Below are 88,821 nucleotides of genomic sequence, written 5' to 3'. Positions count from 1 at the left end.
CCCCTATTGTCGGCAGTGAAATCAACTATACTCCGGCAACAGGAGTTTTAAATGACATCATTAGTTCAGGTAAACTTAATATCATTTTAAATAAAAATTTACGACAAAACTTGGCCTATTTTGATAGTTCATTGGATTTTATAAACAATCAATTAAATGATGTAGAATTCACAGATAAAAAATTACGTACTATTCTTTATGAAAAGGGAAGTATACGAAAAATAGTGATGGATATAGGATTTATGGATTTTGAGCACGTGTCGATTTCCGAAAAGCTAGATAACAAGCAGATGTTCGAATCTGTTGAATTTGAAAATTACCTATTGGGTTATCAATTGTTAGCTAAGGCTACAAATGGACCGCTGTTTTTTGGTCGTATAAAAACGGAAATAGAAACCATACTTACGGAGATTGAGCAAGAACTAGCGAAATAATGTAGGTACTGCAATGGATATAACCAAATAAGATAAATTGTACTTAATTAAAAGCTTGCGCGTATTTTAAAAGTCCGCCAACATTTATATTCCGAAGCCTCGGGAGGCGTTTCAAAATCAAATAAAGATAGCTTGCTTTTGCATAAAAAAAAACACACAAAAGTCAATTACACCTACTGTTAAATTCTCCAAAAAATAGTTTTATATTGCAATTGCATTTATAATGCACATTCCCCCTACATTTTAGTAACAAAACAGCTATACGTACGAAGTACGCTATGCATTGCTATTGCAAAATAGTGGTAATAGATAAATATAGTCCTTGTTGACCGTACTAAAAAAAGCCAACCAACTAAGTAAGGATTAATGACAATTTTAAAGAAAATAGGTAAGTGGTTTCTGATTTTATTAGGAGCACTTATTGGGTTTGTATTCGTTGTATTAATAATCATCAGAATCAATAGTTTTGGAGAAGAAGAACCTTTTTTAGATGAGAAGGGTAATGTGCTTCCGAATAGTATTGCTATGCACGAGGATATGACCATAAATGGAGTACCCCAACGAATTACTATTCGAGGAAAAGACAAAAACAACCCTGTGTTGTTAATAGTTCACGGCGGACCAGGGGCACCCATTTTACCTGTAATTTATAAACTATCAGGAATTGATTTAGAAGATTTATTTACGGTTTGTTATTGGGATCAAAGAGGCTCCGGACTAGCCTATAATGACAGCATTCCTGATTCGTCCATTACCTTAAAACAAATTGTAAATGATGGTTTAGAACTATCGAATCACTTAAAACAGACTTTCAAAAAAGATAAGATTTACATCGAAGGTTTATCATGGGGAACAGCGGTAGCAGCATATATGGTTCAAAAGCAGCCAGAATTATATCACGCCTATATTGGTAGTGGGCTGATGGCGAATCTATCACTTTCAGAAGAATTATCTTATGAATTTGCCATGTCTGAATCTCAAAAGCACAATGACACCATTGCAATCAATCAATTAAAACAAATTGGAAAACCGCCTTATGTTGAAAACTCAAAAAATACAGTATTCGAAGCCTTTGAAATAGAACGGCAGATTGTAATGAAGTATGCACCGATAAAATTAGATACCGATTTTAATTTTATTAAAAGTATGTTTTTAGATAATGGGTTAACGTTTAGCGAAAAATTTACAGATATGATCAATAGTCCGGAAACTTACTATCCTGCTGCTAAGATTTTACAACCTACTACTATCGATATGAATCTAATGCGTGATATTCCCGAATTGAAAGTGCCCGTTTACATACTGCATGGAGACAATGACCATTTTACTGAAACGTCTGTAGCAAAGATGTATTTTGATTCAATTATTGCGCCCACTAAAAAATGGTTTTTATTTGAAAATGGAACGCCCGGTGTACAGGTTGAATATCCAGAAAAATATCGTTCAATATATCTCAATGAAATACTGAGAAAATAAGTAGTATAGCATGTATAGTCAAAATACCGCTGATAAAACAGTTTTGCCCAGTATTAAAGGATTGCTTCAAAATCGCTTACTAGTCAGCTATATACTTCATTATAACCAACTATTAACCAAATGATTAAATTCTTCAGACGAAAAAGGAAAAATCTACTTTCAGAGAGAAAGATTGGAGAATATTTTAAATATGCAATTGGCGAAATTGTGCTTGTTGTTATTGGTATTTTAATAGCCCTACAATTAAACAACCTCAATGATGAACGGAAAACTGAAAATGTAAGGCAGGTTTATTATAAACAATTATTACAAGATTTTAAGAACGACAAAACATATATAGAGAATACATCTTTAGCCATAGATTCTAATATGGTAAAATTTAAAGCCTACAAAGAAATTTATAATCAACCAAACTTGCCAATATTCCAAATAATTTCTCAAGCTAACAATTTAGATTGGCGATTATTTAATGTTCAATTCAAATCTAACACCATACATACATTACAAATTACGGGTGACATCAAATTAATACCACCAACCATTAGAGAACAATTAATCCGTTTAGATAAATATAAAGAAGAAACAGAAAACTTTTCTAAATACAATAATGATGAAGCTGCTAAAGCGGGTTCAACGGCTGCTAACAGATATGGGAGCGTAGAATTTGCATTTAAAAACATACAAAATCAACCCAAACTATTGGAATATGTATTTGATGAAAAAAACTTAATCGAGCTTCTTATTATGGTAGAAAGGCATCAATTTATGAAGATTGAATCGGAAAAAGGAAGCCTTATAAGATTTAAGAAAATTCTATCTGATATGGAAGAAATTAAAATTCTTATTAATAAAGAAATGAAAAAATAACGAACGTACGACCCCAGCTATGATTTATTGTTTCCATCTAATTAAAGCAAAACAATTAACATTAAATAATCTAATTTTTAAGTGGCAAGTACTCAGGTCCATTCCACAACAAAATTATAGCAAAACCGTTGAGCACCGCTATAACCAAACCACTCACCAAATGATAAAATTCTTTAGCGTATCAAAACATGATTTTGCAAAGCAAAATCGAATATCCGTAAGACATTTGGTAGCGTTAGCCGCTTGCGGAAGATTTAAAACCCTTAAACATGATTAAGTTCTTTAGACACATAAGACAACGACTACTCTCAGAAAATAAGTTCAGCAAATACCTACTTTATGCAATTGGAGAAATTGTGCTTGTTATTATTGGTATTCTTATCGCGCTTCAAATAAATAATAAAAACGAACAGCGAAAAACCGAAAATAAAATTGTTTCTATTTTAAAAGAAATACAAAATGATTTAGGACTGGATATTCAAAAATCGGACGAACTAATTGCCTATTATAAAACAAAAGATTCAATCATCAACTTAATACAAACAGATAAACTAACCTTTGATGATTATAAAAATGAAAATCGAAATGCTTTAAGATATGCTATTATGAACGCTTTTCATATGAAAATTCATGCTAATGGATATACTAACCTCATAGAAAATATTGATAATGTACCAAAAAAACTGAAAGCAGTTATTGAGCCATTACACGAGATATATATTTATAACAAATACGAAATAGACAAGTTCGATAATCGAATGGACTTTATTACAGATAGAGTGAGGGACGAGTTAGCCAAAAGTAAAGATTGGTATTACAGATTAGATCGGCCTCAATTAGAAGATGAGATGATTAATTTTTTCCTGAATGACCCTTATTATAAAAATGATGTATATCTATACCAAAATGCTGGCTGGGTACACTTGGCATATAATGTTACACTATTTAGAGAAAATGCAATTAATGCATACAAACAAATTAATGCCCTTATTGAAAGTGATGAAACGCTTCCCGATTTTATACCACATAATTTAGTGCATCTAACCACAGCACAACTACATGAATATGTGGGTGATTTTAAAGTTGTAAAGTTCGAGGGGTACAATGGTCCAATTCCAGATTTAAACTATAAAATTCAGATAAAAGACAATGGTTTAGTAGGCGTAACGAATGGAGATCTTGAAGATATGGATTATTTCTATTTTGAAACAACAGATAAGATATTTGGTCAGACTGATATTTACCTTAAAGGAGAGTTTGTAAGAGATAGTTTAAATGAAATTACATCTTTATTTATTATGAAAAATGGAATGGTAGCTCACTTAAATAAATTTGAAACGAATTAGAAGAAATTAAAGTTAAGCCCTGTATATTTAATGGCCTTGGCTAGTTTTTAATTGGTAAATTCCGTCGGTAGTTTTTCTGATTAATATTTGTTTTAAAAGATGAAAATGTTCCGATTCCACTAACTAAACGCGACAAAATGAACATTTAAAGAAATTTAAATAACTAAATACAGGATAATTATGAAAGAAATACTTGAAGAATACGCTTTAATTGCTGAAATCATATCTGCTATAGCTGTCGTTATTTCGCTGGTTTTTGTAGGATTACAAATTAAGGCCAATACAAAAGCTACACAAGCATCGACGTTTCATGAGATTGCTGCTTTAGATATTAATATACTTTTAAGTTTAGGTGCTACCCAAGAATCATCAAGAATAATTTCAACTTTTAGAGAGAATCCAGATGCCTTATCGGAAGATGAACATAATCATGGTTTTCACTTATTTGCTGCGGAAATTCGGCATGTTGAGAATTTATTTTTGCAGAACGAAAACAAAATGTTAAGTAAAAAAAATTGGGAATCCAGAAAGTCATTGGTAAATGGAATGATCCTATCACCAGGTTTTGGGGCGTTGTTAAAAAGTCCAAACAAACAATTTTTCGATGGCGCTTTTATTGAATATGGAGAAAATTTAAGAAAGCGTTTCGAAAAAAAAGAGTAAGTGTTTTAGTTAAAAGTACTAGTGCTATACCGAATAAAAATAATTACTTGGTGCTATTAAGTTGGCTTTTACTATTCTTCCATAAAAAATGACGAATTGCCCATAGCGCTGCGTTGTGCTTCATTAGATTAACCACTAACCACTAACCAATGATAAAATTCTTTAGAAAAATTAGGCAAAACTTACTTTCGGAAGGAAAACCTGGAAAGTATTTGTAATACGCTATTGGTGAAATTGTACTTCAGATTAATAATTGGAACGATGAACGTAAAAACGATATTAAGGAATACAACTTATTAACTGAAATGCTTGGCAATCTCAAAACGGATTCCATTGATATGTCTGGAAATGTTGCACGTAATACAAGAGCTCTTAAATCTGCAGAAGCTATTCAAAAACAACTTGAAAACAGAATACCTTGGAGTGATACTATGGCTACACATTAAAGTCGTTTAAGTTCATTTTTCTTTTTCCTTTAATAATAGGCTGATATGTGCTAAATTTAAATTCCAATACAGATTATAATTTTCTATTTCGTCCCCCCGTAATTAAAAGTTAGCATGGATGAATATAAATTCTATTAACATAACACAAATAGTAAACGAAAAAACTACTAAGGTTAGCAATGATGATTTTGCTGTTTGCTGGATAAAAGATCAGGTAAGTAGCATTGAAATAGATAATGAATTTTACGAAAATGTATCAAATTCTATTTTTTTTCTTGATTCTAAGTACCATTGGAACATTCATAGGGAAAAATCGAACTTCTCATCGGGTTATGTTCTACACTTGACTAACGAAGTTTTAAATAATCCTATTTTAAGTAATCTTCATATTAACAAAGTACGACTATTCAATTCAGGCGAAATCCCCTTATTTAAATTAAGTCCGGGTATTGAAAAAAGAACGCAAGCTATTCTTGAGATGATTGACGAACTTATAGGGTCGGAGCTAAATCATAAAGAGGAAGCAATATTATCTTTATTGAATACATTTTTTGTGTACTGCGACGGACAATGCAATATTAAATCTATCGCTTCGAAAAATAATTCTAAATCGAATATGGTCTACAAGTTTAAAAAGTTAGTGGACCAACATGTAACGGAATATCATGAAGTAGCTGAGTATGCCAATTTATTGAACATTACACCTAAATACTTAAACGAATGTGTTCAAGAAGTCCTTTACGTAGGTTCTAAAAGTATTATTATTGAGCAATTACTTATGCGGTCGCGCCATGATTTAAAATTTTCAGACAAAACCATAAAAGAAATAAGTTTTGATTTAGGATTTTCAACTCCAGATTATTTCAGTTACTTTTTCAAAACCCATACAGGTTATACGCCTTCAGCATTACGTAAAAACTAAAAACTTCTATTATCGCAGTTTTTACCGAGTTTTTCACATTGTAGCCCGACCGTTATCCATTTAAATTGCAGTAAAATTTAATCATGGATAGAAAACAATTTATCAAAACATCGGGATTAGGAATAGGCATAACACTATTTCCAACGTTAGCAAAATGTCAATCATCTAATGAAAACACTGAAATTGTTAGCACCAATGACCCAAAAATAATCACCAATGCTGAAGGCAATGTTTTAAATGTAATTGGCGACATACAAACGCACAAACTTGTAGGGTCAGACACGGACAATCAAATATTAGAATGGGTTTCTAATGTTGAACCCGGAGTTGGTATTCCACCACACATTCATACAAAGGAAGACGAAATATTCCGAGTTATTAAGGGTCAGGTTGAAATTATGGTCGACGGGATAGCAACAGTTTTAAAAGCAGGAGATATGGCATTTGCTCCTAAGAACATACCACATGCTTGGACAGTGGTTGGAACCGAAAATGCCCAAATGATGTGCTCTGCTTTTCCATCTGGAATTGAAGTTATGTTTGGTGAGTTAGCTGAACTACCTGCCGGTCCACCAGATTTTGAAAAGGTAGCTGAAATTTGCGCAAATCACGGTATTAGTTTTGTATAGATAGCATTGCCAGACGTATACTTCCACTAAGGTTTTTGAAACAAGAATAATAGCAGCGTAATATTACGTATATCAATTAAAAGCGTGTTAAATATCGCTATGGAAAAGAGTGCAATTGGCTATCTTTAGAATCGGCTAAATTATTCTTCATAAAATATATGACAACAAATCATAATTCAGCCGTTATTCTATACCATGAAAAACCTCACTATTTCTATAGTTATAGCGCTTATAACTAACGCATTTTGTTACGGCCAAGAAAAGTATAGTTATTCGCAACCTAGCGACCTTAACGATGGATGGAAGACCAACAGCTTATTAGCAAAACACGTTGATACTACATTAATTCATACTTTATTTAATAAAGCCCTAAATAAAGACAACAAACTCCACAGCGTTTTATTAATTAAAAATGGGGAGCTAATTATTGAAGAGTATTTTAACGGAGCAGCAACGAACCTACCACATGATCTTCGTTCTACAACAAAAAGTATACGATCAATTCTAATGGGCATTGCAATAGACAAAGGGTTTATTGAAAATGTAAACGACCCCATTTTTAAATATTTAAAAAGTCCTACTCCACTTAAAAATTTAGATAACAGAAAATCTGAAATCACAATTAAGCAACTATTGACAATGTCCAGCGGACTCGATTGCAACGATTGGAACAAAAGCTCAAAAGGACAAGAAGATAAGGTGTACAAGAAAAAAGATTGGCTGCAATATACGCTAGACTTACCGGTAATTAATGAACCAGGATCTGTATCAAATTATTGTTCCATGGGTGCCATTTTAATTGCCGAAATAATTAGTCAGGCTTCCGGAATTACTATAGCTGAATTCGCCCAAAAGTATTTGTTTAACCCTTTACAAATCACCAATATCAATTGGGGGCATACGACCAACAAAAAAATTATTTCTTCTGGTAAACGGTTGTATATGACTTCGCGAGACATGGCAAAAATTGGTCAATTAATACTGAACAAAGGAAGTTGGAAAGGCAATCAGATTATTTCGGAAAATTGGGTTGAGGAAGCCACTACCCCAAAAACTAAAATAACGGGTATTGATTATGGTTATTTTTGGTGGAATATCCCTTTTAAAGTAAAGAATAACCATATCATTTCAAAAGTAGCCACTGGAAATGGCGGTCAATATATTATGATTTTCCCAGAACTAGAATTGGTAGCTGTTTTTACGGGAAGTGTCTACAATTCGCAAGAAGACAAAGTTCCATTTGCTATTATGCAGGATATATTTTTACCATCTTTAGCACAAAGTAAGTAATGATTCACGAGTTACTATTAAAACATATAAATAAAAACGCCAAATTCTCTAAAAGTGAACAAGAAGAATTCTGCAAATTCTTCCATACCAAGGCTATTTCAAAAAAGGAATTTTTATTAGAACAAGGGCAAATCTGTAAATTTGAGGGCTTTGTTACAAAAGGCTGTTTTAGGATTTTTACTATTGATAAAAAAGGCAATGAAAACACACTATATTTTGCAGCTAAAGATTGGTGGTTAATGGACATTGATAGTTTTATGAACCACAAACCATCAGAATTAAACATGCAGGCTTTGGAAGATAGTGAGGTTCTTATAATTACTCAAAAAAATAAGTTAAGCTTATACAATACAATTCCGAATGCCGAAAAACTGTTTCGAATTATGTTTCAAAAATCTATTGTTGCATGGCAGCGTAGAATTATAAGAAATCATAGTTTAACTGCAAAAGAACGTTATGTTCACTTTATTACAAACTACCCGGAAATTGCTTCCAAACTCACAGACCGACAAACATCGAGCTACTTAGGTATTACACACGAGTTTTTGAGTAAAATAAAAAAGCTATCCTAAAAATGTATTGAAGTTGAACTTGTTCAACTATTTTCTCGATGTAGTTTATAATTTTTGCAATATCAAACTATAAAAGAGATTTATGGAATTACAAGCACAGATAAAAAATAGGCTTGCGTTACTTACACTAATGTTAATGGCTTATACTGCAAATGCCCAATTAACCAATGACATAACGCACAATGAAGCATTTACCGCACTTTTAGCCGCCAAGAAAAACGCAGAAACCACAAATGTTTTAGTAAACATTGCCGTAGTAGATGCTGGAGCCAATCTTAAGGCATTTATACGGATGGATGAATCGTATTTAGGAAGCATTGATGTTGCTATCAAAAAAGCCAAAACAGCGCGATATTTTAATATGGATACTGGGGAATTGGGCGAACTAACCCAACCGGGAGGTATTATTTATAATATTGAGCATTCCAACAACGGTCTAATTACTTTTCCCGGTGGAGTTCCTATCAAAAATAAAGAGGGTAAGATTATAGGTGCAATTGGTGTTAGCGGTGGAACCATAGAACAAGACCGCGCAATTGCCATTGTTGGAGCAGAATCAATTATAAAATCTTAAGAACATGAACAGGATAAAAGCTAATCTTCTAACATTTATTTTCTTTCTATCTGGTATTTGTATGGCTCAAGTTTCGGATGATTTAATGCTGTACAGAAAAGGTTTTAAGAACATATCTGGAGATAATACAGTTTCGGTTACTAGCTATGAAAAAAATGGCGCTCATTATGTTTATGCTGGAGGCGTAGGAAATATTGATGCATATAGTTTGGACAAAGATGGTATTCTTACACCCATTAGCAATCATGAATTACACATGCAAAAAGGACCCGCCAGAGGTATGGTTGCTGACAACATTAATGGTACAGATTTTCTCTTTGTAGCTAATAAATATGGTAACGTAATTGAAACTTTCAAGATTTTAAATACCGGCAGTCTTGAACGGGTTTCTTTAGTAGAAGACACCGATACAACCCATCTTGGCACCGCAATTACCTTACAAGTAATTCATATGAAAAACTCCTCCTATTTATTTGTGGGAGGTTTAGAAGAGACTCCAGGTTTAAGTTGTTTTAAAATACAGAGCGATGGAAAGTTAACTCATGTACAATCTATGAAGGATGATGACAATATACATACTGATGGAATCATAGGCATGTATACTACAAAAATAAATGGTAAAACATTTTTATACACAGGCGGATTTCAAGATAATGGTGTTAGTAGTTTTAGGGTTTATGATAATGGAAAGTTCAAAAACATTAATAATATAAGTGATAATGATACGGATAGTTATTTAACAGGAGCTTATCCCGTTACCGGAGTAACTTTTGGTGACACAAACTATGTAATTGTTGGCCACCGCCATCATAAATATTATGACCCTACTACCAATTTCATAAAAAGAAAAAACTTCACATATCATGGTGACGGTGTAAGTGTATTTAAAGTGAATAAGAAAGGAGCATTGATTCCACACTTTGTTTTAAAAGATAATGATGACACCAAACTCGCTGGTCAAACGCGAATAGAAGTAGTATCTGCAAGCGACACGCAAGCTGTTTTAGCAGTTGGCACACGAGACCACGCCAGCATACAGCTACTAAATATTAACAAAGAAGGCATGCTGAAACCTACAAGCTATTTAGAAACAGGATATTCTATTTACTACGGATTAAAATCTCATAAAATTGATGAAAAGAACTTTTTAATAGCAGGTTCCAATCAGTTTGATTTAAAAAAGATTGTATCCTATGAAGTTTCCCCTAAAATTAATCGAAATGGAAAAGTACTTCGGCACATTGTCAATTTAAGATACAAAGCCGATGCTACAAAACAACAAATTAAAGAAGCAGAAGAAGCCTTTGTTAACCTAAAAAATGAAATCCCTGAAATAACTTATATTGAATGGGGAATAAATGATAGCGAAGAAGGTGCTAGTAAAGACTTTACACATACCTTTACCTTAACTTTTGATGACGAACACGGTAGGGAAATTTACCTTTTCCATAAAGCACACTTAGACCTAGTAAGCAAAGTAGGTCCGATAATAGCAGATGTATTTGTTATGGATTATTGGACCACAACCAATTAAAAATTAAAACAAATGAGCCCATTAAAAAATAAAAAAGCAATTATAACTGGTGGCGGTAGAGGATTAGGAAAAGCAACGGCATTAGCATTTGCTAAAGAAGGCATAGCCGTCGCCATTACTGGTAGGAACGAAAAAGTTCTAAAGGAAACTGTTTCAGAATTACAAGCGTTTGGAGTGTTGGCAATTTATGCTGTTTTTGATGTAGGCAACTATGAAGAGGTACAAAAGAGCATAAAAACTATTGTTGAAACTTTTGGGTCTATAGACATTTTAGTTAATAATGCAGGTATTGCTGCTGTTGGTTCTTTTAATGAAATGGAGGTTAGCCAATGGACTGAAATTATACAAACCAATGTAATGGGTATGTACTATGTAACTAAAGAAGTTTTACCATATCTGTTGCGCCAAAATTCAGGTGATATAATTAATGTATCCTCTACTGCTGGCTTAACCGGAAATGCAAATGTATCAGCATATTCAGCCTCAAAATTTGCTGTTATTGGAATGTCAGAATCCCTAATGAAAGAAGTACGAAAAAATAATATTAGGGTAAATACCTTAACACCTAGCACAATAGAATCTGATATGACCATTGATTTGGGTTTTGCTAAAAAGGACTCACAAGACAGTGTTTTGCAACCAGAAGATTTTGCAGAATTAATAGTAGCAGGTTTAAAACTACCGCGAAGAGCAATGCTTAAGAGTGCCGCCTTATGGTCTACAAACCCATAATAATACACACTTTCTAATTAAAAAGAAAGACTCCATTAGGCCTTAATAAACTATTGATAGGACATCGATTTTTCAATTGTCTATCATTTTAAACCAGTACACCAAGGGAATACGCCTACAAAATTTGTAATCCTATTAGCCTTTATAACCATTAAATTTAATATTTGCTACGAATTATTAAATAATATTCAACTTATTAAGAAAAAAAATAAAAAATTCATAAAAATAAAGCCCCAATTATAAATTTACTCATTTATTCCCCTGATTATCCGAACTTTATAAAATGAAGTTTAAACAATCACGCCAGGGACTAATAAATCAGATTGCAAAATTAAAAAAGCAAAATGAGTTTCTACTATCACATACTTCATTAACTAAAGAAGAAGAATTAGAGTTACAAACCGTAAAAGATGAGGTAGAGGAAAGTGAAAAATATACTCAAACACTTCTAAACACTATGGGTGATTCCGTTTTTGTAAAAAATGACAAAAGCGAGTTAGTAATGGTTAATAATGCTTTTTCCAAAATGTTTAATTTACCAAGAAACGAAATAATTGGTAAAACCCTTGCTGAAAATGTACCTGCTAACGAACGGGAAAGTTTTTTAAAAATTGACAATCAGGTGCTAGCCGATGGCATTGAAAACATAAATGAAGAGACGCTAACGTTGGAAGGAAAAGATACGCGTATTATTTCTACAAGAAAGTCGCGATATATCAATGCTAATGGCGAGAAGTCTTTAGTTGGAGTAATACGAGATATTACAGAACGTAAAAAGGCGGAAATGGCATTAGCTGAAAGCGAAGCCAATTTTCGAAAACTTAATGCTACAAAAGATAAATTATTTTCAATAATAGCGCATGATTTGCGAGGGCCGATTAGCAATGTAAAAGCGCTTTCAAACATGATTGACTTGAATGATCCGGACAGAAAAGAGGCTGAAGAAATAATTTCGTTAATAAATACTACAGCAAATAAAACGCTGGTTTTATTGGACAATCTTTTACATTGGGCGCGTTCACAAACTGGGGAGTTACTGGTTAGGCCAACAAATTTTTCAATAGCTGATGTTATTCTCGACACTATTGCACATCAAAAATCTATAGCAAAAGCAAAGAACATTAAACTGTATAGTAATAATTTAATAAACACTGAATTACATACGGATGAAAATATTCTAAAAACTGTTCTTAGAAATTTAATTTCGAACGCTATAAAATTTACACGCATAGATGGTGAAATAGCAGTCGGTGTAATTTCAAAAGACGATTTAATTGAAGTTTCTGTTTCTGATAATGGAGTTGGAATGAATCAAGAAAAAATTGATTCGCTATTTGAAATTGCATCAAATAACACAACTATGGGAACAGCAAGAGAAAAAGGTTTTGGATTTGGTTTAGTACTATGTAAAGAGTTTGTTAATAAATTAAAAGGTACCATTTGGGCCGAGAGTATTGTAGGTGAAGGAAGTAAATTCAAATTCACTATTCCATTAAATATTTAAATAGTATACTGGCATTTAGATGAAACATTTTGGAACAATTTATTAAACCAAATGGCTGGAGAAATAAATCTTTCTGAATTAATAAAAAATATGACTCCACAGTTAAATGATGGAGAATATGTTTTTACTACGTTAGAGGATATAGCTATAGTTAATAGAAAAGATACTATTTGCGAATTCAAAGAAAAGGAAGGAACAACCGTAATCATTGAAAAAAGTAAAGCAGACCAACTAAATTTAAGTTACGACTTTATAGCGTCATGGATTACACTTACTATTCATTCATCATTAGATGCCGTAGGCTTAACGGCTTTATTTTCTGCTGAATTAACTAAAAACAATATTAGCTGTAATGTGATTGCAGGATATTATCACGACCATATTTTTGTTCATAAAAAAGATAGAAGTACTGCTATTCAAGTATTAAATAACTTGTCTGAAAAACAAGTATAGTTTAGTTATTGAAAAGGTAAAATTAAATATGGACAACACTTCTCTAATAGTATTACCTTTGAAAATCTTCTAAACCCCATTGATCTAAACTCCGCAAAACTACCTCCAACGATTTTCCTCTAGAACTTAAACTGTACTCTACCTTAGGTGGTACTACTGGAAAAACTTTTCTAGTTAAGAGACCATCTTTTTCAAGCTCTCGTACGGTTTGAGTGAACATTTTATTTGAAATACCAGGAATCTTTTTCTGCAACATTCCAGAGCGCATAGCACCTTCCAATAAATGAAACAAAATTAACGGCTTCCACTTTGTACCTATTAAACTCATTGTATAATTTAACGGACAACTATTATTTTTAATCAAAATTTAAAATATAAATAATTATTAATCAATATTTTACTCCTTTAGGTAACTATACTACTTTTTGGTTAGTTATTGCCCATATAGCTAAATTAGAATAATTTTGAATTTTAAATAAAATTTTATGAGAAATACTGAAAATTACCCCAGATCATTTTCACATATTGGAATTACAGTACCAGATATACATAAAGCTGTTAGTTTCTATGAAAAAGTTATGGGTTGGTACGTAATAATGAAACCATCAAAAGTCTATAAAGAGAGCGATACCGCTATTGGGCAAATGTGTATTGATGTTTTTGGAGAAGCGTGGGAGTATTTTGAAATTGCTCATATGTCTACATCAGATGGTATTGGTATTGAACTATTTTCTTTTCCACATGGTATAAAAGAGAAGCCAGAATTTAATCCATTCAATACGGGACTTTTTCATTTTTGCGTACAAGATCCAGATATTAAAAATCTAACAAACAAAATAGTTGAAAACGGAGGAAAGCAGCGCATGCCTATTCGAGAATATTATCCAAATGAAAAGCCTTACAAAATGGTTTATGTAGAGGACCCTTTCGGAATTGTATTTGAAATATACACTCACAGTTATGAATTAACCTATTCATCAGGAGCATATCAAGATTAATAACCAAATTGAACTATTATTTACAACGAACAGATTTCACTTAAATATACATTATAAACAGATTTTAACCTTTCTGATTAACTATAGTTCCAAACACTAAAAAAGAAATGAACCTTTGTAAGCTTTTAAATAATATCCGACCAAGCTAAAAATTTAAAAAAACATGTCGTCATTAAAAGTTGGATTCCTATTTTTTTTCGCAACAAGTATTTTGTTTTCTCAAGATGAAAAATTAATAGATCACGTGCTATTTTATAGCTCGTTTGACGGAAATACCAACGCTAATATAGCTGTTGGTGACGCACAAATTTACACTGCCGAAAACTACGAAAAATCAGCTTCTGCAAAACCAGGCCTTCACAATCCAGATGTAGTTTTGGCTAAAGGAAAAGGGCTTACAGGAGATGCATTACATTTTAAAAAGAAAAACACATCGGCCATATTTTATAAGGCAACGAAGAATGTAGGATATAGTCCTAATTCATGGAGTGGCACAGTTTCCTTTTGGCTACAACTAGACCCTGCAAAAGATTTAGAACCCGGTTTTTGCGACCCAATTAATATTACAGATGTAAGATATAATGATGCTGCATTATGGGTAGATTTCACGAAAGACTCCCCTAGAACATTTAGATTAGGTGTTTTAGGAGATTTAGATGTATGGAATCCTGAAAATAAAAATGATGATACTAAAGTTCAACAACGAACAGTTACGGTTCACAACCCCCCATTTAAAAGTGAAAAATGGACGCATATTGTTATTGCCTATTCAGAAATAAACACGAATAAATCTGTTGTTAAATTATATCTTGACGGTCAGTTACAAGGATCTGTAAAAGATGTTAATGACCCCTTTACTTGGGAAGTGAAAAATGCAAAAATTATGTTAGGTCTTAGTTATGTTGGCTTAATGGATGAACTTTCAGTTTTTGATAAAGCCTTAAGCCCTATAGAAGTTAAATCTGTTTACGAACTTGAAAATGGATTAAAAACCTTGCTGGTTAAATAAAAGAACTGCAAACCCTTGAAATGTTAAGGTTGTAAACGACCATATTTTAAATGCTTTTCATTTAATTATTTCATTATCACAATAAATAAATTTGGTACTTGGTTATATTAATCGTAATATTGCAATGAACATATTAAACTAATATGGGTTTAGCAAAAACTGAAATGTTTACAGACCAGCAAAACAAGATATCCTTGTTTGCAAAAGTATTTGGGCATCCGGCACGTGTTGCTATTTTGCAACACTTATTTAAACTAGATAATTGTGTTTGTGGTGATTTGGTGAATGAAATAGGACTTGCCCAACCCACAATATCACAACATTTAAAAGAGTTGAAAAATTTAGGCCTTATAAAAGGCAATGTTGAAGGTACAAGTGTTTGTTACTGTATCGACACAAAGAATTGGAGAGCAATGAAAGAAACCATGTCTGAATTTTTAAATCAGGATATTTCTAACAAATCCAATTGCTGTTAAAAAAAATTTTACAACATTAATCGCATAATCGCAATAAACAAATACAATTATGAAATTATCAGAAATAAAAAGCAAACTAAGTCAATTAGACACAATTTCATTTCAATTACCAAACGGAGAATTAGTACCTAACCATTTTCATGTAACCGAAGTTGGTAAAATCACAAAACATTTTATTGATTGTGGCGGTACCGTAAGAAATGAAGAAGTGGTAAACTTTCAACTGTGGAATGCAAATGATTATGATCATCGCTTACATCCAGAAAAATTAGTTCATATTATTGAACTTTCAGAAAAAGTTTTAGGAATAACAGATTTAGAAATTGAAGTAGAATACCAAGAAGATACTATTGGAAAATTCGGCCTTGATTTTGATGGTACTCATTTTCTCTTAACTACAAAACAAACAGATTGCTTAGCTAAAGATCAGTGCGGTGTACCAGCTGAAAAGCCAAAATTAAAATTTGCTGATTTAAGTAATGAAACAAGTTGTACTCCTGGTGGCGGTTGTTGCTAATTAATCTTTAGAATATTATAAAAATGACTAGAACAGAATCAAGCTTATTCACTGGAATATCAGCATTAATTCAGGAATTAAAGCCTGAAAATATTTCAGTAGAACGCAAAGCTGTATTAAAACCATTAATAGATTTTATTCAATCTAAAGCAAGTAAAAATAAGGAAATAAGAATCAACTTTATATGTACGCACAATTCGCGAAGAAGTCACTTATCACAAGTTTGGGCACAAACCATGGCAAATCATTTTAAAGTGAACAATGTAACATGCTACTCTGGTGGAACGGAGGCAACAGCTCTTTTTCCAATGGCTGCAGAAACATTGCAAAATTCAGGTTTTCGGATTAGGAAAATATCGGAAGATCAAAATCCAATTTACAGTATTAAATATGCTGAAAACGAACATCCCATTATCGGATTCTCTAAAAAACTAGATGACGAATTTAATCCAAAATCCGAATTTGCCGCTATAATGACTTGCTCGCAAGCTGATGGTGGTTGTCCTTTTATTGCGGGAGCAGAAAAGCGAATTCCAATCACTTTTGAAGATCCTAAAGCATTTGACAATACTCCACAGCAAGCAGAAAAATATAATGAGCGAAGCATTCAAATTGCAACTGAATTATTCTTCGTTTTCTCTCAAATTAGTTTATAAAATGGCAATAAAAAAACTCAGTTTTCTGGATAAAAACCTCACCCTATGGATTTTTGTAGCCATGGCTATTGGTGTAGTACTTGGTTACTTTATTCCAACGATTCCAAATCTAATAAATTCGTTTAGTAGTGGTAGCACTAACATTCCTATCGCTATTGGATTAATAGTAATGATGTATCCTCCCTTAGCAAAAGTTAACTATGCGCTCTTACCTAAAGTTTTCAAAAACACTAAAATACTTTCAATTTCTCTGTTACTAAATTGGGTTATTGGTCCCGTTCTAATGTTTATTTTGGCAATTACTTTTTTACGCGATTATCCCGAATATATGGTTGGGTTAATTTTAATAGGCCTAGCACGTTGCATTGCCATGGTATTGGTATGGAACGACCTAGCAGAAGGAAGCAGTGAATACGGAGCAGGATTAGTTGCCTTAAATAGTATTTTTCAAGTATTTGCCTACAGTTTTTATGCATGGTTATTTATAACAGTACTTCCTCCCTACTTTGGGTTTGAAGGAGCTATCGTAGATATATCAATAGGAACAATTGCAGAAAGTGTAGCAATCTATTTAGGAATTCCATTCTTACTAGGCATTCTAAGTCGATTAATTTTAGTAAAACTTAAAGGAGAAGAATGGTATACTAAAAAATTCATTCCAACGATTTCACCATTAACATTAATCGCATTATTATTTACAATTGTTGTTATGTTCTCACTGAAAGGAGAATTAATAGTGGAAATACCTATGGATGTATTAATTATTGCTGTTCCTTTACTCATCTATTTCAGTCTCATGTTTATTATTGGCTTTTTCTTTACCAAAGCCATGGGAGCAGCATATGATAAAACAGCAGCCGTAGCTTTTACGGCAGCAGGAAACAATTTTGAATTGGCTATTGCTGTGGCAATTGCCGTATTTGGTCTAAATTCGGGACAAGCATTTGCAGGGGTAATTGGGCCCTTGGTTGAGGTACCTGCCTTAATTTTATTAGTGCGCGTATCATTCTGGCTACGCAAAAAATACTACAACAAGGCAATCGCATAAAAACTAATATCTTTATAGTAATCATCGTATAGAAAGTAACATTTTTATACGATGATTTTTTTTTAGATATAAAATCATCTAGTATAGAATGTTTACATTGCAGCTAATTATAAACATAAACACCTCAAAATGACCATTAAATATCGTCCAATCCTAGTAGCTACTTTAGTATTAGTTGGTCTTTCGCTAACACTAAGTAGTTGTTTTAATACAGAAAAAAAATCAACTGAAAAGTCCATAGAAAACGACACTCTTGCAACGAAGTATCCTAGCGATGTTATTTCGTTTATGGAACAATGGAAAATTCTTTTAGGTGACGGCACTAAAACAGATAAACTAGTAAAATATAAAAAAGATGATTTCTTTTATGTCGATACTGATGGTAAAACAGATTGGGTAGTTTATAAAACACCTAATTCTGGTATTACATCACGTACTTCAAGTAATACCAGAACAGAACTGGGACAAAAAGAACATTGGATACCTGAAGTTGGTGGAAAGTTAACTGGAACGCTAAAAGTAATGCATGTTTCTACCTCGGCCGATGCAAGAGTTGCAGCTTCATATTCTGTGGTTGTTGGTCAAATACATAGTGACGAAGGAAACGAAAATGAACCCTTGAAAATCTTTTATAAAAAATTCCCTGGCCATAAGAAGGGTTCCGTATTTTGGAATTATGAAATTAATACAGCAGGTGATAATTCAAAAAGATGGGATTATTCATCTGCAGTTTGGGGCTATGACATGTCTGTTGTTGGAAAAAGTCCAACTTCCTACCCAGAAGAACCAGAAGATGGAATTGAAATTGGAGAAGAATTCAGTTATGAAGTAAATGTACATAAAGGAATAATGTATCTTACTTTTACTAGTGAAGGACATGAGACAGTAAAATTCACGAAAAACCTATTAAAATCAGATTTCGCAACCAAAGCAGATATTCCTGAACAAATTTGGAACCTATATGCCTCTATAGGCCGCGATGGCACAGAAATAGATACAGCATATGCTGGTGAAATACAGTATTTTAAACAAGGCGCTTATAATCAAACAAATGGCAAAAAACCAGAAGACAATATAGTGTGGAGCACTGGATCCGAAACTTACGGTGGTGATATTGCTAAACAATACGCAAATGGCTGTTACGCAGAAGTTTGGTTTAAGGATGCAACAGTTGGTCCAAGTACTGCACCAACGGTAGAATAAAGGCAATTCAAAAATTCTATAGATTACTATTGTAGCTTTTTTACTTACTACAAGTAGTTATTTTTCCAAAACTTTCACACAGGCCTTTTTAGCCGCAACAATTGGCCAGGTATCTTTTTGAATTTGAGATAATATTAAGGCACCTTCAATAAGTACCATAACTTCCTCACTGGATTCTTTGGCTGTGACTTTCATTTGAGTTGAATTTTTAAGTTGCTTGTAAACAAACTCATGGACTTCATTTTTAGAATTACGAACTGCCTCTTTAATAGCGTCTTGGTCATTGGGTATGTCTGTAATAATATTTTGAAATCCGCATCCCCTGTAATCAACTTCACCAAGCCATTCAATCAAATAATCGAACAAACCCAACACTTTTTCAGGTCCAGATTTATGGCTAGATAGTTTCTCATTCAGATCTATCATCAATGTTTTCTGCTTTTTCTCTAAGTAAGCTACTGCAATTGCTTCTTTAGAACCAAAATGCCTATACATACTATCTTTTGAAACCTGAGCCTTTTCTAAAATCTTATTAACTCCTGTCTGATTATACCCATCAAAATAAAACAACTCCGACGCAGCAGTCAGGATTTTCTCTTTAACTTTTAGTTTACTCATATTAATAAGATAACACAACTATAAACAACAGACCTGTCTGTATGATAATTTTACAATCATTTGATTTACAGGGGTAAAAATATACTAATTAAGTTAAAATGTTATTTTAAAATTATAGATTCTTAATAATTTTAGCTCATGTTTTCAACAATTTTAGGTTAGGATCACTTTTAATAATTCAATTTTTAAACGAAAAAAAAAACAAGCTTTTACTGCATTTTACCTGATTTAAAACCTTTAAAACTATCTCACAAAATAGATTTACTTTTATACACAGAAATACGAGTAATAAGTTTCTATCCATAGTCTTTATGAATAAAATTGAAATTCGCACTGTATCAGTAGTACAATATATAAGTCCGCTTAGAGAAGGAGGTTCGCTCCCGGCTATAGTAAAAGCTGATGATGGATTTTTATATGTTTTAAAATTTAGAGGAGCTGGGCAAGGTAAAAAAGCTTTAATAGCTGAATTTATTGGCGGTGAACTTGCTCGAGCAATGGGTTTAAAAGTACCGGAACTAGTTTTTATGAACCTTGATGATTCTTTCAGTAAAACGGAGCCAGATGAGGAGATTCAAGATTTATTGAAATTTAGTGTTGGATTAAATCTTGGCTTACATTATTTATCGGGATCCATAACTTTTGACCCTTTAGTATCGAAGGTTGATGCTATTACCGCTTCTAAAATAGTAGTTTTAGATAGTCTTATCAGTAATATAGATCGTACCGCCAAAAACACAAACTTGCTACAATGGAATAACGAATTATGGGTTATCGATAACGGGGCAAGTTTTTATTTTCATCACAATTGGAAAGAATGGAAAAACCATCTTAACAGAACTTTTCCTTTTATAAAAGATCATGTACTATTACCTCAAGCGAGTAAATTAGAAGAAGCTGCATCAGAAATACAACAATTAATAACTACGGATAAGATAGTTGAAATAATAGCGAACATTCCTGAAGATTGGCTAATTGATGAAGCCGATGATTTAAGCACAACTGAAATAAGGGAGGCGTACATAGCATTTATTAATGCCAAATTCGATATGATAACGTTACTAGTTAAAGAAGCAGAAGATGCAAGATAAACACACGTTTGAATATGCAATAATTAGGGTTGTCCCCAAAGTAGAACGCGAAGAATTTTTTAATGTTGGCGTAATTCTTTTTTCCAAACGCAAAAAATTTCTAGATATTAAATTCCATATTAATCCAACTAAGTTAAAGGCCTTTTCCCCTGATATTGAATTAGAATTATTAAATGAGTATTTAAATGCTTGGAAATTAATTTGTGATGGAAATCCTTCTGGTGGTCCAATAGGTAAATTAGAATTACCAGACAGATATCGATGGCTTACGGCCTGTAGAAGTACTATAATACAAAGCTCTCAAACCCATCCTGGTTTAACTAATGACCCAGAAAAAGAGCTAAACGAAATATTTAATCGTTGCGTCATGTAAGTTTTCAATACTAAAAGAAAGTTTGACTTCGTTTTAATACGACATGTTTTTCAATAACACAATAGAATTAACCCTATGAATAAATCGCAACTTCCAAAAGATTTACAAACTATTATAGGGAATGAGGAATTAGACTTTGCGGTTTATGCAAAAAGAAATCAACCTAAAGCACTCTCTTATGGCATAATTCTATTTGCACTTTTTTGGTTGGCATTACCATCAATTGGTGCTTATGCATTTTTTAGTCCATTATTTAAAGGAGAAGAAGTTCACTTTGAGTCCAATGATATTCCTACTACAGCTAGTTTAGACAACTTAGAACCAATGATTGTACCTTCATTGTTATTATTGCTTTTTATGGCAATTGGCTTAGGAATGCTTGTTTGGGGAATAATTATGCTTACTAAAAAAGGAGGTTTTTTTGTAGGAACGGAAACACGTTTAATAAACTATCGTAATGGGACTATTAAATATTTTGACTGGGAGCAATTTACAGGGAATACAGAATTAAACATAAACAAAAAAAACATTTCATTAGAAATGCGTAGAGGTAAAATGAGATCAAAAAAGAATGGCCCCGATAAATTTATTCCTGAAATATTGCATATTTCTGGGGTAGAAAATTTATTAAAAATAGAAAGGTTTTGTAGACAACGTATAAAAGAAAATGACCCAACCCCTACCCTCAATTCAGAAGCTAACAGCAACTAGCTCTTCATATGATTGGTAATTAATTACAGGAAATATTAACATCTATCGTCTTATTTTCCATTATTTAGCTGAAAATTAAGCATATTACATTCTTATTTAAAATTCTATTGTATGGAAACAATTAGAGAACAACTTTCTTTTTTTAGCAAGGAATTAATCGATGAAATTCTTAAACATTCTTCCATACAAGACTTTCCAAAAAACACGCAAATACTAAAAGAAGAACAATATGTGAAAGTGCTACCCATAGTAATAAATGGTTTGGTTAAAGTATTTTCAAAATTTAAAGAAAAAGAATTATTACTGTACTATCTAGAACCGAAACAGAGCTGTGTAATGTCTTTTTCAGCAGCACTTAAGAATATGCCAAGTAAGGTATGTGCCTCTACGGAAGAAGATTCAAAAATACTATTAATACCAACTAATAAACTACCGAATTGGCCTAAAGAATTTCCCGATTTAAATTAATTATTCTATGCCCAATATGATCTAAGGTACTCTGAGCTTCTAGACACTATTCAACATATATTAATTGATAAAATGGATAAGCGACTTCTAGATTATTTAAAACAAAAGTCCATTTTAACCAATAATTCTACGCTGAAGCTCACCCATGGCCAAATTGCTAATGATTTAGGCACGGCAAGAGAAGTAATTAGTAGAGTTATTAAAAAACTGGAACAGGGAGGAGCACTTATACAAAATAATGATGGAATTGTACTATTAGACGATATGTGACCTAGGTCACTGCACAGGAAATTACTTATACTGAAATTGGCATCATAAACATCGATGATGAAAATTAAAATTCTAAAACTTCTGGCAGTTTGTATACTATGTGTTGGTATGCTTTATGGCATTGTTTTTATCATTGAAAAAATCAATTCTTAATTTAAATTTAAACATGATGAAAAAAAACATGGGTAAAACAGATAGAATAGTTAGAATAATTCTAGCCGCAATAATAGGAGTACTCTATTTCACTAATATAATTACTGGAACATTAGGCCTTGTCTTATTATTAGCATCAGTAATCTTCATCTTTACTAGTGTAATAAGTTTCTGCCCTTTATATACAATTTTCGGGCTAAATACATGCCCAATAGAAAGCAAAAAGTAATTTAAAAGTTAAGGACACAGCATTTCAATTCCCAAAATTATATTTTGGTTATGTTCCCTTGAAACCATCAATTTTTGGTAATCTATGGAGTGCTGTTACTTACTTGCAGTAATTTACCATTGTAGAGCTTGTTACCAGTTAATGCAAAATCTTTAATATAAGTTGCCATTTCCAGAGCAGTAGTTGGCGCTTGATAACCTGGAAAAGCTTCTTCTAGCATTTCGGTCTGAACAGCCCCTAAGGCTAACACATTAAAAGATGGTCCAGTTTCTTTAAATTCTTCCGCCCATAATTCAGTCAAGGTAATTACTGCAGCCTTACTAGAGCTATACGCCGATAGTCCAGGGAATTTCATACTACCCTGTACTCCACCCATTGAACTAATAGTCACTACATGTCCTTCTTTAGACATTTTAGGAATAGCCAATCTTGTTACATCGGCAACACCATAAACATTTACTTTGTAGACATCTTCAAATTCTTGTGAAGTTAATTCTAAAAATGGCTTGTTTAGTAATCGCCCTGCATTATTAATTAGTACATCTATTACAGACCATTCAGAATTAAGAAAGTCTTCCAATTTTTTTAAATCCGCTGTATTCGATAAATCAAAAGGGAAAGAATTTATGTTCTTGTGCTTTAAACTTTCTATAGCAGTTACGTTTCTAGACAAAGCTAATACTTGATGACCATCGTCTGCAAAAAGACGAGCCAACTCAAAGCCAATACCTCTGCTCGTTCCAGTAATTATAATGTTCGCCATTAGTTGTAATTAATTTCTTTAATTGGCGCATTTACAATTCCTGCTACCGCAGTAATGGAGCGATTAACAACTTCCGCCATATGAATAAAATTTATGATTTCCGTTTCATCTCCAACTTTATGATAATGCTCAAAATTTGTAAAATCAAAAGTGCAAAAAGTATGTGAAGGTACATTAAACGCTAAATGAAATGGGTAATTATCAGAACGCTTAAACAAATTCATTTGAGCTGCAGAAGGCAAATAACCTACCAATTTTTCTTTGGCATATGTATTCGCTATTTCTGCCATATTAGACTCGTGAAAACCCGTTAAAAACATAAAGTAATCTTTATTTTGCAGTGGCACACCAACCATTTCAAAATTAAGCATAGTATACAAATCAATATTTTCAGCTTTCAGTTTTTCAGCCAAATGTTTAGACCCTAATAACCCCTTTTCCTCAGCAGTAAAAAGTGCAAAGATTATACTTCTTTTATTCTGTTTATTGGCACCAAAATAACGCGCAAGTTCTAAAACCGTAGCTGTCCCCGAAGCATTATCGTTGGCTCCATTAGCAATGGAATCTGTACCAACGAGAGTAGCAGTACCTATATGATCATAGTGTGCACCAATGACAACAAATTCCTTCTTTAATTTGGCGTCATTTCCTTCCAAATAACCAACAACATTATATGCTGTTCCAACAAAATTTGAAATAGTATCGCGATAACTATCAAAATAAGGAGCTATCCCATTTTCCTTAAAGGTATATTCAATAAGATTGGCTGCTTTAGCAATACCTTCCGTGCCAGCTTCACGACCTTTTAAATCATCGGATGCTAAAAAAGAAATAATCTTTTCAACATTCTCTGGATTAGAGAATGTTGAAAGATTAGTTATTAATGTATTTTGAGATTGTGCACTTTTATCGATTAACTTTTTAGCATCGTTTTCAGTAACACTTAATTCCAATGCATCTGAAGATGATTGAATAGTAGTAGAATCTGTTTGCTTTAATTTGGTGGCACCACATGCTGAAATAATTATCGCAATGCATACTACGAATAATCTTTTCATCATGGTATTGCTCTACTAAATTAAAAATGTATTGGCATATTGATTACGCCAACATAGTAACTGGATTTTCCAAGAACGCTTTTAACGTCAACAAGAATTGTGATCCAGTTGCTCCATCAACAGTTCTGTGATCACATGCCAATGTAACTTTCATTGTTTTACCAACAACTATTTCACCTTTACGAACTACAGGTTTTTCAACAATAGCACCAACAGATAATATAGCAGAATTAGGTTGGTTGATAATAGAAGTAAATTCAACAATACCAAACATTCCTAAATTCGAAACTGTAAAAGTACTTCCATCCATTTCAGCAGGAGTTAATTTTTTAACTCGTGCTCTTCCAGCCAAATCCTTAACTGCCGCACCTATTTGCGTAAGTGTCATTTGATCGGTAAACTTAAGTACAGGAACAACCAAGCCATCATCAACAGCTACGGCCACACCTACATTTACATGGTGATTGTATTTTGTTGTATCACCATTCCAAGTTGTATTTACTTGCGGGTGCTTTTTTAAAGCCATAGCACAAGCTTTTACCACCATATCATTAAATGACACTTTAATATCTGGCAAATCGTTTATTTGTACACGAGAAGCCCATGCATTATCCATATCAACTTCGATAGTTAAATAGTAATGCGGAGCAGTAAATTTAGATTCACTTAAACGTTTCGCAATAGTTTTACGCATTTGCGAATTCTTCACTTCTTCCGTACTTTCCTGACCAACAGGTAAGTTCACAGGAGTTGCAGCTACAGCACTAGAAGCTGAAACATCTGCAGATGCTGCAGCAGGAGCAGTACTTTTTTGTGAAGGTTTATAATTTTCAACATCTTTTTTAACAATACGGCCATTGTCGCCACTACCACTAACAGTACTTAAATCAATTCCCTTATCAGCAGCAATCTTTTTCGCCAATGGTGAAGCAAAAATTCGCTTTCCGTCATTAGTTGCAACCGCTTGTGCTTCAGTTGAACTTGAAGTCTCTTCGGTTGCAGTTTCAGTTTTTGTTTCAGAAGAATCACTTTGTGCAGGAGCACCTCCAGAACTTAAAACTGCTTCAACATCAGTACCTTTTGGTCCAATAACCGCTAGAACATCATCAACAGGTGCAGATTCGCCTTCTTGTATGCCTATATGTAAAAGCGTACCATTATAGAATGATTCAAATTCCATAGTAGCTTTATCAGTTTCAATTTCAGCAAGAATATCGCCTTCCTCAACTTCATCACCAACTTTTTTCAACCAGGAAGCAACAGTACCTTCTTCCATAGTATCACTCAAACGAGGCATCTTTATAATTTCAACACCTTCAGGTATTTCAGTAACTTCGCTTGATGTAGCCGCAGGTGTAGGTTCTTCAGCTTTAGGAGCTTCAGCTTCTTCCGTTGCTTCACTTTCTGCTGAACCATTTAAAAGGCCAGAAATATCTTCACCTTCATCACCAATAATTGCTAAAAGAGTATCTACAGGAGCACCATCACCTTCTTCAATACCAATATGCAAGAGTGTTCCTTCATTAAAAGACTCAAACTCCATGGTAGCTTTATCAGTTTCTATTTCGGCAAGAATATCACCTTCTTCAATTTTATCACCTACTTTTTTCAACCATTTGGCAACCGTACCTTCTTCCATGGTATCGCTAAGCCGGGGCATATTTATTACTACTGCCATTCTATTTTATTTATGTTGTACAAATGGAAAATCATCTTGCTCATAAACCATATCGTACAATTGATTTATAGGTGGATATTCAGATTCTTCTGCGAATTTTTCACATTCTTTAACCAAATCTTTCACACGCTTATCTATTCCTTTAATTTCTTCTTCGGTAGCGTAACCTTCTGTATTGATTACTTCTAACACCTGTGAAATTGGATCTATTTTTTTATACTCTTCAACTTCATCTTTAGTTCTATAATGCTGAGCATCAGACATAGAATGACCACGGTAACGATAAGTCTTCATTTCTAAGAAAGTTGGTCCACCGCCGCTACGAGCTCTTTCAACAGCCTTACTAACTTCTTGAGCTACAGCTACTGGATCCATACCATCTACAGGACCACAAGGCATTTCATACCCTAATCCTAACTTCCATATTTCTGTTGAATGTGATGTTCTTGCTACTGAAGTACCCATAGCATAACCATTATTTTCACATATAAAAACAACTGGTAATTGCCACAGCATAGCCAAGTTAAAAGTTTCATGTAAAGACCCTTGTCTTACAGCTCCATCACCCATATAACAAAGTGTAACATTATCACGTTTGAAATATTTATCACCGAAAGCCATACCAGCACCCAAAGGAATTTGTCCACCTACTATTCCATGTCCTCCATGGAACCGGTGTTCTTTAGAGAATATATGCATAGAACCTCCCATACCTTGTGATGTACCTGTTACTTTACCGTAAAGCTCAGCCATCACACGTTTAGGATCCACGCCCATACCAATTGGTTGTACGTGATTTCTATATGCAGTAATCATTCGATCTTTTGTTAAATCCATTGCATGAAGTGAACCAGCCAATACAGCTTCTTGTCCATTATACAAATGCAAGAACCCTCGAACTTTTTGTTGAATGTATACTGCTGCAAGTTTGTCCTCGAACTTTCTCCAGAACAACATATCTTCATACCATTTAAGGTATGTTTCCTTTGTAATTTTATCCATTTACACCTATTTATTCCAAATTTATAAATGCTAGTCTACCATACCATACAAGTTGGATGGGAGACAAAAATACATATTAATTTTTAGAAAAAAACAGGCTTTAAAAATGAATTAGTGAGATAATTCACCAGGACTTCTATAAAAAAGAACTATCGAAAGCAAACGGAATTAAATCAAGTACAGAATCACAATGAATAACTTGTCCAATCTCACCCATCATTAAAATCTCAATTGGTGCTTTCTGTTTTTGTTCATATTCAGCCATAGATTGTCTACAAATACCACATGAAGTTACAGGAGTATCAACTTTATGATTATTTGAAGAAGCTGTAATAGCAATTGCATTTATTTTAATACCAGGATATTTCGCTCCAGCGTAAAGCATTGCAACACGTTCGGCACAAACACCAGCAGGATAGGATGCATTTTCTTGATTACTACCAATTACAATTTCATCGTTATTCAGAAGTACAGCCGCCCCAACTTGAAATTTGGAATAGGGAGCATAGGCATTTTCTCTGGCAGAAATAGCGCTTTGCATTAGTTTCTGTTGCTCAGAGGAGAGCTCCTCAAAAGCATTAAACATAGTATAGTTAAATTCCAATTTTCGTTTTTGCATAAATCAATAAGCTAGTATTCAAAAATAAGTAACCCCGACGGTCTACCATCAGGGTTCAATTATATATTTTTTTAAATCTAATCGTTAAAATACTCTTGCCCTAAATTAAAGGTAAGCGAAAAACGCAATGTATTTTCTAATGGATTTCTTACTTGCGATGTTGCAAATAAATAGGATAAATCTATTTGTGTCATTTTAAAGCGAAAGCCAGCTCCTAAAGTAAAAAACTTACGTGAACCTTTTTCTTCACTTTCATTAAAATAACCAGTACGTACCATAAAAGCATCCTGATAAACATATTCAGCTCCAATTGCCCAAGTCATTTCTTTTAATTCTTCACCAAAACCATCTGGTGCATCACCAAACGATTTAAATATACCACTAAAAGCTCCTATTAGTTGGTATTCATCATTGTCTAATGCATCAATAACACCATCTTCATTAAAATCTTTTGGTGTTGGTACCAATAATTTATTAAACTCCGTGGTTAAACCTATCACATTATCCTGATCCAAAATAAAATCAAAACCAACTCCTAATTTCATATTAGATGGCAGAAAATTCTCTTGCCCACCTTCGTCGTATTGAATTTTTCCTCCTAAATTCGATAAATTAAAACCAGCTCTCCAACGTCCATCAAAACTACTATAAGCCTTTTCTCGAGAATAATAATATCCCGCCACATCGATACCAAAACTACTTCCCGCTTGAGAATCTACAGTAGCATCTTGTGGTAATTTTAGGTTCGACCGAATATATCGACCGCCGACAGCCATAGAAAAAGTTGGACTCAATTTCAAAGAATACGTACCATCAAAGGCCAATTCATTTGGCTTAACTGTTGAACCAGGATCATTCGCAAATTGTCGCAATTCAATTTCACCTAGTGTAAAATAACGTATTCCTACAGCAAAGGCACTTCGGTCATTTATCTTATTATAAAAACTAGCATTTAATAAGGAAATATCTGTAATAATACTTTCTAAATAAGGCGTATAACTTAAACCGATACCCATTTGCCGTTCTGCAAATGCAAACTTCGCCGGGTTCCATTGTTGTGAAAATGCATCAGTAGAAGTTGCAACTCCCATATCTCCCATACCTGCAGCTCTTGCATCAGCAGCAATTGTTAAAAAAGGTACCGCTGTGGTAATTACCCGCTGCTGTTCAGTTTGAGCAGATAATTTTACAGCAAAAACTAGTATGATTAATAATGATATTTTCTTCATCTTATAATTGGTAAATTTAATTGGTCAACAATTAATAATTAAAAAACATACCTATTTATGCATTATAGATACCCCTTGTTAACATGTAAACGAGCATTTCTTTGATATCTTGTGTGCATATAAAAATATTTTAACCTTTCATTACTCAACTCATTAGCTAAAACGAAGTTATTTTATGTAAATAGTGAAATTCTATTTTTTAAGACAAAATAATAACATTAATAATACTGTATTGAAAAGAAAACTTAACAACCATACTATATGGTGTTTTGTATCGTTATTATTTATGACGAATTAGATTAGTAAGGCTTTACACTAATAATAGTTACACAATTATTTTTTAACGCCATAAAATATTATGTCCAATTCATCGTTTAATTAGCCGAAAGTGACCCTTTAAATTAATCAAAACACAATTCTCGAACTACACATTAATAGTAGTTCAAATGTTTGAACTCAAGTCGTAATTATGAAAAAACAGTTTATCAAAGTTGTACTTTCTTGTGCCGTGATAGCGGGAGGTTTTACAGTTACCAGCTGTAATAAGTCTTCTGGCTCCTCAAAGAACGTATCAAGAGCAACCGGATGGAAAATCAATGCCAAAGAAGGCGGTTTTCAGTTCAATACAGATTTTAAGGAGCAAGAAACTGCACCAGGACTTGTATTTGTAGAAGGTGGTACGTTTACTAAAGGTAAAGTACAAGATGATGTTATGCACGATTGGAATAACACACCAACATCGCAGCACGTACAGTCGTTTTATATGGATGAAACAGAGGTAACCAATGTTATGTACTTGGAGTATCTTGATTATTTAAAGAGTGTTTATCCACCAGAAAATCCTAAATACACGAATATCTATACAGGTGCATTACCTGATACATTGGTATGGCGTAACCGTTTAGGTTTTAATGAAACTATGACCAACAACTATTTACGTCACCCGGCTTATGCAGAGTATCCGGTAGTAGGTGTAAACTGGGTTCAGGCGACACAATTTGCTGAATGGAGAACTGACCGTGTTAACGAAGCAATGCTTGAGAAAGAAGGTTATCTAGCAAAAGATGCAAAATACCAAGCTGTTTCAGGTGAAGTTCAAGGTACTTTTAGTACAGAAGCATATTTAAACAGACCAGAATCTGTTTATAATGGTCAAATAGATTCTTTGCAAGGAAAGCAGAAGAAAGATAGTACAGCTACTTATGCTAAGCGTAGTAGTGGAGTTATTATGCCAGAATATCGTTTACCTACTGAAACTGAATGGGAATATGCTGCTCAGGCAAACCAAGGTACACGTGAATACAACAATTATAGAGGTAGAAAAAAATATCCTTGGGAAGGCGATTACACTAGAAACGGAAATCGTGTTGGTAGAGGTGATCAATTAGCTAACTTTAAGCAAGGTAAAGGTGATTATGGCGGAATTGCAGGATGGTCTGACGATGGTGCTGATATTACTGCTCAAGTTAAATCATACAAACCGAACGACTTAGGGTTATATGATATGGCTGGTAATGTTGCCGAATGGGTTTCTGATGTATATCGACCAATAGTTGATGATGAAATAAGTGATTTCAATTACTATAGAGGTAATATTTATATGAAATCTGCAATAGGTGAAGATGGTAAAGTAAATGTATTAAGAGATTCTATAGTATATGATACGTTACCAAATGGGAAAATTGTAGCCGTGAATTTACCAGGTGAAATTAAAATGGTACCTGTAGATGAACAAGAAACTTACTTAAGAACAAATTTTGATTCTAGTGACAACAGAGGTTACCGTGATGGTGATGCAGGTTCTTCTCGTTTCTTTGATCGCTTTAGTGATGAAGAAGACGAAGATGATCCGAACGCCAGAAAAATGTATGACTCACCAAGACATAAAGTAGAGCGTGACTCAGCAGGTAGTTTAGTTCGACAATACGACAAATCGAACAACAGAACATCTTTAATCAATGATGAAGTTAGAGTATTTAAAGGTGGTTCTTGGAGAGATAGAGCTTACTGGTTAGATCCAGCACAAAGACGCTACTTACCACAATATATGGCAACGGACTACATCGGATTTAGATGTGCAATGTCGAGAGTAGGTTCTAAGTCTAAAACTAAGAACAAAACTCCTAGAGGTAAGAAGGCAAGATAATATTTGCTTGAAAAAGAAAGTTGACCCTGACGAATTTATCGTCAGGGTTTTTTTTGCTTAAAATCATCGAGACTAGGGCATAATACCAAAATCATTGTATTATTAATAATTACCTCAGAACAATTAGAACCTAAACAAATACAATCCTACCAATATCAAGTAGAAAGTAAACTTACTTAGAAGACATATTGCTAGTACAGAAAGCCACGTTTGCGCTATGCACTAACCTATACGAATAAGAGCACTGCATTCTAAACAAATTTTAAAAATAGTTTGTACTATTTTTAAACTTCTATACTAATTATCGCACATACTATTTAAAAATCAACTACTAAAAACAGGGCTCAACGTCCTACAAACAATTGGTTAACCATTTATTGTATATAAGGGAAATAAAACGACAAAAAGCTGATTTTATAGCCTAATTGCAAGCACACGTGCATTTAATCGTTAATTTTGTTCATTTCATCGAAAAATTCAAATAAAAAGTAAGAATTTTCTTTCTAATATTGTAGTGTGATTAATATGATATTTTTCACTACTAAAAAAAGGAATTTCTAACCCAAATTTTAATACTTATGATGAAAAACTTACTATTAATTAAAGAGATTTATTTAGAAGCATTCAGAGATTTGGGGTCTCTGTTTATTAAACAATATTTAAAGGTATTCGCATGGTTTTGCCTTGCGAGTTATTTCATAATGCTATACGCATTTGTTTTTAGGGTTTCGACTGGTTTCGCTTTTGAGTAGGTTACAAGAGCGAGTTAATGAAAAGCACCCAATTATGGGTGCTTTTTTTATACAATAATTTTAACTCAAAACTCGTAGCTTTGAATTTTCACAAGTGATTAATTTCTACAATTTTTATTACAAATGACGACAGCTCAAATACATCAACTTTTTATAGAAAATCATACTGTTTCAACCGATACACGTAAAATTAAAGAGGGTTGTATTTTTTTTGCTTTAAAAGGCGATAATTTTAATGGTAATAAATATGCTTTAGAAGCCTTAAAAAAAGGCGCCAGTTTGGCCATTGTTGATGAAGCTGAATTTGTTATAAATAATCAAATAATTCTAGTCGATAATGTCCTTAAAACGCTACAAGAGCTAGCAACTTTTCATCGCACACAATCAAAGGCTAAAATAATTGCCTTAACGGGTAGTAACGGAAAAACTACGACCAAAGAATTGATTAATTCTGTTCTTTCTAAAAAATACAAAACCATTGCTACTATTGGAAATTTAAACAATCATATTGGAGTTCCACTTACTTTATTATCTATAAAACCAGAGACGGAAATTGCCATTGTAGAAATGGGTGCAAATCATCAAAAAGAAATTGAATTTTTATGCAGTTTGGCATTACCAGATTTTGGTTATATCACAAATTTTGGCAAAGCGCATTTAGAAGGTTTTGGTGGTGAAGAAGGAGTTATTAAAGGTAAAAGTGAGTTATACACCTACTTAATAGCAAATAAAAAATCAATTTTCTTAAATGCGGATGACCCTATTCAAAATCAAAAATTAACTAGTTACGTAAAAAAATACGGTTATAGTCAAAACCAACAGGAGTATTTCAAAATTAAATTAATTGAAGCAAATCCTTTTGTTGAATTATGTTTTGAAAATGAGAATGTTAAAACGCAATTAATCGGAAGCTATAATTTCACTAATTGTTGTGCCGCTGTGGTTATAGGCAAGTATTTTAATGTAACATCGTCAGATATTAATAGTGCGATAGCCGCTTATGCACCTGAAAATAACCGTTCGCAGTTACTGACTAAGAATGGGCATCAAATTATTTTGGATGCATACAATGCTAATCCGAGCAGTATGATAGCCGCACTAAACAATTTTAAAGTAATGGATACTCCTAACAAAATTGTTATTTTAGGAGATATGTTTGAACTTGGTGAATCAGCAAAACAAGAACATCAAACTATTGCAAAACTCGCTGAGACCATGCCATTTGAAAAAGTAATTTTAGTAGGTGAAAATTTCACAAATACCACCACAACCAACCTAAAATTCAAAAACTTCGAATCACTAAAAGAGTATTTAAATCAAGCTAATTTTTCAAAGAATAGCATACTGATCAAAGGTTCTAGGGGTATGGCTTTAGAAAGAGTTTTAGATTTCCTATAAAGTTTTTAACTAACCTCAACCTTAGTATCAACCACATCACTAACCGGTACAACTACTTTTCCTTTTTCGGTTTTAATAGTAATAAAAATCGCATCGATTTTCTCAATAGTTCCTTCTATATCTTTAGTTTTAATTTTATCACCTGCTACATAAGTCTTTCTAGCATAGAACGTTTTTAGAAGATTGGTTACAACATCTTTAGACCCCAAACCAAAACCGAGTGCAAATGCAAGTAAAAATGCCCCAATAATTAACGAAAAATTATTAGTAATTAATGAGGTGTCAATACCAGCCTGATTCAAAGACGTAATGGTTACAAATATTGCAATGATGTAAAATACAATAGAGCTTACTAGTTTACCACCACTAAATCCCATAGATTCAAAAACACCTAACAATGCCTTTTTAATTAATTTGGCAGCAAATAAACCTACCATAAAAATCACCATAGCGCTTAGCAATATTGGTAAATAGCGCAGTAGATTAGCTATTTCTTGAGAAATCACAGTTAGCTTCATTATATCGGCAGCTACTATGATAAATACCATGGTTAGTATCCATTTTACAAAGGCTAGTAAAATCTTGCTGATATCAACTTGGAATTTCCCGTCCCCAAAAAGTTTAGCATCATTTATTTTTTCCGATACAGTATCAAGTTTTGCTATTCTAAATACTCTCTTAAGAATAAAGCGAGTTATTTTTATAAATAGCCAACCAAAAACTAAAACCACAATTGCTCCAAAAATATTGGGTAATGCCGCAGCAATATCTCTTAAAATACCCATTAGGGAGTCAGTTGCCATTTTTGTCCAATCGTTCATTTGTTCCATTTTGTTAATTTTTAGTGTTTTATTTATTTGGTTTGACAGAGTCATTTATAGCTGATTTAATATTACATGTGTACAGAGCGGCCATATCCATAACCAATTTTGCATTTGCAATATCACTCATTACCTTACTCTTCATATTCGGTGGAACTTCATGTACTGAACGTTCCAATTCCTCAAACGGATTGTTTTTCTGTTCTTCCATTAATCCAATGTTTTATATATTTCTAAAATTCGAGCTTTAGCTCGTTTAAGTCTCATCTTTACGGCACTCTCACCTATTTCTAGGAGTTGCGTAAGTTCTTTTATAGGTATATCATCCTGATATTTTAATAAGAGTAGTTTCTTGTCTTCAGGGTCAATTAATTCTAAAGCACGTTTCAATTTCTCTGCCTGCATATTATACAGACCACTATCATCCGTAGAATCATCAACTCCTACATCATTTTCTGTAATTGAATCTGATGCATCCCTTATTTTTCGTTCCCTATTTCTATTAACGTAGTTAACACAAAAATTATACGTAAACGAATAGACCCAACTAGAAAATTTCGATTTACCATTAAAGCTTGCTAACTTTATAAACAATTGTAAAAAAACATCTTGCGTAAGGTCTTCGGCTTCTTTCTGTGATTTAGAAAAGCCATAACATTTGTTATAAATTCTTGTAGCGTATCTATCATAAAGTTCACCAAACAATAAGGTGTTATTATCCTTTACAATATTACGTACAAGCTCTTCATCGGTAAGTTTACCTGTGACAATTGGTGTTTCCAAATTTTAATTTAGTTACTTCTTCTACATTATTGGACACCTTTTTCCTAAAAAGGTCACTTATATTAAGACTAAGGTAAGATTAAACGGTATAAATTGAAAGAGCCTCATTAAATGAGGCTCTTTATTACAACCAAAACTCAAAACTAATGAGGGAACTTTGTAATCAGAATTAGGGGGAACATCAATTCAGATTGCTATGAACACTACATTACTAAATTCTTGTGCTAGTATTAGTTTATGTCGTTTTCACTGTATATTGTTCGGCCCTGGCTAGTGTTTAGATAGTTAGGCCAACAATTTTTTTAATTTCTTATAGATTTTTTTTTAGATACGATTGCTGTTAAATAAGTTGATTTCTTTTTCATTCTTTCTTTGTAATTCACAATAAAGTAAGATGGTAAAATCATACACATTGCTATTAAAAAAGTAAGTAAACCTATCATGGTAAATAAATCTATTTGTGAAAAAGCACTCATTGTATTCTATTTTCTTATGCGTTCTATTTAATAAGACACAGACATTTTAAAGAAGTCACATAATTGGTCACTTTTTTTTAAAAAAATAAAAAAAACTCCATATTGGAAATAGAAAAGTGCTTCTAAGAGCCATACAAGACACCAACTATATCACCTTTAAAAACCTAAGGTATAGCAACATATAAATTTATTTGATTTATAGTGTTCCGAAGTATCGCGGAAACCAGTAACAAAAAAAACTTTGTGGATCAATCTGCCCCGAAACGTCCAGGAAACAGTATCATGGAAAACTATGTGGGTCATACTGGATTCGAACCAGTGACCTCTGCCCTGTCAAGGCAGCGCTCTAAACCAACTGAGCTAATAACCCATATTTAGTGTCATATATCTGGGATGTGTAAAAGTAAATAAAAGATATGATTAACAGCGTAACCATTTAACCAGCTATAAAAAGAATAAATCTGATCAATTACTAGACAATAGAAATAATTTTAGTCTATTCAACTTCATCCATTAGTATATCCTTTAAAATAATGTATTTTTATATACTCCACTAAGAAAATAATGAGGATTCAATATTTAATAGTTTGTTTTTTTACGATACTCCTAACTGCTTGTTCATTAGAAATGCCTATGGAAGTAGGAATGGCATATCAAGAACTTCCGGAAACTATAGATTTCAATTTTGATATTAAACCCATATTATCTGATCGCTGCTACAACTGCCATGGGCCAGATGATAACACTAGACAAGCAGGTTTGAGGCTAGATATAGAACAAGATGCTTTCAAAAAACTTGAAAGTGGCAATTATTCTTTTGTAACCGGAAACCCGAAAAAAAGTGAATCGGTAAAACGTATATTAAGTACAGATGCAGAAATTCAAATGCCACCAAAAGATTCTCACCTATCTCTTAGTGCCATTGAAAAGGCCAAAATAATTAAATGGATAGAACAAGGAGCGGTATGGAAAGAGCATTGGGCATTTACAAAACCTTCTAATGTAAAAATACCAAGCAAAAGCATAGATAATAATTGGCCCACGCACAACGAAATTGACCTATTTGTACAACAAAATCTAAAACAAAAAAAATATAAACCGTCTCCTGAAGCAGATAAGACACAATTATTAAGACGGGTGACCTTAGATCTAACAGGCCTACCCCCAACTATTGAAGAGCTTGACAATTTCCTAAATAATGACAGCCCCAAAGCTTATGAAAAAGTAGTAGACCGACTTTTACAAACTGATGCCCATGCAGAACGGATGACTTTAGAATGGATGGATTTATCACGTTATGCAGATTCACATGGAAAACATGCGGATGGCCTACGTATGATGTGGCCATGGCGTAATTGGGTAATTGATGCTTTTAAAAATAATATGCCTTACAACCAATTTGTAATTTGGCAATTGGGTGGTGATCTTCTTCCCAATGCCAATCAAGAACAAATATTAGCCACAGCCTTTAATCGTAATCATCCTATTACAAGTGAAGGTGGAGCAATTGATGAAGAAAATCGACTAAATTATGTTTGGGACAGAGCTGAAACAGTAGGAACTGCATTTATGGGCCTTACTGTTGCATGTGCTAGATGTCACGATCATAAATTTGATCCAATTTCGCAAAAGGAATATTTTCAATTGACAGCTTTCTTTAATAACATGAAAGAAATTGGTGTTTCTGGTAACGATGTTAATGCAGGTCCTATGCTTCCACTTAGCAACAAGGAAACTAAAAAGCAACTTTCTATTCTACAAAACGCTATATATACTAAAGAACAAGAATTATTACTTACTAAAAAGGAACTTAGCGATTTGGAAACTTATATTAAAAAGTTACCTATCAACTTTGAAGAAAAAGATTTGATAGGTCATTATGCAATGGATGGTATTTCCAAAAAAATAAATAAAGAAGGAAGATACAGTGTTGACAACAACAATAAAGTGACCATTAAAAAGAAGCCTATTATAACTTCTGGCAAGAAAGGAAATGCGTTTAAATTTACTGGTGAATATGACGAAGTTTATATTGATAATACTCCAAATTTTGAATGGACGAATGAATTTTCTGGTAGTTTATGGATGAATACTACAAAACGTAAAGCTGGCAAAACACAGACGTTAATTGGTACTGTAGGGGGCAAAAATAGCATGTGGCGTGGGTGGGATTTTCACTTAGATAGCCTTAATAGACTCAACGCTAGACTAGTCAGTTCGTTATCACACGATTATATTCATGTTCGAACTAAAGATTCTATAAAGCAACATGTTTGGAAACATGTTGCTTTTACATATGATGGATCTGGTAAAGCAAAAGGTTTAAAATTATTTATTGATGGTATGGAGCAAGAAGTGGACATACCTTTCGATAGATTGTATAAAAGTATAAAGACAATTAAAGATAAAGAACACACTTTATACACACGTTCTGTAAAAGTTGCCAGAAATTACAGTTTTTCTACGGGAGAAAACGGTATTTTCCAAGGCAAAATAGATAATATAAGAATCTACTCCAGAGCAATCTCACCTATTGAGATTGCCTATATGTATAGAAAAGACAATTCAGAAGATTTATTTGAAGAAAAGCCAGCAACAGAATATTGGTTAGATCAATCAGAGAATATTAAAAAATTAAAAAAAGAATTAAAATCCTTAAGAGATGATTGGTTGGCCCTTATGAACCCAATTCCTGAGATAATGGTAATGGAAGACATGCAAAATAAAAGGCCGACTTATGTCTATGACAGAGGTGATTACGAACAACCAACTTATAAAGTAAATGCTGCAGTACCAGAAGTTTTATCAGGCTTTCCTAAAGATTACCCTAAAAACCGCCTTGGTTTAGCGAAATGGATTTTCGCCAAAGAAAATCCGCTTACTGCACGCGTCACGGTTAATAGATATTGGCAAATGTTATTTGGAGAAGGATTGGTAAGTACACCAGAGGATTTTGGTGTTCAAGGAGCATTACCCACTAATCCAAAATTATTAGACTGGCTTGCAAATTATTTTGTTAATTCTGATTGGAATTTAAAGGCATTATTAAAAACAATGGTGATGTCGCATACTTACAGACAATCATCAATCGCCTCAAAAGAAATGCGTGAAAAAGATCCATTAAACGAATACTTAGCACGAAGTAGCACCTATCGATTACCAGCAGAAATGATTCGAGATAATGCCCTTGCTGCTAGTGGTCTTTTGGTGCGAACCGTAGGTGGTAAAAGTGTACTTCCATATCAGCCTAAAAATCTTTGGATAGAAAAAAGTAATTTTTCACATAAACTATTAAGATACAAAGAATCACAAGGGGATAGCTTATATCGTAGAGGCCTATATACTTTCATAAGACGCAACTCTCCTCATCCGGCCATGCTTGCCTTCGATGCTCCCTCTAGAGATATTTGCACTATTAAACGAGAAAACACAAACACTCCGTTACAAGCATTGGTATTAATGAACGACACGCAATTCGTTGAAGCTTCTAAAATATTAGCAGAACGAATGCAAAAGGAAGGTGGAAAAACTGTAGACGAACAAATATCTCATGCATTTCGTTTAGCAGTATCAAGGTATCCTAAAGCTAAAGAAAAAAATATTTTAATTGAGTTGTTTAAAAAACAATTAAATCGTTTCGATGAAAATCCGAAAGTTGCTTTAGAACTATTATCCGTTGGTAATAAAGATATTGACAAAACGCTAAATATAAAGAAGACAGCAGCGCTAACAATAGTTGCAAATACGATTCTAAATCATGATGAAACTTTTACAAAACGATAATATAGAAAATCGTATTTTGTAGTAATATTTTTTATTAAAATGATTAATAGTTATAAATTTTTATTGGGTTTAATTTGTGTTATGACCACCGCATGTTCTTTAGATATGCCTAAAGAAGTAGCATTAGCCTACCAAGAACTTCCCGAAACTATTGATTTCAATTTTGATATTAAACCTATTTTATCTGATCGTTGCTACAACTGCCATGGACCAGATGATAATACCAGAAAAGCCGGCTTACGATTAGATTTAGAACAAGAAGCGTTCAATAAACTTGAAAGTGGAAATTCTGCTTTCGTAGCAGGAAACCCAAAAGACAGTGAATCTGTAAAACGAATTTTAAGTAGTGATGCAGAAATTCAAATGCCTCCAAAAGATTCGCACTTATCCCTTAGTACTTATGAAAAAGCCATGATAATTAAATGGATAGAACAAGGAGCGAAATGGAAAGAACATTGGGCATTTATTAAACCTATTAAAGCCGAAACGCCTCATTTTAAAAACAAAAAATGGCCTTCTACCAATACCATTGACAATTTTGTATATCAAACATTAGAACAAAAAGATTTTGAGCCTTCACCTGAAGCAGAAAAAGAGCGTTTATTACGTAGAGTTTCAATGGATCTAACAGGCCTACCACCTTCTATTACGCAACTGAACTCTTTTTTAAATGATGACAATCCTAATGCGTATGAAAAGGTTGTTGATAATTTATTAGCTTCGGATGCGACAGCAGAACGACTTGCTCTTGATTGGATGGACCTATCGCGCTATGCTGACTCACATGGTTTACATGCCGACGGATGGCGCTTAATGTGGCCTTGGCGCGATTGGGTAATAAATTCATTTAAGGAGAACAGACCTTATAACGAATTCGTTACGTGGCAACTTGCTGGCGATCTTTTACCGAACCCAACTAAAAATCAAAAATTAGCTACCGCTTTCAATAGAAACCACCCGATGACGGCCGAAGGCGGTGCCATTGAAGAAGAATTTCGTTTAAATTATGTATGGGATCGTGCGGAAACAGTTGGTACAGCGCTGATGGGTTTAACTGTTGCTTGTGCGCGTTGTCATGATCACAAATTCGACCCAATTTCTCAAAAGGACTATTTTCAACTAACTGCATTTTTTAATAATGTAAAAGAATTAGGAATGACCGGCGATGATGGAAATTATGGCCCATTATTAGCATTACCAGACGAGGAAACACAAACGAGTTTAAATACAATTGAACAAGCTATTAATGAAAAAGAAAGTCAACTAAAATTGACTAAAAAAGAACTTCAAGATCTTGATACATTTATTGCAATAATGCCATCGAATGTTACTGAACAAGGAATGATAGGCCACTACCCTTTTAATAAAATAAGTAAAAGTAAAAATGGCTTTATTGTAGATAACAACAAAAAAGTAACAGCATCTAAAACTCCTAAAGTAGTAGAAGGAAAAAAAGGTAATGCCTTTGTTTTTACAGGGGAGTACGATGAAGTCTACCTTCGAGACACTCCGAATTTTGAATTAAATGATAAATTTTCAGCAGCACTTTGGTTAAAAACAACCAAAAGAGAAAAGGGTAAGACACAACAACTAATTGGCACTTCAGGCGAAAAAAACAACTATTGGAGTGGATGGGACTTTTATTTAGATAGTCTAAATCACTTAAATGCAAGACTCATACACTCATTACCTCATAATTATATTCAAATTAAATCTAAAGATTCTATAACAGTTAATAATTGGAAACATGTTGCCTTCACGTATGACGGTTCCGGTAATGCAAAAGGACTTTCATTATACATAGATGGAGAAAAAACGGAAACCTTAATTCCGTATAATCATTTATATAAATCCATAAAAACTTTACAATCTGCAGTGCATGGCGTAGAAACTAGACCTGTAAAAGTCGCTAAAAGCTACCGAAGTTTTACTGGGGAATATGGTATTTTTAAAGGTGCCCTTGATGATATCTTCGTGTATTCCAAGGAGCTAACACCCTATGAGGTTAAATTGTTAGCATCAGATTCAGCAATACCTCCTAATAAAGAAGAAATAGCTACAATTACAACTAAACAAGCACCAGAAATATTAGCAATAGAAAAGGATTTAAAAGATTTAAGGGGCGAATGGCTTAATTTAATGCAACCCGTAATGGAAGTTATGGTTATGGAAGAAATGCCAGAAAAAAGAAAAGCCTATGCTTACAATCGTGGTGATTACGAACAACCTATATATGAAGTTAATGCGAACACTCCGGAAGTACTTCCTGCATTTCCTGAAAATACGCCCAAAAATAGATTAGGTCTTGCAGAATGGATTTTTTCTAAAGAAAATCCCTTAACAGCAAGAGTTACTGTAAACCGCTATTGGCAAATGATTTTTGGAAAGGGATTAGTTTCAACACCTCAGGATTTTGGAGTACAGGGTGCGCTACCAACCCATCCGGAGTTATTAGATTGGCTAGCTGTAGATTTCGTGGAAAATAATTGGAATGTAAAAGCACTTTTAAAAACCATGGTTATGTCTAATACTTATAGACAGACTTCTAAAACCTCTAAAAATCAACTCGATAAGGATCCGAATAATATTTATCTAGCTAGAAGTAATAGTTATCGATTACCTGCTGAAATGATTCGGGACAATGCTCTAGCGGCAAGTGGTCTATTGGTTAATCATGTAGGAGGTAAAAGCGTAAAGCCCTATCAACCTAAAAATTTATGGATTGAAAAAAATAGTTTCTCACACAAATTATTAAACTACAAAGAATCTGAAGGAGATAGTTTATACAGAAGAGGATTATATACTTTTATTCGACGCACCTCTCCACATCCTGCTATGACAGCCTTTGATGCTCCTTCACGTGAAGTTTGCATAGTTAAAAGGGAAAATACAAATACGCCATTGCAAGCCTTAGTACTCATGAATGACACGCAATTTGTTGAAGCTTCAAAAATGTTAGCTGAACGTATGGTACTTGAAGGAGGCAGTAACTTAGATGACCAAATTGCTTATGGTTTCAGATTAGCAATAAGTCGTAAGCCAAAAACTGAAGAGACAATAATTCTAAAAGATTTATTCGAAAATCAAAGTAAAAGATTTAAAAATAATCCTTCAGAAGCGCAAGAACTGCTTTCTGTAGGAAATAAAAAATTAAACAATTCGCTACTTAATGAAAAAACAGCAGCGTTGACCATGGTAGCAAATACAATTCTTAACCATGATGAAGCTTATATGAAACGTTAATACTCGAAAACAAAATGTGTACTCACAATCATAAAAAAAATTATTCAAGACGCGACTTTTTAACGAAGACAAGTTTAGGCATGGGAGCGCTGTCCATGGCCTCCATGTTAGACCCAATGGATTTGTTTTCGAATAACAAGCAAGACTTAGTTAGTTCGCTTGGTGGTGGAGGTGTTTTAGGCAATCCTCATTTCCCGGCAAAAGTTAAACGTGTAATATATTTATTTCAAAGTGGCGCACCTTCACAATTGGATCTTTTTGACTACAAGCCTTTATTGAATAAAATGCAAGGGCAAGATTTACCAAAAAGTGTACAAGGAGAACAGCGATTAACCGGTATGTCTTCTGGTCAAGCAACCTTGCCAATAGCAGGTACGGTATTTGATTTTAAGCAACATGGAGATAGTGGCGCATGGATGTCTAATTTAATGCCACATACTGCCAAAATAGTTGATGAACTTTGCTTTATAAAATCAATGTATACCGAGGCTATTAATCATGATCCTGCAGTAACATTTTTTCAAACAGGATCGCAATTACCTGGTCGTCCATCAATAGGATCGTGGGTAAGCTATGGATTGGGTACCGACAATAAAAATTTACCAGAATTCGTAGTCTTAGTTACCAAAGACAAGTTTGGTCAACCTCTTTATTCCAGAGCATGGGGTAATGGTTTTTTACCCTCGCAACATCAAGGGGTACAATTTAGATCAGGTAAAGATCCTGTTCTTTATTTAACAAATCCACCCGGAATTGATGGAAAAAGTAGGCGTGAACAATTAGATCATTTACAAAAATTAGAACAACTAAATCATAATGATGTAGGTGACCCAGAAATTCTTGCTCGAATGGCGCAATATGAAATGGCTTTTCGAATGCAAACTTCGGTGCCAGAAATTATGGACACTAAAGACGAATCAGATGCAACATATGAAATGTATGGAGAAGATAGTCGTAAACCAGGTACCTATGCTGCCAATTGTATATTAGCCCGCAGACTAGCAGAACGCGATGTAAAATTCATTCAATTATATCACCAAGGTTGGGATCAACACGGAAACTTACCAAATGCAATTAAAGTACAATGCAAAGAAACCGATCAAGCTACAGCAGCATTAATTACGGACTTAAAACAACGAGGTATGCTTGAGGATACTTTGGTTGTTTGGGGAGGAGAATTTGGAAGAACTAATTATTCTCAAGGTAAATTAACTCCGGATAATTTCGGTAGAGATCATCACCCAAAATGTTTTACCATATTTATGGCTGGTGCTGGAATAAAAAAAGGATTTACACTGGGTGCAACTGATGACTTCGGGTATAATGTTGCCCAACGTCCAGTACATGTGCATGATTTTCAAGCCACTTTAATGCATTTATTGGGCGTGGATCATGAACGCCTTACTTTTAAATTTCAAGGAAGACGATATCGACTTACAGATGTCCATGGAGATGTAGTAAAAGAAATTTTAGCGTAGTTTAAATTATAATTATGAATTACATAAATAACTATACAAAAGTTGACTCTAAAAAATCCACTTTGCAAGTATCAAATCACAAACCTTTAAGCATCTTATGTACAAGACTATGTAAAGGTTGTAAATCGTTTTCAATCAATAAAATTTAATAATCACACCAAAAATAAGTTTGAATGTTAGCATTAGAGTTTTCAACATTTTTAGGCCGTTTTCATCCATTGTTTGTTCATTTACCTATTGGATTTTTAATCTTAGCTATTTTATTAGAATGGTTTGAGAATTTTCGAAAAGTTGAAACAAGAAGTAAACTAATTCCAATAGCATGGTTATTAGGCGCTGTTAGCGCAGCCGCAGCAGCCTTTTCTGGTTGGTGGTTAGGAGAAACTGGATTATACGAAGAGGACATGCTCTTTTCGCATCGCTGGCTAGGAATTGCACTTGTTATATTTGCTTTTGTAGGATGGTGGTTAAAAAAGAAGCCCAATTCTTATTCTAAATTACTGCAAAACGGGTTTAATATAGTGCTACTTTTAATGCTTTCGATTGAAGGTCATAAAGGAGGGAATCTTACCCATGGGGAGACCTACTTAACCGAATATGCTCCAGAATCGATACAAGGTATATTAGGAGTTTCCAACCAAAAAGATTCCTTAGTGCTATTGGGAACTCCAGATTCGGTTTTAGTTTATAAGGATTTAATTCAGCCTATATTTCAAGTAAAATGTTTTGCGTGTCACAACAATGAAGTAAAAAGAGGTGGCCTTAATATGGCTCATATCGATTCCATACAACTTGGTGGGGATGGAGGTCTAGCAATTGCACCTGGTAATTTGGAGGAAAGTGAATTATTTAGGCGTATTACTTTACCACAAAAAAACATCAAATTTATGCCACCTACGAAAAATGCTTTAACGTATGATGAGATTAAAACAGTAGAATGGTGGATAAATAAAGGCGCTTCGTATGAAGATCCAGCTTCTACCTTTGCCGTTGATGAGAATATAAAGCCTGTTTTATTAAGAAGATTTGGTCTTGATATGAATCCGAAACCTTGGTATGAAACTGTAACCATTGCTCCAGCTGATAGCACTAAAATAACTGCTTTGATAAATCTTGGTTTTACCGTAAATACTTTAGGGGCTACCAATCCACTTTTAGATATAAAATATTCTGGCAACGATTTAACTCAAGAGAAAATTAAAGCATTAGAAGAAGTTAAAAACCATATTACATGGTTATCACTAGCCCGAACTAATGTGGAAAGTGATTGGCTATCATCTATATCCGGTTTTACAAACTTAACTCGACTACAATTAGAAAACACTAATATTTCAGATAATGGTATTTCCCATTTAACCGGATTAAGTCATCTAGAATCTTTAAATCTTTATGGCACGAAAGTTACTGATTCTAGTTTATCTAATATTGAAAAAATGGGCGGTTTAAAACGTGTCTATCTATGGGGAACAAAAGTAAATCCAGTATCAGCTAAGAATATTTCTGATAACAAAGAGGACTTAGAAATAATTTTGGGCGAAGGGTAATACTTCTATTGTCCTAACTCATTTATTTCAACAGCTGACAATTCTCCCATATTAAAAGTTGTTGTTATCTCAATAGGATTACAACATACTTCACAATCTTCAACATAAGTTTGTTGTTGAATTGAGGTATCCATTAACATTGATATCTCTTCCCAACAATATGGGCATTGAAAAAAATGTTCATACATTTTATATGTTTAGAAATTATAACTGAACCAATTCTTCAGCTTCCGAAGATCGATAAAATGCAGTAATAACTGCTACGGCTTTTCTGGCTTCAGCACCATCTACCATAGGCTTACCACTTTCTTTAATTGCAGTAATCATATCTTGAATAACAGTTTTATGATTTTCATGTCCAATACTTGTTGGGTCAGACGCCCCACTACCATCAGAACTAGAATCTAATAGTTTAGGTTTATCCGCATCAAGAATATTCCATTGAATAATCTTTCCCCCTTCTAACAAAATACTACCGCGTTCTCCAAATATTTCTAATCGTTCAGAATAACCAGGATACAAAGCTGTACCACCTGTTATTGTGCCAATAGCTCCATTTTTAAAATTTAACACTCCAATTCCAACATCCTCACCTTCGATGGAATGTACCATTGTTTTTACATTACCAAAAACAGACTTTACATCACCCATTAAATTCAGTAATAAATCTATGGTATGTATTCCTTGATTCATAAACGCGGCACCACCATCAAAACGTTTCGTTCCCCTCCACGGATTTTTAGCGTAATACTCTTTATTACGATACCAATTTATATGGGCATTTCCCATTAACAACTTTCCTAGTTTTCCTTCTTTAATAGCACTTTCAGCTAACACGTAGTCTGTACTACATCTATTCTGTAAAACACAACCTAAAATAACATTGTTGTTTTTACAACTTAAGATAACTTCATCAATTTTTTCGGGAGTAACCTCTAAAGGTTTTTCACTTAAAATATGTTTACCTGCTGCAGCTGCTTTTTGAATTGCTTCCCCATGATTACCACTTTCATTACAAACACATATTAATTGAATTTCTGGTAAGGAAAGCAATTTATCAAGATCATCAAATGCCTGAACTCCAAAAGCTTTTTCCACCTCAGCAACCCTCGAAGACGATTTTGTATATAGTGCTACTAATTCAACACCTTCAAGTTCAGAAATACATTTGTTATACGTATTTACAATAGATCCCGTTCCAATTATTCCAACTCCAATTTTGGTCATTTCTACTTTTATTTAGTCATAAAAGATAGCTTTTTTTATACCTCCAAACAAGAATGAAAAGTAGTTGATTCGCTAAAGTTCAACATTTAATAATTGTCCTGTTAATTGTAATAATTGTAACTCAGCCAATTTAGCATCATACTTTGCCAAGTTCTTGTTTGTTTGGGCGTTTAGCAAGTTAATTTGTGCTTGTCTATATTCTATTGAAGTTATTTGACCCAATTGAAATTGTTCTTTCGAACGCTCAAAATTATTAATATTGGTAATAACATTTTGTTCCTGAATTTGAAAAACACTTAGACGATTTTCATAAATAGTTCTTGCATTTTGTAAATCTCTATTAACTTCCAGCAGTATTTGCTCTTTTAAAAACTCTTGGTTCTCATATGCAATTTTTGCGTTTTTCACTTGCACGGTTGTACTTCCACCATCAAACAGATTCCAGGATAGACTTGCACCCAAAGCAAAATTCCGTGTATTCTCATTATTTGTTCCAGGAAAAAATGCTGAAGCAGCAGATTGGTTTAGTCCCCAACCATATGTTCCAGATACTCCCAAAGTTGGCAAATAACCAGATTTACTAACTTTTATATCATAGGCATTAATAGCCAAATTTTTCTCGGTTTGTAATAATGCCACATTATTCAAATCAACTTGCGACATATATTCTTCGAGTTGAATTTTAGGAATGAAATTTACCAGCGTATCCACCTCATAAACTCGATTTAAATCTTGATTGAGTAACACACTTAAGTCACGTTTAGCATTTTCAAGTTGTTGTTTTGCATTCAATAAATTAATGCTATCATTAGTAACATCAACTTGAGCATTTAAAATATCAAGTTTTGTATTTTGACCGTATTCAAATGCATATTCAGCTCGTGTAATACGTTGCGTCGAAGTTTCTAATGTCTGTTGAAATACATTTTCATTTTCTGTAAGTCTAGCTATTTCGAAATATACGCTGAACAATTCCAAAACCGTATTTTCAATGGTTTCTCTTGCTTGCAATTCACTTAATTGATACTGCTCTTTCAAACGTTTGTAATTATAAAAACGTCCAAGACCATCAAATAAGGTATAGTTGGCTGTAAGTGCTGTGCTATAACTCTGCGCTTCTGCTTTATATAATTCAGTATCTGGAAAAGGTTGTGTTTCGCCAGTAACTGGATCTGTTTCAAAACGTCCAGGAAATTCTATATGATTATCATTTCTTCCATAGTTAGCACTAGCACTACCGGTAAGTGTAGGTAAAAAACCAGAATTAAGAACACCTTTATTGTTTTCAGCAATTGCGACTTGATTCTTTGCCACCATTATCCCAAAATTATTTTCTAAAGCCAAATTGACTGCTTCTTCTTTAGAAAGCAAATTTTCTTGCGCACATAAAGTGCTAGTAATAATTAGGATAAATAGGGTGCTTAGATATAAATTTTTCATTCTTTTATGCATTCTAAATCGTTGGGGAATTGAAACTAATTTCCTTTCTATAATTATAGCTGGGCTTAATTACTTCTCGGTTTAGACATTTGGCCCTGTAGGTGCAAATCATCTTGTTGTTCTTTTATTGCTCTTTCAACCTCTTCTTTTGTTATTTTATCACCTGTCACCAGCCATTTTGTACTCACTTTCAACTTATTACTAAAAGCCAAAAAGAGCGGCAACACCATTAATGTTAACACCGTAGCAAATCCGATACCGTATGCAATTGAAATTGCCATTGGTTTTAAGAATTGTGCTTGCCTACTTGTTTCAAATAATAATGGAGTTAAACCAGCAATAGTAGTAATTGAAGTTAAAAAGATAGCTCTGAATCGCGATTTACCAGCTTCAAATATAGCATCATCAAACTTCATTCCTGACCGTAAATTAGTATTGAATTTACCAATTAGTACGAGCCCATCATTCACCATAATTCCTATAAGAGCAATTATACCTAAAAGGGATAAAATATTTACTGGAAAATCATGAATCCAGTGCCCCCATACTACAGCTGTTAAACTAAAAGGAATTAGCAATATTAACAATAAAGGTTGACTAAAACTTCTAAAGGTAAAGGCTATGGTTATATATATTAAGGCGAGCACTGTTAATCCAACAAATTTTAAGGAACCAACAAGTTTACCCTGCTCTCTACTTTGTCCCTCATATGAAGCAGTAACAGAATGATATTTAGATTGTATTTCGGGCATAATTTCGTCCCGTATTTGATTCATAACATCCGTTGGGCTGTCCTTTGGATCTTTCATATCGGCTGAAACTTGGATTTCACGTCTTCCTTCCAGTCTATTAATAGCCACATCACCACGTTCTATTACATAAGTCGCTATTTCTTTTAATGGAACTCTATCTCCAGTCGGAGTTACAATTCTCATTTCATCTAAATCTGCAATTGAAGATCGGTTTTCACGATCATAACGTACCCAAACTCTTATTTCATCTTGGCCTCTTTGAAATCGTTGTGCTTGAGAGCCAAAGAAACCTGCACGAACTTGGTTCATTATACTTCTTAAATCAAGGCCTAACAAATGAGCATTTTCCTTTAGTTCAAGTCGAATCTCTTTAATACCAGCTGGGTCATTATCTGCTATATCCTTTAAAGTAGGGTTATTTATCAAAGCTGTTTTTAACTCCAATTTGGCAGCTTTTAACTCCTCTATATTATTACCCAGAAGTGAAACTGAAACGGGAGACCCACCAAAATTACCACCAGAACCATAAATAAGACTTTCCACTCCGATTACTGGCCCTACTAATTCTTGTAATCTACTGGTGATTAAATCTGCCTTTACCGCATCAGGTCTTTCTTCACCAGGCAATAAGTTAATCGTTAATGTTGCTGCCGAAGATCCTGGACCAACCTTTTTAATAATATTTTCAAACAAAATTTTATCGGTTCCAGCTAAATACTTTTTGGTCAATTCTTCGTTAACTATTTCCGCTTTTTCCTCAATTAATGAAATAATTGAATCTGTCACTTTCTCGTTTGTTCCATTTGGCATTAATAATTCAATCGATGCTCTATCACTAGCAACTCGAGGAAAGAATGCTGTTCTTACAACACCACCTCCAACAGAGCCTAGGGTTAAAATAAGTGCCATACCGAAAATACCGAAGGTTAAGATTTTATATTTCAGGGCAAATTTCAACATTGGTGCATACATATTATCACGCATCCATTTCATAAATCGATCACCCATTTCATTTATAATCCTAAGCTTACTAAAAGCTCTACCAATAGCAGTTTTTGGAGTCTTTTCAGCAGGTTGCAATGCTTTTGAATGGGCCAAGTGAGCCGGTAAAATAATTAAAGCTTCTACCAAAGAAACTACCAATGTAAGAATTACAATAACTGAAACCTCACCGAAGAATTCGCCTATTCTACTATCTAAGAATAGAAAGATTGAAAAAGCCAGGATGGTGGTAATAATCGCAGATATAATTGGTGGCAGCACTTCCAAGGTTCCGTCAATAGCGGCATTAACCGGTGACTTTCCTTTTTCGTAATGCTGATATATATTTTCGGCAATTACGATACCATCATCTACAAGGATACCTATTACGATAATCATTCCAAATAAAGAAAGAACATTAATAGTTACATCAAAAAATCCAGCAAAAATAAACATCCCTAAAAACGCTACCGGCAGTCCAAACGCCACCCAAAATGCTAATCTTGTATTTAGGAATAAAGACAAAAATATGAGTACAAGTAACATACCTTGCCAAGCATTAGTTACTAGAAGTTGGGTTCTTCCCTTTAAAGTTTCTGATAAATCACTTACAACACTAAGAGTTACATTATCATACTTCTGATTAAACTCTTCAATATATGCTTTCACATTATCAGCTGAAGTAATTAAATCTTCTGTATTGGTACTAGTAATGGTAGTACTTACTGAAAGGTTGCCATTAAAAAAAGAAGCATTAGGAGTTTCAGAGAATCGATCTCGTATTATCGCAACATCTTTTAGTCGAACTGTTTGCCCAGAAGGATCGGCACGGACGATAATATTAGATAATTCATCACCATAATACGAACGGTTATTAGCACGAATTAAATATTCTTCAGCATTCGTTTTAATATTACCACCAGTTACTAAAATATTTGCATTCCCCACTGCCTCCGAAACTTCTGTGAATGAAATATTGTAAGCTAATAAGCTATTTTCATTAACTGCAATTTCAATTTCTTCATCTGGGTATCCTGAAATTTCAATTTGAGATATTCCTTCAATACCTCGAATATCATTTTCAACCTCTCTACCTATTTGTTTTAAAGTTACCAAAGGTATCTCGCTACCACTTATTGCAAAACTTATAGTTTGACGAACTACCTCTAATTTAGAAACAATTAGAGGCTCCATCCCTGTAGGGAATGTAGGAACTCTATCGACAGCATTTTTAACTTCGAGTAACATGAAATCAATATCTCTGCCCTTTTCAATTTCTACATTTATACTACCGCTATTTTCCCTGGAAGTTGAGGTAACTCGATCAACCCCTTCTAAACCTTTTAAATTATCCTCAATTTTAAGAACAATTCCCTCTTCTACTTCTTGTGGTGATGCTCCTGGATACGTTATTGCTATAGAAACATTTTTAGAATCGGTCAGCGGAAAGAATGATGATTTAAGTGATACTGCACCTACAATACCAAAAACTGCAAAGGCCAATATCAATACTGTAACGGCAACATGATACCTTATAAAATACTCTATTAATTTGCGCATTATTTGTCGGTATTTGTAGGTTTATCTTCAAAGATTCTTACAGCCATACCTGTATAGGCTCCCAATATGGGCTTAGACACGATAACTGTTCCATTTGGCACATCTTTAAGCACCACCTTCTTATCTGAAAAATAAACAGGCCTAACATCGATTAAATCTAAAATGGTATCTCTAACTACAAATATCTTATCACCTTCTAGCAAAAGTCCCCTATCAACCTCAATAGCATCCGTTTCATTTCTTGCATCTAGGTTAGCTTCAAGATACATACCCTCTCGTAGGTCGCTATTTTTCACTTCAATAAATGCTTTTATTGTTTGCGATGCTTGATCTACTTTACCATTAATCCGAGCAACTTTGCCTTCATATTGTTTAGTATCTCCTAAAGCCGATAATGCTACCTTTTCCCCTATTTTTAATAAGTCACTAAAGTTTTTACTCACAGCTACTTCTAATTCGTAGACATCAGTATTTATAAATTCACCCAACTTTTGTCCAGAACGTACCAAAGTACCCTCCGTTACCAACGTTTCAGTAAGCACACCACTAAAAGGAGCGGTAATTCTATATTTAGAAAGACGTTGTTCTAGGTTCTTAACATTATAAAAGCTAGTAAGAATACCCCGTCCACTAATAAAAAACTTTTCTTTCTCTGATACCATTTCTGGCAAATCTGGAGTTGCTTTATTTAAATCAAAGCTACTTAAATAGGTTTGCCATTTTGGGAAGATATCTGGGTAGTCTAATCGTAAATCAGGCATTATGGCTGTAACCTGATTATACAAATCACTTTTTGCAGATTGCACACTAGCACTATATTCAGATGCATCAATACTTATAATTGTTTCTCCTGCCCTAAAACTCTGTCCAGTTTTAAATAACTTGTTTCCTCTTTTAAAAACACCTTGTACCTCTGCATATAATTCAACTTTGTTTTTTGCTACAAGGTTACCATTAGCGGGAACTACAATAGGTACCTCAGAATTTTCAACAATTTCAGCAAATACAGTTTTAACAACTTTCTGAGCCTTAGGCTTAAAGCTTTTTTTACTATCTATAATTAGGTTTGCAGCATAAAAGGCACCTATTATTAATAAGACACCAATTATTGAGAGTATAATTTTTCGAGTATTCATGTATTGGTTTAGAAGTTTGATTCTTGTTAAGACTACAAAACTATCTATTAGTTTAAGCTATTAAAGTTAAACATATCTTAAATGTAAAAAGCATTGCATAGGCTATGTCTTTGAATTTTTCAAAATTTGACAAAAAAAAAGGGATGCATTTGCATCCCTAATAATTGAATAAGTTGTTAAATGATTATTCTTCGTCTTCAAATTTATTGTTAGCCATTCCGCTATTATCAATTTCATGAAGTTGCTTATATTTAATATTCAACTGAAGATCATCTGTATCAAAAGCCACTAGATCAACACTTTTCATTTCTTTAAGACTTTCGAAAGAACTAAAACCATTTCCTTGAAGTTGTAAGAATTGAATATCTTTTAATGTTTCAATACCTTCAGGAACTTCACCATTAAAGTTGTTAAAAGATAACATTAACTCTGACAAATTTTTCATTTTAGCAAAGCTAAAATTAATCTCTCCACCTAGTTTGTTACCGGCAACACTAAAATTTGTTAGATTAGTTAATCCAGCAACTGTAGCAGGTAAATTACCTTCAAAATAGTTATTAGAAAGATCTAATATTTTAAGCTTTTTTGCTTCTGCAATGCTAGAAGGAATATTCCCTTCCAATTTATTATCAAACAAGATTAACTCCTCCAAATTCTGCATAGCAGTAAAGTTCTTTGGCAAGTTTCCTTTTAAACCGTTCATCTCAAGTTTCACAACTTTCAAGTTAGTAAGCTTAGCTATCTCGCTAGGTAAATTTCCTTCTAAATTATTAAAAGCTAAATCTAATACTTCTAATTTTTTAAGATTTTGGATAGTATTTGGAATTTCACCTACCAGATTATTCTTATATAGATTTAAACCAACAACATGATTATTGATTATATCTACACCGTACCACTGATTTACAGGCGTTTTTAAATTCCATTGTACAAGCCACGAATCACCATTTGTAGCATTGTAAAGATCAATTAAAGCTGACTTTTCATTTTCTGGCACCTGCGCTTGGACGGCAGTTTGAAAGAAAAGAATGAAAAGAAATGAAGCATAAAGTAGTTTTTTGGTCATAATTATTAGATTTTGGGTTACAATAAAAATTCACTTGTTTTATCAATTGTTGAAGCCTTTTACGGCCAAAAATTCAGGTTAAAAATTTTCATTAGTGAACTAATTGTTTGCTTTTAACGTAAAAAAACCGGTTTTCTGATATTTTTATCGATTTTTTTTTGCATTTAGTGCTAAAAAAAGGGGTACAATGCGCACCCCTTTTAACCAAACTAACTAAAGTTACACACAACTACTCATTATCATCATCTTCAAATTTCGTATCAGCCATACGAGATTTGTTGAAATTTGTTTCTTTAAAATCAATTTTATCTTCCTCTTCTTTATCATAGTCAAAAACCAATAACTCTCGAGAACTAAATTGTTCTAAACTTTTAAAGGAATCGAATTTGTTATTTTGAATTTGAAATATTTCCAGACTTGCTAACTGACCAACTTCCATAGGTATTTCTCCGTTGAATTCATTATTTGCAAGTACCAATTCTTTTAATTTTGTTAGATTTCCAATTTGACTAGGAATAGCTCCTTTTAAGCCATTTTCAAAAAGTCCTAAACTTTCTAATTTTGTTAGATTACCTAATGAACCAGGAATAGCACCTTCAAACTTATTACTTGATAAATTCAATATTTTTAAATTCTTTATTTTACCTAATGATTCTGGAATTGTTCCTGAAATGAAATTATTGAAAATCGTAAATTCCTTTAAGTTTCTAAGTTTACCAATTTCTGTAGGTAAAGTACCATCTAACTTATTCATCTCTAGTTTTAAAACTATTAAATGTGAAAGATCTGTAATCGTACTAGGAAGTTCTCCTTCCAAACCATTGAAGGCTAAGTTTAAATACCTTAATTTATTTAACTTGTTAATACTTTCCGGCAATTGGCCCTTCAGGTTATTTCTAAACAAATCTAATCCTACTACGTGAGTACCAGAAATCTCAACCCCATGCCAATTTGCTACTGGTTCTTGAATATTCCATTTCTGATTCCAATTGTTTCCTTCTAGTTCATTATACAAATCTAAAAGTACGTCCTTCTCAGCTGAGGCTATTTGTGCGTACCCATTGTAAATAAAACCCAAACAGAGTATTACAAGTACTTTAATATTTTGTTTCAACAACTTCATGTTCCACTTTTTATCTTCTTTAACGCTACTCATCTTCGAACTTAGTATCTGCAGTTCTAACCTCTGTATGATTTAGAATCGACTCTATAGGGTTCTCAGAAAATTTATCTTTATTTTCATAATCTAACATAACCACACTAGTCTCAGTTGGAAGGCTATTTTTGATATACATTTGATCAAAATTATTTCTTTGAATTTGCACAACTTTTAAATTCGGCAAACTAAAAATTGAGCTTGGAAATTTTCCTTCAAAGTTATTTTCAGCTAAAACGAGTGATTTTAAATTTTTAAGATTACTTAAACTATCAGGTATATCACCTTCTATTTTATTATTAGCTATTTCTAATCTTTTTAGGTGTTGTAATTCACCTAAACCTTCTGGTAAAGTTCCAGATAAAGAATTATCAGAAATAGATATTACTTCGATTCTCTCAAGATTTTCGATTCCTTTAGGCAACTCTCCTGTCAAATTATTATTAAACAAATCGAGTATTCTTAATTTATGTAGGTTCACTATCTCGTTTGGAATAGATCCCGAAAACTTATTCTTACCAAATCTTAAAACCTCTAACCGCTTTAACTCACCAATAATAGTTGGTATATTACCTTTTAACTTATTAAAGGCTACATCTAGTTCTTTAAGTTTAGATAGTTCTCCGATTGATGTAGGTAGTTCGCCATTTAAATTATTATCCATTAAATGAATAGCTACAACATTGCCATTCTCAATTTCCAAGCCATGCCAAGTAGCTACTGGTTTATTTAAATCCCATTTTTGGTTCCAATTTTCACCAGCCGTGCTATTATATAAGTCTATTAGCACTCGCTTTTCACTTTTTGGAACTATTGCCATTATGCTTTGACAAGCAATAAATAGTAAAACAAAATATAGTTTCGTGTTCATTTGTAATAATTTGGTCTATTAAAAAAGTTGTAATATCATATAGGAATTACCCTACAAATAAACTTTTACGCCCGCTAAAAAACAAATAATATCGACGAACGGTAACTTTTTGTTGTGAAAGTCCTATTTTCTGTGGTAAAAAAATCTCAAGTTGCATTACAACCGTTTTTTAAGCTAATTCCTCCAAGTCTAGGGTAGCTTTTTCCCACGAAATCATTAATTCCTCAAGATCTTTTTTCTTACGATTGTAGGATTCGAAAAAATTAGGTTGCGCTATAGTCGCATCATAATTCATTAGTAAATCATGATCACTTTTTGCTATACTCTTTTCAAGATCAGCAATTTTCTTTTCAATAGAACTAAGCTTATTCTTTATTGACTTAATTTTTTTCTGATCTTTAAAGCTATTTTGACCTTTATCGGAAACTACTTTTTCTTTTTGAACCTCTTGTTTTTTTTCAATAGCTCTAAAGTTGGCCGCCTTACGTTGTTCTAGGTAATAATCTATATCACCTAAGTATTCCTTTATTTTTTGATCCTTAAATTCATAAACTTTATTAGTCAGACCTTGTAGAAAATCCCTATCGTGCGAAACAACAATTAAAGTCCCTTCAAAATTTTGTAATGCTGTTTTTAAAACATTCTTAGATTGGATATCTAGGTGATTGGTAGGTTCATCCATCACTAATACATTAAATGGTTGTAAAAGCATTTTTGCTAAAGCCAAACGATTTCGTTCACCACCAGAAAGAACTTTCACAAACTTCTCCACTTCTTCTCCTCTAAATAGAAAGGAACCCAATATATCTCTTACCTTACTTCTATTCTTTTCGTTTGCTGCATCAATCATCGTATCTAAAATAGTTTTATTACCATCTAAATACTCAGCTTGGTTTTGAGCAAAATATCCTATTTCAACATTATGCCCCAATTTTAAATGACCATCATATTCTAAATCACCAACCATTATTTTAGCTAAGGTTGACTTTCCCTGACCGTTTTGCCCAACGAAGGCAGTTTTACTATTACGCTCAATTAACAAGTCTATATCTTTGAGAACTTGATGATCACCATAACTTTTAGATAATTCTTCAATTTCCGTAACAACCTTACCCGGAGTTACTGATATAGGGAACCGAACATTCATCGCAGCATTATCGTCTTGATCAACTTCAATGCGTTCCATCTTATCTAATTTTTTGATAAGTGACTGCGCCATAGATGCTTTACTTGATTTTGCTCTAAATTTTTCAATTAAGCGTTCAGCTTGTTGAATTTCCTTTTCCTGATTTTTAAGGGCATTCATTTGTTGCTGCTTAATTTCACCTCGTAAGGTTAAGAATTCGGTATAGGGTTTATTATAATCGTAAATACGCCCTAATGAAATCTCTATAGTTCTGTTCGTTACATTATCTAGGAACATTTTATCATGCGATACAATTACCACCGCACCGGTATGGCCTTTTAAAAACTGCTCTAACCAAATAATAGATTCAATATCTAAGTGGTTTGTTGGCTCATCTAAAAGCAGCACTTCATTACTTTGTAATAATAATTTTGCCAATTCAATACGCATACGCCAACCACCAGAAAAAGTATCTGTCTTTTTATCAAAGTCTTCTCGTTTAAAACCTAAACCTTGTAAAATCTTTTCAGTATCCCCTTGATAATTATAACCGCCTATAATCTCAAAGCGATGTGTCAGGTCACTTAAATCAATCATCAACTGATTGTACCCTTCCGACTCATAGTCGGTACGTTCAACAAGTTGTTTATTTACATCTTCTAATTGCGCTTCTAACGTTTTAATCTCTTCAAAGGCTTGGTAAGCCTCTTCTAATACAGTTCGTCCAACAACAAAATCTATATCTTGTTTTAAGAAGCCTATATTAACATTCTTTTCAATAGCTATTGTACCAGTATCATAAGCCATTTCTTTAGATAAAAGTTTCAACAAGGTAGATTTACCTGCACCATTTTTACCTATAAGACCAACGCGGTCTCCACCGTTTAAACGAAACGATATTTCTTCAAATAAATATTCCCCACCAAAAGAGACAGAAAGATTGTGGACGTTTAACATGTTATAGCCTTAAAACTTATGAGATTAATAATGAATTATTCTAGTGTTTCCAATAATATTTTTCCTAATATAAAGCCACATTTTATAAAAAACATTCAATAAGTAGAATCAATTTGAATATTGATTTTCACAATTGAAATCGGCATTAAAAAAAAGGCAAAATACTATCTTTACATAAAGATTTTGCAAATGTTAAAAAAAGGAACGAAAGCATACAGTATTTTAACAGGAACTTGTCCTAAATGTCATGAAGAAAGCATGTATAAGGACAAAAACCCATATCATCTTGGAAATCTTTTTGAAATGCATGAAAGATGTTCACACTGCAATACCAAATATAAGATAGAACCTTCATTCTTTTTTGGCGCCATGTATGTTAGTTATAGTGTTGGAATCGCCTTTGCTGTGGCTGCAGCTGTAATCTCTTATTTTGTATTTGACGCTTCTTTAATGGGTATATTTATCTCCATTGTCGGTGCATTAATTGTTTTCATGCCCTTTATTGTACGCGTTTCGCGTAATATCTGGATTAATTTTTTCATCCATTACGATCCTAATGCTTCGAAAGTTAAACTGTAGTATATTTTTTTCTAAATCGCTCAATATCCATTTCTGCAGCTATTGGCTCAATATTTTCGATAGCATTATATAACTGGTTCGACGCATAAGGGCCAATCATTACCCCTCGAGAACCAAATCCGTTTAACACATAAAAATTTTTATGTTCTGGATGCCTCCCAACCAGCGGACGCCTATCCGTTACTGTGGGTCGAATTCCTGCCACATGATCTACAACTTCATAATCGCATCGAAGAAAAGTCTCTAATTTTTCTAATAGTTCATCTTTAGCTTCCTGAGTGGGTACATTAGTTTTATCTTTCCATTTATAAGTTGCACCTACACGGTACAAATCTTGCCCAAAAGGAATGATAAAAATTGAGGATTTTACAGCAAGTGATTCTTTTAATTCGGGCGCTTTAATAGTCAGCAATTCCCCTTTTGTTCCTGTTATGGGTAAATAATTAAAGTATGGGTTATTTTGCATACCAAAACCCTCCGCAAAAACTATACACTTAGCACTTATTTCACCATAGGTTATACCACTATCCGTATGATCGAGCTTGTCGTGCTGAAATGTCTCGTTTTTGAACAAATCTTTTTCAATAAGATATTCTTTATAGCTTTCGAGTAATAAATTAGTATTTATACGTCCAGTATTTAAAACTTCCCCGAAGCCAAAAGGTGCATCGATACCGGGATTATTATTTGAAATTAGCTGTGTTGATAAAAACTGTTGTAAACCAATTTTATCGGAAGCTTCGAACCAAAGGTTTTGTTCTTCAATAGATGCAAATCTTCTAACCACAGAAAGCTTGTAATCTAATTTTACCTTTAATTTATGTTCAAGATTTTGATAAAATGGAACTACCATCTCCATTTGCTCAAGCGCCTTCCAGGTTAATGAAAACCTTTTTAATATGACTGGATTATACATACCAGCCGCTACTTTGGACGAAGTTTGAGACGAATCAGATATAACTCGAAACGATTTACCATTTTTTTCTAACGTTTCACAAAACGAAACTCCCGCTATTCCTAATCCAACTATAAGATAATCTAACATTTGATAAAGGTAGAAATTGTAATTGGCATAGTAGAAATGAAAAAGCCTCAACATTGCTGTTGAGGCTTTTTTATCTATTGAATTGGAATAAATTCTGTCTTAATACGACCACATATCTTGTTCTCTGTCTCTAATGACCTCTTTAATTCTTTTGGCCTCTAGTAATTGGAACAAAGCATTATCAGAAATATAATCGTTAACCTTACGGTCACCATGTACATTATCTTCTCTATAGATAACTCCATTAAACCTACGAGCGTTTAACAATGCATCATAAGAAATTGGCTGCGCTGAGTTTCTTTGGTTAAAAACTTTGGCTTCATGTAAAATCTGCCTGGCACTTGGGTACCATACCCAAAAAAGTTCAACCATTGAATCGCTAGGATCCATAGAATCGTCATCAATAAAGTTAACATCTGGTGCAACTGGTGCAATACCTAATAAACGGTACTTAAGTTCACCTTGTCGCTTATCAAAATACCACATACCTTTTATACGATATTCTTCGATATCAGCTGCTGATAAATCTCTTTGATTAATATATTCTGCAGAAAGTTCTTCTCCAGCATTAATCTGCTCATAACCAAGATCTGTAGTATCCTTTTTTTGCAAAGTTGCTTGCAAATCAGAAAACTGTCTTTTCTCAGTAAAGTATGAATCTACATAAACATCTTGAAGTTTTCCGTTCTTAATGTTTTTAATAAATACATCGTAAAGCGATCTTCTATCCGCACCTATATCAATAGTATCAATAGGGTAGTATAGTGGGAAATTAACACGTTCATCAAGGTCGATTGTTTCCCATGTAGTTTTAGACCATAGGATATCTCTATCATCTACGTATCCATATTCGAGTGGAGTATCGTCATCTAAAGCTTTTTGAGCTTCCGTTTTTTGTCCAATCTCTTCCGGCAATTTAGCGTTTAAAATATTCGCTTGAGCCATCATAGATGCGGGCAGTAAGGTAACGGCTCCGATCAATAAAACATTTTTCCAATTCATGTCTGTTTGACTTTAAAATATCCGGACAATCAAAACGACTGTCCGGACTTTAATTAATTATTAGTTTGTGATCTCCACAACAACCGGAGATACTTTCTTCAATTTATAACTCTTGTTATTTGTAATATAAGCGTTGATGTCAAAGATTTGAACAGCATCACCTCTCTTAGCTCTTTTAAGAGCAGACTTAGCTCTTGAATCTAACTTCTGACCATTTACAGCTACAGTTGGCTGTCCTGGTACTTTCAATTTAAATCCACTTACTTTTAAGTTTAAATCGAAATCGAAATCTTCAAGCATAGCACCAACAGTTGATACTTCTAAGTTCTTTCTAGGCATTTTAATGCTACCAGCTTCACCTCTAACAGATCCAGATGGTCTTGGAATATCTTTAATTCTGAATTCAGACTTAGAAGATATAGCTTGACCGTCAGGTAATGTACCAGATGCAGTAATAGTAACTGTTCTACCTTTACCAGGGTTCATAATATACTTACTACCACTACTCTGCTTAAGACCAGGAGCCGAAGCACGTACTTTGTTATTAGGAATACCAGGTATAGAAATTGACATTGGGTTAGACACACCACGATAAACAACATTCATCTTATCAGCAGCAATTAATGCAGCGTTAGGCTTACTAATAGTTGCGAAAGAATTTTTCACAGGTACTTCAATCTCATTACCATCTTGCTTAAAGTATAACGTACCAGCTACTTCATGATCTCCGGCATTACCAGAACCAATTAACATACGAATACCACCAGCTTCAATCTTATAATCTTTACCTTCAGAAAGTTTTCTTCCATCTAAAGTTAATTCAGCTCTTACCGGTGTAGAAGAATTATCAGTTTTGCTGATAATAATTTTACCATCATACTTTTCTCCAGTATAGTAAGCAGATTTGCTTGCAAAAAGAGAAGTAGCAAAGTTTTTCAATGATACTTGTTCAGTTAACTCACCTGCTAACATCGACTTTAAAGCATCTTCTTCAGTTGCCTTAACATCTGCTTGTAGTGCAGTTAATTTAGCTAAAGAAGCTACAAGTGGAAAACCTTCATAATGATAGTTAATCCAATCTTGCTTAGTTCCGTCACGTTTTTCAACTTTACCGTTCGCATCACCAGTTTCGAAACGAGTTTTAACTGCTTCTTTAACTGCTGCAGGAGCGATAGCTGCAACGTTCGTACGGTAATCATTCAATCTTTTCATGAACTCTTTACCACCTGCTCCAAGAGCATCACCTTGAAAGAACTTTTGGTCTAACCAATCAGACTTATCCATTACAGTGTAATCTTTCGGGTCTTCAACACCTTTAAGCATACCTGCCTTTAGATTTTCTAAGTAGTCATAATAGTCTTTCGACATTTCTTTGATTTTCTGAGCATCTTTATACAGCTTGTCATACTTTGCTGCATCTTCAGATGCTTTTGTTCCAAGACTTGCTAAGAAAGCTTCATTACTTTCTATAGTCTTGACGTTAGAAGCTTCCATACGTTCATTCATAATTCCGAATGCCGCAAGAACTTCTTTACTCATATTTAGCGCCAGCATACAAATGAAAACCAAGTACATTAGGTTTATCATTTTCTGACGTGGGGTTTCTTTTCCTCCTGCCATGTTTTCTAATTAGTTTTAATTAATATTCAATTTGGGGTTATTTACTAAAACTAATTAGCTTTTGTTCATTGCAGTTAACATACCACCATAAACTCCATTCAATGAAGAAAGGTTAGTAGCTAAAGATTGCATTTGGTCTTTTAAAGCAGCAGCATTTTGCAATTGCTCTTCATTTACAGATGCTTGTTTACTAGCACTTTCTAATTGTACTTTGTATAAGCTGTTTAATGATTCCATTTGAGAAGCAGCCTGAACCATTTCGTCAGAATACTTTCTAGTAGATTCCATTGCATCAACTGTAGGTGCGATACCTTTTGCAGCTCCTTCGAAGTTACGGATACTAGTTCCTAAACTTTCCATAAGTTGTGCATCAACACCAGCTTCTTTTAATAACTCATCTAATTTTCCAGATAATGAAGCTTCAGTTTCTTTAATTTCAGCTACTTCATTTTTTCTATCTTGAGCAGTACCACCTGCTAATTCTGGGTATACTAAAGACCAATCTAATTCATCATCTACAGGTTCAAATGCACTAATAGCGAAAATAAGTGCTTCTGTAATAAGACCGATTGCAAGTAATAAACTACCTGTTAGTGGGCCAAATTCCCAGTGTAAAATTTTGAATAATGCACCTATAATTACAATTGATGCTCCAAGACCGTAGGCCATTGCGAATAATTTCTTTGTTGCTTTTGACTGTGCCATAATTTTTAATTTAATTTAAGTTTAATGTTAATAATAAGGATTTGGTTAACTTTTGATTTTATTTCTATCCTTAAAATAATTCAAAGACAGGTTACTATTTAGGTTTAATTTATTTCGTTAAGTTAAAATCTTCTTCTCCCATATAATCTTGTACGGTTCTAAAACCTACATAACTACGAGCAGAATCAGCATATTCATAATCTCTTGTACTTACTTGCAAGAAATAAGCAACATCTTTCCAAGAACCACCACGAATAACTTTTCTTTGATTAGGACCATTACTACCATTCGGGTTCATAGTTGAAACATAATCGTAAGAATCAGAATCGTAACTAGAGTTAGTCCATTCAGAAACGTTACCAGCCATATTGTACAGGTTAAAATCGTTTGGCTCGTAAGATTTAGCTTCTACAGTATATAGAGCTGCATCAGCTGCATAATCTCCACGCTGTGGTTTAAAGTTTGCCATGTAGCAACCTGTGTCACTAATAACATATGGACCACCCCATGGGTACGTACCACCTTCGATACCACCTCTTGCTGCATATTCCCATTCAGCTTCAGTAGGTAATCTAAATTGATTAACAAACTGCTTTCCTTTTTCTTTTTGATCGTCGTTTTTAAACTTTGTTCTCCAGTTACAAAAAGCTCTCGCTTGCTCCCAAGAGATACCAACTACTGGATAATCGCTATATGCATCATGCCAGAAATAATCGTTGTGCATTGGTTCGTTGTACGAATATTCGAAATCACGAATCCAAACTGTTGTATCAGGATAAATTTCCAACTCTTCATGTCTGATAAAGTCTTTTCTTCTACCCGTTTTAGAACGAGCAGCAGCAGCAATATCCATCCAGTTGTACTTATATTTCAATTTTGTTACGTCAATTGTACGTTGTCCATTATAAGATTCCTCTTCTGGAATATATAATGAATCCATAATTTCGGTATAGTATTCATCTGGATAATCAGCAGTATCCCAAATTAGATCTTCATCTAAATTTAGTCCTCTTCCTTCATAACCAGTTTCTCCCATACCAGAATAATTATCCAACATATACTTATCGTACGCAGAAGATTTAGTTGTATCAGCATCTTTAAATGCATAATCACCAATTCCGCCATCTTCTGGGCTAAGACCTAGTTCGTCGGCTAAAATGGCTAATTTTGTTCTTGCAACAGAATCTTTCACCCATTCTACAAATTGTCGGTATTCACTGTTCGTTATTTCGGTATCATCCATATAGAATGAACGTACTGTAACAGTTTTAGTTGGTGCGTTGAGAACTTTAGCTTGATCTTCTTCACTCTTACCCATAATGAAAGAACCCTGAGGGATCAATTCCATTCCGTAAGGTTTCTCCGGATACCAACGTTTTCCTTGAGCTCCGACTAGTTCTCCTTTTGTCTTAGACCCACAACTTGTGAGTAAAAAAACAAACGCTATAGATGATAACAATAGCTTTTTCATACTTTAGGTTAATTTCGATTATGGTTATAAACTGTAAACACATTATTTTTCTACTCACTAAAACTACATTTTGAGTAAATTATTGTGTCAAGTACTATGTAACTTTAAAAAAAACTTGATCAATTATACCCTTTCTTGTAGGCCTTAAACCAGCGTTCAGGTATATTCTGATCACAAGCGTCTAAATAGTCCTTTTCTGTGCAGGGTAATAACGACATCATATTTGCTTTAGTATGTGAAGCATAAATTGATGGAAGCTCTACCCACCACCTATCTGTGAGATTACTTTTATAATACACCAGATGCTCTGTTTCTGTTGGTACATTATATTTGGTAAAATCTTCCTTATTTAAGTATGGTGATTCTTTTACTCTAAAGTTATAGCCTTCAATAAAATACCAAATAATTTGCGCTACTAGTTGACTAGATTGCATATTATTATCCATTTCATACACGCCAAATGCGTCAACCCGGTCACTTATGCCAGCATATCTCGCCAAGGCACAAACCTCTCTACCTGTTAATCCGTTTGGTGAAAAGTTATCAGACATCCCCATTTCTGCTGCACGAATAGCACGTGTATCCAAACTCACCATATTCGCATCGCGCAAGGTCGGTTCTGCTAAACTTAAATCTGAAGCTAATTCTCCAAGTCTACACGAATCGAAAAATAGACGCTCCATAAGGTCCATTTCTTCTTGTGCATTAAAGTAACTTTGGTAGGCCAAATTCGAAAAATTGAATAGGTTATTTGGCTTATCTGTAATGATTTTACTCATATAAGAATGTGATGAAATTAACTCATCGTCAATTCCAAAGTCAAATCGACTATCTATCGACACCAAATTTATCATACTTCTAATACCGTCGAAAGCTCTATAAGCAGGATAAGTAATATCTTGAGTAGCTCCTATTATAATAGGTATTACTTTTTCTTCGAGCAAGCCAGCTACAATTTCTTTAACTACAAAATAGGTATCCTCTACACTTTCTCCTTCCTCAATGTCGCCCATATCTACCAAAGAAGAGTTCCAATTACCCATAAGTAATTTGTAAAACTGTATTCGAATAGCTGTTGTATCTAATTTTTCAGTCTTCTTTTCAAAAGCATTTCTCGATTCTCTAACACCAATAATTGCCATAGAAACATTTGCCAAAACAGGCAATCCATTTTTTGCAGTATGTGCATTAATGTTCTTTCCTATAGATTGTTCTGGTAATAATTCGCAGTGCGCCAAAACTTTATCAGCAACTGGAACTAAAAAATCGTAAGCCATTTAGTGTAATATTTAGTGTTCGTTTGCAAAGTTATTCGGATAACCTGTACGGAGCAATAGCAAATTGATAATTCTCTAAAGAATATTAATCAGCGACTTATAAAAAGTAAAAGAGTCCTAAAAATTAAATTTTTAGGACTCTAGTATATTTGTTTTAAAAGACTACTTCTTTGCTTTCGCTTTTGCTTTTGGTTTAGCTTTCGCTCTAGTTTTCTTTTTAGGTGTCTTTTTTTCAATAAGCTCTTTGGCAGCTTCTAGTGTAATTTTAGTAGCATCAACAGATTTTGCGATTTCTACTTTTATCTTACCTTTAATAATATTGTGACGACCCCATCGTGCTTTTTCAATACGAATACCATCTTCTTCCCAATTCTGCACAACTTTATCAATCTCTTTCTGTTTTTTAACTTCAATAAGCTCAATTAAATCAGCTTCAGTTAAATTATCGAAATCGTATTTTTTATTTACGTTAATAAACATGCCATCCCACTTAATAAACGGTCCAAAACGACCCGTACCTTTGGTTACATCTTTGTTTTCATAATTATAAATAGGTGCATCTGCTTTTTCCTTTTCAACAATAAGTTCAATAGCTCTATCTAAATCAACATCAAAAGCACTTTCTCCTTTTGCTAAAGAAACAAATTTAGCACCAAACTTAACATAAGGTCCAAAACGACCTACATTCGCTAATACTTCTTCTCCTTTATATTCACCTAAAGTTCTAGGTAATTTAAAAAGCTCCATGGCTTCATCAAAAGAAATAGTAGCCAAAGAGTGCTCTGGTAAAAGACTAGCAAATTGTGGCTTTTCTTCTTCATCAGCAGTTCCAATTTGCACCATTGGTCCAAAGCGCCCTAAACGAACAGAAACTTGGCGACCCGTTTTCGGATCTTTACCCAAAACTCTTTCCCCACTTGCGCGATCTGCATTTTCTTCAACATCGAGCACATTCGGATGAAAATCGTTATAGAAATCTTTAATTACTTTTTGCCAATCATCCGAGCCTTCTGCAATCTCATCAAAATTCTCTTCTACACTTGCCGTAAAATTATAATCTAGAATATTTGCGAAATGACTCACTAAAAAGTCATTTACTATCATTCCTATATCTGTTGGCACCAATTTACCTTTTTCAGAACCAATAGTTTCAGTCAATTTCTTTTCAGCAATTGCATTATTTTCTAAAAGCAATTGTGCATAATTACGTTCCACTCCTTCAACAGTACCCTTTTCAACATACTTTCTATTTTGAATTGTAGAAATTGTTGGGGCATATGTAGATGGTCTACCAATACCTAATTCTTCTAATTTTTTTACTAAAGAAGCTTCTGTATAACGATATGGAGGCCTTGTAAAACGTTCGGTAGCTGTAATGTAATTGTTGCTTAAAGCATCACCAACTTTCATTGCTGGCAACATTCCTTCTTGCTCTTCTGCTTGATCTTCATCATCCAAGCCTTCCATATAAACTTTTAGGAAACCATCAAATTTAATCACCTCACCGTTTGCTGAGAAATCATCAGAATGGGTGCTCGCTTTTATTTTCACATTGGTACGTTCCAATTGCGCATCACTCATTTGTGATGCAATGGTACGTTTCCATATCAATTCATATAATTTTGCCTGATCACGTTCTAAAGAAGGCGACTGATTTTTCATATCAGTAGGTCTAACAGCCTCATGCGCTTCTTGCGCTCCTTTAGATTTTCCCTTAAAATTACGAACCGTACTATACGACTCACCGTAATTTTCTATAATGGCATCTTTAGCTGCATTAACTGCTTCCGTAGATAAATTTACACTATCGGTTCTCATATAGGTTATAAGTCCCGCTTCGTACAAACGTTGCGCAACCTGCATGGTTCTACCCACCGAAAAATATAATTTACGAGATGCTTCTTGTTGTAATGTCGACGTTGTAAAAGGTGCCGAAGGTGATTTCTTAGCTGGTTTTTTATCTAGATTACCAACAGAGAAATTTGCTCCTAAGTTTTTATCTAAAAATGCTTGCGCTTCTTCTTTCGAATTAAAAGTCTTATTCAATTTCGCTTGAAAAACGCTACCACTTTCTGTTTTAAACTCAGCAGCAATTTTAAAAGATGCCTCTGGTGTAAACCCTTCAATATCTCTTTCGCGTTCTACAATTAAACGAACTGCTACCGATTGCACACGGCCAGCAGAAAGACCTGGTTTTATTTTTTTCCAAAGTACTGGCGAAAGTTGGTAACCTACCAAACGATCCAATACCCTTCTAGCTTGTTGTGCATTAACAAGATTATAATTGATATCTCTTGGATTCTCAATTGCCTTTTGAATGGCTGATTTAGTAATTGAATTAAAAACGATTCTTTTCGTTTTGTCTTTATCCAAACCTAAAGTTTCACTTAAGTGCCAAGATATTGCCTCTCCCTCCCGGTCTTCATCACTCGCGAGCCATATCGTTTCTGCTTTCTTCGCTAAATCCTTTAGTTTTTTGACTAATGCCTTCTTATCGGTGTCAACTATATATTTGGGTTCAAAATTGTTATCAACATCTACCCCGAGTTCTTTGGAAGGAAGATCTGCGATATGCCCAAAACTAGACTCTACCTTAAAATCTTTCCCTAGAAACTTCTCTATAGTCTTTGCCTTTGCAGGTGACTCTACGATTACTAAATTCTTAGCCATGTAATTAAATTTGAGGGGACAAATGTATATCAAAAAATTTATATGATGTCCTACCTTAATATATAAACAAAAAAAACACCCCTAAAATAGGAGTGTTTCAACATCTTTTTTGGTGACCTATTTCAAATCTAACGTACTGATCAACTCAATATTGTCATCTAAATATTTGTATTGGTACAACACTTGATCACCTACCATTAATAGATTTTCGTCTAAAGGAATAACATCAAACGTATTAATATCTGTAAAATGATTAAGCGAAACTAGGTCCTCAACATCTGTTTTATCATAAACTTTTAACCCAGATTCTCCATCACACACAAAAAGTTTTTCGTCTTTTATTCCAAGGCCATACGGACTATCCATCGCATATGAAGTTTTTAATTGAGGGTTGCTAATATTTGAAATATCAATAATAAATAATCCGCTTTCGGTAGCACCACAATTATTTCCACCTCTAAGGGTAACATAGGCATAATCGCCATCGACTACTACAGGATCACAAGCTGTACCATGTTCAAATTCTGAAACGAATACAGGTTTATCTGGCGATGAAATATCATATATATACATGCCGCGCATACTCCCTAAAAATAAATGTTGATCGCGATGAAAAATTGTCTCGATATCAAATCCGGCATATACATCTTCCAAATCTAAAGGGTGTTCTAAATCCGATATTTCAAAAATATTGATGTAATGGCTATCTACTGCATAAAGAAAATCGTCTACAATTTTAAAACGAGCTAACGAACCACCTTGCCCCGTACCACCAGAATCAGAAGCACTCGCGGTTTCCAATGCCAAATCTCCATCTCGATACAAATACTTATCTGCATATTCTTCTTCTGTCATAAAAACCGATTCAGTAACCCAACCAACTTGAATATCGTTATTGCCAGCAGTGCCATCCCATTCAAAAATATCGGCTTCTACGGGCCATGCCAAATATTGTTGCAATACATTTTCTAGTCTTCTTACCTCTGTAATTGCGTTGATATCCGAAATATCGAGCACAATTAAATCCATAATACTATCGGCATACAAATAATCATCTTTTATAGAGATATCTACATTCCCGGCAATTTTTATAAAATTTATTTTCTTTGGGTTTGTAGGGTCAGAATTATCAATCACATGAACACCTTGATATTTATCATTAACAAAAATGTAGTTTTTGTAAGCATAAATTTTACCAGATTCATCAATAACTTTTGGAGGTAAAATGGTTACGCTATTTCTAAAACCTTCCTGACTCATCATCACGGGTGTAGCGACTATATATTCAACATCCTCACCGGAGCTCGAATCGTCATCATTATTACATGATACAAATGCTAAACCAATGGTAAATAGGAGCAAGAAATACGCTTTTTTCATAACTTTTGTTTTTTGTAGGGTTGTGCTATTTAGATGGCTAGCCCTGCAAAAGGTTGCGTTATTGATCGATGAACAAAACGTTAAGAAGCTATTCTTCAATAGGAAAACCTACGCCGTCTTTATACATAAAATATACGGGAACTTTCGATAGCATAGCGGTAAACAGCACACCTATAAAACATAAAAACATGCCCAATTGAGCAATAAAACCCATAACGAAAATTAAACCAAAAATTACAATCCAGTTTTTATTTCCAAGTTTAAAACTCGCCTTTACCATTTCCATTGGGGTAAGTTCTTCATTAAAAGCAAAAAAGGCGGGTACTAATGAAATAGGCACCATCATATAAATTAGTCCTACTCCACAAGCGAGCATTCCTAATAATGATAATCCGAATACGAGCAATGAAAGCACAAACAATTTTCCTAGGTTTTTCCCTTTCAAGAAATAAAAATAATCATCCTTAACCATTGCATTTAAGTCTTTATGCTTACAAATTCGAAGAAAAGCAGCATTTAACCCAAGACCTATCATCATAAAAATCACCATAAATATGGGCATTACAATAAACATGACCAGCATAGCTACGGGTGGCATTGCTCCAGATTGCATAGCTTCAGGGTCAGCAATTCCCATTGCAATTAAAGGAGCATACATTATCAAATAAAAGGGCAGCATACAAACAATTGTAAGTAATAAGGTTACAAAACCTTGTACCCATACCAATTTAAACAAGTCGAAAGACCTAGAGAAAATAGTGCCGAAATCAAGATCAATATGCTCGTCAATTTTATGTAAGACAGTTTCAAAATTCATAAGGTTGTTTTTAGTGTATGTACCTATTAATAGTCTAGAAACGACAGCATCCTTAAAATAGTGCTAAAAAACACTGTCATATTGTCACGTTTTTGAATATAGTACTATCTTTGCAGACCCTATTTTCGGGTACGCATATTTTAATAGATGGAGAAAATTATAGACGAATCGGTGCAAGGAACAACCTTGGCAATAGAAAACAAAAATGCTAATGGTCGTAAGCTATACATAGAAAGCTATGGCTGTGCTATGAATTTTTCTGATAGTGAAATTGTTGCATCCATATTATCGAAAGAAGGATTTAATACTACCGACACCTTAGAAGATGCCGATTTAGTTTTGGTAAACACCTGTTCTATCCGTGAAAAAGCGGAATTAACGGTACGCAAGCGTCTTGAGAAATTCAATGCTATCAAAAAATCGAGACCCCATATGAAAGTGGGCGTTTTAGGTTGCATGGCCGAGCGTTTGAAAAGTAAATTTCTTGAAGAGGAAAAAATAGTAGATATGGTAGTAGGCCCCGATGCCTATAAAGACCTACCTAATTTAATACAAGAAATTGATGAAGGTCGCGATGCGGTTAATGTGATTCTTTCGAAAGAAGAAACTTATGGCGATGTTGCTCCTGTTCGTTTAAACACCAATGGCGTAAATGCTTTTGTTTCCATTACTAGAGGATGCGATAACATGTGTACTTTTTGTGTAGTACCATTTACTAGAGGCCGCGAACGCAGTAGAGACCCGCAATCAATTTTAGAAGAAATAAACGATTTAGCCGAAAGAGGTTACAAAGAAATTACACTTTTAGGTCAGAATGTAGATAGCTATTTGTGGTATGGCGGTGGATTGAAAAAAGATTTTATCAATGCGTCAGACATGCAAAAAGCTACAGCTGTTGATTTTTCTAAACTGTTAGAAATGTCGGCACTTGCACAACCTAAAATGCGCATACGCTTTTCAACTTCTAATCCGCAGGATATGACCTTGGATGTTATTCATATGATGGCAAAATATGAGAATATCTGTAATTACATTCATTTACCGGTACAAAGTGGAAGCAACCGTGTTTTAAAAGAAATGAATCGATTGCACACACGCGAGGAGTATTTTGAATTGATAGATAACATTCGAAAGATAATTCCGAATTGTTCTATTTCTCAGGACATGATAACTGGTTTCCCGACCGAAACGGAAGAAGACCATCAAGATACCTTATCCCTAATGGAATATGTAAAATATGATTTCGGATATATGTATGCCTATTCTGAAAGGCCAGGTACAGCAGCTGCTAGAAAATTAGAAGATGATGTACCCTTAGCTGTTAAAAAAAGAAGATTAGCAGAAGTAATTGCGGTTCAGCGCGAACATTGTAAACTACGCACTACTGAGCATTTAGGTAAAACTCAAGAAATACTTATTGAAGGAACTTCAAAAAAGAATGAGAACCACTGGATGGGTAGAAACGAGCACAATACGGTGGCGGTTTTTCCTAAAGAAAATTACAAAATAGGAGATTTTGTAAATGTGAAAATGGAAGAATGCACCTCGGCTACATTAATAGGCAAAGCAGTAGGATTAAGCCATAACAATTAATAATGCTAGCGATTCTATCAGTAATTAATTACGATGAGAATCTCCAAAATAGAAACTAATTAATGGATAACGTACAAGCTATAAAACAACGATTTGAAATCATCGGTAACGATGAAAAACTAAATCGTGCGCTACAAAAAGCGATTCAGGTAGCACCTACAGACATATCTGTTTTAGTAACAGGTGAAAGTGGTGTTGGTAAAGAATCTATTCCAAAAATTATTCATTCGCTCTCGCATCGCAAACATGCAAAATATATTGCAGTAAACTGTGGCGCTATACCGGAAGGCACTATCGACAGTGAACTTTTTGGTCATGAAAAAGGAGCATTTACAGGAGCTACGCAAACCCGTAGTGGTTATTTTGAGGTTGCTGATGGTGGTACTATTTTTTTAGATGAAGTTGGCGAATTACCGCTAACAACACAAGTGCGATTGTTACGTGTTTTAGAAAACGGAGAATTTTTAAAAGTAGGATCCTCTCAAGTACAGAAAACAGACGTACGTATTGTTGCTGCTACCAATGTGAATATGTTCGATGCGATAAAAAAGGAAAAATTTCGTGAAGATTTATATTACAGGTTAAGCACTGTAGAAATAGGAATTCCACCGTTACGCGATAGAAAGGACGACATACATTTATTGTTTCGCAAATTTGCATCTGATTTTGGCAAAAAATATAAAATGCCAACCATACGATTAGAAGACGAAGCTGTTCAATTATTATTAAAATATAGATGGCCTGGTAACATCCGTCAATTGCGAAATATTGCGGAACAGATTTCTGTTCTAGAAGAAGGCAGAAGTATTTCTGTAATTACGCTTAATAGTTATTTACCAAGTTCCAGCAGCACAAATTTACCTGCTGTTATCGGACAAGATAAAAAAGAAAGCGACTTTAGTAACGAACGCGAAATTCTATACAAAGTGCTTTTTGATATGAAAGGTGACTTAAACGATTTAAAAAAACTCACCCTTTCTTTATTAAAAAATAACGATACCGAAAAAGTACAAGAAGAAAACGAATCGCTAATTAATAAAATTTACGGTACCAACGAAAAGGATATTGAAGATGTCGAAGAAGACCAATCTTCATTAGAAGTTCTGCAATTACCACAACCTGTGGAGGAGCAAGCGTTTATTCAACACCAACCGCAAGACGACCGCTATCATTTCGCCGAAGAAATTGAAGAAGAGGAAACCTTATCTTTACAGGACAAAGAAATTGAACTGATTAAAAAATCGCTGGAACGCAATCGAGGAAAGCGAAAGGCAGCAGCAGCCGAATTAGGAATTTCAGAACGTACACTGTACAGAAAAATTAAGCAGTACGATTTATAAGGTGTTAGAAAAATATAATTTGAAAATAAATATTGTGAATTTACAACGAGCTTTCGGTATACTGATACTACTTATTTCCACTTCAATATTAAGTGGGTGTGGTATTTACAATTTTACGGGTGGTAACATTGGTACGGCCGAAACTTTTCAAATTCCAAATTTTCAGAATTTTGCAACTCAGAATCCGGGTTCTACATTTGAGCCAACCCTTGCAAGAGATTTTACCTTGGCATTACAAGATCGTATATTAAATCAGAGTAGTTTAGATTTAACCAATTCTGCGGATTCCGATTTACGCTACGAAGGTGAAATAATGGAATATCGTGTGTCACCGATGACGGCAACTGCTGATCAGACCGCTGCACAGCAACGACTTTCAATGGCAGTAAAAGTTAGGTTCTACAATAGAACAAAAGAGGATGCTGATTTTGACCAACGTTTTTCGTTTTTCTATGATTTTCCAGCAACATCAAATTTACCGTCAATACAGGCCGAAGCACATGAAGTTATTTTTGAACGTATAACACAAGATATTTATAATGCCTCGCTAGCTGATTGGTAGCGATTAGTTGATGGTTGTTGAAGCTAAAATTTTTAATAGAACAATTGACTTTTGACTTTTAGTAAAAACTATTTATTTTGTACCAATTACTAGTTACTTTCAATACATGAACGTACAAGATTTTTCATATCTACTACAACATCCAGGGAAGGCGATTTCACCCGAATCGACCAAAGAATTGGATGAAGTACTTTCAACCTATCCGTATTTCCAGGCAGCTCATGCCCTTCATTTAAAGGGATTAAAAAACAATAACAGTTACAAATACAACGACGCTTTAAAGGTAACTGCGGCCCATACTGCCGATCGCGATATTTTATTCGATTTTATCACTTCAAAAGATTTTATTCAGAATAGTATTGCCGATACAATATCTGGAAGAACTACCCCCTTGGTAGAAACTGATGTTATTGAAGAAGAAATTATTCCAGAGAAAAAAGAAGTTGAAAATATTATTGAACCGTCGGAAGATGCGCCATTACCGCGCAATCTAAAAGATGCAGATGACATTTTAGACCCCAAAATCTTCGAATCGAAAAAAGAAGCAGAGAAAAAATTACAAATAGGCGAACCTTTAAAGTTCACAAAAAAAGAACGGCATTCGTTTTCTGAGTGGCTACAGGTAACTACGTTAAAAGCTATCGACACAACTAAAACCGCACCAAACGCAGTGGAATCTACTGAAATTGAAGCTATTGAGTTCCCGATAGCAGAAGAATTACCAAAAACTAAGCAATCGCATTTAATCGATAAATTCTTAGAAGACAAGCCAAAAATTACCCCTACTGATAATGTAAAGACGGTAAATATTCAAGACTCTGTTCAAATCGATAAAAACGAACTAATGACAGAGACTTTAGCGCGTGTGTATTTGGAGCAAAAAAAGTACAAGAACGCCATACAGGCCTACAAAATATTAAGTTTGAAATATCCGGAAAAAAGTGGTTTCTTTGCAGACCGAATTCGGGCAGTAAAGAAATTGCAACAAGAAAATAAGTAGTTAGAATGGGTACTTTTAATATATTTTTGATTCTTATCATCATCGTATGTTTCCTATTGGTTTTGGTCATTATGGTACAAAATCCTAAGGGAGGCGGCTTATCATCATCTTTTGGTGGTGGCGGCAGCCAAGTAGTAGGCGGTGTAAAGAAAACAGGCGACTTTTTAGATAAAAGTACGTGGACATTAGCAATATTAGTTATTGTATTAATTCTTGCTTCTAATGTTGCATTAAAAGGCGATTTCGGAACAACAGATTCTAAATTATTAGATGGTGACGATATTGAAACAACAATACCGGAATCTATTCCAGAGTCAATTCCAGAATCTGCGCCAGTAACTGCACCAGCTACAGAAGGTGTAGATCCAACTGACAGCTTATAAAAATCGGACTTCATAAAGTGCCACTAAGCCTTTAAGAACTTCCGTTTACAATATACATGACAAGAAAATGCCAGCTTAATGACAAGCTGGCATTTTTGATTTACAATATGTCAGTTTTTAAGCACTGGCACAATTTCTGCCTATTATAGCCAGAACCTAAAAATTTATTAAAAACTAGAAAATATGGCCAAAGTTAACATTAAGCCACTTGCTGACAGAGTACTTGTTCAGCCAATGGCAGCTGAAACTAAAACAGCATCTGGTATCATCATTCCTGATACTGCAAAAGAAAAACCTCAAAAAGGAAAAGTTGTTGCAGTTGGTCCTGGTACAAAAGATTACGAAGTAACAGTAAAAGTGGGCGACACTGTACTTTACGGAAAATTCTCAGGTACCGAGCTTAAACTAGAAGGAACGGATTATCTAATGATGCGCGAAAGTGACATTCTAGCAATCGTTTAACAACTTAACAAAGAACATTTTTTATTATGGCAAAGGATATTAAATTTGATATTGAAGCACGTGACGGACTCAAGAGAGGCGTTGATGCTTTAGCAAATGCAGTAAAAGTAACATTAGGCCCAAAGGGTAGAAATGTTATCATTAGTAAATCATTCGGAGCACCTTCAGTAACTAAAGATGGTGTATCTGTAGCAAAAGAGATTGAGTTAGCAGATCCTATCGAAGATATGGGTGCGCAAATGGTAAAAGAAGTTGCTTCTAAAACCAATGATCTTGCTGGTGATGGTACAACTACCGCAACAGTTTTAGCACAATCTATCGTAAGAGAAGGATTGAAAAACGTTGCAGCCGGTGCAAATCCAATGGATTTAAAAAGAGGAATCGACAAAGCTGTTGAATCTATTGTTGGTGATTTAGCAAAGCAATCTAAAAAAGTAGGTGATTCTTCAGAAAAAATTAAGCAAGTAGCTTCAATCTCTGCAAACAACGACGAAACAATTGGTGATTTAATCGCTGTTGCTTTTGGTAAAGTTGGTCAAGAAGGTGTAATTACTGTTGAAGAAGCAAAAGGAACAGATACCTATGTAGATGTTGTTGAAGGTATGCAATTCGATCGTGGTTATCTTTCTCCGTACTTCGTAACGGATACGGACAAAATGATTACTGAATTAGAGAATCCATACATCTTATTGTTCGACAAGAAAATTTCGAACTTACAAGAGATACTTCCAATTCTTGAGCCAGTAGCTCAAAACGGTCGTTCTTTATTAATTATTGCTGAAGATGTAGATGGTCAAGCACTAGCTACTTTAGTAGTAAACAAATTAAGAGGTGGATTAAAAATTGCTGCTGTAAAAGCACCAGGATTTGGTGACAGAAGAAAAGCAATGTTAGAAGACATCGCAATCTTAACTGGTGGTACTGTAATTTCAGAAGAAAGAGGTTTCTCTTTAGAAAACGCTTCTTTAGATATGTTAGGTACAGCAGGTAGTGTAACTGTTGATAAAGACAATACAACTATCGTAAACGGTGAAGGTGTAAAGAAAGACATTAAAGCTCGTGTAAACCAGATTAAATCTCAGATTGAGACGACTACTTCTGATTACGATCGTGAAAAACTTCAAGAGCGTTTAGCTAAATTGGCTGGCGGTGTAGCTGTACTTTATGTAGGTGCTGCTTCAGAAGTTGAAATGAAAGAGAAGAAAGATAGAGTTGATGATGCATTACACTCAACGCGTGCAGCTGTTGAAGAAGGTATTGTTGCTGGTGGTGGTGTTGCTTTGATCCGTGCTAAAAAAGTACTTTCAAAAATCGCTACAGATAATGCAGACGAAGAAACTGGAATCCAAATTGTTGCTCGTGCAATCGAAGCTCCTTTACGTACTATCGTAGCAAATGCTGGTGGTGAAGGTTCTGTTGTTGCCGCAAAAGTACAAGAAGGAAAAGGTGATTTTGGTTACGATGCAAAAGCTGATAAGTATGTAGACATGCTTAAAGCGGGTATCATTGATCCAACTAAAGTAACACGTGTAGCTTTAGAAAATGCTGCTTCTGTTGCTGGTATGATCTTAACTACAGAATGTGCTTTAATTGATATTAAAGAAGAAGCTCCTGCAGCTCCAGGCGGTCACGCTCACGGTGGTGGTATGCCAGGTATGATGTAATCCGATTTCGGAAAACACGCATAAATAGAAAAACCGCCTTGATAGTATTATCAAGGCGGTTTTATTTTTGGTCTTCGCGAACGAAGTTATTGTATTAAGCTCTTGCTCTTCTACCACCAGTTTTACGAACAACCATTACTTTGGTTGATTTTCTTCCAGTAGTTTTCTTAGCAGTAGTCTTTTTAGCTACTACCTTTTTAGGAGCCGCTTTACGAACTACCTTCTTAGCTGTAGTTTTCTTAGCTGCTGCCTTTTTAGGAGCTGCTTTACGAACTACTTTCTTAGCGGTAGTTTTCTTAGCTACAACTCTTTTCTTAGGAGCTGCTTTACGAACTACCTTCTTAGCAGTAGTCTTTTTAGCAGTTGCTCTTTTTGGAGCTGCTTTTTTAGCAGTTACTTTCTTAGCAGTAGTTTTCTTAGCTACTACTCTTTTCTTTGGAGCTGCTTTTTTAACTACTTTTTTAGCAGTAGTCTTTTTAGCTACTACTCTTTTCTTTGGAGCTGCTTTTTTAACTACTTTTTTAGCGGTAGTCTTTTTTGCAGTTGCTCTTTTTGGAGCAGCTTTCTTAGCAGTTACTTTTTTAGCTGTAGTTTTCTTAGCTACAACTCTTTTCTTTGGAGCTGCTTTTTTAACTACTTTCTTAGCAGTAGTCTTTTTTGCAGTTGCTCTTTTTGGAGCAGCTTTCTTAGCAGTTACTTTTTTAGCCGCTGCCTTTTTAGGAGCTGCTTTACGAACTACTTTTTTAGCAGTTACTTTTTTAGCGGTAGCTTTCTTAGCAGTCGCTTTTTTTGGAGCTGCTTTCTTGGCTACTTTTTTTGGTGCTGCTTTTTTAGCTACAACTCTTTTTTTAGGAGCAGCTTTTTTAGCAGGAGCCTTTTTGGCAGTCTTAGTCGTTTTTGACATTTTGTACTTTTTAAATTTAAAATATTTAATTGGTTTACTTTAAATTCTCAGATACCAAATCGGTTACGATCACCTAAAGATTTCATAGATAACGTTTTATATTGCCATTTAGTGTAATTCATCGATTTTGCACATTTTTCGAACCACGTAGTTCTTAGTTCATTAGCCTAAAAAATGAGGCAAATTTCCCCGCTAAAAAGAAGTTGAAAAAGAAGTAAAAAAATTGGAGAATCTGTTTTGTATTGTTGTGGATAAAAATCGAGTTGTAGTACAATGGAATTCTGAAATTTTAAAAAGTGACTCCTAACAAAAAATTAAAATTCAGTTTCACTTTCAATCAGAAATAAAATAAATGTCAAAATAATTTAAGCTTGTAACAAATTGAAATACAATAATTTACAAAGAAAAAGGATTTTACATTAGGAAATTAAATTCTCAGAATTCTTTAAAAATTAGGTAGAAAAAAAATGCATAAAAAAATTCGCAACTAGATATAACAGTAAACTAACCACAAAAGTTATAATTCAAAATGTATTCAGAATTTGATTGCACAAATGTGTAAAATAGAAGTATAAAATTATCTCGTAAATCGAAAATCCCTACATGCCTAAGTTTATACAAAAATGGTACGTAAATTTTTTTTGCAAGAAATGTCAATTTTTGTCAAAATGAACGGATTTTTACTTTTTAGAAAATTCGAATAATCATCAAATTCGAGCACTTTTTTTGATTAATAACACATTATATACCCGTTATAAATCTCGATTCTCAATTTTTCTCATTCAGCGTTTAGCAAAATAATCACTTTCAACTTCACGCTTTCGTCACCGGTCATCCGTCATTTTCCCTTTTCACTTTTCGCATTCCACTCTCAGCATATTACTTAAACTTTTTTACTATTTACCTTTTACTATTAATTGACAACTGTTATTTGTTCATTGTTAATTGATAATTGCTAACTGTTCTTTGCTAACTAAAAACCGACTATCGACCAAAAAAATCTGTAAACAACCAAAGATTTGTCTTACAAAATATTTCTTTTTAGTTTAACTTTAGAAAACAAATTTGACGACCAAAAGAACCAACTAAAACCTCAAGAAAAATGAAACCCAATTAAGGAAATCTGTAACCTTAAATGAAAGCAATTACAGAACTTAGAACAGAAAACACCTCCCCCATAAAATTTTAAATTGAAGGTTTACGAATTCATCGCTTGTATGGGTGATTTTAGATTAATTTAAAATACACGCAAAATCAGTCATGTTGGAAAATGAATATTGAAAATAGGAGGTGCACATAATTAAGTTGGCTTATTTCTAATAAAATGCAACTAATTAATAAAAACATAGAATATGAATGAAACTATTTCAATAATTGCAAATATTTGTGGGATTCTTGGATTTTTTATCAGCCTATTTGCTGTAGCTAAGGTGTTCAAGCTTAAACAACAGATTAAAGGAGACAATAACAGCAACGTTAGTCTTAAAGGAAATGTTGGCGGCAATTTTGTTGGTAGGGATAAGAAGTAAATATGGCTGACAACAATAATGTAAGGGTTGAAGATTCGAGTGTAGGCGGAAATTTTGCCGGACGTGATTACGAAGATAAAAGCATCTCATTTGTTAATAATTATCATTCCCGATCAACTTATTTACAAGATCTTTACAGAAGATATGAAGAAGAAAAATCTTCAAATCCCGAGTTTAAAGAACTTTGTGAAGAATTGGATTACTTAAATTCAGTTATTGATAATGAAGTGATTGGTTTAGAAAAAAAACTTGAAGATGGTGGTCGTGAAAAATTGCTTGCTTATGCTCTCGATGTAAAAGATAGATTTCATCGTAAACTTATGAAGACATCACAGTATTCATTAATTGCACAAGACATCAACGTTTACTTACTTGCAAAAGTACGAAGTAGCTTTATGCGAGAAATTTATACACTAATTTGTCAAAATGATTCAGATGAAAAAATAAACCTTCTAATTTCTGAAAGAATTATTAAGCCTGTTCAAGAAGATTTAGGAATAAATTTATTTAGGTACAATGAGGATGATATTATGGGAATGATATTTTTTCTAACTGGAAACTGTCATATAAAATGGAATTAAATATATGTTAGTATATCATCCAGCTTTCGATATTTATAATTGTGCATTTAGAATGTTACAACTTTTGTCCATGATGGAAGGATCAGAGATAGAGCTTGATAAACTAAGAATTTGGGATTTTTATTTAACATTCCCTAACGAAGCTAGACAAATTACGTTTCCAAGAGACTTAATAGAGCTGAAAAGAATATTTAAAAACAAGCCTGATAATCCTTACGAAGATTTAATAGGTCCCAAAAGAATTGCAGAAAGAATGAAACCCTATCAATTATCTGCACTAAGATATTTAGCATCTTATGGATTAATTGATAACTCGTTGTTCTCAAAAAATATTATTAAAAGAACTGAAAAACAATTACCTACTGAATTACAAGAAAAACTAAGTGAATTAAATACTGAAAAAAAGAACATAATAAAACTAGTTAAAGGCTTCAATTTTTTGGCTCTTCGAGGATTAAAAGAAAGGACAGGTCTTTTAGAATTTAGATATGATAGAAAATAAACCCCAAATTGCTATAAAGCAAATTATTATTAGAGACTATAATAATAGTATTGCGTATGACGAATCATTTCATTTTGGTGTTGACATCATTCGAGGTAAAAATAGTTCTGGAAAATCTACAATTGCAAATTTCATATTTTACATTCTTGGTGGTGCTTTTAATAATTGGACATCAGAGGCAAGAAAATGCAAAGATGTAACAGCTGATATCTTAATTAATGGTGCAGATTTTACTCTGAGACGAGATATTAGTGATTCAGTACTTACACCTTTACAAATTTATTGGGGAAATTATGAGAAAGCGAAAAACGATGGTCTAAATTGGAAAATATTTCCGTACAAAAGCAATGATAATATTTTAAGCTTTTCAAATATTTTATTTAATGCTTTAGATTTCCCTGAAGTTAAAGGAGATTTGGATAGTAATATTACAATGCATCAAATCCTTAGACTTTCATATATCGACCAAGAGACTCATCCACAAAGTCTTTTTAGATTTGAAAACTTCGACCCACCATTAACTAGAAAAACAATTTCAGAAATACTCTTAGGGATTTATGATGATTCTCTATATTCTGACAGAATTAAACTAAGAGATAAATCTAAAAATCTAGAATTAAAAGAAAGAGAATATAAAAATCTTGTTAATGTAATAAATCATTCTGGCGTATCTGCTAATAGAAATACTATAGAAAAAGATATTAAGCAAGCAACTGATAATATTGATAAAATTAGTTCAGAAATACATTCACTTAGGGATGCTGAAAAGGTCAAAACCACAAAAAGAACGGAAACCAACACAGAAAAGATTAAAACGGAATTAACCAACTATAAGAATGAAGTAAACCAAATCACTACAAAAATTAATCAATACGATTTAGAAATAGCTGATTCTAGGCAATTTATTTCTACGCTGGAAAAAAGAATTACAGAATTATACAATTCGATTCTAACTAGAAAAACTGTTGGAGATTTAACTTTAACTCATTGTCCTCAATGTTTAGAAAAATTGAGTACTGACGTAGAGGATAATCATTGTAAATTATGCAAACAACCTTTAGAAGTAGAAGCTGAAAAAGCTAATGCAAAGAGGCTTTTGCAAGAAATGCAAATACAAGTAAAAGAATCCTCAAAACTTCTTGTACTAAAGGAAAAGAAATATGCGGAATTTCAAGGTCAATTACCTCTATTAATAGAAAGGCTTAGAAATTCCCAAAAAGAATTAGATTCATCTATTAACAATCCACAATCAACTCGTGATGAAAGGATTGATAATTTATTAGTTTCAAAAGGGTTTATTGAAAGTGAGGTTGAAAACCTAACTAAGCATTTACAAATTGTTGAATTGATTGAACAACTTAAATCAGAAATTTCAGATTTAACAAATGAGACCAAAGAATTAAAACTATCAATATCTGAAAAAGAAAATGACCAAAAATACAAGTATTCTTTGGTAATGAATAAAATAAGAGAAATTACAATTTCCATACTAAGAAAAGATTTGCCAAGACAGGACGAATTCAGAACAGGTAAAATTGTAGAAATCGATTTTCTAAGAGATTCGTTCACATTAGACGGGAATAATAATTTTTCTGCCAGTTCTAAAACATATTTTAAAAATGCAGTAATTTTCTCAATCTTTTTCGCCAGTTTGGAATTTGATTTTATGAGATATCCTCGTTTTATTATCTGTGACAATATGGAGGATAAAGGAATGGAAAAAGAAAGAACTCAAAATTTTCAAGAACTAATCACAAGTATATCTAATGATTATTTAGAAAAAGAGAAATCACACCAAATTATTTTCACGACTTCTATGGTTTCAGATGAACTAAATGACTCAGAATATTGCGTAGGTGAAGACTACAATACTGATAACAAAACATTGAAAGTGTGAAAGCACTATGCCTAACATATCTATAAAAGAGAATTAGTCGCTTAAACCTATGAACAACCTAGTCACCTACATAAAATCCAGAATTGCAATTACGCAAGAAGAATTAAATTTGATAGAACGGTATTTTATTTGTGAAGAAATGGAGGCACAAACCACGCTGTTAGAAGCTGGAAAAACAGAGCGTTACATTTACTTTTTAAGCAGCGGTATTGTACGGGGGTACCAAAATAGTAATGGAAAATTAATTATAGAACATCTTGTAGATCAACATAATTTTTTCACTTCCTTAGAAAGTTTTATAAACGATGCGCCTTCGCCAGATTATTTTGAAACCCTTACTCCCAGTAAACTGCTAAAAATTTCCAAGCCAGATTTAGAGCTTTTAAGAAATTATTCACCTACCTGGAATACGCTCATAGAAACCATTACCAATGAGCATTTACAATGTAAAATGGAAAGGGTTCGGGATTTTCAAACCCTTACGGCAAAAGAACGTTATTTAAAATTCGTGAAAGAAAATCCAAATTTGGCCCTAAACGTTTCTATTGAAAATATCGCATCCTTTTTAGGAATGGAGCCGCAATCTTTAAGTCGCATTCGAAAGCAAATCACTTTCTAACAAATGTTATTTTTAGTACCCTAAAAACGCTTGAAATTTGCTCAAAAACAAACAATGAGCAATGAAATTTCATTAGTAACAGGGGCCAACGGACATTTAGGAAACAATTTAGTACGGGTTTTACTTTCTAAAAACCATAAGGTAAAAGCTGCCGTACGAAATATAAAAAATCAACAAGCCTTTGAAGGTTTGGATTGTGAGGTTGTTCATGCCGATATTACGGATTCGACATCGCTTAAAAAAGCATTTAAAAACGTCACCAACTTATATGCCGTTGGCGCCAACTTTAGCATGTGGGCAAAGAATCCACAAGTAGAAATCTACGATAATAATGTACAAGGAACGCAGAATGTATTTGATATTGCTAAGGAATGTGGCATTAAAAACATTGTTTTTGTAAGTTCTGTAGCAGCCTTAGATTTCACTAAGCTTCCTGCTAATGTTGCCAATGGCTATAATAAAGACCGAAGAAATTGGTATTACAATTCCAAAAACGATTCGGACAAACTGGCATTGGAATTAGGGAAAAAGTATGGCATTAGAACTGTTCTAGTATTACCATCTGCAATGGTTGGTAAAGAAGCACACAAATTAAGTTATTCTAACAATTTAGTATATCAAATCATCAACGGTGAAATTCCTGTGGACACCAACATAACGCTGAATTGGATTGATGTAAAAGATGTAGCCTTGGGTTCATACAATGCTATGTTGCACGGAAGGAATGGTAAACGTTACATTTTAGCCAACGAACAACACACGTCCATGCAAGAAAGCGTAAAAATAGCAGCCAAAGAATTCCCTGAATTGAAATTAAAAACACCAAAAAAGGCACCTAAATGTTTATTGTATTCGGTAGCTGGCTTAATGGAATTCGCAAGTAAATTAACTGGCAAAGAACCGCAATTACAACGGCATTATATAGACATGTTTTATGGCCTAAAACAAGATTATGATATTACGAAATCAAGAAACGAATTAGATTTTAACCCAAAGCCATCCAAACAAGCGTTGATTGAAGCCATGCTCTATTTAAAAAATGATTGGAAAGAACCAAAGCAAACAGAAAATTATAATATATGAGAAAATTGAACAAGGTTCGCATCTAAAACTTATTGCTTTTCTAACCTTGTAGCTTGGCTTGACTTGTTTGACTTATCCGTACCTTCATACGCAACAAAAAACAAGTCCTAATGAAATACCTTTCCCTCCTGCTATTGCTTCTGTTATTTGGCTGCAAAAGCGAAACCAAAAATGAAACCGGTATTGATGAATCGGTAGTTACTTTATGGGACAGTTTTATTTTCGAAAACCCTGAGTTTAAAAATAACGACAGGCCCGAAGCTTGGTTTTTTCACAACAACGAAAAAGATGCCAACCGCTTGGCAGCACTTACCTTAAGCAAAAAGAAACAAGCCGGTTCGGGTTTGTATGCCTGGTATAAAGAAGCCCAAGCAGACTTACCACAAGTAGGCACCCAACATATTATTACAGATTTTAACGGCACAGCAAAAGCGATCATCGAGATTACAAAAGTAGATACCATTCCTTTTAATCAAATTACACCAGCTTATGCTACTTTAGATATGGGTACTACCGAGGAACCCTTGGAGAAATGGAAAAAAGCACATTGGGAATTTTTTGCCAGTACCTTGGAAGAAGCCGAAACAAAACCTTCTGAAGGTATGTTGGTGGTATGCGAATGGTTCGAAACCATTTGGCCAAAAAACTAATTTCTTTTCAATAATAGCACTGCTGCTTTTGTGCCAAAAAGCAGCAATCTAAATGCTATCTGTTAGTTTTAGAAATCTGGGTAGTGCAATGTTCTTATAATATGTAATTTCATAAGTTTTAAAACCATCTCGAAACAGCATATGAGTCATCACGTAAAACAATCTTGGAGTTTCTTATGCATACTCCTAATAGCAACGACTGCTATTGCACAAAATCCATGGCAAGCAAAAAACAATCCCCATGCCGTAGCCACTTATGAAAATGTGGGCTTGTATTGGACCACCCAACTAGCCGGTACTTGCAGTGTTACATATAAAATAGCAAAAAGTAAAACCTGGCAAAAAGGCCTCGACCTCGTTTTCGATGTGCGTAGCAAACAATACCGAGGAAGTATTATTGACTTACTGCCTGACACTACCTACGAAGTAAAATTGAGTACGTCGGCAAGCTCCACAAAATTAAAAGTCACGACGCGAAGCGATAGTTTCCCCATTGGCAAAATCACGACCCTACCCGCAGGAGAAAGTTCTAAAGCGGTGGTAATTACAGAATCGGGAACGCCAGAGGCCTATCATTTAGTGACTGTACCACAAGGTAAAAATTCGACTATTGATGCACGGAACTCTTTTGATCATGCTATAGAAATTAATGCTGATTATGTTATCGTTCGTGGCGTAGAAATTAGAAACACAAAAATTCATGGTATCCGAATTAAAGAAAAGCGACATAATATTGTCATTGAAAATTGTCACATAACTTTTTGGGGACGTATGGGCGGTGCCATTTCATACGGAAATACCATAGGCAATTATGACAGTGGCATATTTGCTGAAGATGGCACTTGGAATCTTACCATACAAAGAAATCTTATTAATCATCCGCGTGGTGGGTCCAACGATTGGGAAACGGGCCATCCAGCCGGGCCACAAGGCATTACTGTAGAACAAAGCGAGGGCGGCAATGTTATTCGCTACAATGATATTGTATCTACCGAAGATCATGGTTTTAACGATGCTATTGGTGGCGGAAGTAACTATTCGAATATTGGAAATATGCATCGCGATTCGGATATCTATGGAAATTTAATACGGAATGTTTGGGATGATGCTATTGAGGTAGAAGGTTCCAATATGAATGTACGGATATATAACAATTACATACATTTATTTTTCGCTGCAATTGCTACCGCTTCTACAACCCACGGCCCTATTTATATGTACAGAAATGTTGTTGGCGAAAGTCGTATTGGTCATGAAAACTCAAACGGTGGCGTTTTTATAAAAACTGGAGAACGTGACCCCTACGCAGGTGGCCGAAGATATGTTTTTCACAATTCCATTGTGCAACCCCAAGGTGTAAGAGATGCTTTTACGGGGCACTCGGTTTCGAATATTATATCGCGAAATAATATTTTTGATGTTCCTGGGCGATTGGCATCGAATAAAGAAACGGTTAGCGATAGCGATTACGATTACGATTATTTTTCGGGCAGAAATAAAGGTGTTGCTAAAGAAGAAAACGGAATTAATTTTTATACCACGCCTTCCAATACAGCATTGTTTATTCCGAATTACAAATTGGAATTTTATCCAAAGACTACTGTAAATAGTATTAAATGGGGAAGATATCCACATCAATTTGGGGATAAAGAAGTTATGATTACTGATCCTGTAATTCAGTTAAAAAGTCCGCTTATTGATGGTGGTGCACGTATTAACGGCTTCAATGATAATTATACAGGGGAAGGTCCCGATTTGGGTGCATTTGAAAGAGGCAAGCCCGCTATTGAATTCGGAAGAAGAGCCTATTTAAAGTATGACGATGGTTGGTGCCCGTGGGAATAATCCGTGATACTTTTTTTTAAATTGTATTTGGCTCACCAGCAATATTTTTCAACGGGATACTATAGGAATAGCGCCTGTGACCGTTTCGAATGGATATTTTTTGTGTTAGTCGTATCTTCGATATAACACAATTAAAAAAAGGACCGCAAGTATTCTTCTATGCCACAAAAAACATCGAACATAAGTCCGTTACAGCTTTTTAAAAAATTAATTAGCTACATAAAACCATATAAACATTTAGTTGTAGCAACTTTAATATTAACGCTGATCGGTGCTTTTCTTGCACAGGTAAATGCATTGATATTAAGGTATGCGGTAGACGAGCTAACGGTGATGAAAGAGGAGCAAAAAACTTTGCAAGAAGGGTTTACGCTTTTAATGACCATTAGCATTATACTTTTATCCAAAGAGCTTATTTATGCCATCGTACAATTCGGGCAAAAGTTCTATGGTGAAAAGATGAAAATTTATATTTCGCGCGATTTTGCGCAACAGGTAGTTGATAAAATACTAACCTACAAAATGGCTTTCTATAGCTCTGCAGAAAATGAAAGTGGAAAATTGCAAACGCGAATTGATTTAGGTGTATCGAGTCTCACACAATTGGTGAAAAATTTCTTTATTGATATTCTACCTTTATTTACCACGGCAATTATTGCCCTATTTTTCATGTTTCAAGCTAACGTTTATGTTGGGTTGGTTAGTCTAGGTATTATTCCCATCTTTTTTTATATCAGCAGTTTACAAGCTAAAAAGTTAAAAGGATTTCGGCGTAAAATGCGTCGTTATCGCGAAACAAGAAATAATGGTATCATCGATTTAATAAATTCCATAATGGTTATTAAATCGTTTACCAGAGAGCCCTTAGAAAGTGAAAAGCATGAAGCTATTCAATTGGATATGACTGAAAACCAAATGAAAACACGTCAATTGAGCTTTTTATTTGATAGCGTTAAAACCTTTACCGAACAAATTGGAGTAGTCGTAATAATCGTATTAACGGCGTATTTTGTACTCAATGGAACCATGAGTATTGGTGCCATTATGTTTCACATTTTATTGTTCAACAATGTATCGGCCCCTATACGCCAATTGCATAGAATTTATGACGAAGTAAATGATGCGCTTATATATTCTGAGGCATTTTTTGATATTATGGATGCTGATGAAACAGAATTTAGTGGCAAATACATTCCAGAAAAAATCATTGGAAAATTTGAAATAAAAAATGTTGATTTTGCGTATCCGAATGGAACAGAAGCACTGTTTGATGTTTCCATGGTTATAAAACCCAATACCATAAATGCATTGGTAGGTTTGAGTGGCGCAGGAAA

The 88,821-nt window shown here is 33.9% G+C and carries 82 protein-coding genes and 1 tRNA gene; 52 read left to right on the top strand and 31 right to left on the bottom strand.

Annotation, left to right across the window (positions count from 1 at the left end):
- The 15 genes from ABJF52_RS05185 to ABJF52_RS05115 all read left to right on the top strand — a co-directional run.
- On the top strand, positions 1-434 hold a 434-nt coding region (locus ABJF52_RS05185), incomplete at its 5' end, for a hypothetical protein (protein WP_348147275.1).
- 366 nt (positions 435-800) lie between these two features.
- On the top strand, positions 801-1,910 hold the full coding sequence (locus ABJF52_RS05180) for an alpha/beta hydrolase (RefSeq protein WP_348147272.1): 1,110 nt from the start codon (positions 801-803) through the stop codon (positions 1,908-1,910).
- A gap of 120 nt (positions 1,911-2,030) precedes the next feature.
- Positions 2,031-2,777 carry a DUF6090 family protein gene (locus tag ABJF52_RS05175; protein ID WP_348147269.1) on the top strand — a complete coding sequence of 249 codons (747 nt, stop codon included), beginning with the start codon at positions 2,031-2,033 and terminating at the stop codon, positions 2,775-2,777.
- 269 nt (positions 2,778-3,046) lie between these two features.
- On the top strand, positions 3,047-4,123 hold the full coding sequence (locus ABJF52_RS05170) for a DUF6090 family protein (protein WP_348147266.1): 1,077 nt from the start codon (positions 3,047-3,049) through the stop codon (positions 4,121-4,123).
- 180 nt (positions 4,124-4,303) lie between these two features.
- Positions 4,304-4,786, top strand: coding sequence for a hypothetical protein (locus ABJF52_RS05165; protein WP_348147264.1), 483 nt, complete (start codon positions 4,304-4,306; stop codon positions 4,784-4,786).
- Positions 4,787-5,091: 305 nt separating this feature from the next.
- Entirely contained in the window at positions 5,092-5,232 is a 141-nt protein-coding gene (locus tag ABJF52_RS05160) for a hypothetical protein (protein ID WP_348147261.1), read from the top strand.
- Between the two features lie 118 nt (positions 5,233-5,350).
- Positions 5,351-6,154: a helix-turn-helix domain-containing protein gene (locus tag ABJF52_RS05155; protein WP_348147258.1), complete on the top strand. Its 804-nt coding sequence runs from the start codon at positions 5,351-5,353 to the stop codon at positions 6,152-6,154.
- Between the two features lie 83 nt (positions 6,155-6,237).
- Positions 6,238-6,783 carry a cupin domain-containing protein gene (locus tag ABJF52_RS05150; RefSeq protein ID WP_348147255.1) on the top strand — a complete coding sequence of 182 codons (546 nt, stop codon included), beginning with the start codon at positions 6,238-6,240 and terminating at the stop codon, positions 6,781-6,783.
- Positions 6,784-6,978: 195 nt separating this feature from the next.
- Complete coding sequence (locus ABJF52_RS05145; RefSeq protein ID WP_348147252.1) at positions 6,979-8,073, top strand: serine hydrolase; 1,095 nt, start codon at positions 6,979-6,981, stop codon at positions 8,071-8,073.
- A complete protein-coding gene (locus tag ABJF52_RS05140; RefSeq protein ID WP_348147249.1) occupies positions 8,073-8,645 on the top strand; it encodes a Crp/Fnr family transcriptional regulator in 573 nt (190 codons plus the stop codon). The genes ABJF52_RS05145 and ABJF52_RS05140 overlap by 1 nt, the downstream gene beginning before the upstream one ends.
- 82 nt (positions 8,646-8,727) lie before the next feature.
- Positions 8,728-9,219 (top strand): heme-binding protein, encoded by a 492-nt coding sequence (locus ABJF52_RS05135; RefSeq protein WP_348147246.1) that lies wholly within the window; start codon positions 8,728-8,730, stop codon positions 9,217-9,219.
- A 4-nt stretch (positions 9,220-9,223) separates the two neighbouring features.
- The gene (locus ABJF52_RS05130; protein ID WP_348147243.1) at positions 9,224-10,753 is read left to right on the top strand and encodes a Dabb family protein; all 1,530 of its coding nucleotides are present in this window, start codon (positions 9,224-9,226) and stop codon (positions 10,751-10,753) included.
- Between the two features lie 12 nt (positions 10,754-10,765).
- Positions 10,766-11,485, top strand: a complete 720-nt coding sequence (locus tag ABJF52_RS05125; protein WP_348147240.1) for a 3-ketoacyl-ACP reductase — start codon at positions 10,766-10,768, stop codon at positions 11,483-11,485.
- Positions 11,486-11,768: 283 nt separating this feature from the next.
- Positions 11,769-12,989 (top strand): PAS domain-containing sensor histidine kinase, encoded by a 1,221-nt coding sequence (locus tag ABJF52_RS05120; RefSeq protein WP_348147237.1) that lies wholly within the window; start codon positions 11,769-11,771, stop codon positions 12,987-12,989.
- A 51-nt stretch (positions 12,990-13,040) separates the two neighbouring features.
- Positions 13,041-13,442 carry an ACT domain-containing protein gene (locus tag ABJF52_RS05115; RefSeq protein ID WP_348147234.1) on the top strand — a complete coding sequence of 134 codons (402 nt, stop codon included), beginning with the start codon at positions 13,041-13,043 and terminating at the stop codon, positions 13,440-13,442.
- 52 nt (positions 13,443-13,494) lie between these two features.
- Here the strand turns inward: ABJF52_RS05115 and ABJF52_RS05110 are convergent, their stop codons facing one another.
- Entirely contained in the window at positions 13,495-13,770 is a 276-nt protein-coding gene (locus ABJF52_RS05110; RefSeq protein ID WP_348147232.1) for a helix-turn-helix domain-containing protein, read from the bottom strand.
- A 157-nt stretch (positions 13,771-13,927) separates the two neighbouring features.
- On the opposite strand from ABJF52_RS05110, the gene ABJF52_RS05105 reads away from it, so the two are divergent.
- The 7 genes from ABJF52_RS05105 to ABJF52_RS05075 all read left to right on the top strand — a co-directional run bounded on the left by ABJF52_RS05105 (position 13,928) and on the right by ABJF52_RS05075 (position 19,349).
- Positions 13,928-14,440, top strand: coding sequence for a lactoylglutathione lyase family protein (locus tag ABJF52_RS05105; RefSeq protein WP_348147229.1), 513 nt, complete (start codon positions 13,928-13,930; stop codon positions 14,438-14,440).
- Between the two features lie 163 nt (positions 14,441-14,603).
- Positions 14,604-15,449, top strand: coding sequence for a LamG-like jellyroll fold domain-containing protein (locus ABJF52_RS05100; RefSeq protein WP_348147226.1), 846 nt, complete (start codon positions 14,604-14,606; stop codon positions 15,447-15,449).
- 143 nt (positions 15,450-15,592) lie between these two features.
- Positions 15,593-15,925 carry a metalloregulator ArsR/SmtB family transcription factor gene (locus ABJF52_RS05095; protein ID WP_348147223.1) on the top strand — a complete coding sequence of 111 codons (333 nt, stop codon included), beginning with the start codon at positions 15,593-15,595 and terminating at the stop codon, positions 15,923-15,925.
- Positions 15,926-15,974: 49 nt separating this feature from the next.
- Positions 15,975-16,442: a DUF6428 family protein gene (locus ABJF52_RS05090; RefSeq protein ID WP_348147220.1), complete on the top strand. Its 468-nt coding sequence runs from the start codon at positions 15,975-15,977 to the stop codon at positions 16,440-16,442.
- 23 nt (positions 16,443-16,465) lie between these two features.
- On the top strand, positions 16,466-17,098 hold the full coding sequence (locus tag ABJF52_RS05085) for a protein-tyrosine-phosphatase (RefSeq protein ID WP_348147218.1): 633 nt from the start codon (positions 16,466-16,468) through the stop codon (positions 17,096-17,098).
- 1 nt (position 17,099) lies between these two features.
- Complete coding sequence (arsB, locus tag ABJF52_RS05080; protein ID WP_348147215.1) at positions 17,100-18,146, top strand: ACR3 family arsenite efflux transporter; 1,047 nt, start codon at positions 17,100-17,102, stop codon at positions 18,144-18,146.
- 129 nt (positions 18,147-18,275) lie between these two features.
- A complete protein-coding gene (locus ABJF52_RS05075) occupies positions 18,276-19,349 on the top strand; it encodes a polysaccharide lyase family 7 protein (protein ID WP_348147212.1) in 1,074 nt (357 codons plus the stop codon).
- Positions 19,350-19,406: 57 nt separating this feature from the next.
- Here ABJF52_RS05075 and ABJF52_RS05070 read toward each other — a convergent pair whose 3' ends face one another.
- A complete protein-coding gene (locus tag ABJF52_RS05070; protein WP_348147209.1) occupies positions 19,407-19,967 on the bottom strand; it encodes a TetR/AcrR family transcriptional regulator in 561 nt (186 codons plus the stop codon).
- A 311-nt stretch (positions 19,968-20,278) separates the two neighbouring features.
- Here ABJF52_RS05070 and ABJF52_RS05065 point away from each other — a divergent pair, with 311 nt between their 5' ends.
- The 6 genes from ABJF52_RS05065 to ABJF52_RS05040 all read left to right on the top strand — a co-directional run bounded on the left by ABJF52_RS05065 (position 20,279) and on the right by ABJF52_RS05040 (position 23,262).
- Entirely contained in the window at positions 20,279-21,058 is a 780-nt protein-coding gene (locus ABJF52_RS05065) for a HipA family kinase (protein WP_348147206.1), read from the top strand.
- Entirely contained in the window at positions 21,048-21,431 is a 384-nt protein-coding gene (locus ABJF52_RS05060) for a DUF3037 domain-containing protein (RefSeq protein WP_348147203.1), read from the top strand. Before ABJF52_RS05065 ends, ABJF52_RS05060 begins: the two co-directional genes overlap by 11 nt.
- A 75-nt stretch (positions 21,432-21,506) precedes the next feature.
- Positions 21,507-22,142 (top strand): hypothetical protein, encoded by a 636-nt coding sequence (locus ABJF52_RS05055; protein WP_348147200.1) that lies wholly within the window; start codon positions 21,507-21,509, stop codon positions 22,140-22,142.
- A gap of 111 nt (positions 22,143-22,253) precedes the next feature.
- Complete coding sequence (locus ABJF52_RS05050; RefSeq protein ID WP_348147198.1) at positions 22,254-22,610, top strand: hypothetical protein; 357 nt, start codon at positions 22,254-22,256, stop codon at positions 22,608-22,610.
- A gap of 72 nt (positions 22,611-22,682) precedes the next feature.
- A complete protein-coding gene (locus ABJF52_RS05045; protein WP_348147195.1) occupies positions 22,683-22,880 on the top strand; it encodes a helix-turn-helix domain-containing protein in 198 nt (65 codons plus the stop codon).
- Between the two features lie 115 nt (positions 22,881-22,995).
- Positions 22,996-23,262 carry a DUF2892 domain-containing protein gene (locus ABJF52_RS05040; RefSeq protein ID WP_348147192.1) on the top strand — a complete coding sequence of 89 codons (267 nt, stop codon included), beginning with the start codon at positions 22,996-22,998 and terminating at the stop codon, positions 23,260-23,262.
- Positions 23,263-23,344: 82 nt separating this feature from the next.
- Here ABJF52_RS05040 and ABJF52_RS05035 read toward each other — a convergent pair whose 3' ends face one another.
- The 6 genes from ABJF52_RS05035 to porV form a co-directional block, all read right to left on the bottom strand.
- A complete protein-coding gene (locus tag ABJF52_RS05035; RefSeq protein WP_348147190.1) occupies positions 23,345-24,025 on the bottom strand; it encodes an SDR family oxidoreductase in 681 nt (226 codons plus the stop codon).
- Positions 24,025-25,083: a M20/M25/M40 family metallo-hydrolase gene (locus ABJF52_RS05030; protein ID WP_348147187.1), complete on the bottom strand. Its 1,059-nt coding sequence runs from the start codon at positions 25,081-25,083 to the stop codon at positions 24,025-24,027. The genes ABJF52_RS05035 and ABJF52_RS05030 overlap by 1 nt, the downstream gene beginning before the upstream one ends.
- A 43-nt stretch (positions 25,084-25,126) precedes the next feature.
- Complete coding sequence (locus ABJF52_RS05025; RefSeq protein WP_348147184.1) at positions 25,127-26,761, bottom strand: 2-oxo acid dehydrogenase subunit E2; 1,635 nt, start codon at positions 26,759-26,761, stop codon at positions 25,127-25,129.
- Between the two features lie 6 nt (positions 26,762-26,767).
- A complete protein-coding gene (gene pdhA / locus ABJF52_RS05020) occupies positions 26,768-27,763 on the bottom strand; it encodes a pyruvate dehydrogenase (acetyl-transferring) E1 component subunit alpha (RefSeq protein ID WP_348147182.1) in 996 nt (331 codons plus the stop codon).
- A gap of 136 nt (positions 27,764-27,899) precedes the next feature.
- On the bottom strand, positions 27,900-28,382 hold the full coding sequence (gene cdd / locus ABJF52_RS05015; protein WP_348147179.1) for a cytidine deaminase: 483 nt from the start codon (positions 28,380-28,382) through the stop codon (positions 27,900-27,902).
- A gap of 77 nt (positions 28,383-28,459) precedes the next feature.
- Positions 28,460-29,611 (bottom strand): type IX secretion system outer membrane channel protein PorV, encoded by a 1,152-nt coding sequence (gene porV / locus ABJF52_RS05010; protein WP_348147176.1) that lies wholly within the window; start codon positions 29,609-29,611, stop codon positions 28,460-28,462.
- 469 nt (positions 29,612-30,080) lie between these two features.
- Here porV and gldJ point away from each other — a divergent pair, with 469 nt between their 5' ends.
- From gldJ to murF, 3 genes are all read left to right on the top strand, one after another.
- Positions 30,081-31,757, top strand: coding sequence for a gliding motility lipoprotein GldJ (gldJ, locus tag ABJF52_RS05005; protein ID WP_348147173.1), 1,677 nt, complete (start codon positions 30,081-30,083; stop codon positions 31,755-31,757).
- A gap of 578 nt (positions 31,758-32,335) precedes the next feature.
- Positions 32,336-32,509, top strand: coding sequence for a DUF6747 family protein (locus tag ABJF52_RS05000; RefSeq protein WP_348147171.1), 174 nt, complete (start codon positions 32,336-32,338; stop codon positions 32,507-32,509).
- Between the two features lie 123 nt (positions 32,510-32,632).
- Positions 32,633-33,907, top strand: a complete 1,275-nt coding sequence (gene murF / locus ABJF52_RS04995; protein WP_348147169.1) for a UDP-N-acetylmuramoyl-tripeptide--D-alanyl-D-alanine ligase — start codon at positions 32,633-32,635, stop codon at positions 33,905-33,907.
- 5 nt (positions 33,908-33,912) lie between these two features.
- Here murF and ABJF52_RS04990 read toward each other — a convergent pair whose 3' ends face one another.
- The 4 genes from ABJF52_RS04990 to ABJF52_RS04975 all read right to left on the bottom strand — a co-directional run bounded on the left by ABJF52_RS04990 (position 33,913) and on the right by ABJF52_RS04975 (position 36,357).
- Positions 33,913-34,737, bottom strand: coding sequence for a mechanosensitive ion channel domain-containing protein (locus ABJF52_RS04990; protein ID WP_348147166.1), 825 nt, complete (start codon positions 34,735-34,737; stop codon positions 33,913-33,915).
- A gap of 19 nt (positions 34,738-34,756) precedes the next feature.
- A complete protein-coding gene (locus ABJF52_RS04985) occupies positions 34,757-34,939 on the bottom strand; it encodes a hypothetical protein (protein ID WP_348147164.1) in 183 nt (60 codons plus the stop codon).
- On the bottom strand, positions 34,939-35,511 hold the full coding sequence (locus ABJF52_RS04980; RefSeq protein ID WP_348147161.1) for a sigma-70 family RNA polymerase sigma factor: 573 nt from the start codon (positions 35,509-35,511) through the stop codon (positions 34,939-34,941). The genes ABJF52_RS04985 and ABJF52_RS04980 overlap by 1 nt, the downstream gene beginning before the upstream one ends.
- A gap of 771 nt (positions 35,512-36,282) precedes the next feature.
- Positions 36,283-36,357, bottom strand: a tRNA-Val gene (locus tag ABJF52_RS04975).
- A gap of 194 nt (positions 36,358-36,551) precedes the next feature.
- Between ABJF52_RS04975 and ABJF52_RS04970 the strand changes: the two genes are divergently transcribed.
- From ABJF52_RS04970 to ABJF52_RS04955, 4 genes are all read left to right on the top strand, one after another.
- Positions 36,552-39,770 (top strand): DUF1553 domain-containing protein, encoded by a 3,219-nt coding sequence (locus tag ABJF52_RS04970; RefSeq protein WP_348147158.1) that lies wholly within the window; start codon positions 36,552-36,554, stop codon positions 39,768-39,770.
- An 81-nt stretch (positions 39,771-39,851) separates the two neighbouring features.
- On the top strand, positions 39,852-43,013 hold the full coding sequence (locus ABJF52_RS04965) for a DUF1553 domain-containing protein (RefSeq protein WP_348147155.1): 3,162 nt from the start codon (positions 39,852-39,854) through the stop codon (positions 43,011-43,013).
- Between the two features lie 14 nt (positions 43,014-43,027).
- Positions 43,028-44,491, top strand: coding sequence for a DUF1501 domain-containing protein (locus ABJF52_RS04960; RefSeq protein ID WP_348147152.1), 1,464 nt, complete (start codon positions 43,028-43,030; stop codon positions 44,489-44,491).
- A 173-nt stretch (positions 44,492-44,664) separates the two neighbouring features.
- On the top strand, positions 44,665-46,035 hold the full coding sequence (locus tag ABJF52_RS04955) for a c-type cytochrome domain-containing protein (protein WP_348147149.1): 1,371 nt from the start codon (positions 44,665-44,667) through the stop codon (positions 46,033-46,035).
- Positions 46,036-46,040: 5 nt separating this feature from the next.
- Here ABJF52_RS04955 and ABJF52_RS04950 read toward each other — a convergent pair whose 3' ends face one another.
- The 9 genes from ABJF52_RS04950 to ABJF52_RS04910 all read right to left on the bottom strand — a co-directional run bounded on the left by ABJF52_RS04950 (position 46,041) and on the right by ABJF52_RS04910 (position 58,307).
- The gene (locus ABJF52_RS04950) at positions 46,041-46,223 is read right to left on the bottom strand and encodes a CPXCG motif-containing cysteine-rich protein (protein WP_348147146.1); all 183 of its coding nucleotides are present in this window, start codon (positions 46,221-46,223) and stop codon (positions 46,041-46,043) included.
- 16 nt (positions 46,224-46,239) lie between these two features.
- Positions 46,240-47,262 carry a Gfo/Idh/MocA family oxidoreductase gene (locus tag ABJF52_RS04945; protein ID WP_348147143.1) on the bottom strand — a complete coding sequence of 341 codons (1,023 nt, stop codon included), beginning with the start codon at positions 47,260-47,262 and terminating at the stop codon, positions 46,240-46,242.
- 72 nt (positions 47,263-47,334) lie between these two features.
- A complete protein-coding gene (locus tag ABJF52_RS04940; protein WP_348147140.1) occupies positions 47,335-48,702 on the bottom strand; it encodes a TolC family protein in 1,368 nt (455 codons plus the stop codon).
- A 65-nt stretch (positions 48,703-48,767) separates the two neighbouring features.
- A complete protein-coding gene (locus ABJF52_RS04935) occupies positions 48,768-51,995 on the bottom strand; it encodes an efflux RND transporter permease subunit (protein ID WP_348147137.1) in 3,228 nt (1,075 codons plus the stop codon).
- On the bottom strand, positions 51,995-53,131 hold the full coding sequence (locus ABJF52_RS04930; protein WP_348147134.1) for an HlyD family efflux transporter periplasmic adaptor subunit: 1,137 nt from the start codon (positions 53,129-53,131) through the stop codon (positions 51,995-51,997). The genes ABJF52_RS04935 and ABJF52_RS04930 overlap by 1 nt, the downstream gene beginning before the upstream one ends.
- A 184-nt stretch (positions 53,132-53,315) precedes the next feature.
- Positions 53,316-54,197 carry a hypothetical protein gene (locus ABJF52_RS04925; protein ID WP_348147131.1) on the bottom strand — a complete coding sequence of 294 codons (882 nt, stop codon included), beginning with the start codon at positions 54,195-54,197 and terminating at the stop codon, positions 53,316-53,318.
- A 229-nt stretch (positions 54,198-54,426) separates the two neighbouring features.
- Entirely contained in the window at positions 54,427-55,353 is a 927-nt protein-coding gene (locus ABJF52_RS04920; RefSeq protein ID WP_348147128.1) for a hypothetical protein, read from the bottom strand.
- Entirely contained in the window at positions 55,346-56,224 is an 879-nt protein-coding gene (locus ABJF52_RS04915) for a leucine-rich repeat domain-containing protein (protein ID WP_348147125.1), read from the bottom strand. Before ABJF52_RS04915 ends, ABJF52_RS04920 begins: the two co-directional genes overlap by 8 nt.
- A gap of 169 nt (positions 56,225-56,393) precedes the next feature.
- Positions 56,394-58,307 (bottom strand): ABC-F family ATP-binding cassette domain-containing protein, encoded by a 1,914-nt coding sequence (locus ABJF52_RS04910; protein ID WP_348147122.1) that lies wholly within the window; start codon positions 58,305-58,307, stop codon positions 56,394-56,396.
- A gap of 189 nt (positions 58,308-58,496) precedes the next feature.
- On the opposite strand from ABJF52_RS04910, the gene ABJF52_RS04905 reads away from it, so the two are divergent.
- Positions 58,497-58,886: a DUF983 domain-containing protein gene (locus tag ABJF52_RS04905; protein ID WP_348147281.1), complete on the top strand. Its 390-nt coding sequence runs from the start codon at positions 58,497-58,499 to the stop codon at positions 58,884-58,886.
- Here the strand turns inward: ABJF52_RS04905 and ABJF52_RS04900 are convergent.
- From ABJF52_RS04900 to ABJF52_RS04860, 9 genes are all read right to left on the bottom strand, one after another.
- Positions 58,876-59,931, bottom strand: coding sequence for an FAD-dependent oxidoreductase (locus ABJF52_RS04900; RefSeq protein ID WP_348147120.1), 1,056 nt, complete (start codon positions 59,929-59,931; stop codon positions 58,876-58,878). The two genes, ABJF52_RS04905 and ABJF52_RS04900, sit on opposite strands and share 11 nt — an antisense overlap.
- Positions 59,932-60,030: 99 nt before the next feature.
- Positions 60,031-60,933, bottom strand: a complete 903-nt coding sequence (gldN, locus tag ABJF52_RS04895; RefSeq protein WP_348147117.1) for a gliding motility protein GldN — start codon at positions 60,931-60,933, stop codon at positions 60,031-60,033.
- Positions 60,934-60,993: 60 nt separating this feature from the next.
- A complete protein-coding gene (gene gldM, locus ABJF52_RS04890) occupies positions 60,994-62,553 on the bottom strand; it encodes a gliding motility protein GldM (RefSeq protein ID WP_348147114.1) in 1,560 nt (519 codons plus the stop codon).
- Positions 62,554-62,607: 54 nt separating this feature from the next.
- The gene (gene gldL / locus ABJF52_RS04885) at positions 62,608-63,258 is read right to left on the bottom strand and encodes a gliding motility protein GldL (protein ID WP_348147111.1); all 651 of its coding nucleotides are present in this window, start codon (positions 63,256-63,258) and stop codon (positions 62,608-62,610) included.
- Positions 63,259-63,367: 109 nt separating this feature from the next.
- Complete coding sequence (gldK, locus tag ABJF52_RS04880) at positions 63,368-64,729, bottom strand: gliding motility lipoprotein GldK (protein ID WP_348147108.1); 1,362 nt, start codon at positions 64,727-64,729, stop codon at positions 63,368-63,370.
- A gap of 119 nt (positions 64,730-64,848) precedes the next feature.
- The gene (locus tag ABJF52_RS04875; protein WP_348147105.1) at positions 64,849-66,006 is read right to left on the bottom strand and encodes a formimidoylglutamase; all 1,158 of its coding nucleotides are present in this window, start codon (positions 66,004-66,006) and stop codon (positions 64,849-64,851) included.
- Between the two features lie 162 nt (positions 66,007-66,168).
- Positions 66,169-68,676, bottom strand: a complete 2,508-nt coding sequence (topA, locus tag ABJF52_RS04870) for a type I DNA topoisomerase (RefSeq protein ID WP_348147102.1) — start codon at positions 68,674-68,676, stop codon at positions 66,169-66,171.
- A 117-nt stretch (positions 68,677-68,793) separates the two neighbouring features.
- Positions 68,794-70,056 carry a hypothetical protein gene (locus ABJF52_RS04865; protein ID WP_348147099.1) on the bottom strand — a complete coding sequence of 421 codons (1,263 nt, stop codon included), beginning with the start codon at positions 70,054-70,056 and terminating at the stop codon, positions 68,794-68,796.
- 88 nt (positions 70,057-70,144) lie between these two features.
- Positions 70,145-70,873: a hypothetical protein gene (locus ABJF52_RS04860; RefSeq protein WP_348147096.1), complete on the bottom strand. Its 729-nt coding sequence runs from the start codon at positions 70,871-70,873 to the stop codon at positions 70,145-70,147.
- A 147-nt stretch (positions 70,874-71,020) separates the two neighbouring features.
- Here ABJF52_RS04860 and miaB point away from each other — a divergent pair, with 147 nt between their 5' ends.
- The 7 genes from miaB (at position 71,021) to groL (ending at position 77,877) form a co-directional block, all read left to right on the top strand.
- Positions 71,021-72,466 carry a tRNA (N6-isopentenyl adenosine(37)-C2)-methylthiotransferase MiaB gene (gene miaB, locus ABJF52_RS04855; RefSeq protein WP_348147093.1) on the top strand — a complete coding sequence of 482 codons (1,446 nt, stop codon included), beginning with the start codon at positions 71,021-71,023 and terminating at the stop codon, positions 72,464-72,466.
- 62 nt (positions 72,467-72,528) lie between these two features.
- Entirely contained in the window at positions 72,529-73,806 is a 1,278-nt protein-coding gene (locus ABJF52_RS04850) for a sigma 54-interacting transcriptional regulator (protein ID WP_348147090.1), read from the top strand.
- A gap of 34 nt (positions 73,807-73,840) precedes the next feature.
- On the top strand, positions 73,841-74,368 hold the full coding sequence (locus tag ABJF52_RS04845) for an LptE family protein (RefSeq protein WP_348147087.1): 528 nt from the start codon (positions 73,841-73,843) through the stop codon (positions 74,366-74,368).
- A 106-nt stretch (positions 74,369-74,474) separates the two neighbouring features.
- A complete protein-coding gene (locus tag ABJF52_RS04840; protein ID WP_348147084.1) occupies positions 74,475-75,368 on the top strand; it encodes a hypothetical protein in 894 nt (297 codons plus the stop codon).
- A gap of 5 nt (positions 75,369-75,373) precedes the next feature.
- Positions 75,374-75,751, top strand: coding sequence for a preprotein translocase subunit SecG (gene secG / locus ABJF52_RS04835; RefSeq protein ID WP_348147081.1), 378 nt, complete (start codon positions 75,374-75,376; stop codon positions 75,749-75,751).
- A gap of 183 nt (positions 75,752-75,934) precedes the next feature.
- The gene (locus ABJF52_RS04830; RefSeq protein ID WP_348147078.1) at positions 75,935-76,213 is read left to right on the top strand and encodes a co-chaperone GroES; all 279 of its coding nucleotides are present in this window, start codon (positions 75,935-75,937) and stop codon (positions 76,211-76,213) included.
- 26 nt (positions 76,214-76,239) lie between these two features.
- Positions 76,240-77,877, top strand: a complete 1,638-nt coding sequence (groL, locus tag ABJF52_RS04825) for a chaperonin GroEL (RefSeq protein ID WP_348147075.1) — start codon at positions 76,240-76,242, stop codon at positions 77,875-77,877.
- Between the two features lie 94 nt (positions 77,878-77,971).
- On the opposite strand, the gene ABJF52_RS04820 is transcribed toward groL, so the two are convergent.
- Positions 77,972-78,781, bottom strand: a complete 810-nt coding sequence (locus ABJF52_RS04820; protein ID WP_348147072.1) for a histone H1-like repetitive region-containing protein — start codon at positions 78,779-78,781, stop codon at positions 77,972-77,974.
- A gap of 1,352 nt (positions 78,782-80,133) precedes the next feature.
- Between ABJF52_RS04820 and ABJF52_RS04815 the strand changes: the two genes are divergently transcribed.
- From ABJF52_RS04815 to ABJF52_RS04775, 9 genes are all read left to right on the top strand, one after another.
- The gene (locus tag ABJF52_RS04815) at positions 80,134-80,310 is read left to right on the top strand and encodes a hypothetical protein (RefSeq protein WP_348147069.1); all 177 of its coding nucleotides are present in this window, start codon (positions 80,134-80,136) and stop codon (positions 80,308-80,310) included.
- 2 nt (positions 80,311-80,312) lie between these two features.
- Positions 80,313-80,891 (top strand): ABC-three component system protein, encoded by a 579-nt coding sequence (locus ABJF52_RS04810; protein WP_348147067.1) that lies wholly within the window; start codon positions 80,313-80,315, stop codon positions 80,889-80,891.
- A gap of 4 nt (positions 80,892-80,895) precedes the next feature.
- Positions 80,896-81,393, top strand: coding sequence for an ABC-three component system middle component 5 (locus tag ABJF52_RS04805; RefSeq protein ID WP_348147065.1), 498 nt, complete (start codon positions 80,896-80,898; stop codon positions 81,391-81,393).
- Positions 81,380-83,290 carry a hypothetical protein gene (locus ABJF52_RS04800; protein WP_348147062.1) on the top strand — a complete coding sequence of 637 codons (1,911 nt, stop codon included), beginning with the start codon at positions 81,380-81,382 and terminating at the stop codon, positions 83,288-83,290. Before ABJF52_RS04805 ends, ABJF52_RS04800 begins: the two co-directional genes overlap by 14 nt.
- Before the next feature lie 49 nt (positions 83,291-83,339).
- Complete coding sequence (locus ABJF52_RS04795) at positions 83,340-83,909, top strand: Crp/Fnr family transcriptional regulator (RefSeq protein ID WP_348147059.1); 570 nt, start codon at positions 83,340-83,342, stop codon at positions 83,907-83,909.
- 54 nt (positions 83,910-83,963) lie between these two features.
- A complete protein-coding gene (locus tag ABJF52_RS04790; protein ID WP_348147056.1) occupies positions 83,964-84,992 on the top strand; it encodes an NAD-dependent epimerase/dehydratase family protein in 1,029 nt (342 codons plus the stop codon).
- A 110-nt stretch (positions 84,993-85,102) separates the two neighbouring features.
- Positions 85,103-85,642, top strand: a complete 540-nt coding sequence (locus tag ABJF52_RS04785; RefSeq protein ID WP_348147054.1) for an ASCH domain-containing protein — start codon at positions 85,103-85,105, stop codon at positions 85,640-85,642.
- Positions 85,643-85,783: 141 nt separating this feature from the next.
- Complete coding sequence (locus tag ABJF52_RS04780; protein ID WP_348147051.1) at positions 85,784-87,487, top strand: right-handed parallel beta-helix repeat-containing protein; 1,704 nt, start codon at positions 85,784-85,786, stop codon at positions 87,485-87,487.
- 180 nt (positions 87,488-87,667) lie between these two features.
- Positions 87,668-88,821 (top strand): ABC transporter ATP-binding protein (locus ABJF52_RS04775; RefSeq protein WP_348147278.1); only part of this gene is annotated, 1,154 nt, incomplete at its 3' end.

The organism is Aurantibacter sp., assembly GCF_039941195.1.
In the GTDB taxonomy this organism is placed as follows: Bacteria; Bacteroidota; Bacteroidia; order Flavobacteriales; family Flavobacteriaceae; genus Aurantibacter_A.
The sequence above is the reverse complement of the archived record's forward strand: the minus strand, read 5'-3'. Positions and strand labels throughout refer to the sequence as shown.

Coding starts and splice junctions, on each gene's coding strand:
- ABJF52_RS05180 (WP_348147272.1), top strand. CDS start 801: ATGACAATTTTAAAGAAAATAGGTAAGTGGTTTCTGATTTTATTAGGA.
- ABJF52_RS05175 (WP_348147269.1), top strand. CDS start 2,031: ATGATTAAATTCTTCAGACGAAAAAGGAAAAATCTACTTTCAGAGAGA.
- ABJF52_RS05170 (WP_348147266.1), top strand. CDS start 3,047: ATGATTAAGTTCTTTAGACACATAAGACAACGACTACTCTCAGAAAAT.
- ABJF52_RS05165 (WP_348147264.1), top strand. CDS start 4,304: ATGAAAGAAATACTTGAAGAATACGCTTTAATTGCTGAAATCATATCT.
- ABJF52_RS05160 (WP_348147261.1), top strand. CDS start 5,092: ATGCTTGGCAATCTCAAAACGGATTCCATTGATATGTCTGGAAATGTT.
- ABJF52_RS05155 (WP_348147258.1), top strand. CDS start 5,351: ATGAATATAAATTCTATTAACATAACACAAATAGTAAACGAAAAAACT.
- ABJF52_RS05150 (WP_348147255.1), top strand. CDS start 6,238: ATGGATAGAAAACAATTTATCAAAACATCGGGATTAGGAATAGGCATA.
- ABJF52_RS05145 (WP_348147252.1), top strand. CDS start 6,979: ATGAAAAACCTCACTATTTCTATAGTTATAGCGCTTATAACTAACGCA.
- ABJF52_RS05140 (WP_348147249.1), top strand. CDS start 8,073: ATGATTCACGAGTTACTATTAAAACATATAAATAAAAACGCCAAATTC.
- ABJF52_RS05135 (WP_348147246.1), top strand. CDS start 8,728: ATGGAATTACAAGCACAGATAAAAAATAGGCTTGCGTTACTTACACTA.
- ABJF52_RS05130 (WP_348147243.1), top strand. CDS start 9,224: ATGAACAGGATAAAAGCTAATCTTCTAACATTTATTTTCTTTCTATCT.
- ABJF52_RS05125 (WP_348147240.1), top strand. CDS start 10,766: ATGAGCCCATTAAAAAATAAAAAAGCAATTATAACTGGTGGCGGTAGA.
- ABJF52_RS05120 (WP_348147237.1), top strand. CDS start 11,769: ATGAAGTTTAAACAATCACGCCAGGGACTAATAAATCAGATTGCAAAA.
- ABJF52_RS05115 (WP_348147234.1), top strand. CDS start 13,041: ATGGCTGGAGAAATAAATCTTTCTGAATTAATAAAAAATATGACTCCA.
- ABJF52_RS05110 (WP_348147232.1), bottom strand. CDS start 13,770: ATGAGTTTAATAGGTACAAAGTGGAAGCCGTTAATTTTGTTTCATTTA.
- ABJF52_RS05105 (WP_348147229.1), top strand. CDS start 13,928: ATGAGAAATACTGAAAATTACCCCAGATCATTTTCACATATTGGAATT.
- ABJF52_RS05100 (WP_348147226.1), top strand. CDS start 14,604: ATGTCGTCATTAAAAGTTGGATTCCTATTTTTTTTCGCAACAAGTATT.
- ABJF52_RS05095 (WP_348147223.1), top strand. CDS start 15,593: ATGGGTTTAGCAAAAACTGAAATGTTTACAGACCAGCAAAACAAGATA.
- ABJF52_RS05090 (WP_348147220.1), top strand. CDS start 15,975: ATGAAATTATCAGAAATAAAAAGCAAACTAAGTCAATTAGACACAATT.
- ABJF52_RS05085 (WP_348147218.1), top strand. CDS start 16,466: ATGACTAGAACAGAATCAAGCTTATTCACTGGAATATCAGCATTAATT.
- arsB (WP_348147215.1), top strand. CDS start 17,100: ATGGCAATAAAAAAACTCAGTTTTCTGGATAAAAACCTCACCCTATGG.
- ABJF52_RS05075 (WP_348147212.1), top strand. CDS start 18,276: ATGACCATTAAATATCGTCCAATCCTAGTAGCTACTTTAGTATTAGTT.
- ABJF52_RS05070 (WP_348147209.1), bottom strand. CDS start 19,967: ATGAGTAAACTAAAAGTTAAAGAGAAAATCCTGACTGCTGCGTCGGAG.
- ABJF52_RS05065 (WP_348147206.1), top strand. CDS start 20,279: ATGAATAAAATTGAAATTCGCACTGTATCAGTAGTACAATATATAAGT.
- ABJF52_RS05060 (WP_348147203.1), top strand. CDS start 21,048: ATGCAAGATAAACACACGTTTGAATATGCAATAATTAGGGTTGTCCCC.
- ABJF52_RS05055 (WP_348147200.1), top strand. CDS start 21,507: ATGAATAAATCGCAACTTCCAAAAGATTTACAAACTATTATAGGGAAT.
- ABJF52_RS05050 (WP_348147198.1), top strand. CDS start 22,254: ATGGAAACAATTAGAGAACAACTTTCTTTTTTTAGCAAGGAATTAATC.
- ABJF52_RS05045 (WP_348147195.1), top strand. CDS start 22,683: ATGGATAAGCGACTTCTAGATTATTTAAAACAAAAGTCCATTTTAACC.
- ABJF52_RS05040 (WP_348147192.1), top strand. CDS start 22,996: ATGGCATTGTTTTTATCATTGAAAAAATCAATTCTTAATTTAAATTTA.
- ABJF52_RS05035 (WP_348147190.1), bottom strand. CDS start 24,025: ATGGCGAACATTATAATTACTGGAACGAGCAGAGGTATTGGCTTTGAG.
- ABJF52_RS05030 (WP_348147187.1), bottom strand. CDS start 25,083: ATGAAAAGATTATTCGTAGTATGCATTGCGATAATTATTTCAGCATGT.
- ABJF52_RS05025 (WP_348147184.1), bottom strand. CDS start 26,761: ATGGCAGTAGTAATAAATATGCCCCGGCTTAGCGATACCATGGAAGAA.
- pdhA (WP_348147182.1), bottom strand. CDS start 27,763: ATGGATAAAATTACAAAGGAAACATACCTTAAATGGTATGAAGATATG.
- cdd (WP_348147179.1), bottom strand. CDS start 28,382: ATGCAAAAACGAAAATTGGAATTTAACTATACTATGTTTAATGCTTTT.
- porV (WP_348147176.1), bottom strand. CDS start 29,611: ATGAAGAAAATATCATTATTAATCATACTAGTTTTTGCTGTAAAATTA.
- gldJ (WP_348147173.1), top strand. CDS start 30,081: ATGAAAAAACAGTTTATCAAAGTTGTACTTTCTTGTGCCGTGATAGCG.
- ABJF52_RS05000 (WP_348147171.1), top strand. CDS start 32,336: ATGATGAAAAACTTACTATTAATTAAAGAGATTTATTTAGAAGCATTC.
- murF (WP_348147169.1), top strand. CDS start 32,633: ATGACGACAGCTCAAATACATCAACTTTTTATAGAAAATCATACTGTT.
- ABJF52_RS04990 (WP_348147166.1), bottom strand. CDS start 34,737: ATGGAACAAATGAACGATTGGACAAAAATGGCAACTGACTCCCTAATG.
- ABJF52_RS04985 (WP_348147164.1), bottom strand. CDS start 34,939: ATGGAAGAACAGAAAAACAATCCGTTTGAGGAATTGGAACGTTCAGTA.
- ABJF52_RS04970 (WP_348147158.1), top strand. CDS start 36,552: ATGAGGATTCAATATTTAATAGTTTGTTTTTTTACGATACTCCTAACT.
- ABJF52_RS04965 (WP_348147155.1), top strand. CDS start 39,852: ATGACCACCGCATGTTCTTTAGATATGCCTAAAGAAGTAGCATTAGCC.
- ABJF52_RS04960 (WP_348147152.1), top strand. CDS start 43,028: ATGTGTACTCACAATCATAAAAAAAATTATTCAAGACGCGACTTTTTA.
- ABJF52_RS04955 (WP_348147149.1), top strand. CDS start 44,665: ATGTTAGCATTAGAGTTTTCAACATTTTTAGGCCGTTTTCATCCATTG.
- ABJF52_RS04950 (WP_348147146.1), bottom strand. CDS start 46,223: ATGTATGAACATTTTTTTCAATGCCCATATTGTTGGGAAGAGATATCA.
- ABJF52_RS04945 (WP_348147143.1), bottom strand. CDS start 47,262: ATGACCAAAATTGGAGTTGGAATAATTGGAACGGGATCTATTGTAAAT.
- ABJF52_RS04940 (WP_348147140.1), bottom strand. CDS start 48,702: ATGAAAAATTTATATCTAAGCACCCTATTTATCCTAATTATTACTAGC.
- ABJF52_RS04935 (WP_348147137.1), bottom strand. CDS start 51,995: ATGCGCAAATTAATAGAGTATTTTATAAGGTATCATGTTGCCGTTACA.
- ABJF52_RS04930 (WP_348147134.1), bottom strand. CDS start 53,131: ATGAATACTCGAAAAATTATACTCTCAATAATTGGTGTCTTATTAATA.
- ABJF52_RS04925 (WP_348147131.1), bottom strand. CDS start 54,197: ATGACCAAAAAACTACTTTATGCTTCATTTCTTTTCATTCTTTTCTTT.
- ABJF52_RS04920 (WP_348147128.1), bottom strand. CDS start 55,353: ATGAGTAGCGTTAAAGAAGATAAAAAGTGGAACATGAAGTTGTTGAAA.
- ABJF52_RS04915 (WP_348147125.1), bottom strand. CDS start 56,224: ATGAACACGAAACTATATTTTGTTTTACTATTTATTGCTTGTCAAAGC.
- ABJF52_RS04910 (WP_348147122.1), bottom strand. CDS start 58,307: ATGTTAAACGTCCACAATCTTTCTGTCTCTTTTGGTGGGGAATATTTA.
- ABJF52_RS04905 (WP_348147281.1), top strand. CDS start 58,497: ATGTTAAAAAAAGGAACGAAAGCATACAGTATTTTAACAGGAACTTGT.
- ABJF52_RS04900 (WP_348147120.1), bottom strand. CDS start 59,931: ATGTTAGATTATCTTATAGTTGGATTAGGAATAGCGGGAGTTTCGTTT.
- gldN (WP_348147117.1), bottom strand. CDS start 60,933: ATGAATTGGAAAAATGTTTTATTGATCGGAGCCGTTACCTTACTGCCC.
- gldM (WP_348147114.1), bottom strand. CDS start 62,553: ATGGCAGGAGGAAAAGAAACCCCACGTCAGAAAATGATAAACCTAATG.
- gldL (WP_348147111.1), bottom strand. CDS start 63,258: ATGGCACAGTCAAAAGCAACAAAGAAATTATTCGCAATGGCCTACGGT.
- gldK (WP_348147108.1), bottom strand. CDS start 64,729: ATGAAAAAGCTATTGTTATCATCTATAGCGTTTGTTTTTTTACTCACA.
- ABJF52_RS04875 (WP_348147105.1), bottom strand. CDS start 66,006: ATGGCTTACGATTTTTTAGTTCCAGTTGCTGATAAAGTTTTGGCGCAC.
- topA (WP_348147102.1), bottom strand. CDS start 68,676: ATGGCTAAGAATTTAGTAATCGTAGAGTCACCTGCAAAGGCAAAGACT.
- ABJF52_RS04865 (WP_348147099.1), bottom strand. CDS start 70,056: ATGAAAAAAGCGTATTTCTTGCTCCTATTTACCATTGGTTTAGCATTT.
- ABJF52_RS04860 (WP_348147096.1), bottom strand. CDS start 70,873: ATGAATTTTGAAACTGTCTTACATAAAATTGACGAGCATATTGATCTT.
- miaB (WP_348147093.1), top strand. CDS start 71,021: ATGGAGAAAATTATAGACGAATCGGTGCAAGGAACAACCTTGGCAATA.
- ABJF52_RS04850 (WP_348147090.1), top strand. CDS start 72,529: ATGGATAACGTACAAGCTATAAAACAACGATTTGAAATCATCGGTAAC.
- ABJF52_RS04840 (WP_348147084.1), top strand. CDS start 74,475: ATGAACGTACAAGATTTTTCATATCTACTACAACATCCAGGGAAGGCG.
- secG (WP_348147081.1), top strand. CDS start 75,374: ATGGGTACTTTTAATATATTTTTGATTCTTATCATCATCGTATGTTTC.
- ABJF52_RS04830 (WP_348147078.1), top strand. CDS start 75,935: ATGGCCAAAGTTAACATTAAGCCACTTGCTGACAGAGTACTTGTTCAG.
- groL (WP_348147075.1), top strand. CDS start 76,240: ATGGCAAAGGATATTAAATTTGATATTGAAGCACGTGACGGACTCAAG.
- ABJF52_RS04820 (WP_348147072.1), bottom strand. CDS start 78,781: ATGTCAAAAACGACTAAGACTGCCAAAAAGGCTCCTGCTAAAAAAGCT.
- ABJF52_RS04815 (WP_348147069.1), top strand. CDS start 80,134: ATGAATGAAACTATTTCAATAATTGCAAATATTTGTGGGATTCTTGGA.
- ABJF52_RS04810 (WP_348147067.1), top strand. CDS start 80,313: ATGGCTGACAACAATAATGTAAGGGTTGAAGATTCGAGTGTAGGCGGA.
- ABJF52_RS04805 (WP_348147065.1), top strand. CDS start 80,896: ATGTTAGTATATCATCCAGCTTTCGATATTTATAATTGTGCATTTAGA.
- ABJF52_RS04800 (WP_348147062.1), top strand. CDS start 81,380: ATGATAGAAAATAAACCCCAAATTGCTATAAAGCAAATTATTATTAGA.
- ABJF52_RS04795 (WP_348147059.1), top strand. CDS start 83,340: ATGAACAACCTAGTCACCTACATAAAATCCAGAATTGCAATTACGCAA.
- ABJF52_RS04790 (WP_348147056.1), top strand. CDS start 83,964: ATGAGCAATGAAATTTCATTAGTAACAGGGGCCAACGGACATTTAGGA.
- ABJF52_RS04785 (WP_348147054.1), top strand. CDS start 85,103: ATGAAATACCTTTCCCTCCTGCTATTGCTTCTGTTATTTGGCTGCAAA.
- ABJF52_RS04780 (WP_348147051.1), top strand. CDS start 85,784: ATGAGTCATCACGTAAAACAATCTTGGAGTTTCTTATGCATACTCCTA.